General features: G+C 41.1%; 87 protein-coding genes and 1 pseudogene (2 of these 88 only partly in view). 45 read left to right on the plus strand and 43 right to left on the minus strand.

Annotated elements, in window-relative coordinates; translation table 11 throughout:
* Window positions 1–507, plus strand: the 3' portion of a protein-coding gene (locus tag F2B13_RS02295) for a 3-keto-disaccharide hydrolase (RefSeq protein ID WP_149275667.1). 276 nt of this gene lie to the left of the window's left edge; only the last 507 of its 783 coding nucleotides appear in the window; its start codon lies off the left edge, out of view; its stop codon occupies window positions 505–507.
* A gap of 43 nt (window positions 508–550) precedes the next feature.
* Here F2B13_RS02295 and ribB read toward each other — a convergent pair whose 3' ends face one another.
* From ribB to F2B13_RS02330, 7 genes are all read right to left on the minus strand, one after another.
* Window positions 551–1,681, minus strand: coding sequence for a 3,4-dihydroxy-2-butanone-4-phosphate synthase (gene ribB / locus F2B13_RS02300; RefSeq protein WP_149275668.1), 1,131 nt, complete (start codon window positions 1,679–1,681; stop codon window positions 551–553).
* Window positions 1,682–1,689: 8 nt separating this feature from the next.
* Window positions 1,690–3,186 carry an LptF/LptG family permease gene (locus F2B13_RS02305; protein ID WP_394348962.1) on the minus strand — a complete coding sequence of 499 codons (1,497 nt, stop codon included), beginning with the start codon at window positions 3,184–3,186 and terminating at the stop codon, window positions 1,690–1,692.
* A 31-nt stretch (window positions 3,187–3,217) separates the two neighbouring features.
* A complete protein-coding gene (locus F2B13_RS02310; RefSeq protein ID WP_149275670.1) occupies window positions 3,218–3,865 on the minus strand; it encodes a LolA family protein in 648 nt (215 codons plus the stop codon).
* A 24-nt stretch (window positions 3,866–3,889) separates the two neighbouring features.
* Window positions 3,890–6,283 (minus strand): FtsK/SpoIIIE family DNA translocase, encoded by a 2,394-nt coding sequence (locus F2B13_RS02315; protein WP_149275671.1) that lies wholly within the window; start codon window positions 6,281–6,283, stop codon window positions 3,890–3,892.
* Window positions 6,284–6,515: 232 nt separating this feature from the next.
* The gene (locus F2B13_RS02320) at window positions 6,516–6,881 is read right to left on the minus strand and encodes a diacylglycerol kinase family protein (RefSeq protein ID WP_149275672.1); all 366 of its coding nucleotides are present in this window, start codon (window positions 6,879–6,881) and stop codon (window positions 6,516–6,518) included.
* The gene (tpx, locus tag F2B13_RS02325; protein ID WP_149275673.1) at window positions 6,874–7,380 is read right to left on the minus strand and encodes a thiol peroxidase; all 507 of its coding nucleotides are present in this window, start codon (window positions 7,378–7,380) and stop codon (window positions 6,874–6,876) included. The genes F2B13_RS02320 and tpx overlap by 8 nt, the downstream gene beginning before the upstream one ends.
* Before the next feature lie 81 nt (window positions 7,381–7,461).
* Window positions 7,462–8,940 carry a Na+/H+ antiporter NhaC family protein gene (locus F2B13_RS02330; protein ID WP_149302980.1) on the minus strand — a complete coding sequence of 493 codons (1,479 nt, stop codon included), beginning with the start codon at window positions 8,938–8,940 and terminating at the stop codon, window positions 7,462–7,464.
* A 286-nt stretch (window positions 8,941–9,226) separates the two neighbouring features.
* Between F2B13_RS02330 and lpdA the strand changes: the two genes are divergently transcribed.
* Window positions 9,227–10,633: a dihydrolipoyl dehydrogenase gene (gene lpdA / locus F2B13_RS02335; protein WP_149275675.1), complete on the plus strand. Its 1,407-nt coding sequence runs from the start codon at window positions 9,227–9,229 to the stop codon at window positions 10,631–10,633.
* Window positions 10,634–10,686: 53 nt separating this feature from the next.
* Here lpdA and F2B13_RS02340 read toward each other — a convergent pair whose 3' ends face one another.
* Together F2B13_RS02340 and F2B13_RS02345 are read right to left on the minus strand one after the other, a co-directional pair.
* On the minus strand, window positions 10,687–10,920 hold the full coding sequence (locus tag F2B13_RS02340) for a CDGSH iron-sulfur domain-containing protein (RefSeq protein ID WP_149275676.1): 234 nt from the start codon (window positions 10,918–10,920) through the stop codon (window positions 10,687–10,689).
* Between the two features lie 33 nt (window positions 10,921–10,953).
* Window positions 10,954–12,138 (minus strand): acyltransferase family protein, encoded by a 1,185-nt coding sequence (locus F2B13_RS02345; protein ID WP_149302982.1) that lies wholly within the window; start codon window positions 12,136–12,138, stop codon window positions 10,954–10,956.
* Between the two features lie 201 nt (window positions 12,139–12,339).
* Here F2B13_RS02345 and F2B13_RS02350 point away from each other — a divergent pair, with 201 nt between their 5' ends.
* The 4 genes from F2B13_RS02350 to F2B13_RS02365 all read left to right on the plus strand — a co-directional run bounded on the left by F2B13_RS02350 (window position 12,340) and on the right by F2B13_RS02365 (window position 17,584).
* Complete coding sequence (locus tag F2B13_RS02350; RefSeq protein WP_149275678.1) at window positions 12,340–12,873, plus strand: NADPH-dependent FMN reductase; 534 nt, start codon at window positions 12,340–12,342, stop codon at window positions 12,871–12,873.
* An 11-nt stretch (window positions 12,874–12,884) separates the two neighbouring features.
* Window positions 12,885–14,186, plus strand: coding sequence for an anthranilate synthase component I family protein (locus F2B13_RS02355; protein WP_149302984.1), 1,302 nt, complete (start codon window positions 12,885–12,887; stop codon window positions 14,184–14,186).
* A gap of 102 nt (window positions 14,187–14,288) precedes the next feature.
* Window positions 14,289–15,593: a tRNA lysidine(34) synthetase TilS gene (tilS, locus tag F2B13_RS02360; protein WP_149275680.1), complete on the plus strand. Its 1,305-nt coding sequence runs from the start codon at window positions 14,289–14,291 to the stop codon at window positions 15,591–15,593.
* Complete coding sequence (locus F2B13_RS02365) at window positions 15,593–17,584, plus strand: protein-disulfide reductase DsbD family protein (RefSeq protein ID WP_149275681.1); 1,992 nt, start codon at window positions 15,593–15,595, stop codon at window positions 17,582–17,584. Before tilS ends, F2B13_RS02365 begins: the two co-directional genes overlap by 1 nt.
* A 45-nt stretch (window positions 17,585–17,629) precedes the next feature.
* On the opposite strand, the gene F2B13_RS02370 is transcribed toward F2B13_RS02365, so the two are convergent.
* The gene (locus F2B13_RS02370) at window positions 17,630–18,808 is read right to left on the minus strand and encodes a hypothetical protein (protein ID WP_149275682.1); all 1,179 of its coding nucleotides are present in this window, start codon (window positions 18,806–18,808) and stop codon (window positions 17,630–17,632) included.
* A gap of 166 nt (window positions 18,809–18,974) precedes the next feature.
* On the opposite strand from F2B13_RS02370, the gene F2B13_RS02375 reads away from it, so the two are divergent.
* From F2B13_RS02375 to F2B13_RS02405, 7 genes and pseudogenes are all read left to right on the plus strand, one after another.
* On the plus strand, window positions 18,975–21,371 hold the full coding sequence (locus F2B13_RS02375; protein WP_149302985.1) for a penicillin acylase family protein: 2,397 nt from the start codon (window positions 18,975–18,977) through the stop codon (window positions 21,369–21,371).
* Window positions 21,372–21,515: 144 nt separating this feature from the next.
* The gene (locus tag F2B13_RS02380) at window positions 21,516–23,051 is read left to right on the plus strand and encodes a YifB family Mg chelatase-like AAA ATPase (RefSeq protein WP_149275684.1); all 1,536 of its coding nucleotides are present in this window, start codon (window positions 21,516–21,518) and stop codon (window positions 23,049–23,051) included.
* Window positions 23,052–23,205: 154 nt separating this feature from the next.
* Window positions 23,206–24,132, plus strand: coding sequence for a hypothetical protein (locus tag F2B13_RS02385; RefSeq protein ID WP_149275685.1), 927 nt, complete (start codon window positions 23,206–23,208; stop codon window positions 24,130–24,132).
* 276 nt (window positions 24,133–24,408) lie between these two features.
* On the plus strand, window positions 24,409–25,101 hold the full coding sequence (locus F2B13_RS02390) for a hypothetical protein (RefSeq protein ID WP_149275686.1): 693 nt from the start codon (window positions 24,409–24,411) through the stop codon (window positions 25,099–25,101).
* Window positions 25,102–25,372: 271 nt separating this feature from the next.
* Window positions 25,373–26,093 (plus strand): annotated as a pseudogene (locus tag F2B13_RS20710) (ATP-binding protein); the annotation flags it as partial.
* Between the two features lie 343 nt (window positions 26,094–26,436).
* Window positions 26,437–27,408 (plus strand): carbohydrate-binding family 9-like protein, encoded by a 972-nt coding sequence (locus F2B13_RS02400; protein WP_149275687.1) that lies wholly within the window; start codon window positions 26,437–26,439, stop codon window positions 27,406–27,408.
* Between the two features lie 264 nt (window positions 27,409–27,672).
* Entirely contained in the window at window positions 27,673–30,039 is a 2,367-nt protein-coding gene (locus tag F2B13_RS02405) for a TIR domain-containing protein (RefSeq protein ID WP_149302987.1), read from the plus strand.
* A 647-nt stretch (window positions 30,040–30,686) separates the two neighbouring features.
* On the opposite strand, the gene F2B13_RS02410 is transcribed toward F2B13_RS02405, so the two are convergent.
* Window positions 30,687–32,123 carry an MltF family protein gene (locus F2B13_RS02410; RefSeq protein WP_149276407.1) on the minus strand — a complete coding sequence of 479 codons (1,437 nt, stop codon included), beginning with the start codon at window positions 32,121–32,123 and terminating at the stop codon, window positions 30,687–30,689.
* Between the two features lie 484 nt (window positions 32,124–32,607).
* Between F2B13_RS02410 and F2B13_RS02415 the strand changes: the two genes are divergently transcribed.
* On the plus strand, window positions 32,608–33,918 hold the full coding sequence (locus tag F2B13_RS02415; RefSeq protein WP_232622985.1) for a serine hydrolase domain-containing protein: 1,311 nt from the start codon (window positions 32,608–32,610) through the stop codon (window positions 33,916–33,918).
* Between the two features lie 97 nt (window positions 33,919–34,015).
* Here the strand turns inward: F2B13_RS02415 and F2B13_RS02420 are convergent, their stop codons facing one another.
* The gene (locus F2B13_RS02420; protein WP_149275689.1) at window positions 34,016–34,660 is read right to left on the minus strand and encodes a hypothetical protein; all 645 of its coding nucleotides are present in this window, start codon (window positions 34,658–34,660) and stop codon (window positions 34,016–34,018) included.
* Window positions 34,661–35,150: 490 nt separating this feature from the next.
* On the minus strand, window positions 35,151–36,242 hold the full coding sequence (locus tag F2B13_RS02425; RefSeq protein WP_198439793.1) for a Gfo/Idh/MocA family protein: 1,092 nt from the start codon (window positions 36,240–36,242) through the stop codon (window positions 35,151–35,153).
* Window positions 36,243–36,841: 599 nt separating this feature from the next.
* Between F2B13_RS02425 and F2B13_RS02430 the strand changes: the two genes are divergently transcribed.
* Window positions 36,842–37,930: a M12 family metallopeptidase gene (locus F2B13_RS02430; protein ID WP_149275690.1), complete on the plus strand. Its 1,089-nt coding sequence runs from the start codon at window positions 36,842–36,844 to the stop codon at window positions 37,928–37,930.
* 54 nt (window positions 37,931–37,984) lie between these two features.
* On the opposite strand, the gene F2B13_RS02435 is transcribed toward F2B13_RS02430, so the two are convergent.
* Together F2B13_RS02435 and F2B13_RS02440 are read right to left on the minus strand one after the other, a co-directional pair.
* The gene (locus tag F2B13_RS02435) at window positions 37,985–38,548 is read right to left on the minus strand and encodes a hypothetical protein (RefSeq protein WP_149275691.1); all 564 of its coding nucleotides are present in this window, start codon (window positions 38,546–38,548) and stop codon (window positions 37,985–37,987) included.
* A 15-nt stretch (window positions 38,549–38,563) separates the two neighbouring features.
* A complete protein-coding gene (locus F2B13_RS02440; RefSeq protein WP_149275692.1) occupies window positions 38,564–39,007 on the minus strand; it encodes a hypothetical protein in 444 nt (147 codons plus the stop codon).
* A 275-nt stretch (window positions 39,008–39,282) separates the two neighbouring features.
* Here F2B13_RS02440 and F2B13_RS02445 point away from each other — a divergent pair, with 275 nt between their 5' ends.
* The 13 genes from F2B13_RS02445 (at window position 39,283) to F2B13_RS02505 (ending at window position 55,305) form a co-directional block, all read left to right on the plus strand.
* Window positions 39,283–40,467 carry an Nramp family divalent metal transporter gene (locus F2B13_RS02445; protein WP_149275693.1) on the plus strand — a complete coding sequence of 395 codons (1,185 nt, stop codon included), beginning with the start codon at window positions 39,283–39,285 and terminating at the stop codon, window positions 40,465–40,467.
* Between the two features lie 110 nt (window positions 40,468–40,577).
* Window positions 40,578–41,327, plus strand: a complete 750-nt coding sequence (gene pxpA / locus F2B13_RS02450) for a 5-oxoprolinase subunit PxpA (RefSeq protein ID WP_149275694.1) — start codon at window positions 40,578–40,580, stop codon at window positions 41,325–41,327.
* Window positions 41,324–42,061, plus strand: a complete 738-nt coding sequence (gene pxpB / locus F2B13_RS02455) for a 5-oxoprolinase subunit PxpB (protein WP_149275695.1) — start codon at window positions 41,324–41,326, stop codon at window positions 42,059–42,061. Before pxpA ends, pxpB begins: the two co-directional genes overlap by 4 nt.
* On the plus strand, window positions 42,054–42,893 hold the full coding sequence (locus F2B13_RS02460; RefSeq protein ID WP_149302992.1) for a 5-oxoprolinase subunit C family protein: 840 nt from the start codon (window positions 42,054–42,056) through the stop codon (window positions 42,891–42,893). The genes pxpB and F2B13_RS02460 overlap by 8 nt, the downstream gene beginning before the upstream one ends.
* 899 nt (window positions 42,894–43,792) lie before the next feature.
* Window positions 43,793–45,469 carry a dihydroxy-acid dehydratase gene (ilvD, locus tag F2B13_RS02465; protein ID WP_149275697.1) on the plus strand — a complete coding sequence of 559 codons (1,677 nt, stop codon included), beginning with the start codon at window positions 43,793–43,795 and terminating at the stop codon, window positions 45,467–45,469.
* 56 nt (window positions 45,470–45,525) lie between these two features.
* Entirely contained in the window at window positions 45,526–47,259 is a 1,734-nt protein-coding gene (gene ilvB, locus F2B13_RS02470) for a biosynthetic-type acetolactate synthase large subunit (RefSeq protein WP_149275698.1), read from the plus strand.
* Between the two features lie 46 nt (window positions 47,260–47,305).
* Window positions 47,306–47,893: an O-methyltransferase gene (locus F2B13_RS02475; RefSeq protein WP_149275699.1), complete on the plus strand. Its 588-nt coding sequence runs from the start codon at window positions 47,306–47,308 to the stop codon at window positions 47,891–47,893.
* Window positions 47,894–47,924: 31 nt separating this feature from the next.
* Window positions 47,925–48,695: a class I SAM-dependent methyltransferase gene (locus tag F2B13_RS02480; protein WP_149275700.1), complete on the plus strand. Its 771-nt coding sequence runs from the start codon at window positions 47,925–47,927 to the stop codon at window positions 48,693–48,695.
* A gap of 36 nt (window positions 48,696–48,731) precedes the next feature.
* On the plus strand, window positions 48,732–49,262 hold the full coding sequence (gene ilvN / locus F2B13_RS02485; RefSeq protein WP_149275701.1) for an acetolactate synthase small subunit: 531 nt from the start codon (window positions 48,732–48,734) through the stop codon (window positions 49,260–49,262).
* Between the two features lie 66 nt (window positions 49,263–49,328).
* The gene (gene ilvC, locus F2B13_RS02490; RefSeq protein WP_149275702.1) at window positions 49,329–50,804 is read left to right on the plus strand and encodes a ketol-acid reductoisomerase; all 1,476 of its coding nucleotides are present in this window, start codon (window positions 49,329–49,331) and stop codon (window positions 50,802–50,804) included.
* Between the two features lie 73 nt (window positions 50,805–50,877).
* Window positions 50,878–52,128, plus strand: a complete 1,251-nt coding sequence (gene ilvA / locus F2B13_RS02495) for a threonine ammonia-lyase (RefSeq protein WP_149302994.1) — start codon at window positions 50,878–50,880, stop codon at window positions 52,126–52,128.
* 115 nt (window positions 52,129–52,243) lie between these two features.
* Window positions 52,244–53,824, plus strand: coding sequence for an NADP-dependent glyceraldehyde-3-phosphate dehydrogenase (locus F2B13_RS02500; RefSeq protein ID WP_149275704.1), 1,581 nt, complete (start codon window positions 52,244–52,246; stop codon window positions 53,822–53,824).
* A gap of 278 nt (window positions 53,825–54,102) precedes the next feature.
* Window positions 54,103–55,305, plus strand: a complete 1,203-nt coding sequence (locus tag F2B13_RS02505) for an MFS transporter (RefSeq protein ID WP_149275705.1) — start codon at window positions 54,103–54,105, stop codon at window positions 55,303–55,305.
* A gap of 58 nt (window positions 55,306–55,363) precedes the next feature.
* Here F2B13_RS02505 and F2B13_RS02510 read toward each other — a convergent pair whose 3' ends face one another.
* From F2B13_RS02510 to leuC, 5 genes are all read right to left on the minus strand, one after another.
* Window positions 55,364–57,274: a glycoside hydrolase family 28 protein gene (locus tag F2B13_RS02510; protein ID WP_149302996.1), complete on the minus strand. Its 1,911-nt coding sequence runs from the start codon at window positions 57,272–57,274 to the stop codon at window positions 55,364–55,366.
* 221 nt (window positions 57,275–57,495) lie between these two features.
* Entirely contained in the window at window positions 57,496–58,551 is a 1,056-nt protein-coding gene (leuB, locus tag F2B13_RS02515) for a 3-isopropylmalate dehydrogenase (protein ID WP_149302998.1), read from the minus strand.
* A 57-nt stretch (window positions 58,552–58,608) separates the two neighbouring features.
* Complete coding sequence (locus F2B13_RS02520; protein WP_149303000.1) at window positions 58,609–60,120, minus strand: alpha-isopropylmalate synthase regulatory domain-containing protein; 1,512 nt, start codon at window positions 60,118–60,120, stop codon at window positions 58,609–58,611.
* A gap of 11 nt (window positions 60,121–60,131) precedes the next feature.
* Window positions 60,132–60,728 (minus strand): 3-isopropylmalate dehydratase small subunit, encoded by a 597-nt coding sequence (gene leuD / locus F2B13_RS02525; RefSeq protein ID WP_149275709.1) that lies wholly within the window; start codon window positions 60,726–60,728, stop codon window positions 60,132–60,134.
* A 56-nt stretch (window positions 60,729–60,784) separates the two neighbouring features.
* Window positions 60,785–62,200 carry a 3-isopropylmalate dehydratase large subunit gene (leuC, locus tag F2B13_RS02530; protein ID WP_149303002.1) on the minus strand — a complete coding sequence of 472 codons (1,416 nt, stop codon included), beginning with the start codon at window positions 62,198–62,200 and terminating at the stop codon, window positions 60,785–60,787.
* Between the two features lie 172 nt (window positions 62,201–62,372).
* On the opposite strand from leuC, the gene F2B13_RS02535 reads away from it, so the two are divergent.
* On the plus strand, window positions 62,373–62,951 hold the full coding sequence (locus F2B13_RS02535; RefSeq protein WP_149303004.1) for a Crp/Fnr family transcriptional regulator: 579 nt from the start codon (window positions 62,373–62,375) through the stop codon (window positions 62,949–62,951).
* 141 nt (window positions 62,952–63,092) lie between these two features.
* Complete coding sequence (locus F2B13_RS02540; protein ID WP_262713968.1) at window positions 63,093–63,206, plus strand: heme-binding protein; 114 nt, start codon at window positions 63,093–63,095, stop codon at window positions 63,204–63,206.
* Window positions 63,207–63,469: 263 nt separating this feature from the next.
* On the opposite strand, the gene recG is transcribed toward F2B13_RS02540, so the two are convergent.
* Window positions 63,470–65,575, minus strand: coding sequence for an ATP-dependent DNA helicase RecG (recG, locus tag F2B13_RS02545; protein ID WP_149303007.1), 2,106 nt, complete (start codon window positions 65,573–65,575; stop codon window positions 63,470–63,472).
* Window positions 65,576–65,654: 79 nt separating this feature from the next.
* Between recG and F2B13_RS02550 the strand changes: the two genes are divergently transcribed.
* Window positions 65,655–67,733, plus strand: coding sequence for a M1 family metallopeptidase (locus F2B13_RS02550; protein WP_149303009.1), 2,079 nt, complete (start codon window positions 65,655–65,657; stop codon window positions 67,731–67,733).
* Window positions 67,730–68,641 (plus strand): patatin-like phospholipase family protein, encoded by a 912-nt coding sequence (locus tag F2B13_RS02555; RefSeq protein ID WP_149303011.1) that lies wholly within the window; start codon window positions 67,730–67,732, stop codon window positions 68,639–68,641. The genes F2B13_RS02550 and F2B13_RS02555 overlap by 4 nt, the downstream gene beginning before the upstream one ends.
* 15 nt (window positions 68,642–68,656) lie before the next feature.
* On the opposite strand, the gene F2B13_RS02560 is transcribed toward F2B13_RS02555, so the two are convergent.
* From F2B13_RS02560 to F2B13_RS02575, 4 genes are all read right to left on the minus strand, one after another.
* Window positions 68,657–69,175 (minus strand): DUF7935 family protein, encoded by a 519-nt coding sequence (locus F2B13_RS02560; RefSeq protein WP_149303013.1) that lies wholly within the window; start codon window positions 69,173–69,175, stop codon window positions 68,657–68,659.
* Window positions 69,176–69,244: 69 nt separating this feature from the next.
* Window positions 69,245–70,015, minus strand: a complete 771-nt coding sequence (locus F2B13_RS02565; RefSeq protein WP_149303015.1) for an OmpA family protein — start codon at window positions 70,013–70,015, stop codon at window positions 69,245–69,247.
* Window positions 70,016–70,081: 66 nt separating this feature from the next.
* Complete coding sequence (locus F2B13_RS02570; RefSeq protein WP_149303017.1) at window positions 70,082–71,656, minus strand: FMN-binding glutamate synthase family protein; 1,575 nt, start codon at window positions 71,654–71,656, stop codon at window positions 70,082–70,084.
* 37 nt (window positions 71,657–71,693) lie between these two features.
* Window positions 71,694–72,974: an amidohydrolase gene (locus F2B13_RS02575; protein WP_149303019.1), complete on the minus strand. Its 1,281-nt coding sequence runs from the start codon at window positions 72,972–72,974 to the stop codon at window positions 71,694–71,696.
* Window positions 72,975–73,183: 209 nt separating this feature from the next.
* On the opposite strand from F2B13_RS02575, the gene F2B13_RS02580 reads away from it, so the two are divergent.
* Both F2B13_RS02580 and F2B13_RS02585 read left to right on the plus strand, forming a co-directional pair.
* Window positions 73,184–75,511 (plus strand): ATP-dependent helicase, encoded by a 2,328-nt coding sequence (locus F2B13_RS02580; RefSeq protein ID WP_149303021.1) that lies wholly within the window; start codon window positions 73,184–73,186, stop codon window positions 75,509–75,511.
* A gap of 302 nt (window positions 75,512–75,813) precedes the next feature.
* On the plus strand, window positions 75,814–76,437 hold the full coding sequence (locus tag F2B13_RS02585) for an L-threonylcarbamoyladenylate synthase (protein ID WP_149303023.1): 624 nt from the start codon (window positions 75,814–75,816) through the stop codon (window positions 76,435–76,437).
* An 84-nt stretch (window positions 76,438–76,521) separates the two neighbouring features.
* Here the strand turns inward: F2B13_RS02585 and F2B13_RS02590 are convergent, their stop codons facing one another.
* The 3 genes from F2B13_RS02590 to F2B13_RS02600 form a co-directional block, all read right to left on the minus strand.
* Window positions 76,522–77,379 carry an OmpA/MotB family protein gene (locus F2B13_RS02590; RefSeq protein ID WP_149275722.1) on the minus strand — a complete coding sequence of 286 codons (858 nt, stop codon included), beginning with the start codon at window positions 77,377–77,379 and terminating at the stop codon, window positions 76,522–76,524.
* 110 nt (window positions 77,380–77,489) lie between these two features.
* Window positions 77,490–78,491, minus strand: a complete 1,002-nt coding sequence (locus F2B13_RS02595) for a glycosyltransferase family 2 protein (RefSeq protein ID WP_149303025.1) — start codon at window positions 78,489–78,491, stop codon at window positions 77,490–77,492.
* Between the two features lie 12 nt (window positions 78,492–78,503).
* Window positions 78,504–78,950, minus strand: coding sequence for a type I restriction enzyme HsdR N-terminal domain-containing protein (locus F2B13_RS02600; RefSeq protein ID WP_232625180.1), 447 nt, complete (start codon window positions 78,948–78,950; stop codon window positions 78,504–78,506).
* Window positions 78,951–78,996: 46 nt separating this feature from the next.
* Between F2B13_RS02600 and holA the strand changes: the two genes are divergently transcribed.
* Complete coding sequence (gene holA / locus F2B13_RS02605; protein WP_149275725.1) at window positions 78,997–79,998, plus strand: DNA polymerase III subunit delta; 1,002 nt, start codon at window positions 78,997–78,999, stop codon at window positions 79,996–79,998.
* Here the strand turns inward: holA and F2B13_RS02610 are convergent, their stop codons facing one another.
* Both F2B13_RS02610 and F2B13_RS02615 read right to left on the minus strand, forming a co-directional pair.
* Window positions 79,999–80,373, minus strand: coding sequence for a DoxX family protein (locus F2B13_RS02610; RefSeq protein WP_149275726.1), 375 nt, complete (start codon window positions 80,371–80,373; stop codon window positions 79,999–80,001).
* A 40-nt stretch (window positions 80,374–80,413) separates the two neighbouring features.
* Complete coding sequence (locus F2B13_RS02615) at window positions 80,414–82,681, minus strand: aminotransferase class III-fold pyridoxal phosphate-dependent enzyme (protein ID WP_149275727.1); 2,268 nt, start codon at window positions 82,679–82,681, stop codon at window positions 80,414–80,416.
* Between the two features lie 147 nt (window positions 82,682–82,828).
* Here F2B13_RS02615 and F2B13_RS02620 point away from each other — a divergent pair, with 147 nt between their 5' ends.
* On the plus strand, window positions 82,829–85,615 hold the full coding sequence (locus F2B13_RS02620) for a M16 family metallopeptidase (RefSeq protein WP_149303029.1): 2,787 nt from the start codon (window positions 82,829–82,831) through the stop codon (window positions 85,613–85,615).
* A 13-nt stretch (window positions 85,616–85,628) separates the two neighbouring features.
* Here the strand turns inward: F2B13_RS02620 and F2B13_RS02625 are convergent, their stop codons facing one another.
* The 4 genes from F2B13_RS02625 to uvrA form a co-directional block, all read right to left on the minus strand.
* The gene (locus F2B13_RS02625) at window positions 85,629–88,040 is read right to left on the minus strand and encodes an alpha-ketoacid dehydrogenase subunit alpha/beta (protein WP_149303031.1); all 2,412 of its coding nucleotides are present in this window, start codon (window positions 88,038–88,040) and stop codon (window positions 85,629–85,631) included.
* A gap of 163 nt (window positions 88,041–88,203) precedes the next feature.
* A complete protein-coding gene (locus tag F2B13_RS02630) occupies window positions 88,204–90,990 on the minus strand; it encodes a metalloprotease (RefSeq protein WP_232622988.1) in 2,787 nt (928 codons plus the stop codon).
* A 75-nt stretch (window positions 90,991–91,065) separates the two neighbouring features.
* The gene (locus F2B13_RS02635; protein ID WP_149275730.1) at window positions 91,066–91,752 is read right to left on the minus strand and encodes an LOG family protein; all 687 of its coding nucleotides are present in this window, start codon (window positions 91,750–91,752) and stop codon (window positions 91,066–91,068) included.
* Window positions 91,753–91,842: 90 nt separating this feature from the next.
* Window positions 91,843–94,692 carry an excinuclease ABC subunit UvrA gene (gene uvrA, locus F2B13_RS02640; protein WP_149303033.1) on the minus strand — a complete coding sequence of 950 codons (2,850 nt, stop codon included), beginning with the start codon at window positions 94,690–94,692 and terminating at the stop codon, window positions 91,843–91,845.
* A gap of 120 nt (window positions 94,693–94,812) precedes the next feature.
* On the opposite strand from uvrA, the gene F2B13_RS02645 reads away from it, so the two are divergent.
* Window positions 94,813–95,340, plus strand: coding sequence for a hypothetical protein (locus tag F2B13_RS02645; RefSeq protein ID WP_149303035.1), 528 nt, complete (start codon window positions 94,813–94,815; stop codon window positions 95,338–95,340).
* A 60-nt stretch (window positions 95,341–95,400) separates the two neighbouring features.
* Here F2B13_RS02645 and F2B13_RS02650 read toward each other — a convergent pair whose 3' ends face one another.
* Both F2B13_RS02650 and F2B13_RS02655 read right to left on the minus strand, forming a co-directional pair.
* Window positions 95,401–96,177 (minus strand): TIGR03915 family putative DNA repair protein, encoded by a 777-nt coding sequence (locus F2B13_RS02650; protein ID WP_149275733.1) that lies wholly within the window; start codon window positions 96,175–96,177, stop codon window positions 95,401–95,403.
* A 2-nt stretch (window positions 96,178–96,179) separates the two neighbouring features.
* Window positions 96,180–97,442, minus strand: a complete 1,263-nt coding sequence (locus tag F2B13_RS02655; RefSeq protein WP_149303037.1) for a putative DNA modification/repair radical SAM protein — start codon at window positions 97,440–97,442, stop codon at window positions 96,180–96,182.
* 165 nt (window positions 97,443–97,607) lie between these two features.
* Between F2B13_RS02655 and F2B13_RS02660 the strand changes: the two genes are divergently transcribed.
* Window positions 97,608–98,372, plus strand: a complete 765-nt coding sequence (locus F2B13_RS02660; RefSeq protein WP_149275735.1) for an XRE family transcriptional regulator — start codon at window positions 97,608–97,610, stop codon at window positions 98,370–98,372.
* A 2-nt stretch (window positions 98,373–98,374) separates the two neighbouring features.
* Here F2B13_RS02660 and F2B13_RS02665 read toward each other — a convergent pair whose 3' ends face one another.
* From F2B13_RS02665 to F2B13_RS02675, 3 genes are all read right to left on the minus strand, one after another.
* Complete coding sequence (locus F2B13_RS02665; RefSeq protein ID WP_232625181.1) at window positions 98,375–98,815, minus strand: GNAT family N-acetyltransferase; 441 nt, start codon at window positions 98,813–98,815, stop codon at window positions 98,375–98,377.
* A gap of 49 nt (window positions 98,816–98,864) precedes the next feature.
* Window positions 98,865–100,556, minus strand: coding sequence for a gamma-glutamyltransferase (gene ggt, locus F2B13_RS02670; RefSeq protein ID WP_149275736.1), 1,692 nt, complete (start codon window positions 100,554–100,556; stop codon window positions 98,865–98,867).
* Window positions 100,557–100,651: 95 nt separating this feature from the next.
* Window positions 100,652–101,239, minus strand: coding sequence for an acyl carrier protein phosphodiesterase (locus tag F2B13_RS02675; protein ID WP_149275737.1), 588 nt, complete (start codon window positions 101,237–101,239; stop codon window positions 100,652–100,654).
* A gap of 71 nt (window positions 101,240–101,310) precedes the next feature.
* On the opposite strand from F2B13_RS02675, the gene glmM reads away from it, so the two are divergent.
* On the plus strand, window positions 101,311–102,699 hold the full coding sequence (glmM, locus tag F2B13_RS02680) for a phosphoglucosamine mutase (protein ID WP_149303039.1): 1,389 nt from the start codon (window positions 101,311–101,313) through the stop codon (window positions 102,697–102,699).
* A gap of 107 nt (window positions 102,700–102,806) precedes the next feature.
* The gene (locus tag F2B13_RS02685) at window positions 102,807–103,505 is read left to right on the plus strand and encodes an endonuclease/exonuclease/phosphatase family protein (RefSeq protein ID WP_149275739.1); all 699 of its coding nucleotides are present in this window, start codon (window positions 102,807–102,809) and stop codon (window positions 103,503–103,505) included.
* Here the strand turns inward: F2B13_RS02685 and F2B13_RS02690 are convergent.
* Window positions 103,495–104,490, minus strand: a complete 996-nt coding sequence (locus F2B13_RS02690) for a sterol desaturase family protein (protein ID WP_149303041.1) — start codon at window positions 104,488–104,490, stop codon at window positions 103,495–103,497. The two genes, F2B13_RS02685 and F2B13_RS02690, sit on opposite strands and share 11 nt — an antisense overlap.
* Before the next feature lie 65 nt (window positions 104,491–104,555).
* The gene (locus tag F2B13_RS02695) at window positions 104,556–105,443 is read right to left on the minus strand and encodes a lysophospholipid acyltransferase family protein (RefSeq protein ID WP_149275741.1); all 888 of its coding nucleotides are present in this window, start codon (window positions 105,441–105,443) and stop codon (window positions 104,556–104,558) included.
* A gap of 56 nt (window positions 105,444–105,499) precedes the next feature.
* Here F2B13_RS02695 and F2B13_RS02700 point away from each other — a divergent pair, with 56 nt between their 5' ends.
* Window positions 105,500–106,150, plus strand: coding sequence for a rhomboid family intramembrane serine protease (locus F2B13_RS02700; RefSeq protein ID WP_149275742.1), 651 nt, complete (start codon window positions 105,500–105,502; stop codon window positions 106,148–106,150).
* 128 nt (window positions 106,151–106,278) lie between these two features.
* On the plus strand, window positions 106,279–107,919 hold the full coding sequence (locus F2B13_RS02705; protein ID WP_149303043.1) for an LVIVD repeat-containing protein: 1,641 nt from the start codon (window positions 106,279–106,281) through the stop codon (window positions 107,917–107,919).
* Window positions 107,920–107,997: 78 nt separating this feature from the next.
* Here the strand turns inward: F2B13_RS02705 and F2B13_RS02710 are convergent, their stop codons facing one another.
* Window positions 107,998–109,119: a TlpA disulfide reductase family protein gene (locus tag F2B13_RS02710; RefSeq protein WP_317131631.1), complete on the minus strand. Its 1,122-nt coding sequence runs from the start codon at window positions 109,117–109,119 to the stop codon at window positions 107,998–108,000.
* Window positions 109,120–109,220: 101 nt separating this feature from the next.
* Window positions 109,221–109,727 carry a hypothetical protein gene (locus tag F2B13_RS02715; protein ID WP_149303045.1) on the minus strand — a complete coding sequence of 169 codons (507 nt, stop codon included), beginning with the start codon at window positions 109,725–109,727 and terminating at the stop codon, window positions 109,221–109,223.
* A 99-nt stretch (window positions 109,728–109,826) separates the two neighbouring features.
* Here F2B13_RS02715 and F2B13_RS02720 point away from each other — a divergent pair, with 99 nt between their 5' ends.
* The 3 genes from F2B13_RS02720 to F2B13_RS02730 all read left to right on the plus strand — a co-directional run.
* Window positions 109,827–112,736: an FAD-binding and (Fe-S)-binding domain-containing protein gene (locus tag F2B13_RS02720; RefSeq protein ID WP_149303047.1), complete on the plus strand. Its 2,910-nt coding sequence runs from the start codon at window positions 109,827–109,829 to the stop codon at window positions 112,734–112,736.
* Window positions 112,737–112,947: 211 nt separating this feature from the next.
* Window positions 112,948–114,012, plus strand: a complete 1,065-nt coding sequence (gene aroC, locus F2B13_RS02725) for a chorismate synthase (RefSeq protein ID WP_149303049.1) — start codon at window positions 112,948–112,950, stop codon at window positions 114,010–114,012.
* A 224-nt stretch (window positions 114,013–114,236) separates the two neighbouring features.
* Window positions 114,237–115,343, plus strand: partial view of a dicarboxylate/amino acid:cation symporter gene (locus F2B13_RS02730; protein WP_149275747.1) — the 5' portion only. It continues 219 nt past the right edge of the window; 1,107 of the gene's 1,326 nt are visible here — the first part of the coding sequence; it begins with the start codon at window positions 114,237–114,239; the stop codon falls past the right edge of the window.

Below are 115,343 nucleotides of genomic sequence, written 5' to 3' on the forward strand. Positions count from 1 at the left end.
GGTTCAATGGAGGTGGTGCCTGGTTCTGGTGGGATTCAGACAAAAATGAAATTTGGAGATTGTCAGTTGCATGTAGAGTTCAGTGCTCCTGACATTGTTGAAGGACAAAGTCAGGGTAGGGGCAATAGCGGTGTCTTTTTGCAAGACAGGTATGAACTACAAATATTGGACTCATATAATAACCGCACCTATCGTAATGGCCAGGCTGGGAGTATTTACAAAGACCACGCCCCTTTGGTAAACGCCATGCGCAGTCCCACGGAATGGAACACTTATGATATTATTTACACTGCACCGCGATTTAAAGCGGATGGAAGACTTGATAGCAAAGCCAGAATTACAGTATTGCACAATGGGGTGTTGGTTCAGAACAATAGTGTAATTAATGGAAACACCTATTATGTTGGCTTACACAATTATCCTTCTGCACATGGTGACGATGTGATCTCACTTCAAGACCATGGCAACAAGACGCAGTTTCGAAATCTATGGATCAGAAAACTGTAAGACGAAATTTAGTTGGTCATAATCGTTTTAGTTATTCAAAAATTCAATAGGTCACGTATTCCACAATTTCCAATCCATAACCTACGATGCCTACGCGCTTTGTCTTTGGTGAATTGGAAAGCAATCTCATTTTTACAATATCAAGGTCGTGCAAGATTTGTGCTCCGATTCCGAAATCACGGGCATCCATCTCGACCTTTGGGGCTTTATAAAATCCTTTTTTCTGTAGTTCTTTCAGTTCCGTAAGCCGCGATAGGAGATTCAAAGATTCGAAATCTTGATTGATAAAAACAATTGCGCCCTTACCCTCTTTTTCAATGGCTTGGAACATGTTCTCGAGTTTTCGATCCGGTTCATTGGTCAATGTTCCTAAGACATCGTTATTGATTAAGGTTGAATTGATCCGGGTCAAGACTTGGTCACTCTTGCTCCACTTCCCTTTAGTCAAGGCGATGTGAACGTGGTTGTTCGTCGTCTGTTTATAAGCGCGCAACCGGTACTTTCCAAAACGTGTGGTAATGTCAAAATCCTCCTTTTTTTCAATAAGGCTATCGTGCTCCATCCTGTAGGCCACAAGATCTTCTATCGAAACAATTTTCAGATCGAACTTTTGGGCCACTTCATAGAGCTGGGGCAGGCGTGCCATAGTTCCGTCCTCGTTCATAATCTCCACAATAATTCCGGCAGGTTTTAAACCTGCTAAACGGGCAAAATCAATGGCGGCCTCAGTATGTCCGGTTCGTCTTAAGACCCCGCCTTCTTTCGCTACTAGGGGAAAGATATGTCCAGGTCGGGCCAAATCATGGGGTTTGATGTCCGAATCGGTCAATGCACAGACGGTCTTGGCCCTGTCGGATGCCGAAATACCCGTTGTGACCCCGTTCCCTCTAAGATCAACAGAAACGGTAAAGGCCGTTTCAAAATGATCGGTATTATTGCTGACCATCATATTGAGACCCAATTCACGACAACGCCCTTCGGTCAAAGGTGCGCAGATAAGGCCTCGGCCATGGGTCGCCATGAAATTGACCGTTTCAGGTGTAGCCAATTCAGCAGCGGCCAAAAAATCACCCTCATTTTCACGATTCTGATCATCTACAACAATGATGACTTTGCCTTTTCTGATATCTTCAATGGCATCTTCTACAGAATTCAATTTGATATTCTTTTTCATATCGGCGATCATAAGGAAGTATTTTTTTTGTTCCTTCTCATAAAAAAACGTTTTAACCTGTCGAATCCGCTACCGAAACTCATCATACCCCTGTCTGCCGTAGCTCTTTGGGTCAAATAGATACCCAAAGGTAACATTATCATTGAAGATAGCCATGCTCCTATAATCGGATGAATATTGCCTTTGTATGAGTAATTCTCTGCAAATACACCGAGAAAATAATAAACCAAAAACAATAGAATAGCCACTACCATGGGAAGGCCAATACCTCCCTTTCGAATAATTGCCCCCAAAGGAGCTCCGACAAAGAACAGAATTATACAGGAAAGGGCTAGTGCATATTTGTCATGAAGGGAAAATATGTGTCTTCTATGAATTTCATAGCGCTTATCCATTTCAATTTTTTTGCCCTCTATAGAAGTCAACAAATTGGTCACTGAATTTTTGGCGTTGTCCAATAATTGAATTTTGCGCCAGTCTTCGAAAAGGTCGACCACATTTCCAAATTCTATGTGCTTATCTTCAATCGAATCAGGTTTCGATGCGTTAGTGTTGGTCAAAATAGAAGTAGTATCCCGGGTACGCTCCTTTATTTTTTGGGCCAATGCTGAGTCTACTTTTTGAATGGGCGCAAAAGCCCCCATACGGATCACGATATTTTTTGAAAAGGCCGTGACGATTCTTTTGTTGTCCTCTTCGATAGAATCCATATCCTTGAGCAATCGGGATACATTTTTCATCTTTTCCCTGTTCGAGACACTTTCTTCCTCCAAATCTTGTTCCATTTCCGGAACCTCGATATTCATGCGATAGATTTCAAAATTCGATTTTGCGAAGGGATACTTACGTTTTTCCTCGTTGTCTTTAGTCTCGACATCACGGTAATAATGGCCATCTTTCAGTACCAATTGAATAATTTCCGAATCTTCACTACTAATGAGTTCTCCATCTTTCGCTTTGATTACCGTGCTGTTAACATTGGTTTCCGTTTTTTGATGGATGATTACATTTTTTAAAAAACGGTCTTTTTCACCGTATTTATCATCGACCTTGATGCTCATTCCCTCAAAATCACTGAAAACACCCTTCTCTATGGCCGCAGCCGGTTTTACCTTTGCAATATTCCGTCTCATATTATAGATTTTCTGTTCTGAGGCGGGAATAACGTTATTGGCGAAATAAAAGGTAACTCCACCCAATAATACCATAAATATGATGAGGCTGAGCATAGAGCGTTGTAATGAGATGCCCGAGGCCTTCATGGCCGCGAACTCGTAGTTCTCTGCGAAAGTACCAAAGGTAAGAATCGAAGCCAGTAATACCGTCAAGGGCAGAACCTTCTCGGTGAGACTGGGCATCATGTAAAAGAAGAACTTGCCGATTATAACAATATCCAGACCTTTTCCTGCAAAATCGTCAATAAAAAGCCAAATCGTTTGGAAGATGAAAATAAACATCAAAATCACAAACGAACTAATGAAATTATAAAGAAATCGCGATAAAATATATCGGTCTAGAATTCGCAATATAAGAATGTTAGTTTCTTAAAAAGTAGTACCCTTCATCTTTGTACTTCGACTCATCAAAAGTAAACAAGGTTTTCGATAAAGGCTGATTTGTTTTGAAAGAATTAACGGTAATCGTAGTTGTTGTTCCGTTTAGGCCCGTCTCGATAAGTTTATAAATATGTTTGGTTTCGATGTCTATACCCAACAATATGGACTTGATTTCAGCATCGGTATCTATCGGCGTCAACTTGATAAACTGTATTTTTCTACCGTTAACATTCTGTAGGATATCCATGTCGTAATTATGTCCCTCACGATAAAAGGTTAACATTTTGGCAGGTGTCAACACGTTCTTGTCGTTCGATTTGTCTTCAATCGTCACCTCTTCATTCTCAGGGATTATGGTGTACACCTTTGAACCATCATAAAGTTGGGTGGTGCCAAAGAAATTCCCAATATATTTTTCACCTTCGAGAGTGACATTGCCCCGGGTTTCTTGGTTGATTCCCGCATCGCTATTATTTAACACATATTTGAAATCTACAAAAATGTTATCGTAACTTTTGACCTTATTGTAAACTTGCTCCAACAGTGCCTTGGCCTCTTCCGAATTTTGTGCCGAGGCGAAGTTGATTCCCAAGGAGAATATAAATACGATTGAAAATAATTTTTTCATTTTAATTTAGTAATTAAGATGCCCTTACGAGCCTTCATTGTTTAAAAGTTGATCAAGGGCCATTAAGTCGGGAACGAGTACCTGCCTCGCCTTGCTGCCCTCGAAAGGGCCTACAATTCCAGCGGCTTCCAGTTGGTCAACGATGCGACCTGCCCGATTGTAGCCCAGTTTTAATTTTCTTTGAATAAGGGAAGCCGAACCTTGCTGCGCCGTAACGATTACCTCCGCGGCCTCACGAAACATGGCATCCCTATCCGCTATATCATAATCAATACTTGTGCCAGAATCGTCTCCTGAGTATTCCGGAAGTTCATGGGCTTGTGGATAGGCCCTTTGAGCACCAATATATTCGGTTATTTTGGCTACTTCAGGAGTGTCGACAAAGGCACACTGAATACGTGTCACGTCATTACCTTGTGTATAGAGCATGTCGCCCCGACCGATCAATTGATCAGCCCCTTGGGTATCTAGAATGGTGCGTGAATCAATTTTTGAAGTAACCCGAAATGCAATTCGCGCCGGAAAGTTAGCCTTTATAATTCCTGTGATGACATTGACCGAAGGACGTTGAGTGGCAATGATTAAATGAATTCCTATAGCTCTTGCTAATTGTGCTAGCCTAGCGATAGGGGTTTCGACTTCTTTTCCCGCAGTCATGATCAAATCAGCAAACTCATCGATGACCAATACGATGTAGGGCAAAAATTTATGCCCGTCGTTCGGATTGAGTTTTCGCGCCTTGAATTTAGTATTGTACTCCTTAATATTTCGAACCATGGCCAGTTTCAGAAGCTCATACCGACTGTCCATTTCAATACAAAGTGAATTGAGCGTATTTATAACCTTGGTATTGTCAGTAATTATCGCCTCTTCAGAATCGGGCAATTTGGCCAGAAAATGTCTTTCGATCTTATTGTATAGTGTGAGTTCGACCTTTTTGGGGTCTACCAATATGAATTTTACCTCGGCAGGATGTTTTTTGTAAAGTAGGGAGGTCAGCACCGCATTCAAACCGACCGACTTTCCTTGGCCTGTAGCTCCGGCCATGAGTAAATGTGGCATTTTGGCCAAATCGACTACAAAAGTTTCATTGCTAATGGTCTTTCCGAAGGCAATTGGTAACTGCATTTCAGCCTTTTGAAACTTACTGGAAGCAATAACGGAACGCATAGATACGATGGTCGCGTTTTTGTTGGGTACTTCAATACCTATAGTCCCTTTTCCAGGAATAGGAGCTATAATACGAATGCCCAAAGCGGCTAAAGAAAGTGCAATATCGTCTTCTAGATTTTTGATCTTGGAAATACGGACACCCGCCTCTGGTACGATTTCGTAGAGCGTAACCGTTGGCCCGATGGTCGCTTTGATTTGGGCTATTCCTATTTTGTAGTTTTTAAGGGTCTCAACAATTTTATTCTTGTTGTCCTCGAGTTCTTCCTGGTTGATGGTAATTCCTCCGGTTACACCGTGGGGGTCTAAAAGTTCCATCGTGGGAAATTTATAATTGCCTAATTCCAATCTAGGATCGAACTCCCCAAAATCTTGGACCAGCTTGTCGGCAATATTGTCTTTTTCCTCTTTTTCAACGACTACTTCCTCGACCTTCATGGCCAACTCGTCATTGACTTCCTCTTCCGGTACCGTAAATTCGAAGTTGTCGTCGTTATTCGAGGATTCTTTTTTTAATGGGGGAATATCTTTTTTATGCGTGTAGGTGTCAATAACGATGGAGGTGTCCTCTTCGGAAGTGCTCGAAAGCTCTCCAGAATCTATATTCTCTTTTTGATTTTCCGGGTTGAAATCAGATGCGAGGGAGGCCTTCTTTTTTTTGAAAAAAACACCGACTTCATCGGGAGTAACTTTAAAAAATCGAACTAGAATCAAGACCAGCCCAAAGATCAAAATGAGGAAAACCCCGATTTTACCGGTATAATCCTGCAAAAAATCATTCATTTCATAGCCTACCAGACCACCCAATAAAGGTTTTGTCGATGCGAAAAAGCCAAGGCTTATGGAAACCCAAATCATAAAAATGAGGCCCCATATCCATTTCTTTAAAAGCCCTCTCTTTTCTAGGCTTAAGAAAAAATATAGACCTGTAATGCACAATAGTAAGGTGAATATTATAGAGGCTATACCAAAACCCTTATAGATAAAAAGATGTCCAACGCTGGCACCGAATTTATTTAATAAATTTTTAGCCTGCTGATTTCTATCTGAAAATTCTGTCAATAAGCTTTGGTCGTCTTGCCACGTAAAATAAAAGGAAACAAAAGAAAAGAACAATGCCATGCTGAGTAAAATCAGAAGGCTGCCGAAAATAATCTTGTTCTGTTTCGATGGCCTAAGACTCATCTTTTTAGAACGAGTTTTTTTCTTCGCAGTCGATTTTTTCGTGGTTGTTTTCTTTTTAGCCATTTCATTTTAGCAAGGAGTGCAAAAATACGTATTACGATGTTTTTGTCATGATGATTGGGAAAAGTCTTTTTACTTTTAAAGTTATTAACTAGCCCTCAGCGGGACAAATCTTTGTTTAACAACAAGTTACCTCTAATCACAATCTAATGTTCAAAGCTAGTCCCATTGGTTAGAATATGAGAATAAACACTACTTTTTTTTTGGTAGCTTTATATGAAAACGTGGTATTTCCTTAAAATATTTTGGGTAGATAGATAATAAGCCCAACAATGACCGCACCAATAGAAACAAGCATAACAGCACCGGCCGAAACATCTTTTATAAAACCGATTCGTTTCTCAAAACCCGGATGTACAAAATCACAAAGTTTTTCTATAGCCGTGTTTGCGCCTTCAATACCGAGAACCAAAGAAATGGCCAATACTTGAAGTATCCACTCGATGCTGCTGATTTCATAATAAAACCCCGCCCCGGTCATCAAAATCGTTATGAACACCTGAATCTTGATACTCGGCTCGGTACGAACCAACAATAGGGCACCCCGAAGCGCAAAACCCACACTTTTCACCCTATTTTGAAGGAACGTTTCCTTAGGCATCGAATAAAGCTTCAAGTGCTGCCTTATAGTTGGGCTCATCAACGGTTTCCGAGACTTGTTCCGTATACACCACTTTGCCGTCGGAATCCAGCACGATTACAGACCTTGAAAGTAAGGAGTTCAATGGACCGTCAGTAAATTCTACACTGTAGTCTTTGCCAAAACTACCGTCCCTAAAATCAGAAAGCATATCAACGTTCGATATCCCTTCGGCCCCACAAAACCGGGCTTGTGCAAAAGGCAGATCCTTAGAGATACACAGCACAACGGTATTGTCAAGTTCGGCAGCCTCTTCATTGAATTGCCTTACCGATTGAGCACAGGTACCCGTATCGACACTTGGAAAGACGTTCAAGACTACCTTTTTTCCAGAGTAATCGGATAAGGAGGCCGTCGATAGGTCTGTTTTTGTTAATTTGAAATCGGGTGCCTTACTTCCGACCTCAGGAAGGCTTCCCAATGTATGAATTTCATTTCCTTTTAAGGTTACTGTAGCCATGGTGCATTTGTTTTTAATAGATAGTGAAAATATAAAAATTAAACGGGTTTAATAGTCAGAAAAACCAAAAGAACGCTATCATTACTGCTGTATATCTGACTTGACTTGTTTTATGGTTCTGATCTTAATTTTAAAAGCAGCAAAAATCAAGGTCGTCAGCGGGCTTAGATAGTTAAATATGGCATAGATGAAGTATTCGCTGACCCCTACGCCCAAAACACTTGACTGATAGGCCCCACAAGTATTCCATGGAATGAGTACTGAGGTAACCGTCCCGGAGTCCTCCAGAGTTCTACTTAGGTTCTCAGGAGCCAGATTCTTATCTTGGTACGCCTTTTTGAACATTTTCCCCGGAATGACGATGGCTAAGTACTGATCGCTCGCAATGATATTGAGTCCCAAGCAGCTGACCACAGTGCTCGCAAAAAGACCGAATACACTCGATGCAATGGACAACAACGCCTTTGTGATTTTCGATAAAGCTCCAATTCCGTCCATAATTCCCCCAAAGACCATGGCACAACAAATGAGATATATAGTCCATAGCATACCGGCCATTCCTCCTGAACTGAAAAGTTCGTTCAATTTATCATTGTCCGTAGTTATTTGGGTATCCGTAAAAATAGCATTAATTACTGCCGAAACAGGTCTTTCCGATAGGGCTTCGAGCACTTCCACTTGAAATATAAGTGCAAAAATGGCTGCTAGGCCTACCCCTGTGCCCAGAGCGACCAAAGGTTTGGTTTTTAGCAATATAAGAGCGATGACAACGATCGGCACGATAAACAAGTAGGGGGTTATGGCAAAGGTATCTTCGATAGTACCCAATAGACCACTAACATCGGCACTACCAGTGGTTTCAATATTTAGGCTGATGATGGTGAATATGACCAGCGTAATCAATATTGTGGGTCCAGTAGTAAAAGACATATACTTTATATGTGTAAAAAGATCGGTGCCGGCCATAGCCGGTGCCAGATTAGTAGTGTCGCTAAGTGGTGACATTTTATCTCCGAAATACGCTCCTGATATAACGGCTCCAGCAATCATTCCGGAGTGAATACCCAGTGCGGTTCCTATTCCTATCAAGGCGATACCAACGGTGGCAGAGGTCGTCCAAGAGCTCCCGGTAGCTATTGATATCACAGCAGCAATGACGATAGTAGCCGGAAGAAAAACTATTGGGTTTAAGACCTGAAGGCCATAGTATACCATGGCCGGAATGACGCCACTTACCAACCAGGTACCTGCCAATGCGCCAACGAGTAACAAAATCATAATAGGTAAGAGTACACTATTAAGATTTTCACGGACTTCTTCGAACATCCTTCTAATTGAGGTTTTGTTGAAAAACCCAACGATAGCGGCAACCAATCCACCAAGTAATAGTATAATCTGATTCGAATATTCGCCGAACCATGCCCCATCGGCGTAAAAAATATTGTAAGCCAGCATCCCCATGAGGATGATAACGGGAATAAGGGCCTCCCAGATATTTAGCTCCTTATTTTCAACAATATGTTCGTTCTCTCTATGGTCATTAGAGTTTGTGCCTTTCATACGGTATAGTTATGATGTAATAATACAATTTTGGATACTGTTGTGCAACCCATGCGGAATGCGATACAATTAAAAATGATAGGGTGAAATCGCGAAAATGATACTAGAGCGCCAAAAATTCTTTACAGAACCATGATTCAACAGGAGTATTCTATGAATAAATGGAACGACTAAAAGAGTATAGTGCACAAATTGAGGGCATTGCCCAAACCCAAAACATTCGTACTTTTGTACGTGATTCTTTCTGAATCGAAATAAATAGTTAATTAGACACGAAAATCATATTATGAGTCAATACGATGTGGCCATTATCGGCTCCGGCCCAGGGGGATATGTTGCTGCCATACGCTGTGCGCAATTGGGCATGAAAACTGCGATTATAGAGAAATATGCTACCCTTGGGGGTACCTGCTTGAATGTGGGCTGTATTCCGTCGAAGGCCCTTTTAGATTCTTCACACCATTACGAAGATGCCGTAAAACATTTTGAAGCCCATGGTATCGAAGTGTCTGGAGAAATCAAGGTAAACCTTGAAAAGATGATTTCCCGAAAACAATCCGTAGTCGATCAAACTTGTGATGGTGTCAAGTTTTTGATGGACAAGAACAAAATCGATGTGTACGAAGGCTTGGGGCGTTTTGAGGATAACACCCACATCGAAATAACGAATGATGAGGGGAAGACGGAGACCATCGAAGCAAAGCATATCATTATAGCTACCGGAAGCAAGCCTTCGACCTTGCCTTTCATCGAGATTGACAAGGAGCGTATTATTACTTCTACAGAAGCCTTGAAACTAAAGGAAGTACCGGAACATCTAATTGTAATAGGCGGAGGGGTCATCGGTTTGGAACTAGGCCAGGTCTATAAAAGGCTCGGGGCAGAGGTAACCGTAGTGGAGTTCATGGACCGCATCATTCCCACGATGGATGCTGCGCTTTCAAAGGAACTGATGAAGGTGATGAAAAAGCAAAAGGTGAAATTCAATCTTTCGCATAAAGTCAAATCAGTGGAACGAAAGGGAGATCAGGTCATTGTAAAAGCGGACGACAAAAAAGGTCAGGAAGTCGAGTTCAAAGGCGACTATTGTCTTGTATCCGTGGGAAGGAGGCCTTATACCGAAGGATTGAATGCCGAAGCAGTTGGAATCAAAATAGATGATAGGGGAAGGGTAGTGGTGAACGAGCATTTACAGACCTCTGTAGATAATATCTATGCCATCGGTGATGTAATCAGAGGAGCCATGTTGGCTCACAAGGCCGAGGAAGAAGGAACCCTTGTTGCCGAACTATTAGCAGGACAAAAGCCGCATATCGACTATAATTTGATTCCCGGTGTGGTATATACCTGGCCTGAAGTGGCTGCGGTCGGAAAAACCGAGGAGGAATTAAAGGAAGCCGGAGTTGCCTATAAAGTAGGACAATTTCCCATGAGGGCCCTCGGGCGTTCAAGAGCCAGTATGGATCTCGATGGATTCGTAAAAATATTGGCCGACGAAAAAACGGATGAAGTTCTAGGGGTGCATATGATCGGTGCACGATGCGCAGACTTGATCGCTGAAGCGGTTACTGCCATGGAATTCCGTGCATCTGCAGAAGATATTTCCAGAATGAGCCATTCTCACCCAACTTATGCCGAGGCTGTTAAGGAAGCGGCATTGGCCGCCACCGACGATAGAGCCTTGCATGTGTAAACCCTGTGTCAATTAAAATAACATCGACCCGGTCAATTGTATGGCTGGGTTTTTTATAGGGAGTTGTGGGTACCGTCACAATAAGGCGGTGTACTGGTTTGTTTACACGTGCACAACCAGCCTTCCCGATTTTCCTTAACCTCAAAGACAAGCGGTGGTGTGGCCTTGTTGGCCCTGTGTGAACCGTCGCAAAAAGGTTGCTCACTACTGAAACTACAAGAGCACCATGAGTAACGCTTTCCTGTTTCTAAATCTACCTTAATGGGGGAGTAGTTTTTTGTGTTCATATCAATCGTGGTTTCGCACGAAGATACAAAAGCCTAGTTTTTGGCGATACCAAATTTTCGTAAAAGTCGGTAGAAAAAGGTTTTTAAAGAGTTTAGAACCCATAGTCCACCTATTTCAAGTTTTGAAATTGCGTAAAGGACAAACGATCTCAGGGCATCCTTTATTTTCACCTCATATTTTTCATAGCCCAAGGCCAAATAAGTACAGCAAACAACAAACAACAATGCACCAATAATTACTGTTATCGGGGATAAGGAATGATGAAGAAAACGATATAGCCCAAAGCCCGTAAAACTTCCATAAAGAATAATGAAATGAATCACGTAAATGGTCAAGGTACTTTGTCCGATTTTAATGAGGGTCGTATGATTCAAAAGATTTCTCATGAACATGAATAGGGCAAAGACCAACAATACATCACCTAAACGAATAAAAAGGTAATTGTTATAATATATATCCGAGAATAAAGGGATACCCGTCCAATTCGCAAGGGACATAAAGAAGTCCGAAGAAAAGGAAATCAACAAGAACCCTAAGGATAAAGAAATACCAATGGCCACTGGATAGAGCCATTTGTCGGTTCTGTATCTTGAGAAAAGTACAGCAACGGCACCTCCAAATGCGGCATACCCAAACCAGGGTACAAAGGTAAACACAGAACCGTTAGCTTTCGATACGTAATTGGCCAATGCAACGGGCAGAAAGGAATAATCCCACTGTTTGTATATCGGTTCAAAAAGAAAAAGAAGTAAAGTTATTGCCACAAGTACAACTGGGAATACTAATTTCTTACGATCTTGGGTAAGTAAGTATAAGGCGATAATCCCCAAAATAGAAAGCCCGATACAATGCAATACATCGACCAGATAGAACGAGGCGTATATCTCACCGTTAATCAGGCCTAGAAGGTTGGTGCGCAGGAGATACCCAATGAACAAGAGCTCCAGTCCGCGTTTTACCCCTTTTTTTATCCTAGGGTTTTTCAACCCTGTTTCTTGGTTTCTAATCAACAAAAAGGTGAAAATAAATCCGGAAACGGTGAAGAATACTGGAGCTGTAATGCCTCGAAAGTATTTCCAAATAGTATATGCTGTATTTGACGTATCCCGAAAAGCATTATCGAGAAGACCATCGATAAAGTGCCCCTGGAGCATCATGAGAATTGCCCAGGCTCTAATGGCATCAATGAAATACAATCTTTTGGAAGCTGAATCCATTTGATTAAAAATTGCTTATTCTTTCTATTTTCCGTACCGCTATTATTCTAGCAGTAAATACAAGTTCGTTTCGCTATAAATAACGTCCTATATACTTGTATAACAGTAGTTTTAGATCTTTGGCGTTGCGAAATTACTTAAAATACTCGCAAATCAATGGTATTTCATATATTTTAGCATGAGAATAGTCTAAACAGATTTATGGGTAAAATATTGGCATTTGCTGGAAGTAATTCTTCCACTTCAATTAATTTCAAGTTGGTGAAACATACGGTGAATGGCATAGAGGGGCACCGTGTTCAATTGTTAAACATGGCTAATTTTCCCTTTCCCATGTATAGCGCTGACTATGAAAAAGAGCAGGGGTATTCCAACTCTTTAATAGAATTTAAGAATGATTTAGGTAAAGCTCACGGTATTATTCTTTCGGTGAACGAACATAATGGCCACCCTTCTGCATATTTTAAGAATTTGCTTGACTGGCTTTCTCGTCTAGAACGCAACTTCTTGAAAGATAAACCGGTATTGCTCATGTCTACCTCCGGGGGAAAACGGGGGGGGCTAGCATCGCTGGAGGTTTCCAAAAACCTATTGCCCAGATTTGGAGCGAAAGTTGTAGCAACTTTCTCCCTTCCCTCGTTTGATGAAAATTTTAGCGAAAACGAAGGTATTGTAGATACAGAATTGGCCAGTGCGCACCAGCATGCCCTAACGGTTTTCTTGGGAGAATTATAAAATACTGCCTTTTGCGAATTACGGCTTCTTATAAGGTTTCCGATACAACAGCATTCAAAAGGAAACTCTTGGAATGGGCTCAAAGCTTTGACGAAGTGGTCTGGTTCGACAGCAATGGTCACCGCGATCGTTATTACTCGTTTGACACCTTATTGGCAGTGGATGCCCTAACATCGTTCCAAACAGACTTCATCAACGGCTTCGACAACTTGAAAGAATACCAATCCGCGACCAAAGATTGGATTTTTGGCTACTTAACCTATGACTTAAAAAACGACATTGAGCGACTTAGCTCAGGGCATACGGATCGCCTAAAATTTCCAGAAATACATTTTTTTCAACCTAAAAAGGTTATACGGGTCAAGGACAAGGAGGTGCTGTTCGATTATTTGAATATCGTTGCTGACGAGATACAAACTGACTATGAAATGTTTTTAAGTAAGCATTCCTATAAAACGGATATACATCTTAATAATCAGTCAGTTAAAATAAAAATGGGTATTTTCAAAGACGAATATTTTCGCCAAGTGAAAAAGATGTTGGTGCATATTCATCGCGGAGATATCTATGAAGCTAACTTCTGCCAAGAGTTTTACGCTGAGAACACGCGTATAGATGCATTAAAGACCTACCAAAGGTTAAATAGTGTTTCAAAGGCGCCTTTTGCTACCTTTTTGAAACTACATGATAAGTATTTGATTTCTGCCTCCCCGGAACGCTATCTTAAAAAAAGGGGAACCAAGATTATCTCGCAGCCTATCAAAGGCACGGCTAGGCGTTCAGATGATATAAAGACAGATCGCAAGCTTAAACTTGACTTACAGGAGAGTAGCAAAGAAAGGGCCGAGAATATAATGATTGTGGATTTGGTACGGAATGATCTGTCTAAAAGCGCACGGCGAGGTACCGTTGAAGTTGAAGAATTGTGTGGTGTGTATTCCTTTGCACAAGTGCATCAGATGATTTCTACGGTAGTGGCCCGGGTTGAACCTGAAAAGAATATTATTGAAATCTTAAAAGAGACTTTTCCAATGGGAAGCATGACCGGGGCACCAAAAGTGTCGGCCATGAAAATCATCGAAAGACTAGAGGCTTTTAAAAGGGGTTTATATAGTGGTTCGGTCGGCTATATCGATCCAAAGGGAGATTTTGATTTTAATGTAGTTATTCGGAGTATTCTTTACAACGATACCGAGAAATACGTTTCTTTCCCCGTGGGAAGTGCTATTACTGCGCTGTCTAATCCTGAAAGCGAATATGAGGAATGCTTATTGAAGGCGAGGGCTATGCGAGATGTTCTTGAAAATGGTTGACCTTTTGTACCTTAGCCTTACGATTCTAATGTACTCTTCTTGGTAATGTCTGGCACGGCTTTGAGCAAAAGTGCTAACGGGTCTAAATCAAAAATTTTCATTATGCTTAAAGCGTTCAAAAGCCATCTAAAAAAACACTTTCCCCGATTGCTGGACCAACATTTTTTATTGGCCTGTAGTGGTGGAATAGATAGTATGGTTTTGGTCGACCTCTGTAAGAGGTCTAAATTGGATTTTGCCGTGGCCCATTGCAACTTTAGGTTGCGAGGGGAATCAAGTGAGGGAGATGAAGCATTTGTTCGTGAAACTGCTATTAATTTAAACATACCATATTATATAACTCATTTTGATACTGTGGGTTATATGAATAATAATAAAGTATCACTTTTAATGGCAGCTCGAGAACTTCGCTATGCGTGGTTTGCAGAAATAATGGCAGCCAATGGTATCGAGAGATTGGTTACGGCCCATCATGCGGATGATGATTTGGAAACATTTCTGATCAATTTATCTCGGGGTACGGGTATCGATGGGCTGGTGGGCATACCGGAAAGAACGGCTAACATATCGCGCCCACTTTTAAAGTTTTCTAGAATTGAAATTTCAACCTATGCCGAAGAGCAAGGGGTTCAATGGCGTGAAGATCAAACCAATGCCGAGACAAAATATTTAAGGAACAACATCAGACATCGCATCTTGCCGTTGCTTAAAGAATTGAATCCCAGTTTCTTAAAGCATTTCAAGAATACACAGTACTATTTGGGGCAGACAGCTGAAATAGCCAGAAACCAAATCGAACAGGTGCGTGAAGCACTTTTTCTAAAAGAGGATAACTTAATCAAAATCCCTGTCACAAGTCTGATGACCCTCAATCCCTTGGAAGGGTATCTATATGCCCTGTTTAAGAATTTCGGATTTACAGAATGGGGCGACATTAAAAATTTGCTCTCTGCGATGAGCGGTAAAGAAGTTAGATCTGCTACGCATCGACTTGTAAAAGATCGTGATTTCTTACTATTGAAAACGCTCGAACCAGAAGACCATTCTAAATATCTCATCTACGAGCACGAGAAGGCTATTGTTGAACCCGTTGCGCTCACTATAAGAATGGTGGAGCGAATGACCGATTTTGGTAAAAACATACTTTATGTTGATAAAAATGCGTTAAAGTACCCGTTAACGGTAAGAAAGTGGAAAAAAGGCGACTATTTTTATCCTTTGGGACTAAACGGTAAAAAAAAGCTTTCGAAGTTTTTTAAGGACGAAAAAATAGATATGATTTCCAAAGAAAATCAATGGCTTCTATGTTCCGAGGGTAGCATTGTTTGGGTGGTGGGACGACGTGCCGACGACCGTTTTAAAGTCACCGAAAAAACCTCTCAAATTTTAAAATTCGAATTAAATTAATGAGACAGATTACCATATTTATTGTATTGTTTGTTAGTGTTTTATATTCCTTTTCTCAAAGTGATGAAAATCCCGTTGAATGGTCTAGCGAATGGAAGAAAATCTCGGAGACTGAATACGAATTGATTTTCAAGGCCTCCATTTATAAAGGCTGGCATATATACTCGCAATATACAGACGAGGGCGGGTCTTTGCCCAGTGAATTCACCTTCAAAAGTGCAGGGGAAGATTACGAATTGATAGGACCTACTAACGAAAGTGAGACCATTGTAGAGTATAGCGATATTTTTGAAGTCGACGAGACCTTTTTCAAAGATGAAGCTATATTCACTCAAAAGATAAAATTGCTTGATTCAGATGTCAGGCAAGTCGATGTCGGCCTCTTCTATCAAGTTTGTAAAGAGGTTTGTATAGGTGTGGACGAGGATTTTAGCTTTGTATTCGACGGAGGTGCCGTCGCAAAAGATCGGCAAAAAGTGGATCAGCGTAGTCTAGCCATGGGAGAGGAGCTCAAACTGAATTTAAAGAACAAGCAGCTGTTGAGCCAATCGGTATCAGAAGTTGGTACCGCGACCAGTTTATGGTCTATTTTCGGATTGGGATTTTTAGGAGGGTTGATTGCATTGTTGACGCCGTGTGTCTTTCCGATGATCCCTCTTACCGTTTCATTTTTCACAAAACATACGGAACAAAGGTCAAAAGGGATAATGAATGCGCTTTTGTACGGATTTTTTATCATTCTTATTTATTTCCTTTTAAGTCTTCCCTTTCATTTGTTCGATTCGGTAGATTCCCAAATATTGAACACAATTGCTACCAATATTTGGCTGAACGTACTTTTCTTCTTGATATTTGTGTTTTTCGCTTTTTCTTTTTTTGGGTATTATGAACTGACTTTGCCGAGTTCATGGGCCAATAAAATGGATGCTGCCTCCTCCAAAGTGGGCGGTGCTTTCGGCATTTTTTTTATGGCCGTTACCTTGGCCATAGTCTCTTTTTCATGCACGGGACCTATTTTAGGAGGACTTTTAGGTAGCACGGTACTCGAAGAGGGAAATGTGGCCACCAATCTCTCTATGGGCATGACCGGCTTCGGACTAGCCCTAGCTCTGCCTTTTGCGCTTTTTGCGCTGTTTCCGGCCTGGTTGAATTCATTACCTAAGTCTGGAGGATGGATGAATACCGTAAAAGTGGTTCTGGGTTTTCTTGAATTGGCACTGGCCCTTAAATTTTTATCGAATGCCGATTTGGTGGGTAATTGGGGCTTTCTTAAACGAGAAATATTTGTGGGTATATGGGTATTGCTCTTTCTCTTACTTACCTTATACTTATTTGGTATACTTCGCTTTCCGCACCATGGTTCGAATCCAAGAATGTCCATCCTTAGAAAAACCGCCGGACTAGTAAGTGCAGGCTTTTTTGTGTACTTGTCATTGGGGCTTCTTAACGTTACTGACTTAAAACTACTCAGTGGGTTCCCACCTCCTGCATTTTATAGCATTTTTGAGACTGAGAGCGATTGCCCACTAGGTATTGATTGTTTTAAAGATTTTGATCAGGGTGTTGCCTATGCACAAAAGATCGACAAACCTATTTTACTTGATTTCACCGGATGGGCCTGTGTAAATTGCCGCAAAATGGAGGAGAACGTTTGGAGCGAGACCGATATCTACCCCTTGTTGAAAGATGAATTCGTGTTAATATCCCTGTATATTGATGATCGAAAGGAGCTTCCGATAGAAGAACAGTTTAGTTTCAAATTTCAATCGGGTCGTGTTAAGCAAATAAAGACGGTGGGGCAGAAGTGGGGTACATTTCAGAGCTTAAACTTTAACGCGGCGTCCCAGCCCTACTATGTGCTTTTATCCCCGAATTTAGAGGTACTGAATAAAGCGGTTCAGTACACCGATGCCAAAGCCTACCGCGAATGGTTGATGGAAGGACTTCGGAATTTTAATGAGATTGCCGATAGCTCCGTGACCACGAAATAAAAAGGCCGCCAATGGCGACCTTTGTAATAAGTTCAAATAAAATCTTTATCTCGCTACGGTCTCGGCCATTGAAGCGTTTAGAATATTGGTGAATTCGGCGATAAAAGCATCGTGTACTTCTTGTTGGCTAAGAATTTGTCCCTTTTTCTGGCCACTCTGTGCCAGTTCATACCCTTTGCGAGCTGCTTTTAAGCGCTGTAAAGGAGTGCCATGATGGCCCGGACTATCGAATCCGCAGTCACCAATGTTATAGAAAGCGGTCAGAAAATCCTCGACTCTTTTCCAATTATAGGTAGCACCACGTTTGTGCGTAAGATAATATCCCGTAATAAAATCGGCTTCCAATTCCGTCATTCGTGTAGACGCGGCATCGTTTTCTTCTGGGAAAGCTGGAAGCGGATATTCCCAAACACCATAATTCAAGAACTGTATCTGATGGCCCCATTCGTGGGCTAAAATACTAGACCAAACCACCTTTGGGTCAAGACCTGTATCCTCAAGTAAAGTAACGATACCATCGCCAATGACAATAATTTGGCCGAAGGTAGCGAAGCCATCTGAAGCATAAAATGGATTTTCGGGTATTTGGTCACTGGCCGTATTAAAATGTTGTGCAATGGCCAAAATACCATCGATTTCTTCATCGGTTAGAGGAGGTAAGGAATAATTCTTGTAGACATACCTCATAAACTCCAAATTAAGTAGGGTCTTGGTATGCTGCCCCCTAACCGAAATTTGGTCTGGCATATTCCAGAATTTTTCAAGGCTACGCGTGCTTTTCCTCATATAATTGGTGTACTCGCCGTTCTCTCCGAAATAATCGGTGTTGACACCTTCGAAAGCAGCAATTTGGTTGATGACGAAATAATCGCCCAAAATAATCTGTATAGCTTCAGGGTTGCCGTCCCAAGCCGAAATGAAGCCATTGATAAGCGCGTCGTTGTAGTAATTTGCTACGGCGTCAAAAGGGGTTTCACCACACTCACTGGGTGCAACAGCTTCCGTATTGATTTCCGTTTCGAAATCTTTTACGGTAATACCCAGAGCATCGAGGTCAAACCTACTCGTAGTCAATAGGTCTATTGATTGAGCCTTGGCCTCGGTAGCCTCCGGCACTCCATCAGAATTTATTTTGGGAGCAAAATCTTCTTCCTCACTACACGATAGCAGTAAAAGTCCGCCAAAAACTGTCGGAAGGATAAACTTTTTAATACATGTTTTCATATAGGTTTATATTTTTGAATTTGGCCGAATTTATTAATTTTTTTTTAACAAGTATTGTTAAAATTAAAACATTTTTGGTACGAAAAGAGTTTTTTTATAAAAATAGAATAAAGTAGTTTGCATTTTTCTAAATTCACAAGATTTAACTTTCCTAAAACCGATCAAGGTGCGCATACTCAAGAAAATACTGTTTTCTTTCTTAGTGGTAGTTGCCTTTTTTTCTATCGTAGTACTACTTCTAATATTCAATCTTAAACCAGATTATCACGGTACGAAAGAATTACCGAATCTTGGTGCTGAGGTCAAAGTCTATTACGATTCTTATGGTATACCGCACATTTATTCTGAAAATGAGAGAGATGCTTTTCGAGCGTTGGGCTACGTGCATGCACAAGATCGGTTGTGGCAAATGGAACTATTGCGAAGAATTGCCACAGGGCGCCTATCCGAAGTATTTGGAAAGGATTTGTTGGCAACGGACAAGCTTTTTCTATCCTTGGGCATCGATGAACATACGAAGGTGACCGTTGCAAACTTGGATAGGGATAGTAAAATGGTGCAACTAACAGAAGCTTATCTCGACGGGGTGAACGCTTTCGTGGAAAAGGGACCGAAACCTGTAGAATTCTATCTGACGGGTATCGAAAGCGAACCTTTTACGTTAGAAGATGTATATAATACCATTGGATATATGGCTTTTAGCTTCGCCATGGCCCACAAAACTGACCCTCTTTTGACCCGAATGCGTCAACAGCTGGGGGAAGAGTATCTAAAAGACCTGCCCATCGACTCGGACACATCCACGGTCTTCATCAAAAATTATAAGCGCAACATCGCCGATTCTATTTCAGCAAATATGATGTCTGCCGTGGAAAAAGCTTTAAAGATTTTACCGATACCGCAGTTCGAGGGGAGCAATAGCTGGGTAATCGCCCCCGAAAAAACAAAAGAGGGTAAGGTAATATTTGCCAACGACCCTCATATCGGTTTTTCCCAACCGGCGGTGTGGTATGAAGCCCATATAGTTACTCCCACCTTTGAGAAATACGGCTATCATTTGGGAGGTGTTCCTTTTCCTTTGTTAGGTCATGATAGAAATTTGGCCTACGGACTTACCATGTTCGAAAATGACGATATCGATTTTTATTTTGAGGAAACGAACCCTTCTAACAAAACGGAATACAAAACCGAATACGGTTGGGAAGCCTATGAGACCATTACCAAGACAATAAAAATAAAAGATGATGAAGATGTGTCGTTTTCATTTAAGAAGTCAAGGCACGGCCCCTTACTCAACGGTATTGCGGACCAAATCTTAGAAGACCGGCCGGTTGCCATGTCGTGGCTGTATACAAAATTAGAAAACGAGGTGATGCACGGTCTTTATGGCATGGTACAGGCTACAAATATTAAAGATTTTCGTGAGGCATTGCCCAACATCCATGCACCTGGGCTTAATGTTATGTATGGAGATGCACGAGGAAATGTAGCTTGGTGGGCAACTGCAAAGTTGTACAAAATGCCAGACAGCGTTTCTACGAAGTTTGTTTTAGACGGTACCACCGGAAAAGAAGAACCCTTACATTTTCTTGATTTTTCCGAGAACCCCCAAGCTATTAACCCTCCATGGAACTATGTCTATTCAGCGAATAATCAGCCCGATAGTATCGCAGGGATGTTATACCCTGGATATTATCTTCCAGAGAATAGGGCGAAGCGTATCGAACAGTTACTAGCACCTAAAAATGATTGGGATCAGCAAGCTGTTTCAAAAATGATACTTGACGTCACTTCCCCAGTTAATACGGAGGTCATCACAGGGGTTATTAAATCTATTGACGCAGCGCAGTTTACCGAGCAGCAGATAGAAATGATCGATCTGGTGAATTCATGGAAAGGGGATTATCCTTTAAATTCGGTCGCAGCTACCTTTTATCATCGTTGTGCATTTTATGTGCTAAAGAATGTGTTCGAAGACGAATTAGGGCCGGAACAGTTTCGACAGTTCATGGACACCCATCTTTTAAAAAGAGAAATTGCTTTTGGGGTAAAATTGCATGATTCGAAATGGTGGGATGATGTAACCACTGATGATTTGGTCGAAACACAAAGGGAAATTCTAGGTAAATCGGTCAAGGAAGCATGGCAATCCCTCGTAGAAGATTTTGGAGCCGATTATAAAAAATGGACATGGGACAAAGTACATACCCTAGAACACGGTCACCCCATTGGCCAGATTGATGCGCTACGATCGTTTTTCAATGTAGGACCGTTCCCAGTTATAGGTAGCCGCGAGGTTATTAACAATATGAGTTTTCCGTATGACAGTACCGGCTTTTATCACGTCGGTTCAGGACCATCGACGCGACGGGTCATTGATTTTTCCGATGTAGAAAACAGTATTAGTATTCTGCCCACAGGCCAATCGGGGAATCCTTTTAGTAGTCATTACAGGGACCAAGCAGAAATGTATATTAACGGTGAGTTTAGAAAAATGATGATGAACAAAGAAGAAATCATAAATTCTTCCGAATCGCTTCTCGTGCTCAAGCCTAAAAATTAGGTATAAGCAATGATATTATTTCTTGGAAACTTGTATTCTTCTCTCTATATATAATTTAATTAAGTATTATCTTAAATATTTTGAAGGATAATACCTACTAAAAAATGTTTCCTTACATTTATAGACTCACTAACAAGCCCAAACATGCTCACAAAGGTTTTTGGAAGTGCCGTCTTCGGCGTGGAGGCCACCACGATTACTGTCGAAGTCAATGTCGATACCGGAGTGGGGTATCATTTAGTGGGGTTGCCCGATAATGCCATAAAGGAGAGTAATTACCGCATTGCAGCCGCTCTAAAGAACAATGGTTATCGCATTCCTGGAAAAAAAATCACCCTTAACCTAGCTCCGGCTGATTTGCGCAAAGAAGGTTCCGCTTATGATTTGACTTTGGCCATTGGTATTTTGACCGCATCCCAGCAAATCAAATCAGAAAATCTTGAAAAATATATCATCATGGGAGAACTTTCCCTTGATGGATCGGTGCAACCCATCAAAGGGGCACTTCCCATTGCCATAAAAGCTCAAGAAGAGGGCTTCGACGGCTTTATTTTACCCTTGGAAAATGCCAAGGAAGCAGCCATTGTTTCAGATTTAAAGGTTTATGGTGTCGAAAATATCAGTGAGGTCATCGATTTCTTCGATAAGGATAGAAATCTTGAACGGACTGTTATCGATACCCGTGCAGAGTTCTATAAAAGCCTAGACTTTCCGGAATATGATTTCTCCGATGTGAAAGGGCAAGAGAGTATTAAGCGTTGTATGGAAATCGCCGCGGCAGGTGGTCATAATATTATATTGATCGGTCCTCCTGGAGCAGGTAAAACCATGTTGGCTAAACGATTGCCTTCGATTTTACCCCCCATGACCTTGCATGAGGCGTTAGAGACTACCAAAATCCATAGCGTTGTCGGCAAAATAAAGAACATGGGGTTAATGAGCCAAAGGCCGTTTCGAAGTCCCCATCACACGATTTCCGACGTCGCCTTGGTCGGTGGGGGAGCTTATCCGCAGCCGGGAGAAATATCGTTGTCGCACAACGGAGTATTGTTTTTAGATGAACTCCCAGAATTCAAGCGTGGCGTACTCGAGGTGATGCGCCAGCCGTTGGAAGACCGTGAAGTTACTATTTCAAGGGCCCGTTTTACGGTAACCTACCCCAGTAGTTTTATGCTGGTGGCGAGTATGAACCCGAGTCCAGGAGGGTATTTTAACGACCCCGATGCGCCGGTGACCTCTTCTCCCGCGGAAATGCAAAGGTATTTAGGCAAGATTTCAGGACCGTTACTAGATCGTATCGATATACATATTGAAGTAACGCCCGTTCCTTTTGAAAAACTCTCCGACGACCGAAAAGGAGAGGGCAGTGTGGCCATTCGTAAGCGCGTGACCGCAGCTCGAGAACTTCAGACCCATCGCTTTGAAGCATTGGACAAGGTGCATTATAATGCCCAGATGAATACCAAGCAGATCCGCGAGTTCTGTAGGTTGGACGATGCGTCGAAGGAACTTCTCAAAAATGCCATGGAACGACTGAACCTTTCCGCGCGGGCCTACGACCGTATCTTAAAGGTAGCGCGAACCATTGCCGATTTAGATAATAGCCAGGAAGTAAACGGTAATCATATTAGTGAAGCAATCCAATACCGTAGTTTGGACAGGGAAGGGTGGTTGGGTTGAAAAACTATTTTAGACAAAGCATATTCTATTTCGAAGTATATTCCCGTCAGAAATATTTAAAGTAAGACTTGGGAAAGACAGAAAACATGGAATGTCCTTAACAATCTGGATAGAAAATCCTAATTTAAGCTTGACGTTTTAATCACAGTTTAAAATGAGAATAATGGAGGATTTCTGGACAAATTATTGGCATTTAATTGTTGCTGGACTATTTGCTTTCGCTTCGCTCTGGGTTTTGCATGTAAGAAAAGAAGAAAAGGCAAAACTATCGCAAAAAGAACTCGAAAAAAAAATTGACACGGCGATAACCCTATCAGTTGAAAAGACCATAAAAGAATTGAAAGGAGGGTTCGATAATCTTTTGAAAGAAACGGATAAAAAATTGGTGAAGAGTACTCAAGCGAGTGTTGGAGCCGTGGAGAAAGCTTCCGAAAAAATAATTGGTGATGTTCAATCTGCGACTGAAGATTTAAAAAAAGAAACTTTAAAACTTACGGACAATATTAAATATGGCAATCTCACTTTTACTATTGTTTTTGATGCACCAGTAATGAATTCCGAGTATACTGAGTTTTTGTCAAAGCTACCTCAAAGAGTTAAAAGAGAAATACTACCTAATTATCTTATTGAAAATTACGTTCCTGAATTAAGTTTTTATAACAATACAGAGAAAAAGAAAGTAAATTACTTTTTGGAAACACAGGACTTTGAGTTAACTGGTGGTAGAGCGCAGAACCCAAATAAGAATGTTGTTTACTCAAGACATGATGGTAGCGGGGATGAATTTTCTATAACTCTAAAATTCAAACTTTTCACTCCTCTTGATTTTGACATGGAAAAATTTTTGAATTGTGCCACTGCACATTTTCGTTTGAGACTCAAATACGATAAATATGTATGGGATGACTATTATATTAGAGACTTTATATCTAACTACCTTAGACCACAGCCTAATAAGTGTTATATAAATTTTACAAATGTCAGTGAAAACATCAAACTTGATTTCGTTAAACATAGGGCCACTGAAGACAGAGACCTTAGTGTTTATGGAGACGTTTATTTTTTTGAAATTAATAGATAAAATGCCCCCTCCCTTGAGTCCTCTATTTGATTAGGCTCTCTAAAGCGGAAAGTTTTCATTTAGATTTCCAAAAAAATTAATCATTACTGGTTGATAGATGCGCGACGTGTTCACTTTTTTTCTTGGTCAATGATTTAGTCCTGTGTTTTGGAATTGACTTTATATTTAATAAATTACGAATATAACAGCCATTGAAATGGATTATCATAGTCACACTATCTTTATCGTGAGCTTTCTATTTTCAATTTTTTATAACCATAAGTGAAAACACTAGTTTTGGAAACAAGAGTATATATTATTACGGCCTTAATTATTATTACTGCTTTGGTCGCAGGGTGTCTTTCTGCTTGGCAATATTATGAAAGCCAGAAGACCGAAGCTAAAAATGAAGTTCTTCAAGAAGAAAATATAGAAAGAGCCAAACAGCTAATTGATGCTCAAAAGCAAATTAATACTTTACAAACCGAAACATTGAAACAAGTAATGGGAGAAGGATATTTAAAGATTCATGTTATCTGGAAGGGATTTAATGAATTTGAAATCTATGCAGAAAGTATGTCAAGCTACCCAATTTTTGATACCACGATTATGATTTATGATCAAGAGTGTCTTGATAAATGTGAAAAGACACAACCCAATGGAAAAATAAAAGTCATGAAGGCATGTTACGATAAATGTGCGAAAACCTCTAACGAAGTACGAACAATACATCCATCATCACTAACACCAATGGGGAAATATAAAATACCTCAAGGGAATGATGAAATGAGATTATATTTTACAATCTTCAGTAGGCATAGTACAATCGCACAATACTCAATAATAACTAGAAAAAATAAGAATCACTATTATAGAGTTTATGAAGTAAAGGCAGGCAATTTCATTAAATTGGAAAATGAAATGAATGACAACGATGATAAATTTCGTGAAGCATTTAAACATTTTGAACAAACAATACCTCTTTACTAAATACTATTTAAATTTTTCTTAAACGGTAAGAAGTCTTCCCTAAAAATTTAATTGTACTTGTTTATTTATAATTCTAAGTCGACAGGCTGGTATCTTCGCCTTATCTGGCATACAGCTACGCTTTGCCATACTAAAATGGCGTATCAGACAGTTTCTTTTGCTAGGGCTTATAAAAATATAATCATAAAAAAGAAATTCGAATGTTCTTTGTAAGTTAACGAATTTAAATAAGCAATTTAAAATTAGCTTTATAATATTTTAAGAAAAGACCACCCCCTTGTATACTATTACAGATGTGGCCCTTGTGGGTGAGGGAGCCTATCCACAGCCGGGAGAAATATCGTTGTCGCACAACGGAGTATTGTTTTTAGATGAACTCCCCGAATTCAAGCGTGGCGTACTCGAGGTGATGCGCCAGCCTTGGACGACCGTGAAGTCACTATTTCAAGGGCCCGTTTTACGGTACCTACCCCAGTAGTTTTATGCTGGTGGCGAGTATGAACCCGAGTCCAGGAGGGTATTTCAACGACCCCGATGCGCCGGTGACCTCTTCTCCCGCGGAAATGCAAAGGTATTTAGGCAAGATTTCAGGACCGCTACTAGATTGTATCGATATTCATATTGAAGTAACGCCCGTTCCTTTTGAAAAACTCTCCGACGACCGAAAAGGAGAGGGCAGTGTGGCCATTCGTAAGCGCGTGACCGCAGCTCGAGAACTTCAGACCCATCGCTTTGAAGCATTGGACAAGGTGCATTATAATGCCCAGATGAATACCAAGCAGATCCGCGAGTTCTGTAGGTTGGACGATGCGTCTAAGGAACTTCTCAAAAATGCCATGGAACGACTGAACCTTTCCGCGCGGGCCTACAACCGTATCTTAAAGGTAGCGCGAACCATTGCCGATTTAGATAATAGCCAGGAAGTAAACGGTAATCATATTAGTGAAGCAATCCAATACCGTAGTTTGGACAGGGAAGGGTGGTTGGGTTGACGCTTGTTCTTGACAAAAACCTCGTCTTCCGAGTTGTACCGATGGTAAAAATGTGTTCGTTACTTTTAAAGACTTGATATTTTCGTTTTAATAGGCACAACGTACTGGTCAATGGGCGAAAGTGTTTACAGCACAATGGTGTAATCCACCTCAAAGGTCAGGATGATGGGTAAGAAATCAAAAAATTTTAGGGACTAAGTAAATCAGTCCCTATTGGTCTCCCCAAACCTGTTTTTCTCACTTTATTTCAATAAATTTAACTCTAGGGAGATAACTTGCTCAGCAAATCTAGGGTGTGTGCCAACAAGTTCCCCCCATAATTTAAAAAAACAACAATTAGCCTATGACCATATTCAAATTATTCGTACCTGCTATCTTGATTGCCTTCTTGGCTCTCAGTATGGCTTTTTTTGCAAACAATTCATCTTTGGGTAACACCGAAAAAAAGTATGATGCCAAAGAGTATACCGTTCATCCGTCGGATTCAAAAGAATATAGTCCTTGTGATCAATTTGAAATTCCCGATTATCGTGCCTATAGAACATCGCACAAACCAAAAATAGACGGCAAACTTGATGAAGAGGAGTGGCAACTTGCCCCACAATCATCTAATTTTCGAGATTTGATTTCGGGGGGTGAAACGATTCACGATACCCGGGCCGCAGTGCTGTGGGACGATGACTATCTCTATGTGGGGTATTGGATAGAAGAACCGAATCTCCAGGCCAGTATCACCGAACGCGACGGATTGATTTACCAGAATAACGATGTGGAACTATTCATCGCCGGAAAAGATGCCTACTACGAATTTGAAATCAATGCCTACGGAACTATTTATGAGGTGTTCTTTATTTGGGAGGAAGCCTACAAAAAGGGCGGTTACGATGCCCTGAAAGGGTTTGGGCCTGAAGAGCCCGGGAGAAGGGAATTTAACGGGGTAGGATATAAAACCCATCCGAGAGGGTTGAGAATCGGTTTCTGGAAATGGGACCTCGAAGGCTTGCAGAGCGCCGTTTTCACCGATGGCACCATTAACGATGACACCGATCGAGATCGAGGATGGACCGTTGAACTTGCCCTACCTTGGTCAAGTCTTGCGATTTTGGCCAAAGGAGATGGGAGAAGTATTCCACCGCAACATAAAGATACTTGGAGAATGGACTTTTCAAGGTTCAACCAGTACAAGGAGGCCGAACCTGCCAAGGATTCAGGCGGGTGGGCATGGAGTCCACATGGGATATGGGACTCCCATGTGCCGGAATGCTTTACTTTTATCAACTTCTTCAACGAAGATGTACAAAATCTTAATAAGTAGTACTCCGCATTAATTTATATAGGTCTGGCCTATTTGTGCGAAAAATCTTCTCGATAACGATTTTAGTGCCCCTTCTTTTAAGGATGGATCGACCCTCCGGAGAAACCTGATGGCAGCTCTGTGCTAAAACCTAAAATAATTGGTGTTTACGGTTGAATTAGACGGTATAATTATCTATTTTTAAATGATTTAAAGCCAGAACCTTTAAATTGATTTTAGGTAGAAAATATCCTAAAATTTTGTGAGAATTACTATGTTAAGAAAATGAGTTTTACGAAGAGGACTATTTATGCTATTTACGCGAGTCAAGATATCGATGTGTTGCGGCGGCTTTTGCTCCGTTTACACCCCTTGAAGAAAGACTTCAACCTAACTATCTGGAGCGACGATGCGATTAATCCGGGTCAGCGATGGCGACCGGAACATGAATCACGGCTAAATCATTGTGATATATTCCTGCTTTTATTGAGTAATAGCTTTATGTATTCCGATCTTATCAGACAAGAGGAATTTCAGGTGATCGTTGATCGTTATAAAAACGATGGAACCACCATTATACCCATTATAATAGATAATTGTCCTTGGGATCTTGAATTTAGCTTTGGCGACTACAATTTCAACTTTAAGGAACTACAAGTGTTTCCAAAAAATCAAAAGCCATTAGGTGACCGTAATACAGAAGATGTAGTATTTGGAGAAATTACCAATTTTTTGAGGGGCTTGATTTCACCACCAGATAAAACTAATGCTGTTGAAGAAAACCGGAGTAGAAGCACAGCTGGGCAAATAGCGATAGATTTCTTTGAAGAAGAAAGGAGAAACGATGAGGCCGAAAAAGGGGAAAAAAGCAAACGGGAAGTTAAAGCAAAAGTAAAAGATATTAGGGATTATGCTTCTATGCCTCCTCTGAAAGAAATCGAAGCGAAAGAGACGGTCATAATTGAGAGTCGGCCGAGACATAAAGTGGAGGTCCAACAACGGATAAAAAAGGAAAAAGAGCTCAAAGGAAAAGCTAAAAGAAATACAAAAATCGAAGTAGAGGCCAAACTCCATAGAAGGCCTATAGTTCCAAATCGGGAAAACGAAAGTGCAATAACCAGAAAATTAGAAAATATACGTTCCGGTATACGTCTTACCCAAAAAGGATCTATTCAAGATAAAGAGGTGGGAAAAGGTCAATTCACGCAAGAAAAAGGTATTAGAAAAAATCGCCTCGAAAGATATAACTATCAATTTAAGACTACGCCACCGGTCAAGGTCAAAAGTGTAGGCAAAAAAGAAAGCCCAGACAACGGCAATGCAAGTACAACATCGGTGGTATATGCAAAAGAAAGGGGCGGAATGCAAAAGTCCGGTAGCGCAAACGACCTAGAAAAGCGATTGGGAGAAGTAATTACGGTGCAGGAAGTAAGCCTTAGAAAAAAACGACTTTCAGGACATAATTATCAATTTAAGACTACGCAACCGGTCAAGACCAAAAGAGTAGCGCCCCAAGAAGAAATGGGGGTCGACGAGAGACAAGTAAAGCCCCAGCCCTTTGTAGAGGTAAAGAAGCAGATCAAAATATCGAAATCTGAAAGCGACGCTACACTGAAGGAGAAGTTGGCAGGGTTTTTCGAGAGGTTCAGAAAAACTTTGAAAGATCACATCACCGTGGCTTACGACCGTACCTCAAAATCTTGGAGTGGGTTCGTTCAACGCCTCAAAGAGGCAAAAGAGAAAAAAGCTTTACGTGATAAAAAAAGTTTTTTTTCCGGACTCGTAGTTAAAATCAAAGGAACCTCGGCGGATTCAATTGCGATGCTGAAAAAGAGTTTCGCCACAGCATACCATCGGACCTCCAAACCGGTGAGCATAATCGGTCGACGCATTAAAGAAGCAAAAGAGAAAAGAAATATAAATAAAGAAAGTGGTTTTTTCTCCGGATTCATGGTTGAATGGAGAAAAACTTTAGAAAATTCCCTCACCACTCTGAAAGAAGGTTCTGCCCTAGCTTATGATAAAACGGTTGAATCCTTAAGTAGTTTTCTTAAGCGCATTAGGGAAGCTAAAGGGGAAGGCACCATACATACGAAAGGAATTTATGCCGGGTTCGCCATCGCAAGTCTAGTTATTTGCGGACTATTGATTTACGTTTTTACCGGAAATGCTGAAAAGCAATCCACTATTGTCCCGGAAGTAGAGACTACGGGAGTACCTCCGGCCAGTGAGCCCACGATTGATGATATTTCTGAACGTCAGCCGCCAGCCATCTCTGAATTAGGTATCGGAGATACTTATTTGGGAGGTATGGTTTTCGCGATAGATTCATCCAAGGAATCGGGTAAAATTGCCTACACCGAAGATATGGGCCCCATGCCGTGGAAAGATGCGATTAAAATTCACGAGCAATTGGGCGAGGGATGGAGATTGCCCACACTAATGGAACTGGAGATCATGTACCATACCATTGGGCAAGGCGCAACCAACGATGGTCGATTCGCCGATAAATTGTATTGGAGCGCAACGCCCTACGACAAGCATCAGGCTAGACTACTGCGTTTCACGGATGGAAACACCTCATATCATTACAACAATGCACTTGAAAAACGAAAATTTCTGGTACGCGCCATTCGGGATTTTGGCCGATAATGAACAAAATCTCCAAGGCTACCTATCCGAATGATTTTTACAAAGTGGCATTAACCAAAAATTCAGCATTAATTATTATGTATTGATGAGTTGTAGTTTCTTCATCCGAAACTGAGATATTTCGATTTAATGAAGAGGGCTGGTACCCTGTGTATTTAAGTAGGTAGTATTGTTATAGGCAGGGACAGGTAGAAGTTATCGATCCTAATTTTTGGACTGGAAATTCCAGAGCTATTTCTTAAAAAACCCTACGTGCAGATATACTTTCCAGTTTAGCGTTCAACTTTCATTTAAAGTCTTGAGAAGACTTATTAAAGTAGGAAGTCACACTATAGAAAAGATTCTTGTTCTGTTTTCTATAAGTTCGTAACAATGACCATGTAATAAAGGCGCCAATTTTTTTCCACGATACCGTTGAAAGGTGTACTTGTTCAAAAGTTAGTACACATTTAAAAGATGCGAACTGAAAAATACAACAACCAAAAAAATGATTAAAAAGACTTTATTGTTTTTGACTTTGTCCTCCCTAGTGACCTTGAATGTTAGATCACAACAATTCAAATGACGTTTATTGCATTCACAGCAGTGAAACCGCTAATACTTTCGTAACGATTAGGCTGATATTCGTGTACTCAATGGATTTTGGTCTACTCTTTAATAAAGTTCTTGTAATGTTCGTAGCGTTCAAAGATTTGATTCACGTAATTGTAGGGTTCTATACCATTGACGTAACCATAATTGACAGATGGATGGTTGAAATTCTGTGGATAGCTTAGAGCCAACATCATTTCATTGACATTGTCGTCCCATATGTCGGGATCTAGATCTTTTAGCTCTGCGAGTTTGCGGGCGTCCATGATATGATAATAACCGCTGTTATATGCACCCATGGTGAATTTGATGCGCTGTACGCTATCGGTTACTTCCTCAAAGTTCTTGTAGATACTTTTTAAGTATTTTGAACCTGCGTTGATATTATCAATAGGTTCGGAGACATTCGCAACCCCTAGCTCTTCAGCGGTTTGGGGCATCAATTGCATTAAGCCCGAAGCCCCCGTCCATGCATTCGCTTCGCTGTTAAAACTTGACTCTTGAAATATCAGGGAGGCTAATAAACGCCAATCCCAACCCAGCGTTTTCGCATTTCGTTTGATGATGGAATCGTATTGACTGATCTGATTGTTGGTTAGACTGTAAAACTCGCTTTTAACCCGACGATTAAAATATCTTTTATTCTGAAAGTACTTGTTGTAGATGACGTAATAGTCGGTTTTCTTTTTTTGATTTTCGATCCATTCGTTAATCTTTTCCAACAGTACCTGCGAGTCTTTATGAACGGCCCAAGCAATACGTTGGGAAAAGCTAACAGGTACTGAGGCATCCAGAATCGGATAAAAGGAAGCATTGATGTTGGCCAAGTTTTTATCCGCTATTGTGTATTCGATTTTTTTTTCGGCTACCATTTTGATTATTTCTGCCGTGGATACCTTCCCCAAAATGGTATCTATATGAATGGTGCCACCTATTTCCTTAGAGAGGTTCTCCAATCTCTCAAAATAGGAAGAATTAAACCGTACAGAGACGGTATCTCCAATAAGTTGAATAGGATCTTGAATGATACTTTCCCTTATTTTATCTAAGGTCAACTGGCGCCAATTCTCCGGTTTTCGTTGTACCAAAACCTGATTGGTCAGATACAAATAATCGGTAAAGGCCACATTCTTTTTTCGCTCAGAGGTGATAGCCAAGCCATAGGCTACCAAATCGATATCACCTTCGGTGAGTTGTTTCAATAAAGAATTCAGGTCTTCGGCGACGATGAGTTCAAGTTCAAGATTGAAACTGTCTGCAAGTCGCTGTAAAAGCTCATATTCGTAGCCCATAGGCCTCCCTTTATAAAGAAAATAACTGGTACTACTATAGGCAATGAGTGCTCTCAATTTACCATCTTCAAGTATATCTTCATAATCCCTTATCCTTATGTTGGCGCCATCGTCACTGTCATTATTGATGGTGGAATTGGAATTACAACCCGTAACTAATAAGATAAAGCAAAAACTGAAGACAAAAAATCGTATATGCATATAAGTATGGTATAATAAGTTTTTCATTGCTATCGGCCCTTAAAAATAATTAATTGGGTGCAGGGTGTTCCTTTGTCCTTCTATACTTATAAAAACAAATGGAATGCTATCTTAATCTACGTTAACCGACTTATAACATAAAATGGTTTGGCAACATCCATAACCTACACTAGGGTCTAAATCACATTAAGAATATAGTAAAAAAAAAGGAGTCTCCTTTTACGAGTCCTTCCCTTAGTGACTTTGAGACCCAAAACACTTTATTTTTTGGAAATTTGATTGTGCTTTTAGGGTAGGATGTTTTGAAAGGTTAGTGGTCTAGGGAAATAAAATCATTCAATTTCACATGCTTTTAATCGATCATTTCGGTTAAAAATTCGATAAAAGCATCTAATTATTGAATAAAATGTGCATTTCATCGTTAATAAGAGGTATAAATCTTATTTTTATCGTTCAACAACAACTTTAAAAGACCATTTTTTTTATGCCGCGTTTCAAAATCTTCGTCGGTTCTGCGCTTTTATTAGTGATTATCATTCTTTTGGCAACTCGTTTGATGGAACCTGATCCTGATATGCCAAACGATTCTAAAGACGTTGCTCTGAAAATTGCACTACCAAAGAACGCGTTCAACAAAAAGGATTTCCTACGCTATCGATTAAAACAAAGTGAGCTAAAGTCAGCTTTAAGTGCATACTTTAAAAAAGCGATAGTATCGGGTGATATTGTAGGTGCTGGAGTCAGCATTGTTCATGGAGACTCCATACTCATCTCGGAAGGATTCGGTAAAAGAAGTGTCAATAGCCCAGAAATGGTGAACGACGAAACCTTGTTTCGATTGGGCTCGCTATCAAAAGGTTTTGCTGGGGTTTTGGCCGCGCAAATCAAGCATGAGGGAAAACTAGACTGGAATGATAAAGTGCGTGATTACCTCCCTGATTTTCGATTAGGAGATGAAAAAAACACCGAGCATATCACTTTGGCCAATATTTTGTCCCATACTTCTGGTACTCCCTATCATAGTTTTACCAATTTAGTGGAAGCTGGCCTTCCACTATCTGACATTGCGAGTCGGTTCAGGGATATAGTTCCTATAAGCGAGCCTGGAATGCTGTATAGTTATCAGAATGCCATGTTTGCACTTTGTGGAGAAATGATGACAAGGGCGACCGGGCAAAAAATCAATACCTTGTTGGGTGACCGTCTCTTCAAGCCTTTGGGAATGTGTACGACAACCATGGATCATGAGAGTTTGGTCGGTGCAGCCAATATTGCCATGCCCCATGTTAGGGCCCGTAATGGATGGCGTGCCACACGTCTTCGAAACAATTATTATAATGCTATTGCGGCAGGTGGTATAAGTTCTACAGCCCTTGATATGGCCCGATGGATGCGATTTTTATTGGGAAACAATCCTGAAATAATGGATGCTTCAGCTATCGGAGAGGCCTTTAATCCGTTCGTCAAAATAGGTGGATACAAATACTATAAAAAATGGCCGGGGCACGTCGCGTCGTACTATGGTTTTGGATGGAGGATACATAAATATAAAGATCAGGATTCACAAAGCATAAAAACCATTTGGCATCATGGCGGAAGTGTCAATAATTATAGAAATGAAATTGGCATGTATCCCGAAGATGATTTGGGTATTTGTGTACTGTTGAATGGGCATTCGAGAATTGCCCAGCGTGTAATTCCTGATTTGAATAAGATTGTAAGATCGGTATATTCAAATAATTTCAATGAGTTGGTCTTCAACGATGGCCTAGACCACAAGGTGTCAATGCAGTGATATTGAAATGATTCCCGTCTATTTAAAATAGGGGTGTGGGGGACATCCCAGGAGCTATTTCAGCATATCTTCCTATGTATGAGCAAGCGCGAGAGGATTATCTTTCGTAGTCTTTTAAGAGAAAATTCCAGTGCCATTTTTTGAAAAGTCCGATATGAAGATATAGTTTGAGCTTCTTGGCATTTATTTTCTCGTTCACCCGAATTGATGACCTATTAAAATAGGAGGTGATACTGTAAATGGTGGTTATGTTTAGGTGTTTAAGTACATCATAACAGTTATAGCGTAAGTAAGCTGCCAAATTGTTCCCTCGATAATCTTCGAAAGTATATAAATTGAGAAGGTAGCCGCTTCCGTCTTCTATGTGAAAATTACGATGTTTAAAGGTAAAATCATTAGGGTCGATAAATAAAAGGGTTGCAATACGGTCAGCCACCCGAAGGCCTATGCAAACTTGACCACGTTCCATATTCTTGATCAAGAATGAAGTGCTAAGCCCCATAACACCGTCCATAACCGAAACTTCCGAAGGAGGAATAAGAGCGATCGTATAATTTTCGAGGCCTTCTTTTATTTTAGGAGGCTCACCATTATTTTTTTCTTCCTTAAACCAATAATAAGGGGCAATATCCAACCCGAAACGGGTTAAGAAATTTCTCAAACTAAATAGGAATAGCCCGTTGCGAAACCTCTTCCAAACCTTAATAAACCCATAAAAACGATTACCCTCCTTAAGTTTCATAAAATAGCTGTGAAATTACAAAATTAGGTCAGCTCCCGACTTCTTTAGCCTTTTTAAGTAAAAAGTTTGATTATTTGAAATACCACTGTATAAAAAGGGCCAATAAAAACTCGGTCTTTACGAAAAAAAAAGCTACTACCTCCTATGGTAGTAGCTTTTCCTTCACATAAAATATGAAAGTTTATGGGACTGTTTTCCAATTTCTTCGAGTCAATCAAGCATCGACTATGGTTATGCGAATTTTTTAAAAAGGATGGTTTTTGAAAAGGAAAATGGCCATAACCACAATAAAAACAATGTTGAATGCCACGTAAACATATAAAAGTTTGTCCTTCATTTTCATAATAATGGTGTGTTTTATAGATTTCTGTATCAAAGATATACACCAAGAAGGAAACGAGCCTCTAGAAAAACCCCATACTTTTTAGGGTAATCTACAATCGAATTGGGGTTTTAGTAGTTGCGGGTTATGGTTTTTTTGAAAACGGCATTAGAGTTTGACCAAGCAATCTTTTGCCGCAGATTTATATACAGCCTCGACGACACGAATATCACGAAGTCCTTCCTCACCAGGAACAAGCATATTGGTTCCGTTAATTATGGAAGCTGCGTCTTCGTCCATTTGTTTGGCTTGTTGGCTTTCAATCGGAAAATTGATCTCTACGCCATCCGATCGCACTCCCTTGTTCCCATTATAGGATGAATGTGGTTCCATGTAGACCCATCCTTTTTCGTAATTTATTTTCAAATAATTCATATTAATACCAAAACTGGTATGACAGGCCGCCCGGGCCCCACTGGGAAATTCAAGTTGAAACATGGCGGTTTCTTCAACTTCATGATATATATCAGGGCGTACGGTATAGGTTTGGGCCAGTACAGAAATAGGTTCTTCACCGGTAGCAAGTCGGGCTCCTTGGATGGCATATACCCCCATATCGCCCATAACCCCTCCGCCAAGGGCTTTCTTTTGTTTCCAATGGTCGGTTCTTCCGTCAAAGTAACCAGCAGCAGAGGTTACCATCATCACTTTACCAAAAGTTCTTTCCTTGGCTACCTGCATATAGGCTTGAATATTCGGATCATGTTGGCAACGGTAACCAATGGCAAGTTTCACCTTGTTGTCCTTACAAGCTTTGATCATTTTTTCACATTCCTCGACCGAAGGTGCCATGGGTTTTTCGCACCAGACATGTTTTCCTGTATTGGCCGCTCGAATAGTATACTCCGCGTGCATCGATGGGGGGAGCACAATATAAATCACATCGATATCGGGGTTATTGGCGATATCGTCAAAGTTTCCATAGTTGTATATGTTCTTATCGGCAATACCATATTTTTTCTTCCATACAGGAATTTTTTCTGGACTACCGGTAACAATTCCTTTGAGTTCGCAATTTTTTGTTAGCTGTAGGGCAGGAGCTAGTAAATCGGTACTGTAATACCCAAGACCCACTAAGGCTACCCCTAATTTATCTTTTTGTTGTCGGGTGGCGGACCATAGCGAGTTAGGTAAAAAAGCCGTCGTAGCTGCCATTGCTCCAGCCTGTTTTAGGAATAGCCGTCGTTGTTTTTTTTCCATGTTCAAGAGATTTTGAACAGGAAAATACGACAACAATCTGAATAAATCAATGGCAGCCCTTCAAACTGGGCGACTTTCTCTTGTTTTACATCAGGTCGGCAAAGAATAGTACATATAACGACCATAGAAAGCAGAAGGCACAAAAGGTATAGACCATATATTCACTGAGTGTAGTTTTTTCTCTCATAAGCTACGTTTGTATATAGAACGGGGTGATTGTTTTTTTGGACCCTCGTTTATCGTGCAATGGGGAAGAAACTCGATTTAAGACCAACCTTACGACCAAAGGTTGTTTTTTCTCTTTAAATGAAACGTTTCGATATTCCTATAATCTTAAAAAACAACCACTTAGACGTATATTTTATAATTAAAAGTGAATGGCCTTTTAATAGTGAATGGGAAAAATGGGTAACTCTTTTAACGGAAAATTTTGTAGTTCGCACATCGGTTGTAACCAACTATACAAAATTGTATCATGCCAATAGGGGATGCTTTATCTTTAATAGGGCTACTGTTTAAATGAATTGGCCGGTATCAGGCCACTTTGCGACTTAAGCTAGAGTCGGCAAATCAAGTATACTAGACTAAACAACAAGACGATGAAAAAGCAAAACGAGATATACTACTGTAACTTACCTCAAATGCCACTTAGAACGTTCGATATACCTATGGGGCCTTTAAGGATGGGTGCTATTCTTATGATGGCAAAAAAATGGGTGAACGGTACCAAGTTGAAATATGCCTTTTTTGAAGGAGACTCATTTTATACCCAGGTCACCAAAGAGAATGGTCAACAGTCCAAAATTTTTTGGAAAGGCACTACTGCGGAAAAAAATGCGGTTAGAAAAGCTTTTAAAAAATGGAAGAATCAAGATATCGGTCTGGAATTCGAAGAGACCGAAGACAGACTTGAAGCCATTATCCGGATCGGTTTCGCAAAAGGAGAGGGGTCGTGGTCCTATGTGGGGCGGGATGCTTGGGACATTCCGAAAGGTCAACGTACCATGAATTTTGGATGGGACATCATAGAAGATCAAGATACTATTTTGCATGAAATAGGCCATGCCATGGGTTTTCCTCATGAACACCAGAACCCCAAGGCGGGTATCGTTTGGGACGAAGAAGCGGTGTACAATGCCTTAGCCGGTCCTCCCAATTATTGGTCTCGAGATAAGACATTCCATAATATTATCAGAAAGATTTCCCCAGATGAAGTTCAGGGTTCCAGCTGGGATCCCAATTCTATAATGCATTATCCTTTTGGGGCCAACATGATTATTTCTCCACCGGAGTACAAAAATGGTCTCAGTCCTGAAGACGGGCTTTCGCAGCGCGATGTCACGTGGGTAAAGCAGTTTTATCCCAAACTCGATAAAAGACGATTTATCGAGTTAAAGCCTTTTCGATCTGAGGTCATATCTTTGAATGCCGGTGATCAAATCAACCTTGAATTCGAACCGGAAGAGTCTCGTACCTATACCATACGTACTTTTGGGGATATGGATACCGTTATGGTACTTTCAGAAATAATCGACGGGGAGAATGAGTATTTGTCCGGTGATGATGATAGTGGGGAGGAGCGCAATTCCGTAATCAAAGAAAAGTTGCTGAACGGCAAGAAATATATTGTCAATATTCGCCTATACTATAAAACCAGCTCTGGCGATACATGTGTAATGGTTTATTAAGCCCAATGATCAAATCTTTGCAAAGGCGGCAAAACGTACTGAAGGCAAATGCAGTTAAAGTTGAAATTCTTCGTTATTATGGTCCTCGACCTTTGAGTTGTTTACTGGCAAAATATCTTTAAGAATATACGCCACTACAATGACGATTCCTAAACATAACAATGGTATGGAGAATTGCCAATCTAAAATATTGAGAATGCTTCCGGCTATGATCGCTAGGGTGCCGATAACCATAATGGAGTTCCACACGACTCGGGCGAAGTTATTCTTTCTTTTACGGTTCTCATCCAAGAAATATGCGGTTCCTTCCATTACAAACCAAATAATAAAAGTGATTGCCGTAATAACTTGTAGCAGAAATGCGTGCGGTAGGTCTGATACTTGAAATATACCGTTAAGGGCCCAAGATAAAATCAGTATTAGCTTGTTGTAGTCTAAAAAGGTTTTCGATGTCTTTTTCCAAAAACGAACGGTATATATGATAGCCGTACTAGAAAATGCCAATAATAGAATTTCTTCAGAATACGACCATTGTAAGATGCTGGATAACATGCCAAACAGAACCATTGCAATTGAAATTCTAAATGGGGCCTTTAAAATTTTTTTTGATGTTGACATGATCTTTTTTTTTAGTTAAATCGCCTTTAAATGCACGCGTAAACCATCTATTATTCCCAGAATATTAGTGACGGTCTCTTTGAGATAGTGCTTTATTAAAACGTGGGGTATGCGAATGGTCGTGAACCCGTTTTTAAACGAATGCATAGTTTTCTCAAGATCATTTATCGCCTGTTCGTGGGTCAACATATTATATTCAGAATCAATAATAATATTGAGTTTCACTCGGGATATGGCGATATCGATCGACTTTGTACCATCCCACCATTCAAGCATGGCGGTTACGCCGGCATCCTTTAGGCCATAGTACAATTGTATCGCTTCTTTAGGGGTGTTGCGCTTCTCGATTAGTACCATCATACGGTTAACATGTTCCGAACAAAGTTCTACACCAAGATTATCCATTGAGACCTTGTGGTCTTGATAATCGAGTTTTTTATTACATTCTATGCAGGTCATTAAGTAGGTTCATTTTATCCTGATTTACATCGGGAACGTTAGATTTGGGATAATAATAACCGTAGTTTTTTACGAATAGTATAAAGTTTCGATATATGGCACCCCAGTTTTAGACGAACGGCATTTTTTTAGATAAACGACATTTAAAAGTGTTAAAAGTGTTGTGAAAATCAAGATAGGCCACTGACGAAAAGGCAAGCGAATAAGCTAGGGGAATACGAGCCATAGTAGCTTAATTTATCTACATTTAGTATCATAATAAATGATTGGGCAATATGTTTAAAAATATAGGGCCGGGAGTATTGGTGGCCGCTGCTTTTATAGGACCTGGTACAGTAACTTCTTGCACATTGGCTGGTGTCGAGTATGGTTATGGGCTTTTATGGGCCATGCTGCTTTCGGTTCTAGCTACCCTTTTTATGCAAGAAATGTCGGCTCGATTGGGCATAATCACCCAAAGTGGATTAGCAGATGCAGTCAATAGTGAAGTACAATTTCCATTTCTTAAATACTTCATTTTCGGTGCTATTTTCAGTGCTATAGTGATTGGAAATGCGGCATATGAAGGAGGTAATATTGGAGGAGGCACTTTGGGGCTAGAAGCTATTTTCGGCATAACGTACGCACCTTACTACCCATTTGTCGTAGCAACTTTCGTTTTCACACTATTGATTATAGGCAATTATAAAATACTTGAAAAAGTCTTTATACTACTGGTACTTCTTATGAGTATTTCCTTTATTGTAGCCGCCATTATTACCCAACCGAATATCGAACAGGTATTAGAAGGTCTTTTTATACCTAAGGTACCCGAAAAAAGTATGCTGATGATTGCGGCTTTAGTAGGCACTACCATTGTACCCTACAATCTGTTCCTTCATGCTTCGCTGGCCCATGAAAAATGGAAGTCTCCCAATGATTTGAAAATGGCGAGGAGGGACAGTCTATGGTCAATTGGACTTGGAGGTCTTGTTTCAATGGCGGTAATCATTTCAGCCGCCGCTTTAAAGGATACCCAAATAACGAATGCCATAGATATGGCTAAGGGTCTAGAACCCCTTTATGGTAATTTGGCCAAATACTTTATGGGAATCGGACTTTTTGCAGCGGGTATTACTTCCGCCATTACCGCTCCTTTGGCTGCTGCATATGTGGCAAATAGCTGTTTCAATTGGAAATCCGGTTTAGCCGGATTTAAATTTAGGGCGGTATGGTTACTTATTTTGATATTGGGTTTAGCATTCACCTCCTTGGGTTTTAGGCCTGTAACCGTTATAAAATTTGCACAGGTGGCAAATGGAATTTTGCTTCCGGTGATAGCCATTTTCCTGTTATGGGCTGTAAGTAGAGGTTCTATTATGGGAAGATATACGAATAGTTCTTTGCAAAATATAGTAGGTCTAATTATAATTGTTTTGGTAATGATTCTAGGAGTAAAGATTGTATGGACTGTTTTCTAATGCTCAGGTTTTTTTGATAAAGGAAGATGTGTTAAGAATAGAAAGGATAATTTGGTTATTTGAAACTTACCCTAAAGGTTGAAAAATCGGTTTAATTAACTAGAACTATTATGGTAACAGATTTCACAGAGATAGATATTAATTGCGATGTTGGTGAGGGTTTGGATAATGAGGGGCAGTTGATGCCTCTAATTTCATCCTGCAATATTGCCTGCGGAGGTCATGCGGGCGATAGAGCGTCAATGACTAAGGTAATTGGTTTGGCTAAACAAAATCATGTGAGAATAGGGGCTCACCCTTCATACCCGGATAAAGAAAACTTTGGAAGGGTCTCTATCCCTATTTCAGACACCAAACTGATTGAAAGTATTGAACGGCAAATAAACGATTTGAAGCATATAGCTGAGGAGGAAAAGGTACAGATTCACCATATAAAGGCTCATGGTGCGCTTTATAATGATATGGCCAAAAGTGAATCGCTTTCAAAAGTCTTTTTAGAAGCTGTAAAAGCGTTTAGAAGTGAAACGTTTCTTTATGTTCCCTATGCATCGGCTATAGCCAAGATAGCTTTGCAGAAAAATTTTAAGTTGCGGTATGAGGCTTTTGCAGATCGCAATTATAATGAAGACCTCAGTTTGGTCCCGAGAAATAAGAATGAAGCGCTCATACACTCTCCTGAACAAGTTCTTGAACATATTCTTGGTATGCTTGCACATAATAGGGTTCGGACCATAGAGGGTCGGTTTGTAAAAATTTTGGCAGATACTTTTTGTATTCATGGTGACAACATTTTGGCATTTGAAATAGTATCGTATCTTACCAAAGCTTTACCGGACCATAATATACATATCAAAAAGTGAATACTTATTCCATATCCATACGACCTTTTGGAGTACATGCCATTTTAATCGAATGGCCCAATGAAGTAGCGGAAGACATATTGAACGACATTCTTAAATTCACCCAATTTATTCTTGAGCAAAAGCTTAAGAACGAAAATTGGGAGATTGTTCCCGCATATAACTCGGTGACCTTAATTCATCGGGATAAGCCCATCGCTTTCGATAGTTTTAAACAACAACTGCTCGATTGGTACGGGGAGGAAAAAACCATAGTCGCTAAAGAGCGTTTTCTTTGGAGGCTGCCGGTGTGCTACGATCTTGAATTCGGGATTGACCTTGAGGAAGTATCCGGCAGATTGGGCCTAGGTATTGAAGAAATTATAAAATTGCATACCGCCCATGCGTATACGGTATTCGGTATTGGATTTTTACCCGGCTTTATGTATCTCGGAGGTCTTCCAAAGGCTTTGGAAATACCCAGAAAGTCACATCCCAGACCAAAGGTAATCAAAGGTTCAGTAGGCCTTGCGGCCAAACAAACGGGTGTTTATCCTCAAGAATCGCCCGGTGGTTGGAATATTATTGGTAACTGTTCGGTACCGATGTTCGATCCCCAAAAAAAAGAACCCTGTTTTATTAGCGTGGGTGACAAGGTGCAATTTTATCCCATTGAAAGGGCAGAATATGATCTTCATAAAATTGAAGGGGAAGTAGGTATCTATAAGATTGAAAAAACGAAAATCGATGCTTAAGCTATTGAAATCCGGTCTTTTTACCACGATTCAAGATGGTGGGCGATATGGCTATCTAAACAAGGGTGTTCCGGTAGCTGGTTACATGGATACCTTTTCTGCTAAAAAAGTCAATATGCTTTTAGAGAACAAAGAAGATGCTGCTGTGCTGGAAATAACGATGACTGGACCGACGCTATTGTTCGAAGAAGAAACATTTATTAGTCTTGGTGGTGCCCAATTCTCTGCAACTCTAAACAATAAACCAGTACCGTATTATAAGGTTGTAAAAATAGAAAAAGGTGATATTCTCTCCTATGGAAAATTGGAAAAAGGGTTTCGAAGCTATTTAGGTATTAAAAATGGTTTTCAATCGCCCGAAGTGTTAGGAAGTCGCTCTTTTTTCTTGTCGATTACCCAAAAAAACCATTGTAAGGATGGCGACACCCTAGCCTATAAACCTTATACATCTTTTGCACCAAAAATTTCGGAACTAAAGGTAGATTCCTTTTTGGACGAAACAGTATTGAAAGTTACCCCTGGGCCAGAATATGGCCTGCTTACCGATAAGCAACTAGAATCGCTTTTCGTGCACGAATTTAGTATTTCGAATGAGAATAATCGAATGGCCTATCAATTAGAGGAAAAAATTTTGGGTCATGAAATTTCAATGCTGACGTCTGCCACTTTACCGGGAACTGTACAATTGACACCTATAGGTAAGTTGATCATTTTAATGAAGGATGGACAGACCACTGGGGGCTATCCAAGAATTTTACAACTATCGGACAAGGCTATATCTATATTGGCACAGAAGAAATTCGGTGACTTAATTTCTTTCAAGCTGACTTAGAGTATTTTCTCTATCGTTCTGACCTGTTTTTGGCACATTTGCGATTTATGCCAGTACGAACTATGTATCGGAGACCAAACTTTCAAAAACAAGATTTTTGATGTCTTTGAACAGGTAAACCCGAAGCGTATCTTCAAAAGCATCAATTTCATTTCTAGACGTTTCAGCGCATTTGTTCATAAAAACGATTTCTCTTGTCTTATGGCTTTCAAAAATTGAAATCTTCCTAAATCGATTTGTCGGCGTGAAAAGCCCACGCGAACTTCCGGTAAACTTGTGGTCATTCCACCAATTCCTCGATTGCTAGGCGAATCATACTATTGATATAAGTTTATAGCAATATATTGGTTCTTAGCATTCCGCTTAAAACCTAGTGGGCAATGGTACTTTGTTTCGAGTCATTGCTTGAATCCGATTGGTATTATCTAAGATGAAACATAGCAACAATAGAGTTGGCAAGATTACGGAGAGCGCATAAAGTATGAGGGTAGGCTTGCTTATAATTTTTTTCGGATTAGTACATCCAAACCAAGAAAATGGAAATCAAAGGTTGAAACCTCTAAAAAAGAGTTTGTCGAGCAGAATATTTTATTTAATATTGTTTTATGAAAAGTAAGTTTTTTTCGGTCAATGTGATTTGTGTCGTTCCCAATAGGGTGTGATACGGATTTCTATCGACTTTAGAGGCCTGTATCTAAGTTTTTCTTGATACAGGCCTCTACTTTTATATAGATTTGAATGTGATAAAATATAATACTTATATTATTGATAATCAATATTTTATGTAAATAATATAGGTATTGGCTTTAGATAGGTTAGAACTGTTAAAATAAATCGGAGCTATAAATCTATATTTTTGATATGATATAATAAAAGTATACCAAACACATCTACATTTCATGGAATTGAATAAGTATAGTAAAAATGTGACCCAAGACCCAACCCAACCGGCTTCACAGGCCATGTTGTATGCTCTCGGGCTTACTGAGGAAGATTTGAAAAAACCTTTTATAGGTATTGGAAGTACGGGCTACGAAGGCAATCCCTGCAATATGCACTTGAACGATTTGGCGCAAGAAGTAAAGAAGGGAACCCACGAAGAAAATTTAGTCGGTTTAGTTTTCAATACAATCGGGGTAAGTGACGGTATATCGATGGGTACGTATGGCATGCGTTATTCCCTACCTTCCCGAGATCTTATTGCTGATTCAATGGAAACTGTTGTTCAGGCAATGAATTATGATGGACTGGTAACTGTGGTAGGTTGTGATAAAAATATGCCCGGTGCCCTTATGGCCATGATTCGCTTGAATAGACCTTCCGTGTTGGTTTATGGGGGTACCATTGCCTCAGGTTGCTATAAAGACAAGAAGTTGGATGTGGTCTCAGCTTTCGAGGCATGGGGCGAGAAGGTGGCAGGAACTATGAGCGAAACCGATTTTAAGGGAGTGATTCAAAACGCTTGTCCAGGAGCGGGAGCTTGCGGGGGTATGTATACCGCAAACACTATGGCCTCGGCCATTGAGGCCTTGGGTATGGCAATGCCCTATAATTCGTCCAATCCGGCTACGGGAAAGGAAAAACAACAAGACGCCATTAATTCCGGTAAAGCTTTACGTTATTTACTGGAAAACGACATAAAACCAAGTGATATTATCACGAAAAAATCTTTCGAGAATGCGATACGTTTGCTCACACTTTTAGGGGGGTCGACCAACGCGGTACTGCATTTTTTGGCTATCGCTAAAGCTGCGAATGTCACCTTTGGCTTAGATGATTTTCAAAAAATAAGTGATAGTACTCCTTTTTTAGCTGATTTAAAACCGAGCGGAAAATATTTAATGGAAGATCTTCACCGTGTGGGCGGTACCCCCGCAGTCATGAAGTTCATGCTAGATAACGGAATGCTACATGGCGATTGTTTGACCATTACAGGAAAAACGGTAGCGGAGAATTTGGCTGAATTGCCCGGTTTACAGGAAGGACAGGAAGTGGTGAAGCCCTTAAGCGCCCCTATCAAGAAAACGGGACATTTAAGAATCCTTTATGGCAATTTGGCCGAAAAAGGAGCGGTTGCAAAAATAACCGGTAAGGAGGGACTTTATTTTTCAGGTCCGGCCAAAGTGTATGACGATGAGTTCAAGGCCAATGCCGGTATAGGTAAAGGCGAAGTAAAAAAGGGTGATGTAGTCGTAATTCGCTATGAAGGCCCCAAAGGAGGCCCGGGCATGCCGGAAATGTTAAAACCTACTTCTGCCATAATGGGTGCTGGTTTGGGAAAGGATGTGGCGCTGATTACCGATGGAAGATTCTCTGGAGGCACCCATGGGTTTGTGGTAGGTCACGTCTGCCCAGAGGCACAGGAGGGAGGTACGATAGGTCTTTTAAAAGATGGTGATATGATCACTATCGATGCTGAGCTAAACAAAATCTCAGTGGATTTGACGGATGAGGAACTGACGGAAAGGCGAAAAAATTGGAAGCAACCTGATTTAAAGGTCAAAAGAGGAAGTCTCTATAAATATGCAAAAACGGTATCATCAGCTTCTGAAGGCTGTGTTACCGACGAAATCTGATAATACGAACGAGAAAGTGGACGGTAATACCCCACACTCGCATTTGAAATTTGCTTATGGAAACATTGAAAATTAAAACAGAGGAAACCCCAAAGAAAACAAAAATGAAGATAACTGGTGCGGAGGCGATTATACATTGCCTGGTGGCGGAAGGGGTAGACCTATTATATGGATATCCCGGCGGAGCCATTATGCCTGTTTATGACGAGCTTTACAAGTTTCAAGACAAGTTGACTCATGTCTTGACCCGACACGAACAAGGGGCCACGCATGCGGCCCAAGGCTATGCCAGGGTTTCGGGAAGGGTCGGTGTAGCCATGGCCACATCTGGTCCGGGAGCTACGAATTTGGTTACAGGCTTAGCAGATGCCCAGATCGATTCCACGCCAATGGTGTGTATAACGGGTCAGGTGGCAAGGCATTTGTTAGGTTCAGATGCCTTTCAGGAAACCGATATTATTGGCATTTCCACCCCGGTGACAAAATGGAATTATCAAATAACCAAGGCTACGGAAATACCGGAGATTATGGCGAAAGCCTTTTATATTGCCAAATCGGGCAGACCAGGGCCGGTTCTCATCGATATTACCAAAAATGCACAGTTCGACGAGTTTGAGTTCAGTTATCAAAAGTGTACTGCCGTACGTAGTTACAAACCGGTACCCAAACCGGACATACCGGCTATTGAGGCTGCTGCAGCATTGATCAACAACGCTAAAAAACCATATATCATTTGGGGCCAAGGGGTCATTTTAGGCAAAGCTGAAAAACAGTTGAAGGCCCTAATCGAAAAAGCGGGTATTCCTGCTGCTTGGACCATTATGGGAGCCTCTGCCATTGAAAGCGACCATCCCTTAAACGTGGGTATGGTGGGCATGCACGGTAATTATGGACCGAACGTATTGACCAATGAGTGTGATTTACTATTGGCCATTGGCATGCGTTTCGATGATAGGGTAACGGGTGACCTGAACACGTATGCAAAGCAGGCCAAAGTGGTCCATTTTGAAATCGACAAGGCCGAAGTCAATAAAAATGTACATGCCGACATCGCTGTTTTAGGAGATTCTCGAGAAACACTTGAATTGTTACTTCCTTTTGTAAACGAAAATAAGCACGAAGCGTGGGTCAATGAATTTAAGAAGAAATATGAAATTGAATTTAACGAGGTAATCCAAAAAGATATCCATCCGACGAAAGAAGGGTTGACCATGGGCGAGGTAATCGAAGAGATTAATTTAGCTTCAGGTCATGAAGCCGTAATCGTCACCGATGTGGGGCAGCATCAAATGATTAGCTGCCGCTATGCCAAATTCAAGCACTCTAAGAGTAATATCACTTCAGGTGGATTGGGAACCATGGGCTTTGCCCTTCCCGCAGCCATTGGGGCCAAAATGGGGGCGATGGACCGGGAGGTCGTTGCCATCATAGGGGATGGAGGCCTTCAGATGACCATTCAGGAGCTAGGCGTTATCTTTCAGCACAACCTTCCGTTGAAAATAGTGGTTTTGAACAACGATCATTTGGGAATGGTTCGCCAGTGGCAAGAGCTTTTCTTCGATAGGCGGTATGCATCGACCGTGATGGTAAACCCTGATTTTGTGAAAATAGCCGAAGGATATCATATTGAAGCCAAAAAAGTAAGCCAAAGAAAGGATTTGAAGGCTACCATTCAAGAAATGATCGCTTCTGACAAACCGTACTTCTTGGAAGTAAAGGTAGAGAAGGAAGATAATGTATTTCCTATGATTCCAAGTGGAGCATCGGTTACCGATATCCGTCTCAAGTAGGTAGGGGACGACTTTTCTAGTTTTCAAGGCCACCAGCAATATATAAATGAACGACACTGAAATCTTAAAGCAACCTGAACTATATCAAGACCTTTGTCTGAAATCGAAGGAAATCGGATTTACGATGCCTTCCGATGTCTATGTGGGAAACTTGCTCAAAACTTTGGTAAGCTCAAAGCCTAAAGGGCATTTTCTGGAATTGGGTACCGGTGTGGGACTAAGCCTATCGTGGATGGTCGACGGTATGGATTCGGATTCGACTTTGGTTTCGATAGACAATGAGGATGAACTCATAGCGATAGCCCAAGATTTTTTTGGATACGATGACCGGGTAACCCTTATATGTGAAGATGGTATCGAATGGATCAATAGTTATTCGGGTAAAAGTTTCGATTTGGTTTTTGCCGATGCTTGGCCTGGAAAATACAGTGAGATAGAGAAGGTTTTGAGTTTGATCGCTTTAGGTGGATTTTACATCATCGATGATATGGCCCGCCAGCCGAATTGGCCCGAAGGCCATGAAAAAAATGTGAACCGGCTTGTGCACTATTTAGAACATAGAAGCGATTTTACCCTTACCAAAATGAACTGGTCCACGGGTTTAATTATAGCGGTTAGAACAAATAAAATGTAGGTTTTCGAGCATCGAAATCCAAATGAAAATTATGAGACAAGTAGCTCAAGACTGGAATGTTGAACTTTATAATTCGAAACACGCCTTTGTATTTGATTATGGGCGTTCCCTTATCGATGCATTGCAGCCTCAAAGCCACGAAAGAATTTTGGATTTGGGCTGCGGTTCCGGCATCTTGACCAAAGAAATTGCCGATAGTACAGGTAATGTCATAGGGGTAGACAAGTCGGCCGATATGATTGCAAGCGCACGTGCTAGTTTCCCTGAAATCTCATTCGAAATAGGCGATGTAGGTGATTTTAGTTTTAAAGCTCCGTTCGATGCTATTTTTTCGAATGCAACTTTACATTGGGTATTGCAGTCCGATCAAGCAATTGAGAATATGTATGCCAACTTGAAAAAAGGAGGTAGAATCGTATTGGAATTTGGAGGTAAAGACAATATTAAAACTATTATCCAAGCCTTACGCCATGTCCTGTCTGAAAAAGGCTTTGAGAAACAGGCAAGGGTCACGCCTTGGTTTTTTCCGTCTATCGGTGAATACACACATGCTTTGGAGCACTACGGGTTTAGGGTGACCTTCGCCCACTTGTACGACAGGCCAACGGCCCTTGTCGATTCTGAAACAGGAATTGTAGATTGGTTAATGATGTTCGCTACGGCGTTTTTTGAAGGTATGGAGGAAGATGAGGTACTTGATGTAGCGAAAGAAGTACAAAATCAGTTGAGACCAGAGCTTTTCAAATCGGGAAAATGGTATGCTGATTATAGAAGAATACGAATAATAGCCCATAAAGATTGATACGACCTTTTAAAATAAATATTTTAGTGTAGAAAGATGAAAATAAAATGGTTCACCATTTCGGTATATTCCGAAAATAACGTAGGTCTGCTGAATAGAATATCCGGTATATTCTTAAAACGACATATCAATATTGAAAGCCTGAACGTCTCCAAATCGGAGATTGATGGGGTTTCGAAATTCACCATTGTTGTGAATACCACGGAAAAATGGGTTCATAACATCGTTGGACAGATTGAAAAACAAATTGAAGTAATCAAGGCGTTTTATCACACCGATGAAGAAACTATTTACCAAGAATCGGCCTTGTTTAAAATTGCTTCTAGCCTATTGTTCGATGAACGTCGGATTCAAAATATCATAAAAGAGAACAATTCGCAAATCGTTACTGTAGCGCGTGAGTTTTTTGTTATTGCAAAGACAGGAAGAAGAAATGAAATTGATGAAATGCATGAACAGTTAAAACCGTTCGGTATTATGCAGTTTGTTCGTTCCGGTCGTATATCCGTATCCAAAGACGAAATGCAGATTACCGCTTTACTCAATGAATTCTATCAAGACAAATAACTAAATAATAATCAATACATAAATAAATTTTTCCAGTAGGGGAAATTACAATTAAAGAGCACACTTATGGCAAATTACTTTAATACACTATCGTTGCGAGACCAATTAAATCAACTTGGCAAATGTCGCTTTATGGAAGCGGCGGAATTTGCCGATGGTGTATCGGCTTTAAAGGGAAAGAAAATTGTTATCGTTGGATGCGGGGCGCAGGGGTTAAACCAAGGTTTAAATATGCGTGATTCAGGTCTTGATATCTCGTATACCCTTAGGGAAGGGGCGATCAAAGAAAAAAGACAGTCGTATATCAATGCTACTGAAAACGGTTTTACGGTAGGAACCTATCAAGAATTAGTACCTACGGCCGATTTGGTCATTAACTTAACCCCGGATAAACAGCATACCAGCGTCATCAATGCCGTTATGCCTTTAATGAAAGAAGGGGCGACACTATCCTATTCGCATGGTTTCAACATTGTAGAAGAAGGTATGCAGATTCGTGAAGACCTCACCGTGATTATGGTAGCGCCAAAATGTCCGGGCTCTGAAGTGAGGGAAGAATATAAAAGAGGTTTTGGGGTGCCTACGCTAATTGCGGTTCATCCTGATAATGACCCTCAGGGTAAGGGTCTTGAACAAGCAAAGGCCTATGCCGCCGCAACTGGTGGGCATCGTGCTGGAGTACTTGAATCTTCGTTCGTCGCAGAGGTTAAATCCGACTTAATGGGAGAGCAGACTATTCTTTGCGGGTTATTGCAAACCGGTAGTATTCTTTGTTTTAATAAAATGATAGAGAAAGGCATTGATCCAGGGTATGCTTCCAAATTGATTCAGTATGGTTGGGAGACCGTTACGGAAGGGATGAAATATGGTGGAATCACCAATATGATGGATCGTCTTTCCAACCCGGCCAAGATTAAGGCGTTCGAACTATCAGAAGAATTGAAGGATATTATGCGCCCTCTCTTCCATAAGCATATGGATGATATTATGACCGGCCATTTTTCTAAAACGATGATGGAGGATTGGGCGAATGATGATAAAAATTTATTGAAATGGCGTGCGGAGACCGGGGAAACCGCCTTCGAAAAGACGCCAGCATCCGATGATAAAATTTCAGAACAAGAATTTTATGATAATGGAGTCCTAATGGTCGCTATGGTCAGGGCCGGTGTAGAATTGGCCTATGAAAGTATGACCGAATCGGGTATTATCGGTGAATCGGCCTATTACGAATCTTTGCACGAAACACCTTTGATTGCCAACACGATTGCAAGGAAGAAACTTTTTGAAATGAACCGCGTGATTTCCGATACAGCAGAGTATGGCTGTTACCTCTTCGATCATGCCTGTAAACCACTATTGGCCGATTTTATGAAAAAGATAGACACGGATGTCATCGGCAAAAAGTACGGCGAGGGTAAAGGCAATGGTGTCGACAATGCAAAACTAATTGCAGTAAACAAAGCATTGAGAAATCACCCCGTAGAAGTCGTCGGATCAAGATTACGGGCTTCCATGACAGCAATGAAGCCTATTGTGTAATACATTTTATAGACCCTATGGACCTTTGAGGTGGTGAAGAGCCATCCTAATTATTCCCATAGGGTCTTTTCTTATGCCATATTTTCCAGACATCATTGATATCCGTAAAGCGGCAGAGGCTATCGCCAAAGTGGCCTCAATAACGCCCCTTACCCCAAGTATTCGTTTGTCGAAGCGATACGGGGCCGATATAGTATTGAAAAGGGAAGACTTACATAGGGTTCGTTCTTATAAAATTCGGGGAGCGTTTAACAAAATTAATTCGCTTACAGCTGCGGAAAGAAAAAAGGGGGTGGTTTGTGCCAGTGCAGGCAACCATGCACAAGGCGTAGCCTTCGCCTGCAACCATTTGGGGATTCCGGGTACTATTTATATGCCTTCCGTTACCCCAAAACAAAAAATCGAACAGACCAAGATGTTCGGAGGGGATTGGATTAATGTGGTTTTGGAAGGCGATACCTTCGATGATGCCTCTGATAGGGCAAAACAATACGCGCTGCACACCGATAAAAACTATATCCACCCTTTTGACGATTTTAAAGTAATCGAGGGGCAGGCCACAGTGGGTCTCGAACTTCTCGATCAAGTTGAAAAGCCTATCGACTATATATTTGTGGCTGTCGGAGGAGGAGGATTAGCTTCTGGTTTGATCGGGGTTTTTGATCAATTGTCACCGGATACAAAAATCATTGGAGTAGAACCCTTGGGTGCCCCCTCCATGAAAACATCCATTGAAAAGGGCAAGAATACAGAGCTTTCCGCGATTGATAAGTTCATAGATGGTGCAGCGGTCAAGAAGGTAGGAGACCTCACATTTAATATCTGTCGCCATGGCTTATTTGATATGGTTACCGTGGCAGAGGGCAAGGTCTGCCAGACTATTTTAGAGCTTTACAATCGCGATGCCATAGTGGTCGAACCAGCAGGAGCCTTGACCATTGCCGTTCTTGATGCGTATGCCGAGGAAATAAAAGGCAAGACAGTGGTTTGTATTCTTAGTGGCAGTAACAACGACATTACGAGAACCGCTGAAATTAAGGAAAGAGCATTGCTCTATGCCAGATTGAAACATTATTTTATTGTGCGTTTTCCGCAGCGGCCGGGTGCGCTAAAACAATTCGTAGTTGAAGTTTTGGGTCCAGATGATGATATCACCCATTTTGAATACTCAAAAAAATCAAGTCGTGAAAATGCGCCGGCCGTAGTGGGAATCGAACTGAAGGATCCGGAAGACCTTCAACCCTTAATAGAAAGAATGAAAGCCGGCAATTTTTTTGGTGAATACCTGAATGACAAACCCGATCTTTTTCAATATTTGATTTAGAATAACTAAATTATCGTCCTTACGCTCATGAAATTGAGATGGATTCGTAAGGTCTGATTTTTTATTCCTTACTTTCGTCTAAATCGCTACTAAAAATCAACAACATAGAATTAAAATGAAAACCATTCCTGAAGAATTTAAAATAGTACAACCGATAGAACAAAAAGAATATCTAATCCATGGGGAGCTTAGAAAATGGACTGGAAATCGAACCGAAGTATATTCTTCCATTTCATCTACTGAAAACTATGCACCTACTCTCTTAGGCAGTATTCCAGATATGGGCGAAACCGAAGCCTTGGAAGCTTTAGATTCAGCTATGAAAGCCTATGGTCGGGGTCAAGGGGTTTGGCCGACAATGCATGTAAAGGACCGGATTGAATGCATGGAGAACTTTGTTGAGCAGATGACGACAAAGCGTGACGAAATTGTCAAGCTACTTATGTGGGAAATCGGAAAATCATTGCCCGACTCCCAAAAGGAATTCGACCGGACTGTAGATTATATATATGATACTATCGAAGAATATAAGGACCTTGATAGGAATTCAGCAAAATTTCAGAAAAATGACGGGGTCTATGCCCATATTAAACGAGGACCTCTTGGTGTGGTACTTTGCTTAGGCCCTTATAATTATCCTTTAAATGAAACCTTCGCATTGTTGATTCCGGCAATCATAATGGGTAACACCACCATTTTCAAACCTGCAAAACACGGGGTTTTACTGATTACTCCATTGCTGGAAGCTTTTAAGAACAGTTTCCCTAAAGGGGTGGTCAATATTTTATTTGGAAGGGGTAGGGCGGTTGCCGCACCAATTATGAAGACCGGTAAGGTAGATGTGCTCGCACTGATCGGAAATAGCAAATCGGCAAATGCGCTTCAAGATCAGCACCCGAAGAGCAATCGGCTGAGATTGGTGCTAGGGCTGGAAGCCAAAAACCCGGCAATCATATTACCGGATGCTGATCTTGACTTGACCATTAATGAATGTATTACAGGAACTTTGTCTTTTAACGGCCAACGTTGTACGGCATTAAAGGTATTGTATGTACACGAAGACATTAAAGAGGAATTCCTAAAGCGGTTTTCCCAACAAGTCGATGCACTTACATTCGGTAATCCGTGGGACGATGGTGTAAAATTGACCCCGTTACCCGAACCCGGAAAGCCGGCTTACATTCAAGAACTTATAGATGATGCCGTTCAGAAAGGAGCCAAGATCCTCAACAAAAAAGGAGGGCAGCATTTTGACAATTACATCTGGCCCGCGGTATTATATCCGGTCACCAAAGAGATGCGCGTATACCAAGAAGAACAGTTTGGGCCCGTTATACCCATACTTTCTTTTGCCGACATTGAGAAACCTCTTGATGATATGGCCGAAAGTAATTACGGGCAACAAGTGAGTCTATTTGGTAAGGATGTTTATACACTTTCCCCATTGATAGATACGTTGGTCAATCTGGTCTGCAGGGTGAATCTGAACAGCTCATGTCAGCGGGGCCCTGATGTGTATCCTTTTACAGGAAGAAAAGATTCGGCGCAAGCGACCTTGAGCGTGCACGACGCCCTTCGTTCTTTTTCGATACGCACCTTTGTCGCCTTTAAAGACAATGAGTTGAACAATGAAGCCATACAACAACTGTTAGAGGCCAAATTGTCAAACTTTGTAAGTACGGATTATATACTATAACGACTTGAGTGCTACGAAAAACATAATTCATAAAGCACTTTTTGGTTTACTTGCTTGATTTGGCCATAACATTTGATGAAAAATCGAGTATTCTATGAAATATTAACGTTTTTTTTACGTTGGCCCGATTTTAGGGGTAATATACCACATAAATGTGATAATGGCGTATAGTGTTGTGGCCATTAAGCATTCTAACTTTGTATCGACTAATTAAAGCTTTCACAAATCGTAATACCTTTTGTCGGAAGCAGGTATGAACCGCTAAAAATTAGGAGAATATGAAGACAGAAAACACAAATAAAAAAGCTTTGACGGCCTTGGCGATTGGTGGATTTGGTATTGGATTGACCGAATTCGTGATTATGGGTATCTTACCCGATGTGGCCAACGGATTGGGTATCACCATCCCTCAAGCAGGGCATTTTATCGCCGCTTATGCCCTGGGGGTCGTGGTGGGAGCCCCATTGTTGACCAAATTCAGCTCAAAAATGGATGCCCGTAAAATCCTATTGTTACTTATGGGCTGGTTTACGGTGTTCAATACCGTATCGGGATTAGGGGAAAATTACCTCACCCTGCTTGTAGCCCGATTTTTATCAGGACTTCCCCATGGGGCATTTTTTGGAATAGGAGCGGTCGTTGCGGGAAAATTGGCCCGGGAAGGTAAGTCGGCCAAAGCTATTGCGGTAATGTTCTCAGGCTTGACAATTGCGAATGTAATCGGTGTTCCTGTTGGAACGTATATCGGACATCACTATGATTGGAGTATTTCATTCTATATGGTCGGCTTAGTAGGTCTGTTGGCCGTGGCCAGCATCTTTCTTTGGATGCCCAAATTGGTATCTGAAGCCCCAGAACCGTATTCAAAAGAAAACAAAGGCTTAAAAAATGGAGAACTCTGGGCGCTGATCTTGCTTACCACTATTGGTACGGGAGGGTTTTTCGCCTGGTACAGCTATATCGCCCCTTTGATTACCGATGTGGCCGGTTGGGGCGACTATATGGTGGGCTATGCGATGATATTGGCGGGTCTCGGAATGGTATTCGGAAATTTTATAGGAGCGAAAATGGCCGAGTTATTTTCTCCCCTTAAAGCAGTGGCAATAAGTTTAAGCCTGATGGTGGTCTTGCTACTGATCAATTCGATGCTGGCTTTCAACCCATATATTGTGCTTGCCATGACATTCTTGATCGGTGTGGCGGCTTTCACAGTCTCTACCCCGATTCAGATGGCTATTATCAATACCTCAAAAGGAAATGAGATGCTGGGCTCTTCGATGAACCAAAGCGCTTTCAATATGGGGAACGCCTCCGGTGCTTATTTAGCAGGACTACCCATAGCCTTTGGATACGGGGTCGTATATGCCGGGGCCGTAGGAGCTGTATTGGCCGGTCTTGGAGTGTGTATGGCCTTGGGCATTATTTTCTATCGAAGAAAGAAAGCAGGATTCAGTTTTAGAAAAATGGCCTTTAATGGTTAAAAAATGCAAAAGTGATGTGACTTTGAAGCCCTGAACCAAGTTCGGGGCTTTTTTCTATCTAGTGAAGACTGACCTTAAATCGTGATGCTTCCTTTTCTATTTCTAGCACTCCTTTGCGTTTATCATAATGCCATTGGTCGGCACCCTTGACGGAAGAGGGAGCTGTATCCCTTTGTATCCAAAAACGCCATTTGTGGTTTTTCTCTCCGGAAACTTCAAGGGTCTCCGTACCCTTATCGAAGCTAATTGTAACAGGAGTCATATAAAAGCCGTCACCCAGGGGTTCGACATAGGTCATTTTCTTGGCTTTTTCCGATAAAATATAGACGGTCACTTCTTCGGTAAAAGAAATCGAGTCCCCTTCCATGATGGGCTCCTCTGTCACCCCATGAACAGGAATAATACCTAATTCAAGTCGCTGTGCTACCAGCTTTTCAATCTTTTGCTTCATGCGCGCATCTATATCCGCTTTGTTGCTAGGCTGAACTTCCAATGTCAGATCCTCAGGAAGCATAATGTTCTTACTGCCTTTCAATACGATATGCTCATCGTCGGGTATACTAATGGTTACGTTCTTCATTTGCCAATCTTTGCCATAATTGATTTCCCCGCCTTTTTCAGCTTCGATGGAAATAGAGTTCCATCGTAGGTCATGCATCGGCTTTTGGGCGTAGGCGTTGGCATAGATGGCCGTCGTAGCCCCTTTTACATCGATATTTGATAGTGATATATTTTTGAATTCAGGGATACCGCGTTCGGGGGGCGTTACTTTTTGTGTCATTAACCTCCAGGTATCGGGAATCTCATCTTCTGGAATTTCATCCGGTATTTCAGGGTAGCTGTACTCAGGATACCAATTCAGTTCAAATTGAAACGGACTTTTTACATTATGCATGGTAATATCGTGAAAACTGATGTTCTCAATAACCCCGCCCCGTACTTGGGCTGATTTAAAGCGAATTCCAGTATTTGTTCCTTCGGCTTTTAGCCCATAGACTTCAATATTCCGCATACCCCCCGACGTTTCACTGCCGATGGTAAAAAGTCCGTGTCCGGATCGGGTAATGCAATTGCGGTAGACAATATTTTCTGCCGGACGGTTTACCCGCAAGCCATCGGCATCCCTACCTGATTTGATACAGAGGTTATCGTCATTACAGTCGATATCACAATTTTCGACGAGTATCTCCGAGGAAGAATCGGTGTTGATACCGTCTGAACTGGGCCCATAACCCCCGATATTGTTTCGAATGGTGACGCCGTTGACATGAACCCTCTCGCTGTAGGTCAGTGAAATAGTCCAAAAGCCTGAACGATGCACCGTAAAGTCTTTTAAAAGAACATCGGAAGATTTGTAGACCACAAGGGCCCTTACCCTTTTGCAATCATAATCTACGGCCCAGCGTACATTTTTACGCTCATAGTCTACCCACATACCGCCACTTCTTGGTGGATCTCCCCAAAATTTATCCCACCAGTATTTTCCGTTCCCATCAATAATTCCTTTTCCGGTGATACGCACATTGTGCTGTTCGTACACATTGACCAGAGCCGATGGCCAATCCATTTCAAATCCAGCAACCCGAGTAGGCCTTTCGGGATAGTGGCTATCATTTTGAATCGCTTTTATTTTTACCCCTTCATCGAGGTGAAGCTCTACATTTGATTTTAAAAAGAGGGCACCCGACAGATAAGTGCCGGGGGTAAATTCGACGCGGCCTCCACCTGCCTTTGCAGCCGCATCAATTGTATTCTGAATTGCCGAAGTATTTAAGGTAGTACTATCACCCACGGCCCCGAAATCAGTAACCCAAAAAGTCTTATCGGGTATACTGGTAAAATTATCAGCATAGAAAATAGTTTCAAGTTGATCGACCAAAGCACTTTTTTTAGGCTCTTGATCCGAACAACCTAGATAGACGAGAGCTAGGGTAAATACAACTGAAGTGTTTTTGATAAACTTTGCCATACGTAAAATTTTTCGCCTATTAAATCTAGTCTATGAAAATAAACCATGCAGTTTAAGCTGTAATATACATAACTAAGCCAAATACGAAAAGCGAAACCATTCTGTGGTTTGGCAATCTAAATTCTTAATAAAGCTATGAATGCAGCCACTCAAGCTTTATGGATAGAAAAGAGGCCCTTAGATAAATATCTAAAGGCCCTGACTTATTATTTGCTTAAATTTTAAATTTGTTGCGCTAACCAATCACCCACTTCACTCGTTTTGAATGATTTACCATTTTCTGCCAGGTCTTCGGTGACCATCCCTTCGGCCAAAGATTTATTGACCACTCGACGAATATGTTCCGCTTCTTCAGTCAAATTCATATCTTCAAATAGCATGGCCGCAGAGAGCACGGTAGCCAGCGGGTTGGCAATATTCTTTCCGGCTGCTTGCGGATAGGAACCATGAATGGGCTCATACAATGAAACCTTACTACCTACAGAAGACGAAGGCATCAAGCCCATAGATCCTGAAATTACCGAAGCTTCATCGGTTAATATATCTCCAAAAAGATTAGCGGTTATAATTACGTCATATCCTTTTGGCCATTGTATCAAACGCATGGCTACGGCATCGATAAACTCATAGGATACTTCCACCTCCGGATAATCCTTTTCCAAGGCCTGGACGGTTTCGCGCCATAAGCGAGAAGATTCCAATACATTGGCCTTATCCACACAGCATAACTTTTTAGATCGTTTCATGGCCATTTCAAAACCTTTTCGTGCCAGTCGTTCCACTTCAAAGCGTTGATACGTCATCGTATCAAAGGCCGTGTTTCCATCGTCTTTCCTTCCTCTTTCCCCGAAATAGACACCTCCGGTCAACTCACGAAGGATAATAAGGTCGGTTCCTTCGATTCTATCCCGTTTCAATGGGGATTTGTCGATAAGGGATGGAAAAGTAAAAGTAGGCCGTACATTCGCGAAAAGACCCAGCTTTTGCCGCATTTTCAATAATCCTTGTTCTGGTCGAACTTTGGCCGATGGGTCGTTATCAAACCTTGGATGACCGATAGCACCAAAAAGAACGGCGTCGGCATTCGCACAAATTTCATGGGTCTCATCAGGATAAGGTTCTCCCACCGCATCGATAGCAGCTGCCCCAGTTAATGCCGGTTGCCATTTGATATCGTGATTGTATTTTTTAGCAACAGCATCACAAACTTTTACCGCTTGGTCAATTACTTCGGGTCCTATACCATCTCCTGCCAATAGGGCAATGTTTAGTTTCATGTTTTCTTTTTGTTTGGTTATTTGCCTCTTGATAGAAGACAATATATTCAGATCTATTTAAATAATGTTCAACATTTTTTCAGTAGCCTTGATCGCGGAAACCGTTTGGTCGGAGTCTAGCCCCCTTGAAGTGAATTCTTTTCCATCTGTTTCCCATGTAATTATGGTTTCGCATAAGGCATCAGAGTTGCTTCCAGGAGGTATGCGTACCGCATAGTCCACTAATAACGGAAGCTTCATGTTTTGGGATTTGTAAATTTTGCGGAGGGCGTTCATAAAAGCATCGTATTGCCCATCTCCCGGTGCATTTTCCTCAAAAAGCTTTCCATTGATTTCCAAGGAAAGGGTAGTGGACGGTTTCAATCCCTTTGAGTGGGTCAAGACATACGATTTAACGAATACCTTTTGTTGGAAATCGGTATCCAAGACATCAGAGATAATGTAAGGCAGGTCATCTTTGGTAACCCTTTCCTTTTTATCGCCCAATTCAATGATTCTAGCCGTGACCTTTTTAAGCTCTTCATCGTTCAAGGTAAGTCCCAATTCTTGAAGGTTTTTCAAAATATTGGCCTTACCGGACATTTTTCCAAGGGCATATTTACGTTTTCTACCAAAACGCTCGGGCATTAAATCACTGAAGTAAAGGTTGTTTTTACTGTCTCCATCTGCATGAATTCCAGCGGTTTGAGTAAAAACATTATCCCCGACAATCGGTTTGTTCGCTGGTATGCCTACCCCAGTAAAGGCCGAAACCAATTTACTGACCTTAAAAAGCGCCTTTTCGTTTACCGAAATTTCCACTTCAGGTAAAAAATCATTGATTACGGCAATAGCGCTTGCCATGGGTGCATTTCCCGCACGCTCTCCCATGCCGTTAACCGTAAGATGTAAGCCGTCACAGCCTGCCTTAACGGCCTCCATAATATTCGCGACACCAAGATCGTAATCATTATGACCATGGAAATCTATATGCATCTCAGGATACCGATCGCGGATTTCTGAGATAAATTCAAAAGTTTCCCTATGTGTTAGAATACCAAGAGTATCGGGCAAAAGCACTCTTTTTATAGGTTGTGTAGTCAGAAAATCAAGGAACTGAAAGACGTAATCCTTGGAATTTCTCATGCCGTTACTCCAATCCTCAAGGTAGATATTATTGATGAATCCGTTCTTTTTAGCACCTTCAAAGACTTGGGCTATCTCTTCAAAATGCTGCTCTGGTGTCTTTTTTAGTTGATGTTTAAGGTGGTTCAAGGAGCCTTTCGTGAGCAAGTTTTGAACTTTGGCGCCTGCTGTCCTCATCCAATCTAGAGAGACACCCCCGTCAACAAAGGTCAGCACCTCTATCATTTCAAGGAGATTTTTTTCCGAAGCCCATTGGGTTATTTGTTGCACAGCCTGTAGTTCACCCTCAGAAACCCTTGCAGATGCAACTTCAATGCGGTCGACCTTAAGTTCCTCCAGCAACAATTTGGCCAAGGTCAGTTTTTCGGATATGGAAAAGGACACCCCTGACGTCTGTTCACCGTCACGAAGGGTCGTGTCCATGATTTCCAGCTTCTTAGCCATGAACGTGAAATTTATAAAGGTCGATCCGAAGCAAATTCGGTGATCTGATCGGTAATGTTCAGTAGGTAATCGATATCATCAAAACCATTAAGTAGATTAGCTTTCTTGTAGGCATTGATATCAAAACTTTCTTGAGCGCCCGTAGATTTAATAGTAATGGTCTGGTTAGGAAGGTTAACTTCAAACTGGGTATTCGGGTCTTTTTCGATGGCCCTAAAAACATCATCCAGAAAATCGGCACTCACTTGTACAGGAAGTACCCCGATGTTCAAACAGTTATTGCGAAAGATATCTGCAAAAAAGCTCGATACTACGCATCGAAAGCCGTAATCATAAACTGCCCAAGCCGCATGTTCCCGGGATGAGCCGGAACCGAAGTTTTTACCTCCTACCAAAATACGACCGCTGTATATGGGGTTGTTCAACACGAAATCTTTTTTCTCGGAGCCGTCGTTGTTGTAACGCCAATCCCTAAAGAGATTGTCACCGAATCCTTTTCGCTCCGTGGCCTTAAGAAACCGGGCGGGAATGATTTGATCCGTATCGACGTTTTCGATAGGAAGTGGTACTGCTGAAGAGGTAAGTATATTGAATTTATCGTACGCCATTTTGGTATTGCTTTGCGTTTATTGATTGTATAGGTTCGTAATCGGATTTTTAAGTCTTAGGCGGTTTGCATTTCCATGAGTTCTCTAGGATCTGTCACCTTACCTGTCACGGCAGCTGCAGCCGCCACTAAAGGACTTGCTAAAAGTGTACGTGCTCCGGGGCCCTGCCTTCCTTCAAAATTTCGGTTCGATGTACTGACCGCATATTTTCCGGCAGGCACCTTATCATCGTTCATTGCCAGACAAGCAGAACAACCAGGTTCTCGAAGTTCAAAGCCCGCTTCATTGAGAATATCCAACAAGCCTTCGTCTTTTATAGCCTTTTCTACCTTGTGAGACCCGGGGACGAGCCAAGCAGTAACATTATCGGCCTTTTTTCTGCCTTTTACTAAAGAGGTAAACAATCTGAAATCTTCAATGCGTCCGTTGGTACAACTGCCCAAAAATACGAAGTCGATTTTTTTCCCCATCATGCTATCGCCCTCGTTAAAGTTCATATACTGCAACGATTTTTGATAGGTAGCGACACCACCCTCTAGTGAATCTGCTTTTGGGATACCACTGGAAATTCCGATGCCCATACCAGGGTTCGTACCATAAGTTATCATGGGCTCTATATCTGATGCATTGAAGGTTATTTCTTTATCAAAGGTAGCGCCTTCATCTGTTGGCAAGGTTTTCCAGTACGCCATTGCCTTTTCCCATGCTTCACCTGTTGGGGTGAATTCCCTTCCTTTTACATAATCAAAGGTTTTCTCGTCAGGAGCGATCATACCACCGCGGGCACCCATTTCGATACTTAAATTGCAAACGGTCATTCGGCCTTCCATACTCATATCACGGAATACCTGACCTGCATATTCAACAAAATATCCGGTAGCCCCAGAGGTAGATAATTGTGATATTATATAAAGAGCGACATCTTTGGGCGTTACGCCGAAGTTCAGTTGACCTTCTACATTAATTCGCATACTTTTGGGTTTGGTCTGCATGATACATTGCGTGGCCAGAACCATTTCTACCTCTGAAGTACCTATACCGAATGCAATGGCCCCGAACGCCCCATGTGTAGACGTGTGCGAGTCACCACAAACAATGGTTGCCCCGGGTTGGGTGATTCCATATTCCGGTCCCACCACATGCACAATTCCGTTTTTTTCATGACCTAAACCCCAGTATGAGATACCGAATTCATTGGCATTTTCTTCCAACATTTTTAATTGATTGGCGGAAAGGGGGTCTTCAACGGGCAAATGCTGATTGATGGTTGGGGTATTGTGGTCTGCAGTGGCAAATGTTTTTTCGGGGTACATCACTTTGATACCCCTGTTTTTAATGCCCAAAAATGCAACGGGACTAGTTACTTCATGTACCATATGGCGGTCAATGAATAATACGTCGGGACCATTTTCGATGTGCTGAACCACATGCGAATCCCAAACCTTATCGAACAATGTTTTTTTAGCGGTCATAGTCTTTCAATTCTAAGCTTACAAAGCTAATGAATGTAACCCTTTTTAGAAATTTTTGAGCGTATAATTTACGATGTTCAACGGTGGTTCGAGAAAACATGTAGAAAGAATCGTTACCTTTTTAATCTAGAAGAGCGATTATAGTATTTTTAGACAGAAAATTAATTCCCTTATGAAGAACAATGGCCCTTTATTGCATTATATTTCAAAGTATATACAGCTAACTCAAGACGAAAAAGAGGAATTCGAAAGCATTCTTATCCGAACCTGCGTTCAGAGAAAGTCATATCTCGTGCAGCCAGGAGATATGGTCAATCATATATATTTTGTATTGAGTGGCTGTTTGAAGGCTTATTATCAAGACGAAATGGGAAACATGCATATTCTTCAATTTGCCGTGGAAGATTGGTGGATTACAGATTTTGATGCCATGCACCATAAAGCTCCTGCTGCATTGTACATAAGAGCTATTGAAGATAGTTCTCTGGTCGGAATAGATATGAGATCTTTAGAACTTCTCTTTGCCCGCATTCCTAAGTTCGAGCGTTTTTTTCGAATATTATATACAAAGGCTTTTATCGCTCTACGGAAGAGGGTAATGTCCTCTTTACAGAAAAGCTGTGCAGACCGGTATTTGGAATTTTGCGAGAAATATCCTGGAATTCAAAAACGTGTAACCAATTACCATATAGCCAATTATCTAGGCGTCACGGCAGAAAGTCTTAGCAGGATTCGTAGAGTGTTAAATTGAATTTTAACTCTTTTTAACAAAATTACTTAACATTTATCAATCGAAATTTAGAGGGTCTTCACTTAAATTTGAACTATCAGTAATATATGTAGTATACTGAACACTAACCATTTACATGTTTAGCATAGAATCAAAGAGCTGATTGCTGTGGATAAAGAAAAGGCGGAGAAAATCGATGTTAAGATGAGCATATCTTTCGTCGACTCTGGGGTCAACCAAGTTGTATTCGTAAGAATGGATGGAACTTGGTTGTAATCTGCCGATATAGCCTAACGAGGTCAATAACTTCACGGTTTAAAAATAAATTCGAACAATATTGAAAAACTTTCGAGATTTGAGACCAGTGATTACCCCATTGAAGAGTCGAATGGTGGTCTCATTAACTTTCTTTTAGATATATTATTAAAGGATGAATCCAAGATAACCATTACAGGCGTTGGTTTAAGTAGTCGGTAAAGGAGAAAGATTATGAATTGGCTCAGGGAAAGAGGATCTGTAATAGTGTCGTGCGAGCCTACTCAACTTATATAATTCCATTGGGCTTTGTGCTTCATCAATTGAGTATAGGTGTGGCGTATAACCAAGTTTTCGGGACTTCCCAAGTTCGGGTCTTCTCGAAGAAGTTCCATGGCATGAAATCGGGCAGCTTTTAAAATATCATTGTCCTTCACGATATCTGCTATTCTAAGATTGAGAATTCCACTTTGTTGGGTACCCATCAGATCACCTGGTCCACGTAACTTCAAATCGACCTCTGCAATTTCAAACCCATCACTGGTACTAACCATGGTTTCTAACCGTGTTTTGGCATCGGAAGAAAGTTTTTGACCAGTCATCAATATGCAATAGCTTTGATCGGCACCACGACCTACGCGACCTCTCAATTGATGAAGTTGGGAAAGACCAAAACGTTCCGCACTTTCAATAACCATAACAGAGGCATTAGGCACATTAACACCGACTTCGATGACTGTAGTAGCTACCATAAGTTGTGTTTCTCCGCTTACGAAACGCTCCATCTCATAGTCTTTATCCGACGGCTTCATTTTTCCATGTACAATCGAAACCTGATAGTCTGGCATTGGAAATTCGCGTACAACGCTTTCATATCCATCCATTAGATCTTTATAGTCCATCGCTTCCGACTCCTGAATTAAGGGATACACGATGTACACCTGTCTTCCCTTCTTGATTTCCTCCTTAAGAAATCGAAAAACTTTAAGGCGGTTCGAATCGAACCGATGTACGGTTCTGACCCTTTTTCGTCCTGGGGGTAGTTCGTCGATTACCGAAATATCAAGGTCTCCGTACAAGCTCATGGCCAAGGTTCTAGGTATAGGCGTTGCGGTCATAACTAAAATATGGGGCGGAATATTATTTTTATGCCAGAGCTTAGCGCGCTGCGCGACTCCGAAGCGATGCTGTTCATCTATAATTGCTAATCCTAAATTCTGGTACTTCACTTTATCTTCAAGAAGGGCATGGGTGCCTACAAGAATGTCAAGTTCTCCATTTTCAAGTTGCTCATGAATGGGTTTGCGTGCCGACTTTTTTATAGAACCGGTCAATAGCGAACAAGTGACACCCGTATGCTCTAACAGGGCCGAGATACCTTGATAATGCTGATTAGCAAGAATTTCGGTGGGGGCCATCAAACAGGCCTGATATCCATTATCGATGGCCAAGAGCATGGTCATTACCGCAACAATGGTCTTCCCGGAACCGACATCACCTTGAAGTAAACGGTTCATTTGGGCGTTGCTTCCTAAGTCCCAACGAATTTCCTTGATCACACGTTTTTGTGCTTCCGTAAGTTCAAATGGCAAATGGTTCTTATAAAAATTATTGAAGCGTTCGCCTACGTGATTGAAATTATGGCCTTTGATTTTTTGTCTACGGCTTATTTTCTTGGAAATCAATTGCAGTTGCACATAAAAGAGTTCTTCGAACTTTAACCGAAATTGGGCCTTCGCCAATGCTTCCTGATTTTTGGGAAAATGTATGTTAAATAGAGCCTCGTTTTTAGATACTAATTTCAACTTATGAATCATATCATTCGATAAGGTTTCTGAAAAGCTCCCTTTTGTATCAAGAAAGAGTTGCTGAATCCATTTGTTGATGACCCGATTGGTAATCCCTTTATTGTTGAGTTTCTCGGTAGACGGATATACGGGTTGCATACTTATTTTCAATCCTTTCTCATGCTCCTTGAGCAGCTCCATTTCAGGGTGGGGCATCGAAAAAGTTCCGTTAAACCAATTGCAGCGACCAAAAATAACGTAAGGCTCGTTCACTTTTATATGCTCCCGTATCCACTTATGACCCCGAAACCATACCAGTTCCATTTCTCCACTATCATCAATAAATTTGGCCACAAGTCGTTGACCCCTTTTTTGCGCTACTGTTTTGAGATGAACGATTTTACCGATCAATTGTACATCGGCATTACTTCGCTGAAGTTCTGAGATTTTGTAATAGTGTGTTTTGTCAATATAACGACTGGGAAACAAATTCAAAAGATCTTGAAAGGTCTGAATACCTAGTTCAGATTGTAAAATTTCCGCGCGATGGGGGCCGACTCCCTTTAAATAGACGATAGGGGTTTGTAAGGTATTGCCGTTCATAGCACTAAAATAGAGGATAGGGCCAAGTACGACAAACTAAAATGGTAAATTTGGCCTACTATTTGTTTTCGACGACTACATGAGGTATTTCATTCTGTTTTTAAGTATTTGCTTTTCTTCATTGGCCCAGCATCAAGAGAAAATAGACTTTGTTCGTGGTGACGTATACATCCAGCCTGTCCCGAAAGAAAAGGAAATTCACGGAACGGTGATATATGAATTCGATGTACTTAAAGAGGCTGATTCCCTCTTTTTAGATGCCAAGAATATGGATTTTTCCGTAGTTCTATTGAACGGACAAGAAGTCGACTATAGCAATAATGGTAAAACTCTTTCCATCAGAAATACATTTAAGAAGATGAAAGGGGCTACGTTAAAACTTGTATATACCTGTAGGCCTAAGCAAACCGTCTATTTTTTGGGATGGGACGATAGTATTTCGGGAAATGAACAAATATGGACACAAGGTCAGGGAAAATATACGAGCTATTGGCTACCCAGTTTCGATGACATGGAAGAAAAGATCGAATTTGATGTAAGCCTTGCCGTTGATTCAAATTACCAAGTCGTGGCCAATGGTAGGCTTGTTGAGGAACGTCCTAAAGTAAACGGTATGCATCAATGGGTATTTGATATGCAAAGCCCTATGAGTAGTTACCTCTTGGCTTTTGCAATCGGTACGTACGCTAAAGAGACATTGGTCTCTACTTCTGGAATACCCATTGAAAATTTTTATTACCCCAAAGATAGCTTACGAGTTGAACCTACCTATCGGTATACTAGTCAAATTTTCAATTTTATGGAAAAGGAAATCGGGTTGCCTTACCCATGGCAGAACTATAAGCAAATACCTGTTCGGGATTTTCTCTACGCCGGTATGGAAAATACCGGAACTACAATTTTTTCTGATGGGTACGTAGTCGATTCTGTGGCCTTTATCGACAAGAACTACGTGAATGTCAATGCCCACGAATTAGCACATCAATGGTTTGGAAATTTGGTGACTGAAGCCAGTTCGGAACATCATTGGCTGCACGAAGGTTTCGCCACCTACTATGCTTACTTGGCAGAAAAAGAGGTTTTTGGAGATGAACATTTCTACTGGACCTTGTTGCGCACGTCGATCGAATTAAAAAGCGCTATGGAAATGCGAGATGGCCAAAGTTTACTAGATCCTAAAGCTAGCAGTCTTACTTTTTATGAAAAAGGAGCCTGGGCCCTATTCGCTTTACGGGAACGAATAGGGGAGGAGGCCTTTAAAAAAGGAATTAGAAACTATCTCGCCACCTACAGTTTTAAGAACGTTAGAGTGAATGACTTTCTGAAAGAGATGGAAGAGGCCAGCGGCACGAAATTGAAAAATTTTAAGGAAAACTGGCTTGAAAGCGATAGATTTCCTATAAAAGAAGCCGAAATGCTTCTTAAGCAAAAGGAACGATCGATAGCACTTCTCTATGAAATGAAAGCTAAATTGGAACAAGTTAAAAATCCTTTGCCACTTTCTTTGGACTATTGGAGACGTTCGAATTCCAGTGCTTTGAAGCAATATATTATCACAAATTATAATGGGACACTCCCCGCTGAGCTTATAACTTTGGCATTGGCTTCCGACGAGATTCCTATTCGTCAAAGCCTAGCTATTAAATTGGATAATATACCTTTAAACTTCAAGGCCGATTACGAATCACTATTACAAGATAAGAGTTATATCACCATAGAAAATACCCTTCTAAAACTTTGGATGTCTTTTCCACGAGACCGAAATCGTTATTTAGATAGTACAAGGGATATGATAGGGCTTCCCAACAAAAATATACGCATACTCTGGTTGACCTTGGCGATTTTGACTCAAGATTATCATCCGGAACGCTCACAACAATATTTTCTCGAACTAACGGAATATACCGGTCCTCAATTTTCATGGGAAGTTCGATTAGAGGCTTTTAGGTATCTGGGTGAGATCGGATTGTCAAAGCAAGGCCTGAAAAATTTGATTCAAGCTACGACGCACCATAGTTGGCAATTTAAAAAATATGCCCGAAATTTAGTGGATAAGCTCTTGGAGCAACCCGACTATAGAAAAAATATTGAAGACTTGGTAGAAGAACTAAAAGGTGATGAATTGCGTTATATTAAGGCGAAACTTCTGAATAAATGAGAGCATTGGTTATATCTGGCGGCGGTAGTAAAGGGGCCTTTGCAGGCGGGGTAGCACAATACCTCATGCAAGAGCTAAACTTCTCTTACGATCTATTTCTGGGCACTTCAACAGGAAGTTTGCTTATTTCCCATTTGGCCCTTCAAAAGATTAAAAAAATAAAAGAGGTATATACCTCTGTAAATCAAGATAGTATTTTTAGTAACTGTCCCTTTACCATCCAAAAGAGATATGGCATTCAAACCATTGGCATAGACCACTGGAACGTGCTCAAGAATTTTTACAAGGGGAGTAAGACTTTCGGCGAAAGCCATAATCTATTGGCATTAATTAAAAATACACTTACAAAAAGTGAGTTTCGAACCTTGAAGCATGGCCCAAAGGAAATTATTGTCACCGTTTCGAATCTTTCGCTAAATCAGGTGGAATACAAGAGTATCAACGACTATTCCTATGAGGAGTTCTGTGAATGGATTTGGATTTCTTGCAATTACACCCCGTTCATGAGCCTTGTTCGTAAAGACGGCTGTGAATATGCCGATGGTGGATTAGGAAATATGGTACCCATTGAAGAGGCTATTAAAAGAGGTGCCAAGGAAGTCGATGTAATTATACTTCAGACTGAAATCAGTCACCTGAATAGGCTGCCTTCAAAAAATCCGTTTTCGCTCTTGACAACCATGTTTGAGTACATGCTTGATAGAATCGAGCATCAAAACATCCGTATTGGCAAATATGTCGCCAACCATAATGATGCTATAATTAATTTTTATTACACGCCCACAGTACTCACTACAAATTCACTGATTTTCGACAAGGATAAAATGACAGCCTGGTGGGAAAGTGGGTATAATTTCGCAAAATACAAAAACACCGAGCTCAACCAGATAGAACCAGAGTTCGAGTGACAGCCTGTTTACGTTTTACCAAATTTCGCCAATTTCTTTTTTGACAAAAGAAAGTGCAGTGGATGATGGGGATTGTTTGTCCATGGTTTCGGTTAAAATGTCTTCGCGAAGTTTGTCGGCAGAATCGGTCTCGCTCATGGCAGCCTTTCGAATCATCTGAATCGTGGCACTTTTGGCCGCCTTTATAACGTTCCAACACTCATCGGTCATGTAAATCTGCTGAGAAAGGTTATGGTCGAACTCGTTTTCGATACTTTTAATGAGCAGTGCCTCATAGGCATTCTTGTCTGCGGTCTTGGGTGCGACACGAACGACTAGGCTCGGTATGGCAATCCTTTCGAGAAAAAGCGCCATCCTTTCGTAGGCTTGCAACCTGATGGGCAATGCATTCTTTTGAGCTTCTTTGTGAAGCAAGAACCTTCTGCGGCCATCTTCGTTTTTGGTATGTAGTTTAAAAAAATAGAAAGCGACCACCCCGGTGACGACGGCAGGCAATAAAAATCCGAACATTTGTAAAATAGCTTCTCCTGACATGGTTTTTGTATTTATGTTGGAGATAGAACGAAGTATTTTAGCAAAAAGTATATCGAATAATACTAGCGCTTATCCTTTCATATTCTCTCGAACCATTAAATAAAACCCTGTATAATTTGGGTGGATGCTAATCTGAACACCTTCTTTAAGATTTCCATCTCGGCCCAAGGTCATGATGCGTTCGGGGGCAATATCAAACTTACTTTGTAGTAGAGTGGCTACCGCCATGGCCTGCTGCGCAGGTATTTCAAGGTTACCCGTCATACTTAGCCCCTCGATGGTAACCGCCGTGTTTGGGTTAGCTTTTAAAATATTGGCGATTTTTTCTACCCATGCCTCAGATTCGGCAGTAATCGTAGTTCCTGTATCCTTTCCAAAAAGGGCTTCAAGTTTCGATAAAATAGTCACCGAACCCTCAGAAACACCAATTTTGGCATTTTCGCCTAGGGTTTGTTTGGCGTTTGTCAGAACGACGATGGTAGTGGAATCATTACTTGAAATGGCATCCTTAATAAACTTTAGTTGGCGCTCTTTGGCTTCAAGACTTTCCATCGCACTATTGACGATATTGGAATTTTTGTTAGATACCTCTGCAAAACTGTTGAGGTTTTGCATGAGCGTATTGTTGGCATCTTGGAGTTCAGTAACTTGAGATTCAAAGGATTCGGCTTTCGCTTGGGCAACCTTTTCATTTTTTCTCGCATCGAAAACCTCGGCATTAAGAGAATCTACCTGCGATTTAAGGTGGTCTATTTCAGCGATAAGATCGCTCTTTCGTTGTGCATGTAGGGAGAAGGACGCTAATAGAAAAAAGAATATAAGGGGTAATGATCTTTTCATATATAGGGGGTTAATTTTTTATCGTTTAAGATGTTTAACAAATTACTGTTCTAGGACAAAAGTATACTATTTCATCGTTTTTTCTAAATTCTTGTTTCCAAGGTACTGACATTCAAACAATTTTTGCGCATCTTCAAAAGGTACTTTAGCTTTGGTATACCCGTATAGAGAAGCCAGATTTCGATTCAATTGGTCATCATCAATATTGACCTGTATGTCTTCCATAGTAAACTGACATGGATGTTCGTACCCAGAAGCATGGGTAATTTCAAGAAGTTCCTTTCTGAACGTTTTAAAATATTGTGCGAGCCTTTCTGACTTAATTGGAATGTCGATACCGTTTTGCAACCATTTGTTCTGTGTGGCGACCCCGGATGGACATCGGTTCGTGTGGCATACTTGTGCCTGTATGCAGCCGATACTCATCATCGCTTCCCTTGCCACATTGATACAATCGACTCCCATGGCAAAAGCCATCGCCGCCTTGGCCGGAAAGCCAAGCTTACCACTTCCTATAAAAACGATTCTATCGGTAATTTTCCTTTTTAAAAAGACTTTGTACAAACTTGAGAATCCATAGACCCAGGGGAGCGAGACGTGATCTGCAAAGGAAGGAGGGGCTGCACCGGTTCCGCCTTCACCTCCGTCAACGGTTATAAAATCGGGACCTTTTCCAGTTTTGACCATTAAATCGGCAAGTTCTTCCCATTGATCCAGCTTTCCAATTGCCGCCTTGATTCCTACGGGAAGCCCAGTTTCTTCAGCGATTTCCTCAATGAGTAACATAAGTTCTGAAACTGTATCGAATGCCTTGTGGGTAGCTGGTGAAATAACATCTTTACCGACCTCGACTCCTCTTATTTCAGCGAGTTCCGGGGTGATTTTAGCTCCGGGCAAGACCCCTCCTTTACCTGGTTTGGCACCTTGCGACAATTTAATTTCAACTGCCTTGATACAGTTATTTTGCTCTACCAACTTCTTTAATTTTTCCATGGAAAAGTTTCCATCGGGCGTCCTGACTCCAAAATAACCTGTTCCGAAATGAAAAATGACATTACCACCTTGTTGATGATAGGGAGAGAGTCCGCCTTCACCCGTGTTATGGTATGCACCGGCTTTTTGAACACCTCGGTTTAAGGCCTCTATAGCCCTTGCCGACAACGATCCGAAACTCATAGCAGAAACATTGATTACCGATGCGGGTCTATATGGTTTTCTTCGTTGATTATATTGCCCCATTACTTTCGCGCAGGGAATGAAGGTCTTATCTGTGTAGTTAGGGTGCCCCTCACCGATTTTAAACGCCATCATTTGGTTCTTTACGAAAATATACTGATGATCGTATATATCACGTTCGGTTCCGAAACCTTCATAATTATTCTCTTTTTTTGCTGAAGCATATATCCACCCTCTTTCGATACGATTGAATGGTAACTCTTCGCGGTTATTAGCCACAAAGTACTGGCGCATTTCCGGGCCGATACTTTCTAACCAGTACCGTAAGTGCCCTACAATGGGATAGTTGTGCGAGATGGTATGAGCACGCTGAAAAAAGATGTCACGAAGGGCGACTAGCAACAAGAAAAGTAAGATCCAAATCCACCAAGGGATATTTCCTATAAAAGACAAGGCTTGCTCCATTACTTCTAATTATGATTTTGAAAATGAACAGACAAAGCTATTTTTCCTGATTTAAGTAGTCCAAACTCATTTCTGTCAGTGCCCGAACCCCTAAGAGAAGGCCGCTATCATCAATACTAAAATCTGGTGTATGATGGGGAAAGGATTCTAGGGTTCCCGGAGTCATTCCCCCTAAAAAGAAAAAGAAACCGGGGACTTCGTTTTGAAAGTATGAAAAATCTTCCCCTCCGGTATCGGCATTGCGTATTTGAACATTCGCATTCCCAGCAACCTTTTGCAGAGTAGGAAGCATTTTAGCGACCAATTCAGGATCATTGTAGGTAATATCGGTATTACTTTTGATTTCGATTTCAGCTGCTCCACCGTAAGCCTTTGCTATTGCCGGAACCATTTCTTTCATCCTGTTCGTAATCAGTTTCTGCATATCATAGTCTAAAGTACGTATCGTTCCAATCATTTCAGCTTGTTCGGGTATAATATTGAACCTTACCCCGCTAGTGATCTTCCCTACTGAAATAACAGCGGCTTCTTTGGTCAAATCCGTTTCGCGGCTAATAATGGTCTGCAGGCCGTCAATTATTTTGGCGCTGATCAAAATGGGATCGATTCCCTTCCATGGTTTAGAACCATGGGTTTGTTTTCCTTTAACGGATATAACGAAACGTTGTACGGCGGCCATAGTGCCCCCTGACTTATATTTTAGGACTCCTGTGGGAATACCTGAATTAATATGAAGGCCGAAAATAGCATTGACATCAGGATTTTTGAGCACGCCCTCTTTTACCATTAACAACGCCCCACCTTCTTCCCCGGGAGGCGGTCCCTCTTCTGCAGGTTGAAAAATAAACTTCACGGTGCCTCTTATGGCATCTTTATGCTTCGAAAGTACTTCGGCCACGCCCATCAAAATAGCCATGTGTGCGTCGTGCCCGCAGGCATGCATTACCCCTACTTCTTGACCTAGAAAAGTCGATGTAACGGTTGATTTAAAAGGAAGGTCATTTCGTTCGGTAACTGGAAGGGCATCCATATCGGCCCTTAAGGCGATTACTTTTCCCGGCATATTTCCCTTCAGGATGCCGACTACACCGGTATGTGCGACACCCTGCTGTAATTCTAAGCCCAAACGCTGAAGGTGGGCAGCGATTTTCTCTGCAGTTTTGAACTCCCGGTTCGAAAGCTCGGGATTTTCGTGAAAATGCCTGCGCCATTCGATTACCTTATTTTCAACTTTCTTATAATCCTTCTTTAAATCCGGTTTTTGTGCAGTAACGTAGTGGCTACAACATACTAATATCGTTAATAAAAATGCTTTCATTTCTTAGAGTTTGATAAATATAGGGGAATACACCATGAAGTTCCAAATTACTGACCAGCTATGGTACGCTATAAAATTTAATAAGCTTCACTTATCTTTTTAAGGAAACGACCGCTCATAATCTTGGACAATGTTTATAAATGCGGCGAAGTACATTTTTCGATAAGCTGATTTATGGCTAAATTCACGTTTTGCTAAAGACGATGTAATTGAAGAATTTTATAGAACAGTTGAATGATGCCCAAAAGGCCCCCGTACTGCATAAAGACGGACCTTTAATGGTAATTGCCGGTGCCGGTTCTGGAAAGACGCGGGTACTGACCTACCGTATAGCACATCTAATGGAACAAGGTGTTGATGCTTTTAATATTCTTGCTTTGACATTCACGAACAAGGCTGCACGGGAAATGAAAAAACGAATTGCCGATATCGTCGGGAATTCCGAGGCCAAAAACTTGTGGATGGGTACTTTTCACTCAGTGTTCGCCAAACTATTGCGTTTTGATGGTGACAAGTTGGGCTATCCCAGTAATTTCACCATTTATGACACCCAAGACTCGCAGCGTCTCATTGCTTCCATTATTAAGGAAATGGGATTGGACAAGGATATTTACAAATACAAGCAAATACAGAACCGAATTTCTTCCTATAAGAATAGCCTGATTACCGTTAAGGCTTATTTTCAAAACCCGGAACTCGTAGAGGCTGATGCCATGGCCAAGCGGCCCAGAACCGGAGAAATATATCAAAATTATGTAGATCGCTGTTTCAAGGCGGGGGCTATGGACTTTGATGATTTACTCTTACGCACCAATGAACTTCTGACCCGCTTTCCGGAAGTGCTAATGAAATACCAGGACCGCTTTCGATATATACTCGTTGACGAGTACCAAGATACCAATCATTCTCAATACTTGATTGTCAAGGCTTTATCAGATCGCTACCAAAATATATGTGTCGTTGGCGATGATGCCCAAAGTATATACTCGTTCAGGGGAGCCAATATCAGCAATATTTTGAATTTTCAGCGTGACTATGACGATGTGGCCGTGTATCGTCTGGAGCAAAATTATCGCTCTACAAAAAATATTGTAAATGCGGCCAACTCGATTATTGCCAAGAACAAGAATCAATTGGAAAAGGTAGTTTGGACTGCCAATGACGAGGGTGCAATGATCAAGGTACACCTGAGTCCGACAGATGCCGAAGAGGGCAGGTTCGTTGCCGGCTCGATCTGGGAAAACAAAATGAACCATCATTTACCCAACGGAAATTTTGCGGTACTTTATCGAACGAACTCACAATCAAGGTCGATTGAAGATGCCTTGCGTAAGCGCGATATACCTTACCGAATCTATGGTGGCCTATCATTTTATCAACGTAAGGAAATAAAGGATGTGCTAAGCTACCTACGGTTGGTGATCAACCCTAAAGATGAAGAGGCGTTGAAACGCATCATTAATTTTCCGTCACGTGGTATTGGGCAGACCACCTTGGATAGATTGACGGTAGCTGCCAATCATTACAATCGCTCTATTTTTGAGGTTATTGAGAATCTTGACAAAATCGACCTAAAGATCAACTCCGGTACAAAACGAAAATTAGAAGATTTTGCCAATATGATCAAGAGCTTCCAAATTATGAATGAAGGCTCAGATGCTTTCACCTTGGCCGAACATGTTTCCAAAAAGACCGGTATTCTTTTGGAGTTCAAAAAGGATGGTACTCCTGAGGGTATTGCCCGTATGGAGAATATTGAAGAGCTGCTAAACGGTATCAAGGATTTTGTGGAAGGTCAGAAGGAATTGGCGGATGCTACGGGCAACCTCCAAGAATTTTTGGAAGATGTAGCCCTCGCCACCGATTTGGATAAAGATACCGGCGATGAAGATAGGGTGGCTCTGATGACCATACATCTTGCTAAGGGACTTGAATTTCCGTATGTATATGTTGTGGGTATGGAAGAAGATCTTTTCCCTTCTGCGATGAGCATGAATACACGTAGCGAACTCGAGGAAGAACGCAGACTGTTCTACGTGGCGCTGACACGGGCCGAAAAACAGGCGTACTTGACCTATACGCAAAATCGATACCGGTGGGGCAAACTCATCGATGCGGAGCCGAGCAGGTTTTTGGAGGAAATAGATGAAAAATTTGTAGAAAACCTCACCCCTATAGATACCGGCTATCGGTATAAACCCTTGATAGATTCCGATATTTTCGGTGATGTCGATAAGAGCAGGTTACGAAAGGAAAAACCGGTGAACGGCGTGCCCCCTAGCGTAAGAAAACCCAATGAGAACCAATTACGGAAATTACGCAAGTTAAAACCACAATTGGCCGAACCGGTAGACCACAAAATAATCATTGACCCTAATCTTTCCGAAGGCAGTCTGGTCAACCATTCGAGATTTGGACGGGGAAAAGTTCTCAAAATTGAAGGAATCGGTAATGATAAAAAGGCCGAAATCAAATTTGATCATGGTGACGTTAAAAAGCTTTTATTACGGTTTGCCCGACTCGAAATAATCGAATAGAACGCTTTGAAACAAACTGTCTGCGACCATTGTACCTTATGGGGTTGATCGCTAATGGATTACTTGACTTCCCAATTCCCCTCAATGATGGCCGCCCTCGTTATATCCTTCATTTCTTTTTTAAATTACAATGAAATACTTTTGTATTACGGCTTTTTCAATACCTTTTAAAGAAAGGGAAAGGTATTCTGATGTTCATTATATTTATAATATGATCTTGATACTATCAGTAGTCCATAAATCGGTAGCGGTTCTACGCGGCATCAATTTTATGGCTTACATTTAGACCCAAATCAGTTGGTATGGCAGATTTCATAAAATTATATGAGGAAAATCCTGAACCGCGTTTTGTCAAAAGGGTAGTGGAAGTGCTTCGAAAAGGTGGCCTGGTCATTTATCCGACCGATACAGTATATGGCCTAGGTTGCGATATTACCAATTCTAGAGCTTTAGAAAAGATTGCCAGAATAAAAGGTGTAAAATTGGCCAAAGCGAATTGGTCGTTTATTTGTGCCGATTTGAGTAATCTTTCCGATTATGTCAAGCAAATCGATACGCCTACCTTCAAAATACTAAAGAGGGCTCTTCCTGGTCCGTATACCTTCATTCTTCCCGGCAATAATAATTTACCCAAAGATTTTAAAAAGAAAAAGACGGTCGGTATACGTGTACCTGACAACGGTATAGCACACTCTTTGGTAGAGGGCTTGGGAAATCCTATCGTTTCGACATCGATTCACGATGAAGATGAAGTATTGGAATATACTACCGATCCTGAATTAATATTTGAAAAATGGCAAAATTTGGTAGATGTGGTCATCGATGGAGGGTATGGGGATAACGTGGCCTCTACGGTAGTCGACCTTTCAGGACCACAACCTGTTATTGTAAGGGAAGGTAAAGGCGATACCGACATTTTTTACTGAAGACTAAAATTCAGACCTATTAAAATACAAGCAAATAAAAAACCGCGGTCGCAAGGCCGCGGTTTTTTTAATTGTAAGATGGAATTAGTTATTGATCGCTGGATCTTTCATTCCTTCTTCGATCATGCTATAGAACTGATCGATTTTTGGAAGCACTACGATACGGGTTCTTCTATTTTTGGACTTTTCGGTCTGCGATACCGGAATATATTCAGATCTACCAGCGGCGGTCATACGCTTGGGATCAACACCGTAATCTTTCTGCAAAATACGGACTACAGAGGTAGCGCGTTTTACACTAAGGTCCCAGTTGTCCAAAAGCACTGGCCTTCCCGCAGTGTAAGGTACATCATCGGTGTGACCCTCGACCATGAATTCAAAATCGGGCTTGTTGTTGACCACTTGTGCCACTTTGCCTAAAACTTCCTTGGCCCTATTGGTAACCGTATAGCTTCCGCTGCTAAACAATAACTTATCGGAAATCGATACAAAAACAACGCCTTTTTCAACGCTAATTTCAATATCCTCGTCATCTAAATTACCCAAGACCCCTTTTAAACTCTGCACCAAGGCCAGGTTCACAGAATCTCTTCTTGTGATGGCATCTTGAAGTTTACGAATTGTTAAATCCTTTTCCTTGAGACTTTCCAAAGATTTTTCCAGGTTCTCGGCCCCTTTGGTGGTCAAAGTAGTGAGATTACCCATATTATTGATCAACTCTTGGTTGTTGGCCTTTAAGAAGGCATTCTGATCTTGTAAAGTTTTCATTCTCGAAGTAGCCGTTGCTTTCTCCTCCAGACAATCGTTTAGTTTAACCGTTGCAGAATTAAGAAGATCCTGTGTTTCTTTTTGCTTGGCCTCTAAATCAGCATATTTTTTCTGGGATACACAAGAAGATAATAACAGTGTGATACCCAAACAGCCTAAAATGATTCTTTTCATAAGTGATGTATTGAAATTGATAAGTATTAAATTATTTGTTTTATAACATTGGTCCGTGTAAATAAGCTACAAAATTATGTATCACGCAAATTTACTATTTGTAAAATTAGTTAATCTTTTACTAAAACGTTAAAATTATTTACATGATGTACGAAATGAGACCATACAATGGACTTTGTAATATAATATTTTAATATAAAATTAGCCTTTTCCCTTTTGCGATACATTTTCCGGAAATTTCGATAGAAACTAAGATGTGCTTTCAAAATGGCTGCACAATGACTAAATTTTAGTTGAAAAATAAAGCGTAATACCGCAATTCCATCCAGCAAAAGCCGTACCAGGATTATTATCAATGCCTTTCTTCTAGGAAGATTTTTAGTTATTGAGAACAAAGAATTCCTAAAATTAAGATATGTTTTTCTAGGGTTCATATTACTTAGGGTCGATCCGCCCAAATGATATACTTTGGATAGACCCACATAGTAGACTTTGTGCCCTTCGTTTTTTGCCCGCCAACACAGATCGACCTCCTCTTGGTGGGCAAAATAGTCTTCGTCAAAGCCATCAAGTTCCCAAAAGACCTCCTTTTTAATAAACATACAGGCCCCAGTGGCCCAAAATATCTCGGTAATATCGTCGTATTGACCTGTATCTTTTTCTAAAGACTGAAAAATGCGACCTCGGCAAAGGGGATAGCCAAGTTGATCGATAAAGCCCCCGGCAGCTCCGGCATATTCAAAATGATCTTTATTCATCAAATCAAGTATTTTTGGCTGTATGATTGCCACCTCGGGTTTTTCCGAAAAAACCTTCAAAATAGGATCTATCCAACCTTCGGTCACTTCAACATCGGAGTTTAGAAGACAAAATAGGTCCGCTTCAATATGTTTTAGACCTTCGTTATAGCCTTTTGCAAATCCGCCATTTTCTTTGTTCTGAATAATTTGGACCGTAGGGAAGTTTGATTTAATGAAATTGACCGAGTCGTCAGTAGAGGCGTTGTCCACGACATAAACCGGGACGCCTTTTGACCAACGTATAACAGATGGGAGGTACCGTTCTAAAAGTACTTCCCCGTTCCAATTCAATATGACGATGGCTGTGCGCAAAACGATGGCAAATTAACGGCTAAAATCAGGAATATCCTTTAAAAAGCGATACTTTTCGTGCTCAAAATCCATTTTACAATAGAAATGTTCTCGTCCATTGGTGACCATGAGATACTTGGCTCGTAACTGCAAGTTATACCGTGCAATTTGATCGAAAGTATTTTGATCTATGTTGATATCGGGAGATTTGCACTCCACCAAGATAGCTATAGCTCCCGTATTGGAAAAGACTACAACATCATAACGCTTTTTTAATCCGTTAACCGAAAGTTGCTTTTCGACATTGATGAGGCTTTTGGGATAGCCCTTTTGATCCATTAAGTATCTTACCGTATGCTGTCTTACCCATTCTTCAGGTTGGAGTACCACAAACTTTTTGCGGATAACATCAAAAATAAGGATGTTATTTTGGTTATTTTTGAACCTAAAGTCATATTCGGGAAAGTTAAGTGGCTGCATTCTAGCGGTTCGATTTTCTGAATACAAATTTGATGATTTTATTTGGATGGAGGAAGCACGACAAATCGTTACGGACATACGCAATGGAAATATCAAACCTATCTATTTCTTGTATGGCGAAGAAGCCTATTATATCGACGCCATCTCCGGATATATTGAAAAAAATATCTTAACCGAAGAAGAAAAGGGCTTTAACCAAATGGTGTTATATGGCCGGGACGTTACCATCGATGAAATCGTTTCAAACGCGAAAAGATATCCTATGATGGCGGAGAGACAAGTGGTCATAGTTAAAGAGGCACAAGATCTTTCAAGAACCATGGAACAGTTGGCCAACTATGCCAAAAATCCGCAACACACTACCGTACTCGTAATCTGTTACAAATACAAAAAACTCGATAAGCGAAAGCCCTTATATAAGGCGATACGTGAATTGGGGGTAGTGTTTGAGAGCAAGAAACTCTATGACAACCAAGTTTCGGATTGGATTCGAAAGAGCCTTCAAGGTCGGGGTTATAGTATATCGCATAAAGCGGCCATTCTTTTGACGGAGTATTTAGGAACGGATTTGAGTAGAATAAACAACGAGCTTGAGAAATTACAACTCATATTACCTAAACACACAGAAATCACCCCGGCCCATATTGAAGCGCATATAGGAATAAGCAAAGATTACAACAATTTTGAACTAAAAAAAGCGATAGGGGAGCGCAATATTGTAAAAGCCACGCGTATCATAAATTATTTTGCACAAAATCCTAAAGAAAACCCATTTGTACTTACCGTAGCATTGCTACACAATTTTTTCACCCAGTTGTTGCAGTACCACGGTCTGAACGACCACTCCCCAAAAAATGTGGCTAAAGTCTTGCGCATCAATCCCTATTTTGTCGGAGAGTTTCAAACCGCTGCCAAGAATTATCCCATGAAAAAAGTCAGTAGCGTCATCTCCAATCTACGTGAAATGGATTTAAAGGGAAAAGGAGTGGGTGGTAGTGCCCTTCCTCAAGCAGATCTATTAAAAGAGCTTTTGGTAAAGATTCTCTAACTATTTCCTATCGACACTATATTTACCGGGCCCTAAAAGAATTATAGATACAAAAACGATCAAGTAAAGCAAAGAAAGTTCTTTTCTTTGAAAGGGATCGCTAGCATGTACAATAAAAAATGCGACCATCATAGTAATCGCGGTCGGTATAGCCGCCCATCGGGTCTTAAAGCCGAAAATAATCAATATCGGACAAACAAATTCACCGAGAGTTGCCAAAAACAGGGATGGCATGGCCCCTAGGCCTATGGGGTCCCCGAATTCATCCCCATTGAGGAGCATTTGTAGTTTTCCATATCCGTGAGTCATTATTGTTATTGAAGCCCCTATTCTTAATAATAGAAGGCCTACGTCCCTTACTAATGCATTTTGCATATGTTCTTTGTTTTGTTTGTTTCCAAAAATATTGATTTTTTTAAGAACTGGTTAAAATGGTGAGGATAGTTTCAACCAATACATCGCAATCGGATTTTGTGAATGTAAGGGGAGGTTTAATTTTAAGTACATTGTCATAAGGACCATCGGTACTGGTCAAAATGTTATTTTTTCTGAGCAGATTCTTTATATGTGACGCTAAGCCGGTATTGGGTTCCCCTTCTTTATTCACAAATTCGACACCTAAAAATAGTCCGCTACCTCTGACATCCCCGATTTCAAAATGATCGTTTTGAATCATTCTTAAAAGGTTGATGAGATAATCACCGGTCTCCTTGGCATGTTGTTGCAGGTTCTCCTCTTCAATGACCTCCAAGACGGCTTTTCCAATAGCACATGAAACGGGATTTCCTCCAAAGGAGCTAAAAAATTCAGGGCCATTCTCAAAGCTTTTGGCTATTTCATGGGTTGTAACTACAGCGCCAATAGGATGTCCGTTTCCCATAGGCTTCCCTAAGATAACAATATCAGGTAAGACCCCATGCATTTCGAAGCCCCAGAAGAAATCGCCCAATCTTCCGAAACCGACCTGTACTTCGTCACTGATACATACTCCCCCTTGCTCTCTGATTTTTGGATATATCTTTTTCAGATATCCTTTGGCCAATGGAACTTGACCTCCGCAACCCACGATGGGCTCGGCAATGAAAGCGGCTATCTGATTTTTGTTTCGGTCCATTTCCGAAATGGAAAGATCGGCAAAATAAGCGCCCGCCCGTCCATCATCTTTTAAGTTTGAGTCAAAGGCATTCGGTAATGGTACTTGAACCACATTTTCTTGACGGCCAGGTCCTTCATTATGGTTGTACTTATAAGCACTTATGGAAATTCCTAGTTGAGTATTTCCATGATACCCGTGCTCTAAAACCATCAGTTTGTTTTTTCGGGTATGGTTCATCGCCAGACGAATGGCCAAATCGCTCGCTGCACTACCGGAATTCAAATAGAATACCTTGTTCAGCGAATCGGGAAATTTGGACAGAAGTTTTTCGCTATATGCTAAAATCTCCTCATAAATGTAACGCGTGTTCGTATTGAGCCTTGCCATAGCTTTTTGTCCTGCCCGAACCACTTTCGGATGGCAATGCCCCGATAACATAATATTATTATAGGCATCTAGAATGGCATTTCCTTGGCTATCATACATATATTGAAATGCCGAGCGAGACATGGCGATGGGTTCTTCGTAGCTCAAGGAAAGCGCGCTACTCAGTAGGGTGTTTCGCCTTTGTAGCTGACCGGCAGTATCAATTTTTTTGGTGGGAGGAAATCCTGCGGCCCTACGAAATTCATCTTGTGCCCTAATGGGATTTATAGTGATCATTTTCCGCAAAAGCCTCCAAGCAGGGCGTTCACTTATAGTAATATATTCGGAATGTGGCTTTTGGGTTTTAGTATAGGCAGAATTACAGACACTGGTACAAAGGCGGGCGGCGATTAGATAATAGAGAATATCCAACTCAAGTTGACGGAGCGGAAAAATTTCATGATACCCCTTGATCAATACAGTGGCGGTCTCCAATGGGTTTACCTTATCCATCATCACATAGGTGAGCGCAACCGCTATTTCGTTAACGATCCATGTATAGCACATATCACCGAAATCAATGATACCTGTAACCTTTCCGTTTTTAGTTAGCACATTCCAATCATTGGCATCATTATGAATAATTCCCTTTCGTAACAAATGCTGTACCGGATAGATGAGTTCATCATACTGTAGAAAGAAATAGTCGACCAAGCTTCTTTCTTTTGGATCTTTAATATACGGCAGGTATGCGAGGTTATTTTTAAAATGTTGTAAGTCCCATTGAATTTCCTTACTGGCAATAGCAGGCTCATAGCAGGCAACCGTCACTTTGTCCATATTGCCCAAGAAGTGCCCTAATGAATAGATCAGATGCGTATTATGGTCAACATCTCCCAAAAACTCTCCCTCTATAAAAGTCAAAAGCCTGTACAATTTCCCATCTTTGATGATAATTTTATCGCCCTCGATCGAAGGTATTACGGTGGGAAAATCAGAACTCGAATTTTTTGATAAAATACTTAAGATTTGGTCTTCACCCTTTAAAAGGGTTCTTGTAGATTCCTTATCCTCATATTCTTTTAAAATAAATACATTTTCGGTACAGCTAACTTTATAGTTGCTACTATCGTAACCCTCCAGTTCTTCAAGCTGCATTTTTTCTATACCGTAAAAGGTTTTGAGTAGGTCTTGTATCAATTCTTTAGTATGCACATTCATCTCTGGTAAAACTTGAGCTTAAATGTAATAATTATACGGATGGTAAACATTGACTTTTCTTCTTCAGAATATGCAAAAGAATTGCACTTTAGTCTAAGTTAGATTATATTTAATACTACAGAAAATTCATCACAAAATTCATCAATCATGAAACAATCGTTAGCAATCATTTTTTTAGTACTCTTGGGAACTCATTATATGGTGGCCCAAAATTTTGAGTTTAATCCCAATGACATAAACATCGCTTATGAGCGTTTTGTGCTACCAAATGGTTTAAAACTTTTGGTTCATGAAGACCATAAAGCTCCTATAGTTGCCGTAAACGTATGGTACCACGTTGGTTCAAAAAACGAAAAGCCAGGTAAAAGTGGTTTTGCGCATCTCTTTGAGCATCTTATGTTCAATGGAAGTGAAAATTTCAACGATGATTATTTTCAGGCCCTCGAACGTATTGGCGGAACCGATTTAAACGGTACAACGAATAGCGATCGCACCAATTATTTTCAAAATGTACCCGTCTCTGCGCTAGATCAAGTTCTCTTTTTGGAATCGGATCGGATGGGGCATTTACTGGGTGCTATTGATCAGGAAAAGCTAGACGAACAGCGAGGGGTAGTACAGAACGAGAAACGACAGGGAGAAAATCAACCCTATGGCAGACAACGTAATTTACTGACGAAGGCGATGTACCCTAAGGGGCATCCTTACTCATGGACGGTTATTGGGGAAATGGAAGATCTCAATGCCGCATCCCTTGAAGATGTACAAGAATGGTTTAAATCGTATTATGGGGCCGCCAATGCTGTAATTGCAATTGCAGGTGATGTAGATTCCAAACAAGTCTATCAAAAGGTGCTATCTTATTTTGGGGATATCCCCTCTGGCCCGACAATTATTAGACCTAAGGTTGACATTCCTAATTTTGATCACGATAGATATGACGTCTATGAAGACCGAGTACCTGAAACCCGAATACTTTTTGCTTGGAACACGCCACAATACGGCGCGAGGGAAGATATTCACCTCGATTTGATTTCTTCTATTTTAACCAATGGTAAGAATTCAAGGTTGTATAAAAAATTAGTGTACGAAGATCAAACCGCAAGTTCAGTGGTTTCTTATCAAGGCTCAAGTGAAATAGCTAGTACCTTCATAAGTTGGGTCAACGTAAAAGCTGGTGAAGATCCCGATAAGGTACAAGCCGTGTTCGAATCTGAAATTAACCGTCTTGTAAACGAAGGGCCTACCGAACGAGAATTAGAACGAGTGAAGGCCGACTACTATGCGGGATTTCTAAAGGGTCTGGAACGCATAGGGGGATTCGGTGGTATATCTGATAAATTGGCCTCAAATGAAACCTATTTTGACGATGCGGATCATTTCAAGACGACCTTAGGTTTCGTACAGGAGGCCACCGCGGATGATATCAAAAATACCGCTCAAAAATGGTTGTCGAAGGATAAAGGGAAATATACATTGATCTGTAAACCTTTTCCTGAATATACCATTGAGAAATCTTCGGTTGACCGCTCTAAACTTCCAGAACTCGGTGCACCTAAAGTTTCTAAGTTCCCAGAATTGGAAAGGGCGAAACTCTCAAACGGACTCGATATAGTTTTGGCAAAACGCAAAGGAGCCCCGACCGTAGTCATGAACTTAATGTTCGATGCAGGCTATAAAACAGATTTTCTTACCAGTGCCGGAACAGCCTCTTTGGCCATGAATCTTATGGATGAGGGCACAAAAAACCTCGACGCCCTTGAAATAAGTGAACAGCTACAATTATTGGGTGCAGATATCTATACCTATTCCAGCCAAGATAATTCAAACCTATATCTCAATACGCTAAAGCCAAGCTTAGATGCAAGTATTGATCTTTTTGCCGATGTGTTATTGAATCCATCCTTTGAACAAAACGAATTTGACCGCCTTAAAAACGAGCAGATCAATGCTATAAAGAGAGAAAAATCCCAACCTTTTTCTATGGCGCTACGGGTCATGAACAAATATTTATACGGAGAAGATCATCCCTATAGCAACCCTTATTCTGGTACCGGTTATGAAAAAACCGTTGAAAAATTAACACGCAAAGATGTTCAGAAATTCTATGATACTTGGATCAAACCCAACAATGCAACTTTGGTGGTTAGTGGCGATATTGATATGATCGACCTAAAGGCCAAGTTGGAAAAATCTCTTGGAAAATGGAAAAGGGCCAATGTTCCGAGTATACCTTTTAATAGGTCAAAGCTCAATTCAAAGAACACCTTATATTTGATAGATAGACCAGAGTCGCAGCAATCGGTCATTATCGCTGGACACTTGACTAAAAAGTACGGTGATGTTTCTGAAATAGCCCTCGAACAGATGGTGAGTATATTAGGCGGTAATTTCACCTCGCGTATCAACATGAATTTAAGGGAAGACAAGCATTGGGCCTATGGGGCAGGGGGGCTGGTACTGGGTGCCAAAGAAGAGCGGCCTTTTATTGTTTATGCCCCTGTTCAAACGGATAAATCTGCGGAATCGGTCACGGAACTTCGAAATGAAATTTCAGATTTTGTAACAAACAGACCTGCGACACAGGCAGAACTAGATAAAGTGAAGACCAATCAGGTGTTAAAACTTCCAGGACAGTGGGAGACCAATGCCTCTGTGAATGGTTCCTTGGTCAACCTTGTAAAATACGGATTGCCAGATGATTACTATCAGAAATACGACAGCAAGGTTAGAAATTTATCCTTAGAAGAGGTTCTGGATGTAAGCAAAGAGGTGGTACATCCCGAAGAAGTCAACTGGTTCATTGTCGGTGACCGGGCGAAAATTATTGATAACTTAGATGCACTGAACTTTGAGGAAATTATTGAAATTGATGCCGATGGCAACCCTGTTAAATCGGCTTTAAAGAAGACTCAAGTGGATTTGAAGAACTAAAGGATCTAATGACTTAGCGAAGCTCAGGATATTCTTCCGGGTTACTCTCGTGAAGAATCGCATAAACGCGTTCAAATATATCCTCAAGGTTCGGTTTAGAGAAATAATCACCGTCGGTACCGTAGGCTGGCCGATGTGCTTTAGCGGTCAAGGTTTGGGGAGCACTGTCTAAATATTTGTATGCCCCTTGTTTTTCAATTATCTCATTTAAAATATAGGCTGCACAACCTCCTGGAACATCTTCGTCAATAACCAATAATCGATTGGTCTTTTTAACACTTTCCAAAGTGTCGTGATTTATATCGAAGGGTAAAAGGGTCTGGGCATCGACTACTTCGGCATCGATTCCTACTTCCTTTAACTCTTCTGCGGCCTGCAAAACGATACGAAGGGTAGACCCGTAAGAGACGAGTGTGATATCGGAGCCTTTCCTTAAGGTTTCTACCCGACCTATGGGGGTACAGAATTCTCCTAAATTCAAAGGTTTTTCCTCTTTTAAACGGTATCCGTTTAAACTTTCAATAATCACTGCTGGCTCGTCGCTCTTTAGAAGTGTGTTATAAAAACCAGCAGCTTGGGTCATGTTCCTTGGTGAAAGAATATACATTCCGCGAAGCGAATGGATTAGACTCCCCATTGGTGAGCCCGAATGCCAAATACCTTCCAATCGATGGCCCCTGGTTCGAATAATCAACGGCACTTTTTGCTTGCCAAAAGTCCTATATCTCAAGCAGGCTACATCATCTGTAAGTGTGGCAAGGGCATAATATATATAATCTAAATACTGTATTTCGGCTATAGGCCTAAGTCCGCGGAGGGCCATGCCTGTACCTTGACCTACAATGGTCGTTTCACGTATACCTGTATCTGCAATTCGCAGTTTACCATATTTTTTCTGAAGGCCTTCAAGACCCTGGTTCACATCTCCGATGGCGCCAGTATCTTCCCCAAATACAAGAGCATTAGGATATTTCTCGAAAAGCTTGTCGAAATTGTCCCTTAAAATGATACGGCCATCTACTTTTTCTGGGTGCTGCCCATAAATGGGTTTAATTTCAGAAATATTAGTAGCACTGTTGGATGCCTCACTATAAAGGTTTGTACTGTACTTCGGTTGTGTCGTATTCAGAAAATCGTCAGTCCATCGAACAAGGGCATCTTTAGCAGTTGATTCTTCGCCCAAAAGATACCGAAGTGCTTTGCGTGAACTTACGGCCAAATCTTTTTTAAGGGGTTCTTCAATTGCAATAAGATCATTTTTGATTTTATTGATAAAGTTTTTGTTCGGGCTTTTAGCACTTACTTCGTTTAAAAGTCTCACCAATACTTTTTTCTGTTCTTTATGAATAGTCAAGTATTCGGACCACGCTTCTTTTTTGGCAGACCTTACCTCTTTTGAAATATTCTTTTCAATGTTCTTGAGTTCTTCTTCGGAAGTAATGCCCGTTTCCAAAATCCATTCCCTGAAACGTTTGTTACAATCGTTATTCTTTTCCCATTCTAGACGTTCCTGACTTTTATAACGTTCATGTGACCCTGACGAAGAATGACCTTGAGGCTGGGTAAGCTCGGTAACATGTATAATGACGGGGACGTGTTCTTCACGAGCTATATCGGAAGCATTTTCATAGGCGTGCATCAAAGCGGTATAGTCCCAACCTTTTACTTTGATCATTTCGTATCCTTGCTTTTCTTCGGTGCGCCGAAAACCTTCGAGCATCTCTGAAATATCTTCCTTGGTTGCATGATATTCTGCAGGCACTGATATTCCATAACCATCATCCCAAATACTAATAACCATGGGAACCTGGAGTACGCCTCCGGCATTTATCGTTTCCAAGAACATTCCTTCGCTGGTACTGGCATTGCCAATGGTACCCCACGCCACTTCATCGCCGTTGTTGGAGAATTTTGAGCTATCAATATTCTTCAGATGACGATACATTTTTGAAGCTTGGGCCAGTCCCAGTAATCGTGGCATTTGACCTGCCGTGCAAGAAATATCCGCACTACTATTTTTTTGCTTAGTCAAATCACGCCAGCTTCCATCTTCATTTAAGCTATAGGTAACATAATGTCCACCCATTTGACGACCAGCACTCATAGGTTCCATTGCGATATCGGTAGTCGCATAAAGTGCGTGAAATAGATCTTTGGGCGTCAAAAGTCCCAGTGCCATCATAAATGTTTGGTCTCTGTAGTAACCACTTCTAAAATCTCCATCCTTGAAAGACCTAGCCATGGCCAATTGGGGAAGTTCCTTACCGTCCCCAAAAATTCCGAACTTCGCTTTGCCCGTTAATACCTCTTTACGGCCCATTAAGCTACAGGTCCTGCTCAGTACAGCAATTTTATAATCATTCAAGATTTGTGTCTTGAAATCGTCAAAGGAAATATCATTGCTTGTCTGGGGCGAAATATCCATCAAAGAGGTTTGAGTTTCTACAAAAATAGGAAACGAGTAGCAGTTTTACAACGTAAAAAAGACATCCTAAATTGAAAAATCAACACCAAAATAAAGTAATCATTGAAAAAAATTCAATATCAAACTATCAGATTACTTGATTTTAAGAATTTGATAGAACTCATCAAAACCACTTACGTGTGAAGAGACCTATTAAGGTTTTAGGGCTTACAGTTACAATAAAGCGGATTTTCTCCCCATAGTCTGGCTGGGAAATTTCCCAGCCGTTATTGGAATACACAGGAAAATAAAGTTCAAAATAATCGGTCAATAAGTTTAACCTAACCCCTGAATCGTATACGAACTTACCATTTTGTCCCTTGTTCTTAACATATCCAGCATCGCCGTATACCTCTATCCAACGCCATAGGTTGACACTAGTATTGACTGTAGCCAAATAATCATTGGCAAAACGATAGCGTTCATCAAGGAATGACTTGAAACCACCTTCGGCAATTATGATTTGTTGACTGTATAATCCTGAATCTTCCGAACGACCTAAATAGCCATAGTCAAATAAATAATCTGTGGGTCTGTCTAAAGCAAAACTGAAATAATTAGGATCGGTATAGTCTGTTGTTTTGTTTTGAATAAATTTACCGAAGAAGAGCCTTAGGTTGAACTGCCGATTATTCTCGAACAACTTACGATATTCAAGCTCAAAAGACAATTTTGAAAAATCCTTGGCATATTGTACATCGGCAAACCAAGAAAAGAAATTAATTATGCCCGGGTTTCTGAAGGTGTACCTTGCATTGAAAACACTGTAGTCGGGTGGGGTCTCAAATTCGGTAAGACTTTCGTCTTTGTCCCTAAATACATTGACGTATCTGAAAGAAAGAAACTCCCTAGTATTCGAAATCAAATTATCAGGTCTCCATCCGAAGGAGAGAGAAGGAGTAATGGTAGAATATCTTGAATTTTCTTGAAAATGATACGTAGAACCGCCAATACCGTAGTTTGCAATATATAGCCCGCTCTTACTAAGATATTTTCGGTACTGTAGTTTTCCTGATCCTACAAAGGCCTTCTCCCTAAAAGAATACGATGGGGAAAAGTCATACACAAACGGCCGTTCTAAAAAGGTTTTATTATAGAGTCTAAGGCCGGGGGTCCATCCGTCATAAATATTAAAATTAAGAACCGGAACATAAAAAATCTGATTGTAATAAGGGTTTTCTGAGTCACGGAAGAAAGTGAACTTCATTTTTTTGTTACTTGAAAAGAATCCACCTAAAGACTTCCAATTATCGCGTTGATTGAATTCAGGAATTTTTTGGTCGTAATTCAGAACCAGTCGTTTTTCACCATTTTTCGGAATGGTCACCGTTTTTTCGGTTTCAATATTGGAAAACCAATATTTTGACACCACAGTATCGTTTTTGAGACCGAATAACGATATGGGTACATTGGTGCCGTTTTTGTTTTTTAGAGTTATTTCTAAAGAGTCTTCAGACTTGATTACCTTTTTTATTTTGAAATCGATTTTTCTATCGGTCGAAACATAATCTTCGAAGAACCAGTCGATGTCAGCATCAGTAGATCTTTTTAAGATTGATTCGAAATCAAAGGTTTTAACTTGGCTAAGTTTATAGTGTTCGTAAAACGTCTTGATGCTTTTGTCGACTTTATCTCTGCCGATATAACTTGCCAAATAGCTAAGGCCTAGTCCTGCCTTATATTTATTTGCAATCTTTTGATTGAATTTAATCAATGAATCGTTGGGAGTGCTCAGAGGTTGGTCAAGATTTCTTCGCGCCGCCAGCATGTATAAAAAGGGATACTGTTCATTGAAATCCATTTTGGCCAGATTGAAGCTACGGAGTCCCCATATTCTGGATAGTTTACCCAAAAGCTTTTGATCGGGGTAATAATCTTCCACGTAAGCTATCATTAGATAGTTGGCTATTGCATCGACCAACCACTGATCTTTTCTTGGATCAACGAAGAGGGTTTCTTCCAATATATTGATCAATGCGGTCTTCAGAAATTTCATTTCAAATTGAAATTGCTCCTCGTATGGCCTTATAAATGCCGGTAGCTGGTTGATACCGTAGAGTGGGTTCTTTTGGTAGTCAATTTCACTGACCAATAATTGAGAGTGCGGATATTTTCCCAGATTATTTTCGATAAACTCGGTTATTCTGCTAATGGAAATACTACGTAGAACTTGATCGTATTTGGAAGCTTCGATATCAGTAATTACCGTCATTTCAGGGGTGACATGGGTCATAAACCGTTTGTTGTTCGTCAAAATTATTTCACAGCTTTTTTGACGATTCCCTACCAGTTGTGTCAAATTACCTTGCGGAAATGTGCTTGTACCCAATATTCGAAAATTAGATGCCAAATACAAACTGTCAGGATATGAAAAGTTGACCGTCGTATTGGTCATTTCCGTATATAGATCCTCTAAATTTTTATTGGAGTATAAGCGCCAAGTACCATCAAAATAGGCCGGGGTGAGATACCAATCTTTCAGGTAGTAATTGTTCCTTTTATCGTAGCCGAAGGGCGTAAATTTATTTTCTGGGAGTTTAACGGAATAGGTTAGGAACAACTTGGCGGATTCCCCTGGTCGTAAGGGAGCGTTCAGGTATACCTTTAAGATGTCTTCTTCAGCCGTTCGTTCCCAATGAAGCCCCCTATAAGCATCATCTACCGCGCTTAGTATAGTGGTGAATCCTCGTTCTTCCTTTTTGGCCAAATGAAGACTTTTTTTGAACTCTTCGGCATACCGTTTGGCCAGACCGGTACTTTTACTGGAATAGGCGTTGGCCCAATCGTTGAAATAAATGGCCTCTAAAGTAACTTCGGAGCTGTTCCTGTAGCGCAATTCTTGTTGAATTCGTAGCTCTTTCGTATCCTCATCAAGATTCACTGTTAGTACATTCTCATGCTGACCGGTCATGTTTTCGAAGTAAAGAAAACTCACCAGAACAAGGCAAAAAGAAAGTATGGGGGAATTACTTCTCAAGAGAAATTATTAAAAATTAGGGCTTAGTGCGTGACCATTATAAAAAGCATCAATTATTTCAACAACCTCAGATTCAGAGTCAACGATTTGTATTAAGTCTAGATCGTGCGGACTAATATTCTTTACTTTCAACATGGTATTCCGAATCCAGTCTAACAGACCGCCCCAAAACTCAGTTCCTACTAAAATTATGGGAAACTTCTCAATTTTATGGGTTTGAATCAAAGTTATGGCCTCGAATAGTTCGTCTAAAGTGCCAAAACCGCCTGGCATTACCACAAAGCCTTGGGAATATTTGACGAACATAACCTTGCGAACAAAGAAATAATCGAAATCCAAGCTTTTATCTGCATCGATGAATGGGTTATCGTGTTGCTCGAAAGGCAAGTCTATGTTCAAGCCTACCGAGGTACCACCTGCAAAGTTCGCTCCTTTATTGCCAGCTTCCATAATACCGGGTCCCCCTCCGGTGATAATGCCGTATCCTGCTTCGGCAATGCTTTTGGCTATGTTTACAGCTAATTCATAGTATTTGTCCCCAGGTTTGGTACGGGCCGAACCAAATACCGAAACACAAGGGCCTATGGTGCCCATTTTTTCAAAACCATTGACGAATTCTCCCATAATCTTAAAAATAGCCCAAGAATCATTGGTTTTAATTTCGTTCCATCCTTTATGGTGTTGTTGTTTTCTCATAGTTGTACCATTGCATTTTGCTGCTTGTTCATTCAAGCACAGGACCTTGCGTGCCTTTTAGAACCTATAAAGTTCGTATCATTTTAATATTTAGTGGTCTACAGGGGCCATATGAAGTTCTTTTTTCAAATAATGGGCGGTATAGCTCTTCTCCTCGTTGGCTATTTCTTCTGGAGTACCTTTTGCAACAATCATGCCGCCAGCACGACCGCCCTCATAACCAATGTCAATAATGTAATCCACCATCTTGATCACATCCATATTATGCTCAATGACCAGCACTGTATTCCCTTTATCTACCAAACGGTTTAAAACTTCCATTAATACACGTATATCTTCAAAGTGAAGTCCGGTTGTCGGCTCGTCCAAGATATAAAAAGTATTTCCAGTATCACGTTTTGATAGTTCGGTGGCCAGTTTTATACGTTGTGCTTCACCACCCGATAAGGTTGTCGACTGTTGCCCTAATGATATATAACCCAACCCGACATCCTGTATAGTTTTCAACTTACGGTATATTTTAGGAATAGCCTCAAAAAAACCTACTGCTTCATTGATGGTCATCTCTAAAACATCTGCTATTGATTTTCCTTTGTATCGTATTTCCAAGGTTTCCCGATTAAACCTTTTTCCATTGCATGTTTCACATTCTACATATACATCGGGTAAAAAATTCATTTCGATCACTCGCAGCCCCCCACCTTGACAAGTTTCACAACGGCCTCCTTTCACATTAAAACTGAAACGTCCCGGTTTATAACCACGGATTGCCGCCTCTGGGGTTTTTGTAAACAAAGAGCGGATTTCACTGAAAACACCGGTGTACGTCGCAGGGTTTGAGCGAGGCGTCCGCCCGATGGGAGATTGATTAATATCGATTACCTTGTCGATAAACTCCAAGCCCTCAATCTTTTTGTAGGGCATTGGTTTTTTGACCCCATTGAAGTAGTGAGCATTCATAATGGGATACAGCGTTTCATTTATCAATGTTGATTTTCCGCTACCTGAAACGCCCGTTACCCCTATCATTTTACCCAATGGAAATTGTACGGTTATATTTTTGAGGTTGTTACCTGAACAGCCCGATAGGCGTATTATCTTTCCGTTACCTTCACGCCGGTTTTGAGGTATGGCGATTTCTTTTTTACCTGAAATGTAATCTGCCGTTAAGGTGTTGTGTTTTTTTAAATCTTCCGGGGGTCCCTCTGAGATGATTTCGCCTCCATGCTTACCTGCTCTTGGACCAATGTCAATGACATAATCGGCTTGCTCTATCATATCTCGGTCATGCTCTACCACAATAACAGAGTTGCCTATATCCCGAAGCGACTGCAAGGAATGGATCAATCTATTATTGTCTCGCTGATGTAAACCTATACTTGGTTCGTCGAGAATATAAAGAACCCCTACCAGTTGGGAGCCTATCTGGGTTGCTAGGCGAATACGCTGTGCCTCCCCACCTGAAAGGGATTTTGAGCTTCGGTTTAGCGAAAGGTAGTCAAGGCCTACGTCGAGTAAGAATTTAATTCTTGTCTTAATCTCCTTGATGATTTCTTCTGCGATTTTAAGTTGATTTCCTTTCAACTTATTCCCAAGGTCTTCAAAAAAAGCGGCCAGTTCAGCGATATCTAGATTAGCTAATTCGGCAATGTTTTTTTCTCCGACCTTAAAATTGAGCGATTCCTTGCGCAAGCGTGAGCCTTCACATTCAGGACAGGCAACTTTATCCATGTATTCTTTGGCCCAACGTTTAATCGACGTTGTACCCGCCTCTTTATATTGGTTTGATATAAAATTCGCTATACCTTCATAATCAATTTTATACGTACGTTTTACCCCAAGTGTTTTAGAGTTCACCTCAAAGCTTTCATTGCCACCATAAAGCAATATTTGCATGGCTTCTTCGGGTATTTTCTTGATAGGGTCTGTAAGCTCAAAGTTATATCGTTGACCAATAGTCTGAATTTGTTTAAACGCCCAAGAATTTTTATAGGCCCCTAGAGGTGCTATTCCACCTGATTTAATGGAAAGTTTTTTGTTCGGGAATATCTTTTTTTCATTGACCTGATAGACATGTCCTAGGCCATTACAATTAGGGCACATACCCTTTGGAGAATTAAAGGAAAAGGTGTTGGGCTCGGGTACCGGATAGGATATTCCAGTGGTCGGACACATTAAATTTCTACTAAAGTAACGGGCTTCCTCCAGACCTTCTTCCAACACCATAAGTACGTCGCCTCCGCTATACATGGCAGTATTAATAGATTCGGTCAACCGTTTGTCGATTTCTTCTGAAGGATTGACCTTAAGCCGATCAACTACAATTTCGATATCATGGGTTTTGTACCGATCTATTTTCATTCCCTTGACGATATCGGTTATTTCACCATCAATTCTGACCTTTACAAAACCTTGTTTAGCAATCTGCTCAAAAAGTTCCCGATAATGGCCTTTTCGAGATTTGATTACAGGTGCCAAAATATTGATTTTCTTGTCTTCGTAATCGCTCTTTATCAACGATTTAATTTGGTCATCACTATAACTTACCATCTTTTCGCCAGTGTTATAACTGTAGGCATCGCCGGCACGGGCAAAAAGTAAACGTAAAAAATCATAGATTTCCGTAATGGTGCCCACCGTAGAGCGCGGAGACTTTGATGTGGTCTTTTGTTCGATTGCGATAACTGGGGATAGACCGTCGATTTTATCTACATCGGGGCGCTCAAGTCCCCCCAAAAATTGACGGGCGTAGGCAGAGAAGGTCTCTATATACCTGCGTTGCCCTTCGGCGTATATAGTATCAAAAGCTAAAGAAGACTTACCGCTGCCCGAAAGGCCGGTAATTACGACCAATTTTTCCCTAGGGATGGTCACATCGATGTCTTTGAGATTGTGTACCCGGGCCCCTTTAACTTCTATATTTTCCTCGTAATTTATCATTTTCAATAGCAAAGGCGCAAAGGTACGGTTTTGACAAATAATAATGAACTCGCTCCCTTTCTTATGTTTGATAATAGAAGATATACTCTTATTTTAGCCTTTCGTTAAAATAATGAAATAATGAAAATTTTGGGTATTGGTTCTCGGATAGAACATAAAGATTATGGAAAAGGAGTTGTAACGAATGTGTCTTCAAACTACTATTGGGTCACTTTTATGGAAAAGGGTTTGGAAACTATTGCCATAGATTCTGAATTTGATATCATTGAAGCACTTCAAAGTGATGTGGATACCGTTAGTTTTTTTGATATCGAAACCTCCTTGACCAAAATTTTACGCAAATGGGGCGACACCCACGAGAAGGTTGCACTGGCCGATAAATGGCGTGGGGGCAAATTAATACTCGAACCTAATGACGGTTTGGCGAATAAAGAAATTCCAATCGACACTTTTTTCCATAAAATTGTGATGGTACGCGACCGTATTCGAGTAATGGAACAAAAAATAAACAGCAGCAAAAATTTGGATGATCAAGAAAAGGTGGACTTGCAACAATACATTACGCGAATCTATGGTAGTCTCACTAGTTTTAATGTACTTTTCAAGAATAAAAGTGACCAGTTCGTTGGGGACCGTAGTAAAGGGTAAGCCATTTCAAACCTTTTTTTGAGGATATTTCTATTTAATTAAAAGCACGGTTCAAAAAAATTATACCACTTGCTTCTTTTCGCTCAAGTACTTCCAATAGCGTCGGGGTACATGTTGTGCGTGTAGTTTCGGATTAATTCTCGACCTGATATTCGTGCTTTTGAAGTAATTAGCCCATAATTCTTGATAGCTATATTCTTCAGTGATGAAGCAATCATTTCTTAAGATACTGTTCGCAAAAACTCCCTGTAAATCAAGGGAAACAATTTCCACTCCCGTTAGGTTATAAAAAATTCCATATTTACGTTTTACATCATAAATAAGCCAGTGTTGGTCTGCGTATCGAGAACGAAAATGTTTAGAAATAAGTGGTAATACATCAAAATCGGGTTCTATAGTAGCAAAATAGATGTCATCTTTGGTCAATTGAAAACGCACAAAGGCCTCCATTCGGTGTTTTTCGCGCCCCACACTTTTTGCTAATTGTACGATTTTCAAAACTATATCATCCGAGTAATCGGACTGTATCGCGAATCTTTTCGCAAAGAGCTTCCTGATGTAACGATAAAGCAACAGTTCTACATTTTTAGATTCGCTCATGAACGCAAAATATATATTTTTCAGGGCCCTATGACTTTTCTTGTCGATACCGTTCCAAACGCGCTTGGCCTTTTCTACATGGGTGAAAATAATTGTTGAATCAGAAAATAGTCCGTTTTGTTGAATGGAACTTCTTTGAATATCGACCACTTGAATTTTCTCTTCGAAGGCTACGAAGACACTGGTCAAAAATCCGTTAAAACTTCCATCGTAGATTAAAATTTTTGAGTTGTCCATAATTAATTGAATAATCGTAGTTGCGTACTAAACTTATCTCTAAACTTTCCTGAAGAATTTTGAAGGATCAGCCCTTTTATTTTAGAGGCATCCAAATCTTGATGTTTCCAACCTTGGGTGTCACAAACGATGAAATATTTTGCCCTGTTCAAAGCCACGCCTATTTTCTTCAGATGTTCCCAGTTGAGTTTTCTAAATCGTCGAGCGCTAATAATTTTGTGAATCGATTGAATGCCTAACCCTGGAACCCTAGCCAATACAATTTTATCGGCCCTGTTAATATCAACCGGAAAATAACTCAAGTTTCGCAAGGCCCACCCCAACTTTGGGTCCACATCAATATCTAAATTCGGGTGGTTTTTATTTAGCAGTTCAGCCACCCTAAAACCGTAAAAACGCAATAACCAGTCAGTCTGATATAATCTATTCTCGCGCAGCATGGGCACACTGCTTCCCATAGGAGGCAATCTCTTATCTTCTGCCACTGGAACATACCCCGAATAATACACGCGTTTCATACCATACTTCTTATAGTAATAATCAGCGGAATACATGATATCTTTGTCGGTTTCACCGGTCGCTCCGATAATCATTTGGGTACTCTGACCTGCAGGGGCATATTTGGGGGTGCTTTTAATGATTTTCTTCTCTTCTTGGTATCGCAGGATTTCATTTCTTATCTTCTGCATCGGTTTGATAAAATCTTCATGTTTCTTCTCGGGCGCCAATAGTTTCAGACCTGATACGGTCGGAACTTCAATATTAACGGAAATACGATCGGCATATAAACCGGCCTCTTTCATCAATTCTTCACTGGCTCCCGGGATTGATTTGAGATGAATATATCCATTAAAGTTTTCCTCCGTTCTTAATTTTTTGGCTACGGATACCAGACGCTCCATGGTATAATCAGGACTTTTAAAGATACCAGAGCTGAGAAAAAGACCTTCGATATAATTACGCCTGTAAAAGTTAATGGTAAGATCGACGATTTCCTGAATTTTAAAGGCGGCCCGTTCAATATCATTGCTTCTACGCGAAACGCAGTAGGCACAATCAAAAATGCAGTAGTTGGTCAGTAAGACCTTTAAAAGGGATATGCATCTACCATCTTCGGAATAACTGTGGCAAATTCCCATGCCCGAGCTATCGCCCAGACCTTTATTTGTATTGGTTCTTTTGCTTCCACTACTTGAACACGATACATCGTATTTAGCGGCATCGGCCAATATGTTGAGTTTTTGCTTTATCCTTTCAAATTGCATAATAGATGTAATTATTCCAAAAATATGGATATATTCCTAAATATGGAAATATTCCATAAAATATTTTGGACTTATTCCAAATACAATTATATTTGAGAGCCGTTGAATGTAGTTTCACTTAAAAACACACATATTTCGATGGTGGAAGACAATAAAATAGCAATTATGGAAAATGAGCTTACGGTGAAGCGTTTTACTGAAGTAAGAAGGAATTTGGGATTTACCCAAGCGGAATTTGCAAAACTTCTTGGTGTTTCCAATACGACCGCAGACATTGAGCGTGGGCGTACCAAACTATCCGGAATGGTAGTCGCACAGCTCTTGAAGCAGTTTAAGATAAATCCGTTATGGCTTTTTGGAGAAAGCGAGAATCAATATTTGGAAACGTCCAAGACCAGCGTTATACCTAAAGTTATAACCGTTGATTCGGAAGACAGGGAGAATATGGTACTTGTGAACGCAAAGGCGGCTGCAGGATACCCCCAAAATATTCAAGATACCAGTTGGTATCGTCAATTACCGGCGTTCGACCTTCCTATTCCGGAATTTCGCAATGCCACTTACAGAGGTTTTCAGGTAGAGGGCGATAGTATGTTGCCCAATTTAAAACCAGGGGAATGGGTTTTGGCGCGTGCCATCGAACATATCGACGATGTGAGTCCTAATAAAATGTATGTCGTGGTCTTAGAAGACGCCGTTCTGGTTAAAAAAGTGGAAAAGCGTCCCAATTCAAACAATATCACCTTGGTTTCGCTGAACGAGGCGTATCCGCCTTATGAGATTAAGCCTTTTCAAATTCAGGAAATTTGGCAGGTCAGTAGTAGAATTACATTTGGCGAAGATGCCAATACCGAAAAAGGCCTGCTAAAGCAACTGCAAGAATCGATGGATGAGCTTAAAAGCCAACTCAAGCACGTCAAAAAAGTATAGGATTAGGGGACTTCGGTCAATTTCAACGTGTAGAGGCCGCTATCTTTTAACGCAAATCCGAGGCTTTGATATAGGTTGATGGCGGGGGTACGATGATGTCCCGTAAACAACAAAACTTCGTCAAGGTTTTTTTGCCTTGCTTCCTGTAACAATTTTTCCATAAGCTTTCTACCGATTCCCTTCCCCCTATAGGCGGAATCTACGACCACATCCTCCACCATGCCTTTATACCCGGATATTACCGTATAGATGGCCATGGATGCAATTCCGATAATCTCATCCTTATCTCTACAGCATACAATGAATACGTCGTTTCCCTGTTCGAAAATTTCACGTAAAGGTCGCTGTTTCAGCGTTGCGTTCAGTTGGGTAAAGAGCGTGTTCACTCGTTTTTGCACCATCTCGTCAATTTGGGAGGCCTTTAAAGGTTCAATAGTCATCATAATCAAATATACTAAACTATTCGGCTTGATCTTGCGCTACCTCCTAAGGTCAATATCCGACCGCCATATCGTCCCCACGCTTATCCGCACCACCTTCAAGACTCCCATCAGGTAAGACGCGAATAGCATCAACCTTACCTATGATGGGCGTATATTCTTCGTTAATATGGTATCCTTTGGATTTTAATCCTTCCTTTAGCCCCGTTGTAAAACCCTCTGGTTCAAAAATAATAACATCAGGAAGCCATTGATGATGAAATCGGGGAGCGTTCACGGCCTCTTGCATACTCATATTGAACTCGTACGCATTCAATATCGTTTGAGCAACTGCGGTGATAATGGTCGAACCTCCCGGAGTACCCACTACTAGCCATAGTTTGCCGTTCTTTTCAACGATTGTCGGCGTCATGCTACTTAACATCCGTTTTTCAGGGGCGATACTATTGGCTTCGGCACCGATAAGTCCGAACATATTGGGTACACCGGCCTTTGCGCTGAAATCATCCATTTCATTGTTCAAGAAAAATCCGAGTTCATCACAATATAGTTTGGAGCCATAGGCTCCGTTAAGTGTTGTGGTGGCTGCAACCGCATTTCCATATTTGTCCACAATGGAATAGTGTGTTGTTTCCATGCTTTCTGAGATTTCTACGCTTCCTTCTTTGATTTCAGAGGATGGAGTAGCTTTTGCGAATGAAAAATTTTCCATACGTTCCTTGAGGTAACTTTGGCTCAGCAATACATCCAAAGGAATATCTACAAAATCAGGGTCCCCTAGAAAATAGTTACGATCGGCATATGCCCGTCGGGCAGCCTCGGTGAACAGCTGGATGGCCTCTTCCGAATTATGGTCAAAATCTCCAATTTGATAGGGTTCGATCATTTTAAGGATCTGATTGATAGTAACCCCACCACTGCTGGGTGGGCTCATCGAAATGATGCGCAACTCTTTGTAAGAAAATATAATGGGCTGTCTCCATTTGGCTTCGTAGTTCGCAAGATCTTCTTCAGTGACAAAACCACCTTTTTCCTGAATAAAATCAGCCAACACCTTTGCGGTTTCCCCTCTGTAGAAACCATCTTTTCCTTCCCGGACGATACGTCGCATGGTTTGTGCAAGAGCAGGGTATCTAACGGTATCGAAGGCTTTGGCCATGATAGGAAAAGTCGTCGTACTATCGTTTACCTCTAGGATCAAATCTCTGGACCTTTCAAAGCTTTTAGCTTGGTTTTCGGTCACAACGACCCCTTTTTCTGCCAGTTCGATTACGGGCTCAAAAATAACAGCTAACGGAAGAGAGCCGAATTTTTTGTGAACGGCCAGTATTCCTGCTACCGTGCCGGGCACTCCTATGGCCGTTGCTCCTTTTGTACTCATGTCCGGAATGACCTTACCCAAAGAATCCAAATACATATCCTTATGTGCCGCCAAAGGTGCTTTTTCCCTGTAATCTAGTCCGCCGACATCACCATCGTTCTTCCGGTAGACCATAAACCCACCGCCTCCCAGATTACCTGCGAAAGGGAAGGCCACCACAAGTGCCATTTCGGTAGCGACCATGGCATCGAAGGCATTACCTCCTTTTTTCAGGATTTCAATTCCGATTCGAGAGGCCTCTTCCCGGGCGGAAACGACCATCGCTTCCGGCGTAACAAGACCCGTAGGGGTGGCTGGCTGCTTTTTACAATGAACAAAAAATAGGAATGTCCCAATTAGAAAATAGAGGTGTGAGAGTTTCATTGGCTTTTGAATATTAAAAGGTGGCTTACCTAACAAAAATAGGACGGCAAGTCATGCCAAATTCCTAAAAATTAGTAGCTTTTATTTTCGTTTTGCTAATCTAGGGAGATAAATTTTTGCCTTGAGAAAACAATCAATTCTTCAAAAAAATCCGTGAACTCTTTTTCAAAAGAGCCATAATGTGCTTCAAGATCTAAGATGGCGAAATTCATTTTTGATTTATTTTGGGTACGTCTATTCATGCCGTTTAATACCTTACTGATTCCTTCCTTTGTAGCGTAGTTAAAAATCCAATTATCTGCAATCATATACGGCATCATTCTTTTAACTCCTATGGGAAGGATATCATAATTATCCTCCAGTAGATCATAGAAACTGTCGACAAAATCACCAAGCGGAGTGTCGGAATAGTGTTTCCAGTTCTTGGCTAAAAAATGATCGTAAAAAATGTCAACAATTACCCTACTGTAATGACTATAGTTATGGTGCAAACGCTTACTGCTTATCCTAGGAATCGGGTGGGCATCGGTAAAAGTGTCAATCTCTCGGTGCAACAAAATACCCTGTTGAATGCGTTGGGGAAGGTGGCCGAATTTGTTGCCACGGATACTGTCGGCAATGAAATTCCCAAGTGTAATATCCGTATCCTCAAAAGAGAGGTAAATATGTGCCAAAAAGTTCATGGTCTGAATTTACAAATTGCAGGATTAGTATTCACGCCAGACCCTTATATTTGCAAAAACTTTTTCACAACATGACCTTAATCAAATCGATTTCAGGAATTAGAGGAACCATTGGTGGTGAACCCGGCAACAATTTAACTCCGTTAGACGCTGTAAAGTTTGCAGCATCTTATGGCAGTTGGCTAAAGGATTATTCCAAAAAAGAAAAGCTTAAGGTGGTGATTGGTAGAGATGCTCGATTATCAGGTGAAATGATTCAAAATCTAGTGGTCTCTACTTTGGTCGGTCAGGGTATCGATGTAATCGATCTAGGCCTTTCGACGACACCAACCGTAGAAATTGCGGTTCCGATGGAAAAAGCAGATGGTGGTATCATATTGACAGCTAGTCATAACCCGAAACAGTGGAACGCCTTGAAATTGCTCAACGAAAAAGGAGAGTTTTTAAATGCCGAACAAGGGGCTAAAATTCTTGAAATAGCAGAGGAGGAGGGTTTTGAGTTCGCGGAGGTCGATGATCTGGGCCGTATTACCAATAACGATTCCTATATCGATATTCATATCGATGAAGTATTGAACCTTGACTTGGTAGACGCGGACACCATCAGAAAAGTAGGTTTCAAAGTGGTGGTCGATGGAGTTAATTCTACGGGGGGGATAGCTATTCCCAAATTATTGGAGGAGTTAGGAGTAGAGGTAGTGAAGCTCTATTGTGATCCTACCGGTCATTTTCCGCACAACCCGGAACCTTTGAAGGAGCATTTGGGTGATATTTCTTCTAAAGTAATTGAAGAAGGGGCCGATTTTGGCATCGTAGTCGATCCGGATGTGGACCGTCTCGCGTTTATCGACAATATAGGGGAGATGTTCGGGGAAGAATATACGTTGGTCGCATGTGCGGATTACGTCTTGGGTAAAACTAAGGGGAACACCGTTTCAAATCTTTCTTCTTCGAGGGCCTTACGTGATATAACCGAAAAGCATGGCGGAACCTATGAGGCGGCGGCCGTGGGGGAAGTGAACGTGGTTACCAAAATGAAAAAAAACAAAGCTATTATTGGAGGAGAGGGCAATGGTGGAATCATATATCCAGCGAGCCATTACGGTCGTGATGCCCTGGTAGGCACCGCGTTGTTCTTAATGCTCATGGCTGAAAAGGGAGGCACCGTTGCCGAACTGCGGGCCAGCTATCCGTCTTATTTTATGGGCAAGAAGAAAATACAGCTTACTCCAGATTTAGATGTCGATGGGCTATTAAAAGCCATGGCGCAAAAATACGCCAAAGAGGAAATTTCGACCATTGACGGTGTAAAGATCGATTTCGCTGAGAATTGGGTGCATTTAAGAAAATCGAACACCGAGCCGATTATCCGAATTTATACGGAAGCCAAAAGTCAAGAAGAAGCGGATAGGCTAGGAGACCGTATAATTTCCGAAATAAAGGAAATAGCAGGCTTTTAACAAGTTAGAAAAGAAACATAGTGGTGCGCATTGTAATCTTTACATTTTTATTCTTTTTCACCCATATCAAGGGCCATTCCCAAAACGGGAAGGATACCCTTCGAGTAATGACATTCAACATACTTCATGGGGCAACGGTTAAGAATGACTTTAATTTAGACACTATTGCTGGCGTAATCCAAAGCTTCCAACCGGATCTAGTGGCACTTCAAGAGGTAGATTTCAAAACCAAGAGGGCAAAAGGCTATGACCTACCCACCGAATTGGGTTTTCGGACCGGAATGGTTTCCCTTTTTGCTAGGGCCATGTACTACGATGGTGGTGAGTACGGGGAAGCCATATTATCACGATATACTTTAGTTGGTAGCGAAAACCTTGATTTGCCCCATTTACCGGCTTCCGAACCTAGAGCAGCCCTTGTTGCACGTATAAAGACAAGTAAGGGAAACACAATTCAATTTGTGGGGACACATTTGGATCATCTGAATGAAAATACGGATCGAAAAATGCAGGCCAAGGCCTTAATAGATAAGCTGGGCGATACGCCGTACCCTACCATTATTGCCGGTGATTTGAATGATGGCGCTCACAGCGAGACCCTGCAAATTTTAAAAACGAAATTTTCAAAACCACAAATTTCTGAAGCCCTTGTGAATACTTGGCCTTCCGATGCACCAAAGCGAAACCTAGATCATATATTGTTCAACAGAACTGAACAGTGGGAGGTGTTAGATTACACCGTTCACTGCGAAAATTATGCCTCCGACCATTGTGTTGTCACAGCGACCCTCGTTTTCACTCCTTGATAGCAGTTTTGTTCAGAAAGTGTGCACGATTTAGTTTTGCGGTCTTGTGGTTCCCCGTATGATGCCACCCAGGTGGATTGAAGATATATTTGATTTTGTTGAAAAATCCTGGAGCGTTCGCCACGTCTCTGGCCAAAGCTACAATTTCACCAAAATAGACGTCGAAAAAATTACCTGAGTTCATTTCACGTGTAATACCGTATTCAATTTCAATGTCCTTTTCTTCCTCTTGATAGGTTCCAAAAACTTTATCCCAGATGTTAAGTAAATTGCAAAAGTTGGTATCCATATACAACGGATTTCTCGCGTGATGTACCCTATGATGTGAAGGAGTCAGTATCACTTTATTCAAAAAGCCAAGTCTTCCATCTTTCAAAAGGTTTTCTCCGATGTGAATGAACGCTCTCCAGGTACCATCGATGAACATAATTAAAAAAAGCAGTTCAGGTTGTACCCCTAATAAAATACAAACTGTAGTTCTAATGGAATCAGCGTACGGAGCTTCTAGGAAAAAATGGGCATGGGTCACCGACAAATTCATATCCTCAGGGGCGTGATGCGTAGAATGAAGACACCAGAATAGACGTACCTTATGGCCCCAGTAGTGGTATAGAAAATGTCCGAATTCCCAAACGATGTATCCGTAAATAAACCAATACCACGTCAGTTCTGTTTGAAAGGGAGCCATGGGCTGCAATAAACCAATAAGATAGGTGACCATGGCAATGGCAATAAACCTGCCTATAAATCTGTTGAAAACATATATTAAAAAATTGACCTTATAAACCTTAGTTTGCGGTTTTTTATAAATAAAACCCAAAACTAATTCCAACAATAAGAGTAAGGGAATAATCGGGTAGATTAATGAAGCTATACCATCATAGGTTCGGAACTGGGAAAAATCTCCGGATTTCAAAATATCCCATGCTTGTTGTATCCCTAAAAAAATCGCGATCTCATTAAAAAAGGTTTCGATAAACTCCATATCGTTCAATTTGGTAGTTCGAAATTATGTAAAAATAAAAAAAGGTAAATCTGATATCCAAAGGTCTATCGAAACTTCTCGGGAACGTCGTTCCTATGTTTCCACCTTCTGTGGGTCCATAAATAGTGTTCAGGCTTTTCTGAAATTTGCTGTTCTACCAGTCTCAGAAACTTATCTGTTATTTCGTGAGCTTCAGTTGTCGCCCCGGCATAAGTAATAGGTATGAGTTCAGCTTGATAATAGCCTCTTTTGACTTTCGAAACCTTTAGAAAAAAAACGGCTAGATCTAGTTTTCGTGCCAAAATCTCTCCTCCACCGATAACAGGCACGGTGACTCCCATGAAATCCGTCCAATAGTAAGCGAGATGCTTTTGCGGCGATTGATCGCTAACCATTCCGTAAGTACTTCTTACCTCATTTTTTTGGTTTAAAATGGCAGTTTTAACGACTTGCTTTTGAGTCAATAAGGTCGTGTTCCATTTGGCCCTTACTTTTCTAACCCAACGGTCAAAATAGACATTGCCGATTTTTTGGTATACCGCATACCCTTTGGATTCTACATAATTGTTAATGCTTACGTTCCATTCCCAGTTTGCGTAGTGGGCACAAAGTATAATAATACTCTTTGTTTTTTCTATTTCCTTTATTTCTTCAATGTTTTGTATGGCATAGCGCTTTTCTACTTCAGCTTTTGAAAGATTCATGGTCTTGACCATCTCAATGAACATATCACACATATGCCTAAAAAAACTCTTTTGGAGCGTGTCGATCTCTTTTTTCGATTTTTGAGGGAAGACCAGTTCAAGGTTCTCACGAACTACGTTTTTTCGATAACCCACCACATGGTACACGATAAAAAAAACGAAATCCGAAAAAGCATAAAGCAAAGGTTGGGGAAGAATAGATATAAGCCATAGTAGGGGATAGGCTAAAATGAAAACGAGCAACTGCATAGTTGATTTTTACTGGGCAAATATAGCTATATTTGAACCGATAATAAGAGAATTTCATGTATGACATACACCTGGCGACCATTGGGATTATCGCCGCCAATATTTTGACTTCCATTAAGGGTTTCAATGATTCATCATTTTTCGAACGGTATAAATTCAATATTTCTGCCATCAAGGCAGGACAAAAAGACCGAACCATAACAAGTGGTTTCTTGCATGTTGATTTTGCCCATCTTTTCTTCAACATGTTTACCTTATATTTTTTTGCCAATGTTGTCATTTTTTGGTTTGGAGCCATTAAATTTCTAGGAATCTATCTGGTAAGTTTGGGTGCGGGAAGCTTATTGGCTCTATTTTTCCATCAAAAGGAACCCTATTATAGTGCCGTTGGAGCTAGTGGTGCAGTTACTGGAATCCTATATTCTGCTATTCTGCTGCAGCCTAATATGCAACTTGCCCTCATGTTCATTCCGATACCTTTGCCCGCTTACGTTTTGGGCATTGGCTATTTATTGTACTCTATCTATGGCATGAAGAATCGCCTAGGAAATATTGGACATACCGCACACTTCGGTGGCGCAGTAGGGGGGTACGTTAGTACCCTTTTATTCAAGCCCGATCTTATTTTTACCGATACTTGGATGGTATTACTGCTTGCCCTTCCTATTATTATCCTGTTTGTTATGGAAAAAATGGGAAAGATTTAATTCAAAAAAATAACATAGCATCATATTTTTTAGGCTATTCATCGAAAAAACGAAGGTGCCAGTATACCTAAATGTTAATTTTGTCGTTTAGTTAGAACCCAAATCTAATTGAAGTAAACCTACTTAACATGAAAAAAGTTTCACTTGTCGCCGTGGCGGCAACTTTCTTTGCACTTTCCTGTAGTGATGAAACCACAATTTATAAAGATACTGAAGATGATATTTCAATCGAAGGAAGTTCGTCCGTTCTTGAAAGCAGCATACTTTTAGACGAGGCCGGTGTTATAGAGATCGCCGACGAAAACCGTATTACCGGAAAAACGGCCAAAGGGGCTGCAGAGGAAATGGCCGGTGACTATCCCTTGACCTTGGTGGCCCGAATCGATCCGCCATCGTATAGCGGAGGTGAGAACCTTACGGCGTCGCACGTATATATCGACGGGGATTTTGCCTATGTATCTTACAATACCGTGGAGGATGGGTACGCGGGAGCGATTGATATTGTTGATGTAAGCGACCCTAACGAACCACGTGTAACTTCAAGATTATATTACACTAATGCCGATATCAATTCAATAGCATATTCTGATAGTTACGTGTATGCTGTAGGAGGCGTAGATTCCGAAAAATCCGTACGGGCCACCGCCAATTCATTTGTGGTCAAAATTCCTGCCTCCAATGGAAGAATGAACGTTAGTGGGGATTTGCTCTACGGCTTTCAAGAAGGTTTCAATGCTACCGACATTAAGGTAACATCGAATGCGGTTTTAGTAACGAGTGGAAAAGACGGGCTGTTAACCGCCTACAACAAATCAGACCTGACCATATTGAACGATGTTTCCTTCGCTGACTTGCGCTCTGTGGCTGTCGATAACAACACTATAGCCATATTGGATGGTAGTACCGGTGTTAGTCTTTTAGACAACAATCTTAATCTCACCAAAGAAATTGCTATTGATTCAGACTTTGGGCTTTACAGCAAAAGGACCTTAGCCCTTAGCACTGACGAAATTGTGGTCTCAGAGGGTTCGAAGGGAGCTGGAATATATAATAGGTCGACAGGTGCCCTATTAGAGCATGTACCTATACTTATAAACCCCGAAGGGGTCGCACCGAGCGACATTGTAACGAATGCCGTTGCAATCAATGAAAATGTCTTATTAATGGCCAACGGAGGGGCGGGCCTTAGTCTATCGGAAGATCAAGGTGATAATACCGATTTAGTCGGGGTTATTGAGCTGACCGGTTCTATAAACTACGTGGCATCGAAAGGAGATTATATTTTCGCCGCTTCCGGGAAATCGGGACTACAGATCGTAAAATTAAACAGACCAAGTGAGAGCTTGGCGACACGATGCTCATCGCTACCCTTCTATTTCGGTAGTTCAAATCTCAACGTAAATACGGGGGAAACCAAAGAATATAGCGGAGCGAAATGGTTTAACACCATTAATGTGAATGGCTCTTTATTGCTCTGTGGTATTTGGACCGTGAGTAACAATACCACTATTAATGAAAGCGGTTTGTTCGAAATGAGCGGAAGCTTGACCATCGGACGAAACAATAAGCGAAAAAACATCACTGTAAACAAGAATGCCACTTTACGAATTGAAGGGAACCTTACCGTCTATGGAGATATAATACTTAATGACGGGGCAACCATAGAATTTTTAGGTGACGATAACGTGGTCAATGTATTTGGACGTGTTCGAAAGAATGGTAATACAACCGTTCAAGGTGCATTTGACGATTTGCGAGGGGCCTTTTAACCCGAAAACAACGAAAAATCAATTTAAAAAAAGCCCCGATTTTCTATCGGGGCTTTTTTAAGTTCGAAGTATTTTGTGCTATTGTAAAAGCTCGGCTACTTTGGCTTCTAAGGCAGGGCCTCTTAGATTCTTCGCCACAATAATTCCGTTCTCATCCAACAAAAAAGCCGCAGGTATTGCATCTACATTATAGAGCCTTGCAATTGGATCATTAAAATAAGCCACATTGGAAACATGGTTCCATGCCAAACCATCGTCGGCAATGGCTTTTTTCCAGGCATCTTCTGTTCTATCCAATGAAACCCCTAAAATGTTCAGCCCTTTGTCATGAAACTTTTCGTATACTTTAACCACATTAGGATTTTCGGCCCTACACGGTTTGCACCATGCGGCCCAAAAGTCGATCAAGGTCACTTTTCCCATCACATCTTTTAGGGCAAGTTCTTTTCCTTCCGGATTTGGCGCCGAAAATTCAGGAGCTTTGGCTCCGATAGATGTGTTCTTTTCATTGGCTTCCCTCTGCATTACCATCTCCAAATTTTGTGCGACCATCGTCGCCGCTTTAGATTTTTTAATTTCAGGGGAAAGACCATCGTATAACGACTGGGCTTCACTGGCCGTTACACTACCTTGCCCGATGGCCCGGTCTATCAGTAGCACTGAAATAAGGGCATCAGGATGATTCTTAATGAAATCAAGTTCGAAATTTTTGTATTCTTCCTGAAGTTCGGCCATCTCGTCCCTTAGAGCGTTAGCAGTGGCTTCATCTGCCTTCGTCATGTCTTGTTGTATAGATTGGGCCTGCTGCGTGAGATCCTTTTGTGCTTCCATGAAATCGGTAAAAGTATCGTTTTGAGGGGTACCGCTTACCTCTGCAAAACTTAGGCTATCTTTTTGGGCAGAAAATTGAATTTCACCATTTTCTACAATGACCGCATGATATCCCATCAAATTATCGATAAAGACGTATTGCATTTCAGGTGTTTCGGTTTGTCCTTTAAAAACAAATTTACCATTTTCGACAGTGGTTGAATCGATATCCACAGGTTGGTTATCCTCCCCAATTCCCCTTAAAAACACTGTGGTTCCGTTTTCTACTTCGCCGCTGATCGTTCCATTTATAGTATAACCCGCCGACTGCTGGTTACAGGCCAGGACGGCGAAAACAATACAAACAGATAGTACTAACTTTTTCATCATTTTTATTTAAGATTCGGCAAATGTAGGTATATCTTAGAACATAAAAAAGCCCTTAACATCTACATGTAAGAGCTTTTAACATCTTGTTAATACCGTGGGTCTCAGAACTGGTAACGTACCCCTAGGGCAATGTCAAAATCAAAATTATCAGAAAACTCGTCATAACCGATAATTCCAATTTCCGGTCTAAAATCTAAAGAAAGTAGTAGCGGAAAGTCAAAGTTATATTCAATTCCTACATCACCAGCGGCAAAAACAAATAGACCTCCATCGGGACTATAAGGTAGGTTGTTCCTCAGTCTAGGTTCGAAGTCCACGTTACCAAGTCCACCACCGAAGCCGTAAAACCACTGGAACCCTCCATCGATGGGGAGTACCCACTGATACAGTCCTGCCAACTTGAAGGCATTGTAATAACGACTATCTCTCCAGCCCAAGTCCAGTTCTAGTCGATTATACCTTCGAATTTGCTTTTGATAAGATATTTCAGCTCCGAAACCGTCGCTGTCACCCAATCTAAGCCCAAGGGCATGATTTGAAATTTCTTGTGCGTTTGCTGAAAAAGCAATCAAAATCAAGGTGCCAAAAAGTACTTTTGATAATTTCATACGTGTAATTTTAAAAAACGGGTAAATTGCGAAAAGAGACCCGTTTCATAGTTTCGTTCAAAGATTTATAACTTAATTTTGCTATCAAAATTGTTTAGAGTGCTTAAAAACTTACTTCAAGAACTAGAACCGAATCTAGAGGGTGAATTGCTACAAGATGGGCTTTCCAAGGCTCTTTATGCAACAGATGCTTCGGTGTACCGAAAAATCCCATTGGGTGTGGCCTTTCCCAAAACTTCTGAGGATATAAAGAAACTAGTTGTCTTCGCAAGGCAGCACAAGGTCGGACTCATACCTCGAACAGCGGGTACCTCTTTGGCCGGGCAATGTGTGGGTGACGGTATTGTGGTCGATGTTTCGAAATATTTTACGAAAATCATCAATTTAGATGAGGAAAAGAGGCAAGTAACGGTTCAACCAGGAGTAATCAGGGACGAACTAAATCAATTTTTGCATCCCTACGGCCTCTTTTTCGGACCGAATACCTCCACAGCCAATCGTTGTATGATCGGGGGCATGGTCGGAAATAATTCTTCGGGTACCACATCCATTCAATATGGAGTAACCCGTGATAAGGTTGTGGCCCTTAAAACCATACTTTCCGATGGCACCGAGGCGGAGTTCAAGGCGACATCCGAAGCTTTTTTTCGGAATAAAATGAAAGACGATACCCTTGAAGCACTTATTTATAAAAACGTATTTAAAGAGCTTTCAAACAAGAGTGTACAAGAAAATATAAAGAAGGAATTCCCGAAAACAGAAATCCATCGTAGAAATACCGGTTATGCGGTAGATGAACTACTCAACAACAGTCTTTTTGGAGAGGTCGAGGCTGAATTTAACATGTGTAAGCTACTTAGCGGTAGCGAAGGAACTTTGGCCCTTACCACCGAGATCACTTTACAGCTCGATGAAATACCGCCACCATTGTCAGCTATGGTGGTTACCCACTATAGCACCTTGGAAGACTGTCTCGCGGATGTGGTTCCTGTAATGCAACACAAGCTTCATCTATGTGAAATGATGGACAAAGTTATTTTAGATTGCACCAAGAACAATCGCGAACAGCTGAAAAACCGTTTTTTTGTAGAAGGGGATCCCGCAGCATTGCTCATGCTGGAAATAAAGGCTAATACCGAAGCAGAGCTGGAGCTGCAGTTGAAAGAACTTGAAAGTACGATACGCCTTTCAGGCCTCAGTTACGCCAATCCGGTGCTGCGGGGTGCAGATATTTCAAAGGCCATTGAACTGCGCAAGGCCGGACTCGGTTTGTTGGGTAATATGGTCGGAGATCGAAAGGCCGTGGCCTGTATCGAGGATACCGCAGTGGCTTTGGACGATTTAAGGGCTTTTATTGGAGAATTCACCAAGATTATGGAGCGATATGACCAAGATGCCGTGTATTACGCCCATGCTGGTGCCGGTGAATTGCATCTTCGGCCTATATTGAACCTAAAGAAATCTGCTGATGTTGGAATGTTTAGGGGAATTACGACCGATGTAGCCAAACTGACCAAGAAATATCAAGGTTCGTTCAGTGGTGAACATGGTGATGGTATCGTAAGGGCCGAGTTTATTCCCTTGATGATAGGAAATGAGAATTACGAACTACTTCGTAGAATAAAATCGTATTTCGACCCGCACCATATTTTCAATCCAGGAAAAATTGTGGATGCTTTTCCTATGGATGAGTCTCTGCGTTACGAAGTAGATAGATCAGAACCCCAAATTGCGACCGTATTAGATTTCTCGGATAGTGAGGGGATTTTAAAAGCAGCAGAAAAGTGTAATGGTAGCGGTGACTGTAGAAAAACCCATCATATGAACGGGGGCATGTGTCCGAGTTATCATGCGACCAAGAATGAAAAAGACACCACCAGAGGACGCGCAAATGCCTTACGTGAGTTTTTAACGGTGTCCGATAAAAAGAACAGGTTTGATTCCACAGAACTTAAGGAAGTTTTCGATCTCTGTTTAAGCTGTAAGGCCTGCGCAAGCGAATGTCCTAGCAATGTCGATGTGGCCACATTAAAAGCGGAGTTCCTCTATCAATATCAAGAGGCCAACGGTTACCCGGTCCGGAATAAATTATTTGCCTACAATACGACATTAAACCGTCTTGGCAGTAAGGTGGCAGGTTTGACCAATGCCGTCTATGAGTCTACCTTTTTAGGCGGTCTGTTAAAAAAATCTGTAGGTGTCGCCGAACAGAGAATACTTCCGAAGGTTTCAAAATTTGATTTCAGTAAGTGTTTGAAAGATGTTGAAAAACAATATGTTGCAAAAAAACAAAAAGTAGCACTCTACATTGATGAGTTCACACGGTATCTTGATATTGAACTGGGGAGAGATGCCATTGAAGTTTTGTTAAAATTGGGGTACGAGGTGGAACTTTTCTTTGGGGAAAGCGGACGCACTTATATTTCGAAGGGTTTTCTGAAACAAGCAAAAAAGTTGGCTAACGATAATATACCATTGTTAAAAAAGTATGCAGATTCGGGAATTCCTGTTGTAGGATTGGAACCTTCTGCAGTTTTAACCTTTCGCGATGAATACAAACGGTTATGTACTGATTTGGAAACAACAAACGCTATCGCACTGAACACCTTTTTAATCGAAGAATTTCTGGCCAAGGAAATACAAAAAGGTGAAATTTCTTCGGACCAGTTCTCGAAGGAAACGAAGCGTGTCAAAATTCACAACCATTGTCACCAAAAGGCCCTGAGCAGTCAAAAGACAACTTTTGATGTTTTGAACCTGCCCGAAAACTACTCTGTCTCTATAATAAGTTCGGGCTGTTGCGGAATGGCGGGATCATTTGGTTACGAGAAAGAACATTATGAGGTCAGCATGAAAATAGGGGAGCTTAAGTTATTTCCATCGGTTCGGAAATCATCCGAAGACACCATTATTGCCGCTAATGGCACTAGTTGTAGGCATCAGATTTTTGACGGAACGAAGAGAAAGGCTCAACATCCGATATCTATTCTAAATGAGGCACTGCTTTAAGTACATCATTATCTATGGTAGGAAAAAGTAAGGGGGAAGCCAGAAGATGTTATAGGTAAGATGATATTAATTTAGTATGGCGTAGGGTGTGATTTTGGCCAACATTGATTTTAAATTTACCTTTGTGCGAAGAACTAAGGTGAATAGCACGTCTTAGAAAAACTGAGAAAGTTGGCTCTTTCTTAATATCACTATTCATATACGATAAACAATGGCGGGAAATACTTTTGGCAATCTTTTTAAACTTACCACTTTCGGGGAATCACATGGGGTCGCGATTGGTGGTGTACTGGATGGTTGTCCTTCGGGTATCGAGATTGACCTACAGGCGGTTCAAAACGATCTTAACCGGAGAAAACCGGGCCAATCGGCTATTGTTACCCAAAGGAAAGAACCCGATACCGTGGCATTCTATTCCGGTATTTTTGAGGGGAAAACGACGGGAACGCCAATCGGTTTTGCCATTCATAATACGAACCAAAAGTCAAAAGATTATTCCCATATCAAAGATTCGTATCGCCCGTCGCATGCAGATTATGTCTATGATCAAAAATATGGATTTCGTGATTATAGGGGAGGAGGACGTAGTTCTGCACGGGAGACGGCGAGTAGGGTAGTGGCAGGGGCCATCGCCAAGCAGTTTTTATCTTCCGTCAATATCAAAGCTTTTGTCTCACAAGTTGGCACTTTAAAGCTTGAAACGCCATATCAAGAGCTTGATTTCAACTTGATCGAGTCAAACCCTGTTCGTTGTCCTGATACGGATATGGCGATGGAGATGGAGGAGTATATCAAAAAGATAAGAAAAGAAGGAGATACCGTCGGAGGAGTCATTACTTGCGTAGCACAAAACGTACCTATTGGCCTGGGAGAACCTGTTTTCGATAAGTTACATGCGGAACTCGGAAAGGCGATGCTTTCTATTAATGCCGTTAAGGGATTTGAATATGGTAGCGGTTTCGCAGGAGTACAAATGAAGGGTAGTGAGCATAATGATCAATTCAAAACCGATGGAACTACGAAAACCAACCAAAGTGGCGGTATACAGGGCGGTATAAGTAATGGCATGGACATTTATTTCAATGTGGCCTTTAAGCCCGTGGCAACCCTTATACAACCCTATGAGACCATAGATAAAGAAGGCCAAAAGGTGCAGGCCAAAGGCAAGGGAAGACATGACCCTTGCGTGGTTCCAAGGGCGGTTCCCATTGTCGAAGCCATGACCGCATTAGTCTTGGCAGATTACACTCTTATCAACCGAACCATAAAAAAATAATCGCCCAGAATTAATTATACGATGGAGTTTTGATAGTTCTTCTTAAAATGCAATCCGGCCCTGGTTATAATATGGCTTTCGACTGCGAATATCACATTTTTGATCATTTTTTTCTACGGTATTCTTAACTATCAGAATTTCTTTGTAGAAACTATTTTCATTGCTCATTTTACCTTTCTTCCTTCCATTCAAAAATAGTATCTTACCTGTCAAAAGGATACTTCATGCGTAAATTAGAACTGCATTGGCAAATATTGATAGGAATGGTCGCAGGCATTCTTTTCGGCTTCATAATGACCCTGTTTGATTGGGGTCCCAAATTTGTTCAAGACTGGATAAACCCCTTGGGAACTATTTTCGTAAAACTTTTGAAGCTAATCGCCATACCGCTAATATTAGCCTCTCTGGTAAAAGGGATTTCGGATTTGAAGGATATTTCAAAGTTCAGAAATATAGGTTTGCGTACCATTGCCATCTATATCGCTACGACCATAGTTGCTATAACTATAGGCCTTGTTCTTGTGAACCTTATCAAGCCTGGTAATGGTATATCCGAAGAAACCATAGCTAAATTGACGGAAACGTATTCCACGGATAGTGGCGTTACCTCAAAACTGGAAGAGGCTTCGAGACAAAAACAAAGCGGTCCTCTACAATTTTTAGAGGATATGGTTCCTGACAATGCGTTCGCCGCCCTAGGAGACAATAGTTTAATGCTGCAGGTTATATTTTTTACAATCTTTTTGGGTATTTCGATGCTGTTGATAGGAGAGAAAAGTGCAAAACCCCTTAAGAAGTTTTTTGATTCTTTAAACGAGGTGGTTTTAAAAATGGTCGATTTGATTATGTTAACCGCTCCAATCGCTGTTTTCGCTTTATTGGCCAACGTCGTAGTCTCTTCTGGCGACCCCGATTTGCTCTTGGCTTTACTTAAGTATTCAGGAGTAGTAGTACTCGGGTTATTATTGATGATTGTTTTTTATAGTATTGTGGTCGCTTCATTTTCAAGGTATAATCCACTAACTTTCCTTAGCAAGATAAGTCCTGCGCAACTGTTGGCCTTTTCCACAAGTTCAAGTGCGGCAACGCTACCTGTAACTATGGAAAGGGTTGAAGAGCATATAGGGGTACATAAGGAAGTTTCAAGTTTTGTATTACCGGTAGGTGCCACTATTAATATGGATGGTACAAGCCTCTATCAAGCCGTTGCGGCCGTTTTTATTGCAGAAGCACTAAACTTTGACCTCACCCTTGCTGGTCAGCTAACCATTGTATTGACGGCATTGTTGGCCTCAATTGGCTCAGCTGCCGTGCCTGGGGCAGGTATGGTG

This window comes from Pareuzebyella sediminis (assembly GCF_008367235.1).
Lineage (GTDB): Bacteria > Bacteroidota > Bacteroidia > Flavobacteriales > Flavobacteriaceae > Pareuzebyella > Pareuzebyella sediminis.

Coding starts and splice junctions, on each gene's coding strand:
- tilS (WP_149275680.1), top strand. CDS start 14,289: ATGCTTAAAGCGTTCAAAAGCCATCTAAAAAAACACTTTCCCCGATTG.
- F2B13_RS02575 (WP_149303019.1), bottom strand. CDS start 72,974: ATGAAAGCATTTTTATTAACGATATTAGTATGTTGTAGCCACTACGTT.
- ilvB (WP_149275698.1), top strand. CDS start 45,526: ATGGAAACATTGAAAATTAAAACAGAGGAAACCCCAAAGAAAACAAAA.
- glmM (WP_149303039.1), top strand. CDS start 101,311: ATGACCTTAATCAAATCGATTTCAGGAATTAGAGGAACCATTGGTGGT.
- F2B13_RS02695 (WP_149275741.1), bottom strand. CDS start 105,443: ATGCAGTTGCTCGTTTTCATTTTAGCCTATCCCCTACTATGGCTTATA.
- F2B13_RS02685 (WP_149275739.1), top strand. CDS start 102,807: ATGACATTCAACATACTTCATGGGGCAACGGTTAAGAATGACTTTAAT.
- tpx (WP_149275673.1), bottom strand. CDS start 7,380: ATGGCTACAGTAACCTTAAAAGGAAATGAAATTCATACATTGGGAAGC.
- F2B13_RS02440 (WP_149275692.1), bottom strand. CDS start 39,007: ATGACCTGCATAGAATGTAATAAAAAACTCGATTATCAAGACCACAAG.
- F2B13_RS02565 (WP_149303015.1), bottom strand. CDS start 70,015: ATGAAAAGATCATTACCCCTTATATTCTTTTTTCTATTAGCGTCCTTC.
- F2B13_RS02310 (WP_149275670.1), bottom strand. CDS start 3,865: ATGAAAAAATTATTTTCAATCGTATTTATATTCTCCTTGGGAATCAAC.
- F2B13_RS02435 (WP_149275691.1), bottom strand. CDS start 38,548: ATGTCAACATCAAAAAAAATTTTAAAGGCCCCATTTAGAATTTCAATT.
- F2B13_RS02320 (WP_149275672.1), bottom strand. CDS start 6,881: ATGCCTAAGGAAACGTTCCTTCAAAATAGGGTGAAAAGTGTGGGTTTT.
- F2B13_RS02555 (WP_149303011.1), top strand. CDS start 67,730: ATGAGAGCATTGGTTATATCTGGCGGCGGTAGTAAAGGGGCCTTTGCA.
- F2B13_RS02660 (WP_149275735.1), top strand. CDS start 97,608: ATGGAAAATGAGCTTACGGTGAAGCGTTTTACTGAAGTAAGAAGGAAT.
- F2B13_RS02370 (WP_149275682.1), bottom strand. CDS start 18,808: ATGAAAACATGTATTAAAAAGTTTATCCTTCCGACAGTTTTTGGCGGA.
- F2B13_RS02600 (WP_232625180.1), bottom strand. CDS start 78,950: ATGCAGCCACTTAACTTTCCCGAATATGACTTTAGGTTCAAAAATAAC.
- F2B13_RS02700 (WP_149275742.1), top strand. CDS start 105,500: ATGTATGACATACACCTGGCGACCATTGGGATTATCGCCGCCAATATT.
- lpdA (WP_149275675.1), top strand. CDS start 9,227: ATGAGTCAATACGATGTGGCCATTATCGGCTCCGGCCCAGGGGGATAT.
- F2B13_RS02550 (WP_149303009.1), top strand. CDS start 65,655: ATGAGGTATTTCATTCTGTTTTTAAGTATTTGCTTTTCTTCATTGGCC.
- F2B13_RS02350 (WP_149275678.1), top strand. CDS start 12,340: ATGGGTAAAATATTGGCATTTGCTGGAAGTAATTCTTCCACTTCAATT.
- ilvD (WP_149275697.1), top strand. CDS start 43,793: ATGGAATTGAATAAGTATAGTAAAAATGTGACCCAAGACCCAACCCAA.
- F2B13_RS02510 (WP_149302996.1), bottom strand. CDS start 57,274: ATGGCAAAGTTTATCAAAAACACTTCAGTTGTATTTACCCTAGCTCTC.
- ilvN (WP_149275701.1), top strand. CDS start 48,732: ATGAAAATAAAATGGTTCACCATTTCGGTATATTCCGAAAATAACGTA.
- F2B13_RS02535 (WP_149303004.1), top strand. CDS start 62,373: ATGAAGAACAATGGCCCTTTATTGCATTATATTTCAAAGTATATACAG.
- F2B13_RS02620 (WP_149303029.1), top strand. CDS start 82,829: ATGAAACAATCGTTAGCAATCATTTTTTTAGTACTCTTGGGAACTCAT.
- F2B13_RS02340 (WP_149275676.1), bottom strand. CDS start 10,920: ATGAACACAAAAAACTACTCCCCCATTAAGGTAGATTTAGAAACAGGA.
- F2B13_RS02705 (WP_149303043.1), top strand. CDS start 106,279: ATGAAAAAAGTTTCACTTGTCGCCGTGGCGGCAACTTTCTTTGCACTT.
- F2B13_RS02430 (WP_149275690.1), top strand. CDS start 36,842: ATGAAAAAGCAAAACGAGATATACTACTGTAACTTACCTCAAATGCCA.
- ribB (WP_149275668.1), bottom strand. CDS start 1,681: ATGAAAAAGAATATCAAATTGAATTCTGTAGAAGATGCCATTGAAGAT.
- F2B13_RS02590 (WP_149275722.1), bottom strand. CDS start 77,379: ATGAAAAGAATCATTTTAGGCTGTTTGGGTATCACACTGTTATTATCT.
- F2B13_RS02405 (WP_149302987.1), top strand. CDS start 27,673: ATGAGTTTTACGAAGAGGACTATTTATGCTATTTACGCGAGTCAAGAT.
- leuD (WP_149275709.1), bottom strand. CDS start 60,728: ATGGCGTACGATAAATTCAATATACTTACCTCTTCAGCAGTACCACTT.
- F2B13_RS02500 (WP_149275704.1), top strand. CDS start 52,244: ATGAAAACCATTCCTGAAGAATTTAAAATAGTACAACCGATAGAACAA.
- F2B13_RS02635 (WP_149275730.1), bottom strand. CDS start 91,752: ATGAGAAAACAACAACACCATAAAGGATGGAACGAAATTAAAACCAAT.
- F2B13_RS02610 (WP_149275726.1), bottom strand. CDS start 80,373: ATGCAAAATGCATTAGTAAGGGACGTAGGCCTTCTATTATTAAGAATA.
- F2B13_RS02690 (WP_149303041.1), bottom strand. CDS start 104,490: ATGGAGTTTATCGAAACCTTTTTTAATGAGATCGCGATTTTTTTAGGG.
- F2B13_RS02505 (WP_149275705.1), top strand. CDS start 54,103: ATGAAGACAGAAAACACAAATAAAAAAGCTTTGACGGCCTTGGCGATT.
- F2B13_RS02710 (WP_317131631.1), bottom strand. CDS start 109,119: ATGATGAAAAAGTTAGTACTATCTGTTTGTATTGTTTTCGCCGTCCTG.
- F2B13_RS02585 (WP_149303023.1), top strand. CDS start 75,814: ATGGCAGATTTCATAAAATTATATGAGGAAAATCCTGAACCGCGTTTT.
- F2B13_RS02410 (WP_149276407.1), bottom strand. CDS start 32,123: ATGCATATACGATTTTTTGTCTTCAGTTTTTGCTTTATCTTATTAGTT.
- F2B13_RS02715 (WP_149303045.1), bottom strand. CDS start 109,727: ATGAAATTATCAAAAGTACTTTTTGGCACCTTGATTTTGATTGCTTTT.
- F2B13_RS02645 (WP_149303035.1), top strand. CDS start 94,813: ATGAAAATTTTGGGTATTGGTTCTCGGATAGAACATAAAGATTATGGA.
- ggt (WP_149275736.1), bottom strand. CDS start 100,556: ATGAAACTCTCACACCTCTATTTTCTAATTGGGACATTCCTATTTTTT.
- F2B13_RS02365 (WP_149275681.1), top strand. CDS start 15,593: ATGAGACAGATTACCATATTTATTGTATTGTTTGTTAGTGTTTTATAT.
- ilvA (WP_149302994.1), top strand. CDS start 50,878: ATGCCATATTTTCCAGACATCATTGATATCCGTAAAGCGGCAGAGGCT.
- F2B13_RS02650 (WP_149275733.1), bottom strand. CDS start 96,177: ATGGACAACTCAAAAATTTTAATCTACGATGGAAGTTTTAACGGATTT.
- F2B13_RS02655 (WP_149303037.1), bottom strand. CDS start 97,442: ATGCAATTTGAAAGGATAAAGCAAAAACTCAACATATTGGCCGATGCC.
- F2B13_RS02475 (WP_149275699.1), top strand. CDS start 47,306: ATGAACGACACTGAAATCTTAAAGCAACCTGAACTATATCAAGACCTT.
- F2B13_RS02675 (WP_149275737.1), bottom strand. CDS start 101,239: ATGAACTTTTTGGCACATATTTACCTCTCTTTTGAGGATACGGATATT.
- leuB (WP_149302998.1), bottom strand. CDS start 58,551: ATGAAACTAAACATTGCCCTATTGGCAGGAGATGGTATAGGACCCGAA.
- holA (WP_149275725.1), top strand. CDS start 78,997: ATGGAGGAAGCACGACAAATCGTTACGGACATACGCAATGGAAATATC.
- uvrA (WP_149303033.1), bottom strand. CDS start 94,692: ATGATAAATTACGAGGAAAATATAGAAGTTAAAGGGGCCCGGGTACAC.
- F2B13_RS02560 (WP_149303013.1), bottom strand. CDS start 69,175: ATGTCAGGAGAAGCTATTTTACAAATGTTCGGATTTTTATTGCCTGCC.
- F2B13_RS02665 (WP_232625181.1), bottom strand. CDS start 98,815: ATGATGACTATTGAACCTTTAAAGGCCTCCCAAATTGACGAGATGGTG.
- aroC (WP_149303049.1), top strand. CDS start 112,948: ATGGCGGGAAATACTTTTGGCAATCTTTTTAAACTTACCACTTTCGGG.
- recG (WP_149303007.1), bottom strand. CDS start 65,575: ATGAACGGCAATACCTTACAAACCCCTATCGTCTATTTAAAGGGAGTC.
- F2B13_RS02400 (WP_149275687.1), top strand. CDS start 26,437: ATGACCATATTCAAATTATTCGTACCTGCTATCTTGATTGCCTTCTTG.
- F2B13_RS02345 (WP_149302982.1), bottom strand. CDS start 12,138: ATGGATTCAGCTTCCAAAAGATTGTATTTCATTGATGCCATTAGAGCC.
- F2B13_RS02480 (WP_149275700.1), top strand. CDS start 47,925: ATGAGACAAGTAGCTCAAGACTGGAATGTTGAACTTTATAATTCGAAA.
- leuC (WP_149303002.1), bottom strand. CDS start 62,200: ATGACCGCTAAAAAAACATTGTTCGATAAGGTTTGGGATTCGCATGTG.
- pxpA (WP_149275694.1), top strand. CDS start 40,578: ATGGTAACAGATTTCACAGAGATAGATATTAATTGCGATGTTGGTGAG.
- F2B13_RS02520 (WP_149303000.1), bottom strand. CDS start 60,120: ATGGCTAAGAAGCTGGAAATCATGGACACGACCCTTCGTGACGGTGAA.
- F2B13_RS02615 (WP_149275727.1), bottom strand. CDS start 82,681: ATGAATGTGCATACTAAAGAATTGATACAAGACCTACTCAAAACCTTT.
- F2B13_RS02570 (WP_149303017.1), bottom strand. CDS start 71,656: ATGGAGCAAGCCTTGTCTTTTATAGGAAATATCCCTTGGTGGATTTGG.
- F2B13_RS02445 (WP_149275693.1), top strand. CDS start 39,283: ATGTTTAAAAATATAGGGCCGGGAGTATTGGTGGCCGCTGCTTTTATA.
- F2B13_RS02420 (WP_149275689.1), bottom strand. CDS start 34,660: ATGAAACTTAAGGAGGGTAATCGTTTTTATGGGTTTATTAAGGTTTGG.
- F2B13_RS02415 (WP_232622985.1), top strand. CDS start 32,608: ATGCCGCGTTTCAAAATCTTCGTCGGTTCTGCGCTTTTATTAGTGATT.
- F2B13_RS02625 (WP_149303031.1), bottom strand. CDS start 88,040: ATGGATATTTCGCCCCAGACAAGCAATGATATTTCCTTTGACGATTTC.
- F2B13_RS02460 (WP_149302992.1), top strand. CDS start 42,054: ATGCTTAAGCTATTGAAATCCGGTCTTTTTACCACGATTCAAGATGGT.
- F2B13_RS02380 (WP_149275684.1), top strand. CDS start 21,516: ATGCTCACAAAGGTTTTTGGAAGTGCCGTCTTCGGCGTGGAGGCCACC.
- F2B13_RS02315 (WP_149275671.1), bottom strand. CDS start 6,283: ATGGCTAAAAAGAAAACAACCACGAAAAAATCGACTGCGAAGAAAAAA.
- F2B13_RS02425 (WP_198439793.1), bottom strand. CDS start 36,242: ATGGAAAAAAAACAACGACGGCTATTCCTAAAACAGGCTGGAGCAATG.
- F2B13_RS02630 (WP_232622988.1), bottom strand. CDS start 90,990: ATGACCGGTCAGCATGAGAATGTACTAACAGTGAATCTTGATGAGGAT.
- F2B13_RS02330 (WP_149302980.1), bottom strand. CDS start 8,940: ATGAAAGGCACAAACTCTAATGACCATAGAGAGAACGAACATATTGTT.
- F2B13_RS02385 (WP_149275685.1), top strand. CDS start 23,206: ATGAGAATAATGGAGGATTTCTGGACAAATTATTGGCATTTAATTGTT.
- ilvC (WP_149275702.1), top strand. CDS start 49,329: ATGGCAAATTACTTTAATACACTATCGTTGCGAGACCAATTAAATCAA.